The organism is Pseudomonas sp. RIT-To-2, assembly GCF_029623465.1.
GTDB classification, from domain to species: Bacteria; Pseudomonadota; Gammaproteobacteria; order Pseudomonadales; family Pseudomonadaceae; genus Aquipseudomonas; species Aquipseudomonas silvicola.
This window is the reverse complement of the sequence record NZ_JAPYKM010000012.1, coordinates 54,666-159,855: the sequence shown is the minus strand read 5'-3', so window position 1 is coordinate 159,855 and position 105,190 is coordinate 54,666. Positions and strand designations below refer to the sequence as shown.

Annotated in this window: 96 protein-coding genes and 2 pseudogenes (1 of these 98 running past the window's edge); 32 read left to right on the top strand and 66 right to left on the bottom strand. The window is 62.5% G+C overall.

The genetic code is table 11. The annotated features are described in order from the left end of the window. Positions 1 to 89 precede the first annotated feature (89 nt). From QBK88_RS13610 to rapA, 6 genes are all read right to left on the bottom strand, one after another. Complete coding sequence (locus QBK88_RS13610) at positions 90 to 1,457, bottom strand: ABC transporter substrate-binding protein (RefSeq protein ID WP_277962407.1); 1,368 nt, start codon at positions 1,455 to 1,457, stop codon at positions 90 to 92. Positions 1,458 to 1,461: 4 nt separating this feature from the next. Continuing rightward, on the bottom strand, positions 1,462 to 2,316 hold the full coding sequence (locus QBK88_RS13605) for an aKG-HExxH-type peptide beta-hydroxylase (RefSeq protein ID WP_277962406.1): 855 nt from the start codon (positions 2,314 to 2,316) through the stop codon (positions 1,462 to 1,464). After that, positions 2,303 to 3,280, bottom strand: a complete 978-nt coding sequence (locus QBK88_RS13600) for a ThiF family adenylyltransferase (RefSeq protein WP_277962405.1) — start codon at positions 3,278 to 3,280, stop codon at positions 2,303 to 2,305. The genes QBK88_RS13605 and QBK88_RS13600 overlap by 14 nt, the downstream gene beginning before the upstream one ends. Next, the gene (locus QBK88_RS13595; protein WP_277962404.1) at positions 3,264 to 4,466 is read right to left on the bottom strand and encodes an MFS transporter; all 1,203 of its coding nucleotides are present in this window, start codon (positions 4,464 to 4,466) and stop codon (positions 3,264 to 3,266) included. The genes QBK88_RS13600 and QBK88_RS13595 overlap by 17 nt, the downstream gene beginning before the upstream one ends. Positions 4,467 to 4,550: 84 nt before the next feature. Continuing rightward, positions 4,551 to 4,703, bottom strand: a complete 153-nt coding sequence (locus QBK88_RS13590; protein WP_277962403.1) for a hypothetical protein — start codon at positions 4,701 to 4,703, stop codon at positions 4,551 to 4,553. A gap of 621 nt (positions 4,704 to 5,324) precedes the next feature. Beyond that, entirely contained in the window at positions 5,325 to 8,171 is a 2,847-nt protein-coding gene (rapA, locus tag QBK88_RS13585; RefSeq protein WP_277962402.1) for an RNA polymerase-associated protein RapA, read from the bottom strand. A gap of 236 nt (positions 8,172 to 8,407) precedes the next feature. Between rapA and QBK88_RS13580 the strand changes: the two genes are divergently transcribed. Further along, complete coding sequence (locus tag QBK88_RS13580; protein ID WP_277962401.1) at positions 8,408 to 8,752, top strand: aspartate-semialdehyde dehydrogenase; 345 nt, start codon at positions 8,408 to 8,410, stop codon at positions 8,750 to 8,752. 61 nt (positions 8,753 to 8,813) lie between these two features. Beyond that, a complete protein-coding gene (locus QBK88_RS13575) occupies positions 8,814 to 8,975 on the top strand; it encodes a hypothetical protein (RefSeq protein ID WP_268144851.1) in 162 nt (53 codons plus the stop codon). Positions 8,976 to 9,137: 162 nt separating this feature from the next. Here QBK88_RS13575 and QBK88_RS13570 read toward each other — a convergent pair whose 3' ends face one another. Both QBK88_RS13570 and QBK88_RS13565 read right to left on the bottom strand, forming a co-directional pair. Further along, positions 9,138 to 9,608, bottom strand: coding sequence for a MaoC family dehydratase (locus QBK88_RS13570; protein WP_158154459.1), 471 nt, complete (start codon positions 9,606 to 9,608; stop codon positions 9,138 to 9,140). Further along, on the bottom strand, positions 9,605 to 10,588 hold the full coding sequence (locus QBK88_RS13565) for an alpha/beta hydrolase (protein ID WP_277962400.1): 984 nt from the start codon (positions 10,586 to 10,588) through the stop codon (positions 9,605 to 9,607). The genes QBK88_RS13570 and QBK88_RS13565 overlap by 4 nt, the downstream gene beginning before the upstream one ends. A 207-nt stretch (positions 10,589 to 10,795) precedes the next feature. On the opposite strand from QBK88_RS13565, the gene fadD2 reads away from it, so the two are divergent. Next, entirely contained in the window at positions 10,796 to 12,484 is a 1,689-nt protein-coding gene (gene fadD2 / locus QBK88_RS13560) for a long-chain-fatty-acid--CoA ligase FadD2 (protein WP_277962399.1), read from the top strand. 290 nt (positions 12,485 to 12,774) lie between these two features. Beyond that, complete coding sequence (gene fadD1, locus QBK88_RS13555; protein ID WP_277962398.1) at positions 12,775 to 14,472, top strand: long-chain-fatty-acid--CoA ligase FadD1; 1,698 nt, start codon at positions 12,775 to 12,777, stop codon at positions 14,470 to 14,472. Between the two features lie 45 nt (positions 14,473 to 14,517). Here the strand turns inward: fadD1 and QBK88_RS13550 are convergent, their stop codons facing one another. From QBK88_RS13550 to QBK88_RS13540, 3 genes are all read right to left on the bottom strand, one after another. Next, positions 14,518 to 15,801, bottom strand: a complete 1,284-nt coding sequence (locus QBK88_RS13550; RefSeq protein ID WP_277962397.1) for an NAD(P)/FAD-dependent oxidoreductase — start codon at positions 15,799 to 15,801, stop codon at positions 14,518 to 14,520. A gap of 96 nt (positions 15,802 to 15,897) precedes the next feature. After that, a complete protein-coding gene (locus QBK88_RS13545) occupies positions 15,898 to 17,262 on the bottom strand; it encodes a glutamine synthetase family protein (RefSeq protein ID WP_268144840.1) in 1,365 nt (454 codons plus the stop codon). 59 nt (positions 17,263 to 17,321) lie between these two features. Beyond that, entirely contained in the window at positions 17,322 to 17,486 is a 165-nt protein-coding gene (locus QBK88_RS13540) for a hypothetical protein (RefSeq protein ID WP_277962396.1), read from the bottom strand. A gap of 157 nt (positions 17,487 to 17,643) precedes the next feature. Here QBK88_RS13540 and hrpA point away from each other — a divergent pair, with 157 nt between their 5' ends. The 4 genes from hrpA to QBK88_RS13520 all read left to right on the top strand — a co-directional run bounded on the left by hrpA (position 17,644) and on the right by QBK88_RS13520 (position 25,895). Beyond that, a complete protein-coding gene (gene hrpA / locus QBK88_RS13535) occupies positions 17,644 to 21,555 on the top strand; it encodes an ATP-dependent RNA helicase HrpA (RefSeq protein WP_277962395.1) in 3,912 nt (1,303 codons plus the stop codon). Positions 21,556 to 21,759: 204 nt separating this feature from the next. Beyond that, entirely contained in the window at positions 21,760 to 22,881 is a 1,122-nt protein-coding gene (locus QBK88_RS13530; protein WP_277962394.1) for a beta-ketoacyl-ACP synthase III, read from the top strand. Positions 22,882 to 23,197: 316 nt separating this feature from the next. After that, a complete protein-coding gene (locus QBK88_RS13525) occupies positions 23,198 to 24,556 on the top strand; it encodes an OprD family porin (RefSeq protein ID WP_277962393.1) in 1,359 nt (452 codons plus the stop codon). Positions 24,557 to 24,776: 220 nt separating this feature from the next. Next, a complete protein-coding gene (locus tag QBK88_RS13520) occupies positions 24,777 to 25,895 on the top strand; it encodes a GNAT family N-acetyltransferase (protein ID WP_277962392.1) in 1,119 nt (372 codons plus the stop codon). 69 nt (positions 25,896 to 25,964) lie between these two features. Here QBK88_RS13520 and QBK88_RS13515 read toward each other — a convergent pair whose 3' ends face one another. Genes QBK88_RS13515 through QBK88_RS13500 form a run of 4 tightly spaced genes read right to left on the bottom strand, consistent with a single transcriptional unit; the run spans position 25,965 to position 30,149 of the window. Continuing rightward, a complete protein-coding gene (locus QBK88_RS13515; protein ID WP_277962391.1) occupies positions 25,965 to 27,797 on the bottom strand; it encodes an ABC transporter ATP-binding protein in 1,833 nt (610 codons plus the stop codon). Between the two features lie 42 nt (positions 27,798 to 27,839). Continuing rightward, positions 27,840 to 28,403 (bottom strand): peptidylprolyl isomerase, encoded by a 564-nt coding sequence (locus QBK88_RS13510; protein ID WP_277962390.1) that lies wholly within the window; start codon positions 28,401 to 28,403, stop codon positions 27,840 to 27,842. Continuing rightward, complete coding sequence (locus QBK88_RS13505; RefSeq protein ID WP_277962389.1) at positions 28,397 to 29,212, bottom strand: alpha/beta fold hydrolase; 816 nt, start codon at positions 29,210 to 29,212, stop codon at positions 28,397 to 28,399. Before QBK88_RS13505 ends, QBK88_RS13510 begins: the two co-directional genes overlap by 7 nt. Before the next feature lie 13 nt (positions 29,213 to 29,225). Then, on the bottom strand, positions 29,226 to 30,149 hold the full coding sequence (locus QBK88_RS13500) for a LysR family transcriptional regulator (RefSeq protein ID WP_268144825.1): 924 nt from the start codon (positions 30,147 to 30,149) through the stop codon (positions 29,226 to 29,228). Positions 30,150 to 30,199: 50 nt separating this feature from the next. Between QBK88_RS13500 and QBK88_RS13495 the strand changes: the two genes are divergently transcribed. The 3 genes from QBK88_RS13495 to QBK88_RS13485 all read left to right on the top strand — a co-directional run bounded on the left by QBK88_RS13495 (position 30,200) and on the right by QBK88_RS13485 (position 32,177). Next, the gene (locus QBK88_RS13495) at positions 30,200 to 30,514 is read left to right on the top strand and encodes a 3-phosphoglycerate kinase (protein WP_277962388.1); all 315 of its coding nucleotides are present in this window, start codon (positions 30,200 to 30,202) and stop codon (positions 30,512 to 30,514) included. A 270-nt stretch (positions 30,515 to 30,784) separates the two neighbouring features. Then, the gene (locus QBK88_RS13490; protein ID WP_277962387.1) at positions 30,785 to 31,642 is read left to right on the top strand and encodes a carboxylate/amino acid/amine transporter; all 858 of its coding nucleotides are present in this window, start codon (positions 30,785 to 30,787) and stop codon (positions 31,640 to 31,642) included. Positions 31,643 to 31,760: 118 nt separating this feature from the next. Next, positions 31,761 to 32,177 carry an Lrp/AsnC family transcriptional regulator gene (locus QBK88_RS13485; protein WP_268144819.1) on the top strand — a complete coding sequence of 139 codons (417 nt, stop codon included), beginning with the start codon at positions 31,761 to 31,763 and terminating at the stop codon, positions 32,175 to 32,177. Between the two features lie 2 nt (positions 32,178 to 32,179). Here the strand turns inward: QBK88_RS13485 and QBK88_RS13480 are convergent, their stop codons facing one another. The 6 genes from QBK88_RS13480 to QBK88_RS13455 form a co-directional block, all read right to left on the bottom strand. Then, positions 32,180 to 32,851 carry a phenylalanine--tRNA ligase beta subunit-related protein gene (locus QBK88_RS13480; RefSeq protein ID WP_268144818.1) on the bottom strand — a complete coding sequence of 224 codons (672 nt, stop codon included), beginning with the start codon at positions 32,849 to 32,851 and terminating at the stop codon, positions 32,180 to 32,182. A 7-nt stretch (positions 32,852 to 32,858) separates the two neighbouring features. After that, on the bottom strand, positions 32,859 to 34,082 hold the full coding sequence (locus QBK88_RS13475; RefSeq protein ID WP_277962386.1) for an ATP-grasp domain-containing protein: 1,224 nt from the start codon (positions 34,080 to 34,082) through the stop codon (positions 32,859 to 32,861). Positions 34,083 to 34,094: 12 nt separating this feature from the next. Beyond that, positions 34,095 to 35,273: a hypothetical protein gene (locus QBK88_RS13470; protein WP_277962385.1), complete on the bottom strand. Its 1,179-nt coding sequence runs from the start codon at positions 35,271 to 35,273 to the stop codon at positions 34,095 to 34,097. Continuing rightward, positions 35,270 to 35,593: a Rieske 2Fe-2S domain-containing protein gene (locus QBK88_RS13465; RefSeq protein WP_158153850.1), complete on the bottom strand. Its 324-nt coding sequence runs from the start codon at positions 35,591 to 35,593 to the stop codon at positions 35,270 to 35,272. The genes QBK88_RS13470 and QBK88_RS13465 overlap by 4 nt, the downstream gene beginning before the upstream one ends. An 11-nt stretch (positions 35,594 to 35,604) precedes the next feature. Continuing rightward, on the bottom strand, positions 35,605 to 36,984 hold the full coding sequence (locus QBK88_RS13460; protein WP_277962384.1) for an iron-containing redox enzyme family protein: 1,380 nt from the start codon (positions 36,982 to 36,984) through the stop codon (positions 35,605 to 35,607). 172 nt (positions 36,985 to 37,156) lie between these two features. Continuing rightward, positions 37,157 to 38,413, bottom strand: a complete 1,257-nt coding sequence (locus QBK88_RS13455) for a mechanosensitive ion channel family protein (RefSeq protein ID WP_277962383.1) — start codon at positions 38,411 to 38,413, stop codon at positions 37,157 to 37,159. A gap of 163 nt (positions 38,414 to 38,576) precedes the next feature. Between QBK88_RS13455 and QBK88_RS13450 the strand changes: the two genes are divergently transcribed. Beyond that, positions 38,577 to 39,914 (top strand): DEAD/DEAH box helicase, encoded by a 1,338-nt coding sequence (locus tag QBK88_RS13450; RefSeq protein ID WP_268144809.1) that lies wholly within the window; start codon positions 38,577 to 38,579, stop codon positions 39,912 to 39,914. 18 nt (positions 39,915 to 39,932) lie between these two features. Here the strand turns inward: QBK88_RS13450 and QBK88_RS13445 are convergent, their stop codons facing one another. Beyond that, positions 39,933 to 40,208, bottom strand: coding sequence for a hypothetical protein (locus QBK88_RS13445; protein ID WP_277962382.1), 276 nt, complete (start codon positions 40,206 to 40,208; stop codon positions 39,933 to 39,935). A 129-nt stretch (positions 40,209 to 40,337) separates the two neighbouring features. Between QBK88_RS13445 and QBK88_RS13440 the strand changes: the two genes are divergently transcribed. Both QBK88_RS13440 and QBK88_RS13435 read left to right on the top strand, forming a co-directional pair. Then, positions 40,338 to 40,742, top strand: coding sequence for a transcriptional regulator (locus QBK88_RS13440; RefSeq protein WP_277962381.1), 405 nt, complete (start codon positions 40,338 to 40,340; stop codon positions 40,740 to 40,742). 164 nt (positions 40,743 to 40,906) lie between these two features. Next, positions 40,907 to 41,029, top strand: a complete 123-nt coding sequence (locus tag QBK88_RS13435) for a PA1414 family protein (protein WP_267903669.1) — start codon at positions 40,907 to 40,909, stop codon at positions 41,027 to 41,029. A 120-nt stretch (positions 41,030 to 41,149) separates the two neighbouring features. Here the strand turns inward: QBK88_RS13435 and QBK88_RS13430 are convergent, their stop codons facing one another. The 6 genes from QBK88_RS13430 to speB all read right to left on the bottom strand — a co-directional run bounded on the left by QBK88_RS13430 (position 41,150) and on the right by speB (position 46,113). After that, entirely contained in the window at positions 41,150 to 41,398 is a 249-nt protein-coding gene (locus QBK88_RS13430; RefSeq protein ID WP_277962380.1) for an acyl carrier protein, read from the bottom strand. Positions 41,399 to 41,408: 10 nt separating this feature from the next. Continuing rightward, the gene (locus tag QBK88_RS13425) at positions 41,409 to 41,636 is read right to left on the bottom strand and encodes an acyl carrier protein (protein WP_277962379.1); all 228 of its coding nucleotides are present in this window, start codon (positions 41,634 to 41,636) and stop codon (positions 41,409 to 41,411) included. Between the two features lie 123 nt (positions 41,637 to 41,759). Next, entirely contained in the window at positions 41,760 to 43,139 is a 1,380-nt protein-coding gene (locus tag QBK88_RS13420) for a sodium:solute symporter (RefSeq protein WP_277962378.1), read from the bottom strand. A 59-nt stretch (positions 43,140 to 43,198) separates the two neighbouring features. Further along, positions 43,199 to 44,695, bottom strand: a complete 1,497-nt coding sequence (locus tag QBK88_RS13415; RefSeq protein ID WP_277962377.1) for a cytosine permease — start codon at positions 44,693 to 44,695, stop codon at positions 43,199 to 43,201. A 49-nt stretch (positions 44,696 to 44,744) separates the two neighbouring features. Next, the gene (locus QBK88_RS13410; protein WP_277962376.1) at positions 44,745 to 45,152 is read right to left on the bottom strand and encodes a nuclear transport factor 2 family protein; all 408 of its coding nucleotides are present in this window, start codon (positions 45,150 to 45,152) and stop codon (positions 44,745 to 44,747) included. Positions 45,153 to 45,162: 10 nt separating this feature from the next. Next, positions 45,163 to 46,113, bottom strand: a complete 951-nt coding sequence (gene speB, locus QBK88_RS13405) for an agmatinase (protein WP_027977277.1) — start codon at positions 46,111 to 46,113, stop codon at positions 45,163 to 45,165. A 206-nt stretch (positions 46,114 to 46,319) separates the two neighbouring features. On the opposite strand from speB, the gene QBK88_RS13400 reads away from it, so the two are divergent. The 4 genes and pseudogenes from QBK88_RS13400 to QBK88_RS13390 all read left to right on the top strand — a co-directional run bounded on the left by QBK88_RS13400 (position 46,320) and on the right by QBK88_RS13390 (position 49,714). Further along, positions 46,320 to 47,213 carry a LysR family transcriptional regulator gene (locus tag QBK88_RS13400; RefSeq protein WP_008366563.1) on the top strand — a complete coding sequence of 298 codons (894 nt, stop codon included), beginning with the start codon at positions 46,320 to 46,322 and terminating at the stop codon, positions 47,211 to 47,213. A gap of 154 nt (positions 47,214 to 47,367) precedes the next feature. Then, a pseudogene (locus QBK88_RS30875) lies at positions 47,368 to 47,649 on the top strand (PAS domain-containing protein); the annotation flags it as partial. 237 nt (positions 47,650 to 47,886) lie between these two features. Further along, a complete protein-coding gene (locus QBK88_RS13395) occupies positions 47,887 to 48,933 on the top strand; it encodes a methyl-accepting chemotaxis protein (RefSeq protein WP_445764930.1) in 1,047 nt (348 codons plus the stop codon). A gap of 187 nt (positions 48,934 to 49,120) precedes the next feature. Further along, on the top strand, positions 49,121 to 49,714 hold the full coding sequence (locus tag QBK88_RS13390) for a DTW domain-containing protein (RefSeq protein ID WP_277962374.1): 594 nt from the start codon (positions 49,121 to 49,123) through the stop codon (positions 49,712 to 49,714). Here the strand turns inward: QBK88_RS13390 and QBK88_RS13385 are convergent. The 6 genes from QBK88_RS13385 to QBK88_RS13360 all read right to left on the bottom strand — a co-directional run bounded on the left by QBK88_RS13385 (position 49,702) and on the right by QBK88_RS13360 (position 55,050). Then, positions 49,702 to 50,355, bottom strand: a complete 654-nt coding sequence (locus QBK88_RS13385) for an HAD family hydrolase (RefSeq protein ID WP_277962373.1) — start codon at positions 50,353 to 50,355, stop codon at positions 49,702 to 49,704. The genes QBK88_RS13390 and QBK88_RS13385 overlap by 13 nt on opposite strands. Positions 50,356 to 50,455: 100 nt before the next feature. Then, positions 50,456 to 51,445 (bottom strand): ABC transporter ATP-binding protein, encoded by a 990-nt coding sequence (locus tag QBK88_RS13380; protein WP_277962372.1) that lies wholly within the window; start codon positions 51,443 to 51,445, stop codon positions 50,456 to 50,458. Position 51,446: 1 nt separating this feature from the next. Beyond that, positions 51,447 to 52,244 (bottom strand): ABC transporter permease, encoded by a 798-nt coding sequence (locus tag QBK88_RS13375; RefSeq protein WP_277962371.1) that lies wholly within the window; start codon positions 52,242 to 52,244, stop codon positions 51,447 to 51,449. Beyond that, positions 52,231 to 53,073: an ABC transporter permease gene (locus QBK88_RS13370; protein ID WP_277962370.1), complete on the bottom strand. Its 843-nt coding sequence runs from the start codon at positions 53,071 to 53,073 to the stop codon at positions 52,231 to 52,233. Before QBK88_RS13370 ends, QBK88_RS13375 begins: the two co-directional genes overlap by 14 nt. Then, positions 53,070 to 53,876: an alkaline phosphatase family protein gene (locus QBK88_RS13365; RefSeq protein WP_268144781.1), complete on the bottom strand. Its 807-nt coding sequence runs from the start codon at positions 53,874 to 53,876 to the stop codon at positions 53,070 to 53,072. The genes QBK88_RS13370 and QBK88_RS13365 overlap by 4 nt, the downstream gene beginning before the upstream one ends. A 109-nt stretch (positions 53,877 to 53,985) precedes the next feature. After that, positions 53,986 to 55,050 carry an ABC transporter substrate-binding protein gene (locus tag QBK88_RS13360; protein WP_277962369.1) on the bottom strand — a complete coding sequence of 355 codons (1,065 nt, stop codon included), beginning with the start codon at positions 55,048 to 55,050 and terminating at the stop codon, positions 53,986 to 53,988. Between the two features lie 343 nt (positions 55,051 to 55,393). Here QBK88_RS13360 and QBK88_RS13355 point away from each other — a divergent pair, with 343 nt between their 5' ends. Beyond that, on the top strand, positions 55,394 to 56,113 hold the full coding sequence (locus QBK88_RS13355) for a UTRA domain-containing protein (RefSeq protein WP_277962409.1): 720 nt from the start codon (positions 55,394 to 55,396) through the stop codon (positions 56,111 to 56,113). Here QBK88_RS13355 and QBK88_RS13350 read toward each other — a convergent pair. The 8 genes from QBK88_RS13350 to minC all read right to left on the bottom strand — a co-directional run bounded on the left by QBK88_RS13350 (position 56,088) and on the right by minC (position 63,602). Continuing rightward, positions 56,088 to 56,570, bottom strand: coding sequence for an MEKHLA domain-containing protein (locus QBK88_RS13350; RefSeq protein WP_277962368.1), 483 nt, complete (start codon positions 56,568 to 56,570; stop codon positions 56,088 to 56,090). The genes QBK88_RS13355 and QBK88_RS13350 overlap by 26 nt on opposite strands. Positions 56,571 to 56,658: 88 nt before the next feature. Further along, entirely contained in the window at positions 56,659 to 58,836 is a 2,178-nt protein-coding gene (locus QBK88_RS13345; protein ID WP_277962367.1) for a mechanosensitive ion channel family protein, read from the bottom strand. Between the two features lie 68 nt (positions 58,837 to 58,904). Then, positions 58,905 to 59,072 (bottom strand): hypothetical protein, encoded by a 168-nt coding sequence (locus QBK88_RS13340; RefSeq protein ID WP_277962366.1) that lies wholly within the window; start codon positions 59,070 to 59,072, stop codon positions 58,905 to 58,907. A gap of 187 nt (positions 59,073 to 59,259) precedes the next feature. Continuing rightward, on the bottom strand, positions 59,260 to 60,549 hold the full coding sequence (locus QBK88_RS13335) for a M18 family aminopeptidase (RefSeq protein WP_277962365.1): 1,290 nt from the start codon (positions 60,547 to 60,549) through the stop codon (positions 59,260 to 59,262). Between the two features lie 302 nt (positions 60,550 to 60,851). Continuing rightward, the gene (locus tag QBK88_RS13330) at positions 60,852 to 61,487 is read right to left on the bottom strand and encodes an RluA family pseudouridine synthase (RefSeq protein ID WP_277962364.1); all 636 of its coding nucleotides are present in this window, start codon (positions 61,485 to 61,487) and stop codon (positions 60,852 to 60,854) included. Positions 61,488 to 61,665: 178 nt separating this feature from the next. Beyond that, the gene (gene minE / locus QBK88_RS13325) at positions 61,666 to 61,917 is read right to left on the bottom strand and encodes a cell division topological specificity factor MinE (protein ID WP_008366588.1); all 252 of its coding nucleotides are present in this window, start codon (positions 61,915 to 61,917) and stop codon (positions 61,666 to 61,668) included. Next, a complete protein-coding gene (gene minD / locus QBK88_RS13320) occupies positions 61,917 to 62,729 on the bottom strand; it encodes a septum site-determining protein MinD (RefSeq protein ID WP_268144772.1) in 813 nt (270 codons plus the stop codon). The genes minE and minD overlap by 1 nt, the downstream gene beginning before the upstream one ends. Positions 62,730 to 62,867: 138 nt before the next feature. Further along, positions 62,868 to 63,602: a septum site-determining protein MinC gene (gene minC / locus QBK88_RS13315; RefSeq protein WP_268144770.1), complete on the bottom strand. Its 735-nt coding sequence runs from the start codon at positions 63,600 to 63,602 to the stop codon at positions 62,868 to 62,870. A 112-nt stretch (positions 63,603 to 63,714) separates the two neighbouring features. Here minC and QBK88_RS13310 point away from each other — a divergent pair, with 112 nt between their 5' ends. Further along, entirely contained in the window at positions 63,715 to 64,650 is a 936-nt protein-coding gene (locus QBK88_RS13310; protein WP_277962363.1) for a lipid A biosynthesis lauroyl acyltransferase, read from the top strand. Between the two features lie 87 nt (positions 64,651 to 64,737). On the opposite strand, the gene QBK88_RS13305 is transcribed toward QBK88_RS13310, so the two are convergent. Together QBK88_RS13305 and QBK88_RS13300 are read right to left on the bottom strand one after the other, a co-directional pair. Next, a complete protein-coding gene (locus QBK88_RS13305; protein ID WP_158154385.1) occupies positions 64,738 to 65,514 on the bottom strand; it encodes an MlaA family lipoprotein in 777 nt (258 codons plus the stop codon). Continuing rightward, positions 65,507 to 66,805 (bottom strand): serine/threonine protein kinase, encoded by a 1,299-nt coding sequence (locus tag QBK88_RS13300; protein WP_277962362.1) that lies wholly within the window; start codon positions 66,803 to 66,805, stop codon positions 65,507 to 65,509. The genes QBK88_RS13305 and QBK88_RS13300 overlap by 8 nt, the downstream gene beginning before the upstream one ends. A gap of 215 nt (positions 66,806 to 67,020) precedes the next feature. Between QBK88_RS13300 and QBK88_RS13295 the strand changes: the two genes are divergently transcribed. After that, on the top strand, positions 67,021 to 67,377 hold the full coding sequence (locus QBK88_RS13295; protein ID WP_277962361.1) for a hypothetical protein: 357 nt from the start codon (positions 67,021 to 67,023) through the stop codon (positions 67,375 to 67,377). Between the two features lie 80 nt (positions 67,378 to 67,457). Here QBK88_RS13295 and QBK88_RS13290 read toward each other — a convergent pair whose 3' ends face one another. Then, a complete protein-coding gene (locus QBK88_RS13290) occupies positions 67,458 to 69,008 on the bottom strand; it encodes a beta (1-6) glucans synthase (RefSeq protein WP_277962360.1) in 1,551 nt (516 codons plus the stop codon). Between the two features lie 269 nt (positions 69,009 to 69,277). Between QBK88_RS13290 and QBK88_RS13285 the strand changes: the two genes are divergently transcribed. From QBK88_RS13285 to QBK88_RS13275, 3 genes are all read left to right on the top strand, one after another. Continuing rightward, the gene (locus QBK88_RS13285; protein WP_277962359.1) at positions 69,278 to 70,135 is read left to right on the top strand and encodes a glycine betaine ABC transporter substrate-binding protein; all 858 of its coding nucleotides are present in this window, start codon (positions 69,278 to 69,280) and stop codon (positions 70,133 to 70,135) included. Positions 70,136 to 70,359: 224 nt separating this feature from the next. Then, a complete protein-coding gene (locus QBK88_RS13280; RefSeq protein ID WP_268144755.1) occupies positions 70,360 to 70,671 on the top strand; it encodes a DUF485 domain-containing protein in 312 nt (103 codons plus the stop codon). Further along, positions 70,668 to 72,326 carry a cation acetate symporter gene (locus tag QBK88_RS13275; RefSeq protein WP_277962358.1) on the top strand — a complete coding sequence of 553 codons (1,659 nt, stop codon included), beginning with the start codon at positions 70,668 to 70,670 and terminating at the stop codon, positions 72,324 to 72,326. The genes QBK88_RS13280 and QBK88_RS13275 overlap by 4 nt, the downstream gene beginning before the upstream one ends. A 57-nt stretch (positions 72,327 to 72,383) precedes the next feature. Here the strand turns inward: QBK88_RS13275 and QBK88_RS13270 are convergent, their stop codons facing one another. Further along, entirely contained in the window at positions 72,384 to 72,536 is a 153-nt protein-coding gene (locus tag QBK88_RS13270; protein ID WP_009045034.1) for a DUF3309 family protein, read from the bottom strand. A 223-nt stretch (positions 72,537 to 72,759) separates the two neighbouring features. On the opposite strand from QBK88_RS13270, the gene QBK88_RS13265 reads away from it, so the two are divergent. The 3 genes from QBK88_RS13265 (at position 72,760) to csrA (ending at position 74,367) form a co-directional block, all read left to right on the top strand. Next, complete coding sequence (locus tag QBK88_RS13265) at positions 72,760 to 73,581, top strand: SDR family oxidoreductase (protein ID WP_268144750.1); 822 nt, start codon at positions 72,760 to 72,762, stop codon at positions 73,579 to 73,581. Positions 73,582 to 73,645: 64 nt separating this feature from the next. After that, on the top strand, positions 73,646 to 73,978 hold the full coding sequence (locus QBK88_RS13260; protein WP_268144747.1) for a YnfA family protein: 333 nt from the start codon (positions 73,646 to 73,648) through the stop codon (positions 73,976 to 73,978). Between the two features lie 179 nt (positions 73,979 to 74,157). Beyond that, the gene (csrA, locus tag QBK88_RS13255) at positions 74,158 to 74,367 is read left to right on the top strand and encodes a carbon storage regulator CsrA (RefSeq protein ID WP_277962357.1); all 210 of its coding nucleotides are present in this window, start codon (positions 74,158 to 74,160) and stop codon (positions 74,365 to 74,367) included. A gap of 6 nt (positions 74,368 to 74,373) precedes the next feature. Here the strand turns inward: csrA and QBK88_RS13250 are convergent, their stop codons facing one another. From QBK88_RS13250 to QBK88_RS13240, 3 genes are all read right to left on the bottom strand, one after another. Then, positions 74,374 to 74,601 carry a YheU family protein gene (locus tag QBK88_RS13250; RefSeq protein WP_277962356.1) on the bottom strand — a complete coding sequence of 76 codons (228 nt, stop codon included), beginning with the start codon at positions 74,599 to 74,601 and terminating at the stop codon, positions 74,374 to 74,376. 127 nt (positions 74,602 to 74,728) lie between these two features. Then, positions 74,729 to 76,339, bottom strand: coding sequence for an FMN-binding glutamate synthase family protein (locus QBK88_RS13245; protein WP_277962355.1), 1,611 nt, complete (start codon positions 76,337 to 76,339; stop codon positions 74,729 to 74,731). 79 nt (positions 76,340 to 76,418) lie between these two features. After that, positions 76,419 to 80,678, bottom strand: coding sequence for a DEAD/DEAH box helicase (locus QBK88_RS13240; protein ID WP_277962354.1), 4,260 nt, complete (start codon positions 80,676 to 80,678; stop codon positions 76,419 to 76,421). A gap of 109 nt (positions 80,679 to 80,787) precedes the next feature. Here QBK88_RS13240 and QBK88_RS13235 point away from each other — a divergent pair, with 109 nt between their 5' ends. After that, complete coding sequence (locus QBK88_RS13235) at positions 80,788 to 81,186, top strand: NUDIX hydrolase (protein ID WP_277962353.1); 399 nt, start codon at positions 80,788 to 80,790, stop codon at positions 81,184 to 81,186. Positions 81,187 to 81,231: 45 nt separating this feature from the next. Here QBK88_RS13235 and metR read toward each other — a convergent pair whose 3' ends face one another. Further along, positions 81,232 to 82,149 carry a transcriptional regulator MetR gene (metR, locus tag QBK88_RS13230; RefSeq protein WP_277962352.1) on the bottom strand — a complete coding sequence of 306 codons (918 nt, stop codon included), beginning with the start codon at positions 82,147 to 82,149 and terminating at the stop codon, positions 81,232 to 81,234. A gap of 118 nt (positions 82,150 to 82,267) precedes the next feature. On the opposite strand from metR, the pseudogene QBK88_RS13225 reads away from it, so the two are divergent. Beyond that, a pseudogene (locus QBK88_RS13225) lies at positions 82,268 to 82,840 on the top strand (5-methyltetrahydropteroyltriglutamate--homocysteine S-methyltransferase); the annotation flags it as partial. Positions 82,841 to 83,033: 193 nt separating this feature from the next. After that, complete coding sequence (locus QBK88_RS13220) at positions 83,034 to 84,026, top strand: alpha/beta fold hydrolase (protein ID WP_277962351.1); 993 nt, start codon at positions 83,034 to 83,036, stop codon at positions 84,024 to 84,026. 58 nt (positions 84,027 to 84,084) lie between these two features. Here QBK88_RS13220 and QBK88_RS13215 read toward each other — a convergent pair whose 3' ends face one another. From QBK88_RS13215 to QBK88_RS13195, 5 genes are all read right to left on the bottom strand, one after another. Then, on the bottom strand, positions 84,085 to 85,479 hold the full coding sequence (locus tag QBK88_RS13215) for a sigma-54-dependent transcriptional regulator (RefSeq protein WP_277962350.1): 1,395 nt from the start codon (positions 85,477 to 85,479) through the stop codon (positions 84,085 to 84,087). After that, positions 85,476 to 87,233, bottom strand: a complete 1,758-nt coding sequence (locus tag QBK88_RS13210; protein WP_277962349.1) for a HAMP domain-containing sensor histidine kinase — start codon at positions 87,231 to 87,233, stop codon at positions 85,476 to 85,478. Before QBK88_RS13210 ends, QBK88_RS13215 begins: the two co-directional genes overlap by 4 nt. 141 nt (positions 87,234 to 87,374) lie before the next feature. Beyond that, positions 87,375 to 88,199 (bottom strand): alpha/beta hydrolase, encoded by an 825-nt coding sequence (locus QBK88_RS13205; RefSeq protein ID WP_445764929.1) that lies wholly within the window; start codon positions 88,197 to 88,199, stop codon positions 87,375 to 87,377. A gap of 17 nt (positions 88,200 to 88,216) precedes the next feature. Beyond that, positions 88,217 to 89,614 carry an aspartate aminotransferase family protein gene (locus QBK88_RS13200; protein ID WP_268144729.1) on the bottom strand — a complete coding sequence of 466 codons (1,398 nt, stop codon included), beginning with the start codon at positions 89,612 to 89,614 and terminating at the stop codon, positions 88,217 to 88,219. Beyond that, entirely contained in the window at positions 89,607 to 90,305 is a 699-nt protein-coding gene (locus QBK88_RS13195; RefSeq protein WP_268144727.1) for an MtnX-like HAD-IB family phosphatase, read from the bottom strand. The genes QBK88_RS13200 and QBK88_RS13195 overlap by 8 nt, the downstream gene beginning before the upstream one ends. Positions 90,306 to 90,521: 216 nt before the next feature. Between QBK88_RS13195 and QBK88_RS13190 the strand changes: the two genes are divergently transcribed. Next, entirely contained in the window at positions 90,522 to 91,283 is a 762-nt protein-coding gene (locus QBK88_RS13190; protein ID WP_277962347.1) for a MipA/OmpV family protein, read from the top strand. A gap of 292 nt (positions 91,284 to 91,575) precedes the next feature. On the opposite strand, the gene QBK88_RS13185 is transcribed toward QBK88_RS13190, so the two are convergent. From QBK88_RS13185 to QBK88_RS13140, 10 genes are all read right to left on the bottom strand, one after another. Beyond that, entirely contained in the window at positions 91,576 to 92,898 is a 1,323-nt protein-coding gene (locus tag QBK88_RS13185; protein WP_277962346.1) for a sigma-54-dependent transcriptional regulator, read from the bottom strand. Further along, positions 92,895 to 94,802 carry an ATP-binding protein gene (locus tag QBK88_RS13180; protein ID WP_277962345.1) on the bottom strand — a complete coding sequence of 636 codons (1,908 nt, stop codon included), beginning with the start codon at positions 94,800 to 94,802 and terminating at the stop codon, positions 92,895 to 92,897. Before QBK88_RS13180 ends, QBK88_RS13185 begins: the two co-directional genes overlap by 4 nt. A 58-nt stretch (positions 94,803 to 94,860) precedes the next feature. Then, a complete protein-coding gene (locus QBK88_RS13175; protein ID WP_277962344.1) occupies positions 94,861 to 95,595 on the bottom strand; it encodes an amino acid ABC transporter ATP-binding protein in 735 nt (244 codons plus the stop codon). Continuing rightward, complete coding sequence (locus QBK88_RS13170) at positions 95,592 to 96,257, bottom strand: ABC transporter permease subunit (protein ID WP_277962343.1); 666 nt, start codon at positions 96,255 to 96,257, stop codon at positions 95,592 to 95,594. The genes QBK88_RS13175 and QBK88_RS13170 overlap by 4 nt, the downstream gene beginning before the upstream one ends. Next, entirely contained in the window at positions 96,258 to 97,004 is a 747-nt protein-coding gene (locus tag QBK88_RS13165; RefSeq protein WP_277962342.1) for an amino acid ABC transporter permease, read from the bottom strand. A 99-nt stretch (positions 97,005 to 97,103) separates the two neighbouring features. After that, positions 97,104 to 98,009 carry a glutamate/aspartate ABC transporter substrate-binding protein gene (locus tag QBK88_RS13160; RefSeq protein ID WP_277962341.1) on the bottom strand — a complete coding sequence of 302 codons (906 nt, stop codon included), beginning with the start codon at positions 98,007 to 98,009 and terminating at the stop codon, positions 97,104 to 97,106. Between the two features lie 304 nt (positions 98,010 to 98,313). Next, positions 98,314 to 99,840, bottom strand: coding sequence for a glycerol-3-phosphate dehydrogenase (gene glpD / locus QBK88_RS13155; RefSeq protein WP_277962340.1), 1,527 nt, complete (start codon positions 99,838 to 99,840; stop codon positions 98,314 to 98,316). Between the two features lie 449 nt (positions 99,841 to 100,289). Then, a complete protein-coding gene (locus QBK88_RS13150) occupies positions 100,290 to 101,045 on the bottom strand; it encodes a DeoR/GlpR family transcriptional regulator (RefSeq protein ID WP_268144719.1) in 756 nt (251 codons plus the stop codon). A 134-nt stretch (positions 101,046 to 101,179) separates the two neighbouring features. Next, positions 101,180 to 102,682 (bottom strand): glycerol kinase GlpK, encoded by a 1,503-nt coding sequence (gene glpK, locus QBK88_RS13145; RefSeq protein WP_268144717.1) that lies wholly within the window; start codon positions 102,680 to 102,682, stop codon positions 101,180 to 101,182. A gap of 59 nt (positions 102,683 to 102,741) precedes the next feature. Beyond that, on the bottom strand, positions 102,742 to 103,593 hold the full coding sequence (locus QBK88_RS13140; RefSeq protein ID WP_277962339.1) for an MIP/aquaporin family protein: 852 nt from the start codon (positions 103,591 to 103,593) through the stop codon (positions 102,742 to 102,744). Positions 103,594 to 103,917: 324 nt separating this feature from the next. Here QBK88_RS13140 and ybaK point away from each other — a divergent pair, with 324 nt between their 5' ends. Continuing rightward, the gene (ybaK, locus tag QBK88_RS13135) at positions 103,918 to 104,388 is read left to right on the top strand and encodes a Cys-tRNA(Pro) deacylase (RefSeq protein WP_277962338.1); all 471 of its coding nucleotides are present in this window, start codon (positions 103,918 to 103,920) and stop codon (positions 104,386 to 104,388) included. Positions 104,389 to 104,392: 4 nt separating this feature from the next. On the opposite strand, the gene QBK88_RS13130 is transcribed toward ybaK, so the two are convergent. Beyond that, positions 104,393 to 105,190: the 3' portion of an ABC transporter ATP-binding protein gene (locus QBK88_RS13130; protein WP_277962337.1), read on the bottom strand. It continues 246 nt past the right edge of the window; only the last 798 of its 1,044 coding nucleotides appear in the window; the start codon falls outside the window, past its right edge; it ends in the stop codon at positions 104,393 to 104,395.

Sequence of the window (105,190 nt, the reverse complement as noted above, 5' to 3'; positions counted from 1 at the left end):
AAATACAAGCGATATCGCCAGTCCGCACTACCGTGAGGACGGTAATTGAATCGCCCCATTCAATTGAATAGAGCTGCAGAGCTCTTCAATCAAAGCATCTGCACAGGTGCACCTACTTCATAGAAGGAGCTGGGAAGAATATTTTTTCTTACTAATGCCGCAGTAGGTAGTGCCACCAAAGGAATAGAAAGCCCTTCATTCGAAATGATGTCCTCCATTCCCGCAGCCGCCGCAGCCTCAACTTCTGCAGAGAGTCCGCTTAAGTATAAGGAATATAGAATTTTCGCTTTAGCAAGCTGAGTGGAAGTCAAATAGCCCCGGAACAGGTCGTTTTTGAAAAAGCCAAGCGGGCCGTAAATAGCAGGCGGGCTTATGGTAAGCCGTAGGTCGGAGGGTGCAGACCAGTCGCCAAAAGCCACAGGCTTAAGCTGTGCTTGGATGCCTAGCCGCTTCAGTTGCTTCTGCAGTATCTTAGCGATCGTGAGGTTAGGGTAAAACTCATCGTATAGTATTGTAATGGTGTGCTGCGAGAGGGGAGGCAAGTCCTTGGTGGCACGCAGTACCTCATCGAGGTATAGCCCGCTATAGCTGGTCAGCGGGGCGGCGAAGCCCAAAAGTGCGTCATTGATCTCTTGCCTGTTGAATACGTGGAATAACGACTGTCGTAGTTGAGATGGAAGGGAGGCGAAGGAGGTTCCGGGTACAAGGAAAACTCCGAGACGGGTCAGGTTTAAATGGAATTCATGTAGGTGGCTGTATTTTTTGTAATCTTCGAGTCTCATGACCGTATCGCATGTGATGTCTATGGTTCCTCGAAAGTAATCTTCGATGCATGCTGAACGATCGTGGTAGGGTTCGTAGTTGATGAAGGTTAATCTATCGGCAGTTGAAGGGTTGTGTGAGAGGTGCCACTTGTTTTTCACCAGTTCGACAAAAGCGCTGGACTGATGTTTGATGCAGTAGGGGCCGGCGCTCAGTTCAGAATTTCCGCAACTCGGCGAAAAGTTGAGTTGACTGAGCATGCTGGGTAGCCATTTGTTACCGTTGCGGAGGTTCAGTACTATTGTGAGCTTTTCGGGTACCGCGATGCCAATGTCGTCTGACTGGAAATTCGCGTATTCGCCATAGCCTGCAACATCTGAGAGTAGATTGCTGAACCTGTTGGAGGGGGAACGAATGATTTCCTTGAAACTATTAGCATAGTGGTTGGCGACTACTGGGCTCCCGTCAGACCAGAAAAGCCCGGTGCGGAGCTTGACGGTCAATTTTTTTTTGTCTTTGGAAAACTGAGAATGTTCCGCTGCAAGGCCTACGAGCCGACCATTGCGGTATGTATACAGGGGGAGAGCGCACTTGCCAAAAATTTGCTGGCCACCATAGTCGCATACCGTTTGGACGCTGTTTTGATAAGGAAGTGCGTCGACGGCGATGGCAATTGATTTGAGTCGTTGAACCATTTTTCTAGCCTCGATGGTACGGGTAAAGCATGCTGTCGATGGTTGATCTTATGTTTGAAATTAGGTGCTCGCCTGGGTGCGTTAGTAGCTGCGATCGCTGGAGTATTGAAACGCCCAGTGCGGCTTGCGTCAGGTTTTTGGTCGCTAGTGTTTCAGATTTTTGTCTGAGATTCTTGTCGCGTGTGTGAAGAGCAATATTGGTAAGGGTTAAGGCTACTCTTGCTGTTACGAATGTTGCGTGCAATACAGCGTCAGCAGGCCTGGGAGTAGACCTGATTGGGCTGACAAGGAGGTGCTGAGGATCGCTGATAAATGATGTTGCGAAACTACGAATGTACAAGTCGATGTGGGACGCCTCATGCGTGAAAGTGTCAATGTAATCGCTAATCGATTGGTTTTCGCTCATCCCCACAAGAATAGTTCCAAGGTGTTTTTTCGATGACGCTCCTCTTAATCCTCGACCACCAACAAGTACTGCTTCGGTTACCATCTTTTTAACTAAATCAAATGTGATGGGACAATGCTGCTTGATTGTCTGTATAGATAATTGTGCTAGTAGATTGCTGGCTGTTCGGGGGGGTGGAAGAATGGTGATTCCCTGCTCGTTGGCTTGACTCAAGTCTTGAATCGTCGAGGCTATCATTTCGTGAATCCAGGGCGGGGAGTCAGGGCTGAAATGGCGTAGCGATATCGGTTTGATCCCGGTCTCATGGTCTGAGAGTTTTCTGTATGAGTGTTTCAGATGTTCTGGAAATGTTGTCTCATTCCTCTTAAGTACTTCATGGAGGATTTTTATAACGAAGCTGTTGACTGCGTAAGAGGGTCTGAATTGCGCCATCAGTTGATCAATATTCGTCATAGGAGATCTTCCGGATCAAAGAAAGTGACCAAGGGTTTATTAGTAGTTCCTTGTTTTTGATGGTGGCAGGGGCTAAGGCGCAGTAGTGGTAGATGAGTTGGGCGGCCAATGTCGAGGTCGCCATTGAGTTAGTGGCGCCTAATGAACCTCTGCAGGGGGTCAGCAGTGAATAGTTTACGCTTTTATCCAGTCTCTCTAGACTAGCAATGTAATTGGTTTTGGCTGCATGTGAGGTGAGTAAGGGGCCTATGCTGATCTCCTCGTATCCGACGCCACAGAACGCTACGTCAACCTCATTGATGCCTGCGAATAATGCGACTATCTTTTTAATGAGGATAGGAGGAGTGTCGGCGCCGCAAATGATCAAGTTTGTTGTAGGTAATAGATTGTCGAGGTCGTCAATTGTCTTGACGCGTGCTGATATTGAACGTGTTTCGGCGTCGGGATGGACGGCGCGGACGAAATTTTCTAATTGCTCTGTTTTAAGTTTTCCTACGTCATTTGGGGTGAAGGGGTACTGCCTATTTATATTGGAAGCCTCTATCGCGTCGCAGTCGATGAAGGTGAATTTTTTGAATCCGCTCATGGCTAAGTGGTAAGTCAGATTGGCCCCTATGCCTCCACAGCCTAGGACGGTGATATGGATTTTTGAGATGTTTGACCTCGTATTTTCCGGCATCTCGAAAGTGCGAGCTAAGAATAGCTCACTTTTTCTGATGAAATTATTGGTAGTGTTGTCAGGTATTTGGATGATCAGGTCGAGCCTCTTGAGTTTTGCGAATGCAATCGCTAGAGTGCCTTCATTTGCAAGTCTTTGGAAATCAGTGTCCTTAATTCCTGAGTGCAGCGCGTGAATTAATGTGGAGATCAACGTAGTTGGTTTTGCGATTGTGAATGTCTTCTTTCCTGTCAATAAAATGGTTTTGTCGTTTTTGATGATGATGTCGCTATTTAGATAATACATTGATGCCTCTTTTGGTTGCTACTTTAAAGGTTGCTATCAGTAAGAGCGCTCCTGTCAGCGGGTAAAGAGAAATGACGATCAGTGATGTGGTGCTGGGATGCGATTCTGCAATGATGCCATAGGTAATGAATCCGGCTGAAATGAATAGCATGTCCAAGAAAGAGGCCGCTGATAAGGTTGTAGTTCTCAAGTGTTCTGCTTTGATTGTTGAGTTTATTAGGTTGTTGGTTAATATGGCGGCCCATAGGGTCAGTGTGTTTGCTGTCAAAAAAGCGACGATGCTTAGGGTTGGAGAATAAAAGGGGTTCCCTGCAATGATAACTGAGGTCATTATCATTAGTGCTGGGATAGCGTGTGCTGGAACGTTTGGAATAAAGCGGGCGGCGCACATTCCTGCCATGGCACTGATTATCTCTACGGTGCCGACGGCCGCGCTGGCCGCGCCTTTACTCATTCCCGACTCATGAAACGAGGAACTGGCATAGAGGAAATATGGTGTCATTGCCGCATGTATTGTTGCAAATGGAAGTGCAATGGGGGTAATGGCTATTAGTTCTTTTAGAAAAATGTCCAGTTGTAGCGTGTGTTGGGTCGAGTTGGTGTTCGAAATCTCTGTTATGGCCAGTGGTGCTACCGCTATTACACTCAGCACGGACATGATTATTGAAGTCGTGTAAATGGCTTTCCAGCCCCCGGTCTCTAATATGGGGGCTGCGGAAATCATCGCGAGCCCCAGTGATAAACTACCCGCAAATTGGATGGTTGCGTAGTGCCGAGAATACAGCTGTAGTGCGTCAAGGTTATTTAGGTTCTTATAGAGGGCGCTGCTTAAAGAACCTGAAATGAGTGAGAATGATAACGCATATAGACTGAAGCAGGCGATAGTCAGGGGCATGCTAGATACTAAGAGAAATTGTCCCCACAAGCTGATCCCTGCTGTTAGGCCACCTGTCGCTAGCGCAGTGGTGCGACCAAATTTATCTGCAAGATATCCGCTAGGTAGCTCAAATAAAAATAAGGAAGCTGAAAAAATTGTCTGGAGAAGACCGATTTCAATTAGGGTGTAGCCGTGTTCTTTTAAAAAGAAGACGAAGACTCCGCGTTCAACTGAGAATGTAACAAGAAAATAAAATAGAGCAAGCCGTTTGCTGATGATGTCGGTCTGAAAGGGTTGTGTGTGCCCCATGTTGACTCCTGTGGTTCAAGGTCATTTGCCTCGCTATGGAACGATTTTATGGGTCCTCCGGGGGCGCCTCCCGGAGGGATTAACTCAGGATCGATGCGTGGTCATTTTTACGCCGGAATCAATTTCTATTTCGGCGATTTCTAACGTGCTTAGGTCGGCTATGTTAATGTTGTCGAGTAGCTCTTGCAGTTCCGGCGAAAGTGTTTCGATTGGGGCTTGGGAGATGGTTTCGTTCATGATTTCTATCCTTTGTATTGTTGTTGATAGATGATAATTGCAACTGCAGTTTTACACGCGATGGCTGAAATTCCTTCGCGGTAAATCGATACTAGGAGGCAGTTGTGGCTATTGCAATTCCTCTGATTGTAACTAGATTTTTCGCTATTTCTTTGAGGATGTTTAATTTTTCTTTGTGAAACTGAGGGTTGTCTTGAGATGTTTCTAAAAGGCGGAACAGATTGGTGCGGATTTACAGTACAGAATATTCAGGTTTTATCGAGCTAGCTCGGTAGCTAATCATTAGGCTAGGCAATTTTGCTCATTATGTTGCGGTGGGTCCTTATTGTTCTTACCTGTTACATATGCGATGTGTGGTATCCGGAAGGGCGTGCAATACACTTTTTCCGAATCAAGCGAAGCGCCCGTGAAGGTGCTCACACATCACCTTGAGTATCCGTAATGGGCGCAACCCTGGCTAGCCCGCCCTGACTCTGGTTCAAGAATGTTTGGGTCTTTGCTTTGCGTTCGTACGAAGGCGCCAGTAGTTGATGTGCGATAGGGGAGGGCGGGCGTAGCCGCACGAAAAGCCATAAAAAAGCCCGCATCGCGCGGGCTTCTTTTCCGGATCAGGCTAAGCAGTCAACCAGCGACGAGCACCCGGATCGCTTCCAGGCGCAGCGCGGCCTTCTCGAACATCGCCAGGCCCTGTTCACGCTGCTTGCGCAGGGCGTCCAGTTCGCTGTCGCGCACGGTCGGGTTGACCGCTTGCAGGGCGGTCAGGCGCGCCAGTTCTTCTTCGGTCTCGGCAGCCAGGCGGCGCTTGGCTTCAGCCACTCGCTCCACATGGCGTGGCAGTACCTTGGTTTCACCGGCGTTGATGCGCGGGCCAAGGACGTCGCGCTGGGCCTGGATGAACTTGTTGGCGCTGGCCTTTGGTACGCTTTCCAGCTGGTCGTTGAGGGTTGCGAAGGACACCCGCGACGACAGGTCGTTGCCGTTTGTGTCCAGCAGGCAGCGCAGTGCCTGGGGTGGCAGGTAGCGGCCCAGTTGCAGGGCGCGTGGGGCGACCACTTCGCTGACGTACAGCAGCTCCAGCAGCACGGTGCCGGGCTTGAGTGCCTTGTTCTTGATCAGCGCCACGGCGGTGTTGCCCATGGAACCGGACAGCACCAGGTCCATGCCGCCCTGCACCATGGGGTGTTCCCAGGTGATGAACTGCATGTCTTCACGCGACAGCGCCTGGTGGCGGTCGTAGGTGATGGTCACGCCTTCGTCGTCGCCCAGGGGGAAGCTGGCGTCGAGCATTTTTTCGCTCGGCTTCAGGATCAGGGCGTTGTCGGAGTGGTCTTCGCTGTCGATGCCGAAGGCATCGAACAGGGTTTCCATGTAGATCGGCAGGGCGAACTGGTCATCCTGCTCTTCGATGGCGGCCACCAGGGCCTTGCCTTCGCCGCCACCGCCGGAGTTGAGCTCCAGCAGGCGGTCGCGGCCGGTGTGCAGTTCGCTTTCCAGGCGCTCGCGTTCGTTGCGTGCCTGCGCCACCAGGGCGTCCCAGTTGTCGTCGTCACCGCCTTCGAGCAACGGCAGCAGGCGCGGGCCGAACTGGTGCTGCAGGGCGTTGCCGGTAGGGCAGGTGTTGAGGAACGCGTTCAGTGCCTGGTGGTACCACTGGAACAGGCGCTCTTGCGGGCTGTCCTGCAGGTACGGCACATGCAATTCGATGATGTGCTTCTGGCCGATACGGTCCAGACGGCCGATACGCTGCTCCAGCAGGTCCGGGTGGGCCGGCAGGTCGAACATCACCAGGTGGTGGGCGAACTGGAAGTTGCGGCCTTCACTGCCGATTTCCGAACAGATCAGCACCTGGGCGCCGAACTCCTCGTCAGCGAAGTAGGCAGCGGCGCGGTCACGCTCCAGGATGTTCATGCCTTCGTGGAAGACCGTCGCCGGGATGCCGGAGCGCACGCGCAGGGCGTCTTCCAGGTCCATGGCGGTCTCGGCGTGGGCGCAGATCACCAGCACCTTGGTGCGCTTGAGCATTTTCAGCTGGTCGATCAGCCATTCCACCCGCGGGTCGAAACGCCACCAGCGGTTTTCCTCGTCGGTCTCGGCCTGGGCCTGGAAGGCCACTTCCGGGTACAGCTCGGCGTGTTCGCCCAGCGGCAGCTCCATGTACTCGTCCGGGTTGGCCAGCGGGTACGGGTGCAGCTTGCGCTCCGGGAAACCCTGAACGGCGGCGCGGGTGTTGCGAAACAGCACGCGGCCGGTGCCGTGGCGGTCCAGCAGTTCGCGGATCAGGCGTGCGGCGGCTTCGGTGTCGCCGTCGTTGACGGCTGTCAGCAGGGCTTCGCCTTCGGCGCCCAGGAAGCCCTGGATGGTCGCGTGCGCCTTGGGTGACAGGCGGCCTTTGTCCAGCAGTTCCTGCACGGCTTCGGCCACAGGGCGGTAGTGCTCGCTCTCGGCGCGGAAGGCGGCCAGGTCATGGAAACGGTTCGGGTCCAGCAGGCGCAGGCGCGCGAAGTGGCTGTCCTGGCCCAGTTGTTCCGGGGTCGCGGTGAGCAGCAGCACGCCGGGGATGACCTCGGCCAGTTGCTCGACCAGCGAATACTGCGGGCTGGCCTTGGTTTCGTGCCACACCAGGTGGTGGGCCTCGTCGACCACCAGCAGGTCCCAGCCGGCGGCGAACAGCGCGTCCTGGGCCTTTTCGTCTTCGGTCAGCCACTCCAGCGAGACCAGCGCCAGTTGCGCGTCTTCGAAGGGGTTGCCGGCGTCGCTCTCGATGAAGCGCTCGGCGTCGAACAGGGCAACCTGCAGGTTGAAGCGGCGGCGCATCTCCACCAGCCACTGATGCTGCAGGTTTTCCGGAACCAGGATCAGCACGCGGCTGGCGCGGCCCGACAGCAACTGACGGTGAATGACCAGGCCAGCCTCGATGGTCTTGCCCAGGCCCACTTCGTCGGCCAGCAGCACGCGCGGGGCAATGCGGTCGGCCACTTCACGGGCGATGTGCAGTTGGTGGGCGATGGGTTGCGCACGCACGCCGCCCAGGCCCCACAGCGACGACTGCAACTGCTTGCTGGTATGTTCCAGGGTGTTGTAGCGCAGCGAGAACCAGGCCAGCGGGTCGATCTGGCCGGCGAACAGGCGGTCGCTGGCCAGGCGGAACTGGATGAAGTTCGACAGTTGGGTTTCCGGCAGGGTGCACGGTTGGTTCTGGGCATCGAGACCGTGGTAGACCAGCAGGCCGTCGACGTCCTCGACTTCCTGCACGGTCAGCTTCCAACCTTCGAAATGGGTGATCTGGTCACCGGGAGAGAACCGCACCCGGGTCAGCGGCGCGTTGCGCAGTGCATATTGGCGGGTGTCGCCAGTGGCCGGGTAGAGCACGGTCAGCAAGCGCCCGTCCTGTGCCAGAACGGTGCCTAGACCTAGCTCTGCTTCGCTGTCGCTAATCCAGCGTTGCCCCGGTTGATACTGCTGCGCCATGCTGCCTGACTCCCGCCATGAAAAAGCCGACTATGGTACCGGATGATGGCCCCGAGGGCCAAAGAGTCTCGTCGGTTAAATGCAGCTGCAAGCGTCAGGTTTCAAGCTGCAAGCGCAGGACCTGCGCCGGACTCGCGTGCAACTATGCTTATGTGACGTAGTCGATACTTCAGCTACAAACACCTCAAGCCGCCCCACCTGCCGCCGTTACCCCGGCAACAGGAGAGCCCCAGACCATGTTGCCACCCATTCTTCCCCTCAGCGTAGTTCCGGTGACGTCGCAGCTCGACCCGGTACGGCCGGCACCGCCGATCGTGGCGCCCGTGACGCCCACTCAGCCTACGTCGGATGAAAGCGAGATCGACCTGCGCCAGCGCGACCAGGAAACCGCGGCGTTGCTGTTGCGCGAGGAAGAGGAGCGTCAACGCCGTCGTCAGCGTCAGCGCGAGGAGGCCGAACACGACCCCGAGGCCCATTTGCCGGTGCCAGGCCATGAGCTGAACGCCGACAACACCGTGCCGGTGGCGCCTTTGATCGACGACGAACCGCGCCAGGGGCTGTGGGTGGACATAGAAGTTTGATCCGCGGGGCGTCTGCCCGCATTATGAATGCCAGACCCTCGCCCCACCCGACGTAGTGACCATGAGCCAGGACGACAAGCTGATCGATTTCTCCGCGGAGCGCGCCAAGCGCGTGCACGACCTCAATGACAAGCGCCTGAATGAAATGCGTCAGCAGTTCGAGCAGGTCATGCCCTTGGGCAGCGGCAAGAAAAAACCCAAGAAGAAGCCCAAGAAGCGCTGAAAACTTGACCTGAGTCAGTTCGCGCAGGGCTTCCACTGGTTATCTTTGCTCCATCGAACGCAAGCAAGGCTTGCGCTTCAACAGAGCACGCAAGGCATTTAGGGCGACTTCGGTCGCCCATTTTTTTGCCTGTGTGAAACATCCCCTGCAGCACGGGCTTGATCAGCCGATGGTAATGGCCGGTGGGCTCACCAGGTTCACGGTCTGCTCCTTGCGCGGCGCCAGGATCTCGGCCTCGCCATCCACCACCATCTCATCACGCTGGTTGTATACCTGGGTGGCGATGCGCACGCGGAACTTGGGCAGCTTTTCCAGGATTTCCAGGCGCACGGTCAGCGTGTCGCCGATCTTTACCGGTTTCTGAAAGCTCATTTTCTGCCCAAGGTAGATGGTGCCCGGGCCAGGCAGCTCGCAGGCCACGGCGGCACTGATCAGCGCGCCGCTGAACATGCCGTGGGCAATACGCTCCTTGAACATGGTGGTGGCGGCGAATTCCGGGTCCAGGTGCACCGGGTTGTGGTCGCCAGACATGGCGGCGAACAGCTGGATGTCGCGCTCCTCCACGGTCTTGCTGAAAGTCGCTTTCTGGCCGACTTCAAGGGCTTCGTACGGCGTGTTGGTAACCTGGGTCATGGGTGACTGTTCCTTATCGGGTTCGGTAACGGCGGTTGTTCGCTGCGGGCCGGGCACTGGGTGGCCAAGGCCTGTTGCAGCCAGGCGAGCAGGTCGGCGATGACCTCCTCGCGGTTGATCTCGTTGAGTATTTCGTGGCGCGCCTGGGCATACAGTTTCAGGGTGACAGGGCGGCTACCCGTTGCACCCCATGCGTGCGCCAGATCAGTGAGACGCTTGCCCTGGCTCACCGGATCACATGAACCCCCCACGATCAGTATCGGCAGGCGTTGATTGACCTGCGCCAGGTTGCCAGGGGCGCTGATCAGGGCAAGCCCCTGGAGCAGGTCGAGCCACAATTGATTGGTGCAGCGAAACCCGCACAGCGGGTCATTGATGTAGGCGTCAACGGCGGCCGGGTCGCGGTTCAGCCAGTCGAACCGGGTGCGCGTGGGCCTGAAGGCCTTGTTGAAGGTGCCAAAGGACAGCCGTTCGATCAGCGCGCTGCGGCCCTTTGCCCCCTGGCGCAGGCTCTCCAGCCGGGCGACCAGGCGCGCGGCGCGGTAGAAGCCGGGTGGCTGGTAGTTGGAACCGCTGAAAATCGCCCCCTGCACACCGCTACCGTGGCGCAGCAGGTAGCCCTGGGCCAGGTAGCTGCCCATGCTGTGCCCCATCACCACCATCGGCGTGCCCGGGTGAACCTGGTGCAGGTGCCGGGCGAGCTCGGCCAGGTCGTCGAGCACCCGGCTCCAGCCGCACCGGTCGGCGTAATGGCCCACCACCCCGGCCTCGGCAGTGCGGCCATGGCCACGCAGGTCCGGGGCATACAGGGCGATGCCCGCCGTCGCCAGGGCCTCGCCCAGGTGGCCATAGCGGCCGGCATGTTCCGCCATGCCATGGGCCAGCAGCACCACGGCGCGGGGCGCCTCGGCGGGTAGCCAGGTGTATGTGTACAGGCGAGCATGGTCAGTGGCGGTCAGCCAGAACGTCTCTGCGGCCATGGCGGTTCCTTGGGGCGAAGAAAGCAACGTCGCACCATTGTATAGCCCATGGCGCGCATCCAGCGCGGCGCAGCATTCTGATTCATGATGTTAATGACAGCGCCTGGCGTGTTTGCCGGGGCTTGCTTAACTGCTAACGTCGCAAAAGCACCCGCTATTGCCCAAGGAGGCGGCGGCACGATCGGCTCAGGCGAGAGGACAATAATAATGCAAGCTGAATTCTGGAACGATAAACGGCCCGTGGGGGTGCCCACGGCGCTGGATCTGGGCGCCTACAGCTCGGTGGTGGAGGTGTTCGAGCGTTCCTGCAAGAAGTTCGCTGACCGCCCGGCCTTCAGCAACCTGGGGGTCACCCTGACTTATGCGCAGCTGGATCATTACAGCGCCGAGTTCGCCGCCTACCTGCAGAACGAGACCGACCTGGTGCCCGGCGACCGTATCGCCGTGCAACTGCCCAACGTGTTGCAATACCCCATCGTGGTGTTCGGCGCCCTGCGCGCAGGGCTGATCGTGGTCAACACCAACCCCCTCTACACCGCCCGGGAAATGCGCCACCAGTTCACCGACTCGGGCGCCCGCGCGCTGGTGTACCTGAACATGTTCGGCAAGCTGGTGCAGGAAGTACTGCCCGACACCCGCATCAACTACCTGATCGAGGCACGCCTGGGTGACCTGATGCCGGCCGCCAAGGGCTGGCTGGTCAACACCCTGGTGGCCAAGGTGAAGAAAAAGATTCCTGCCTTCGACCTGCCCCAGGCCATCACCTTCAAGCGGGCACTGGCATTGGGCCGTGGCCAGGCACTCAAGCCGGTGCCTCTGACCCTGGACCATGTGGCGGTGCTGCAGTACACCGGCGGCACCACCGGCCTGTCCAAGGGTGCCATGCTGACCCATGGCAACCTGGTTGCGAACATGCAGCAGGTGCTGTGCTGCTTCGAGCAGACCGACGAGCACGGCGTGAAAATCCTGCGCGAAGGCCAGGAAGTGATGATCGCGCCGTTGCCGCTCTACCATATCTATGCCTTCACGGCGAACTGCATGGGCATGATGGTCACCGGCAACCACAACGTGCTGATCAGCAACCCGCGGGACATCCCGGCGTTCATCAAGGAACTCAAGCAGTGGCAGTTCACCGGCCTGCTGGGGCTCAATACCCTGTTCGTGGCGTTGATGGAGCACCCCGACTTCAAGACCCTGGACTTCTCTCACCTCAAGGTCACCAATTCCGGTGGCACCGCGCTGGTCAAGGCCACGGCCGACCGCTGGGAAGCATTGACCCGTTGCCGCATCGTCGAAGGCTATGGCTTGACCGAAACCTCGCCTGTGGTGTGCACCAACCCGTACGGCGCTGCGGCCAGGTTGGGTACGGTGGGGCTGCCGGTGGTGGGCACGGCGCTGAAAATAATCGATGACCAGGGCAACGAGTTGCCCCTGGGCGAACGAGGCGAACTGTGCGTGAAGGGCCCGCAGGTGATGAAAGGCTACTGGCAGCGCCCCGAGGCGACCGCCGAAGCGCTGGATGCCGAAGGGTGGCTGCGTACCGGTGATATCGGGGTCATCGACCCCGACGGCTTCGCCCGCATCGTCGACCGCAAGAAAGACATGATCATCGTTTCGGGCTTCAACGTGTACCCCAACGAAATCGAAGACGTCGTCATGGCCCACCCCAAGGTTGCCAACTGCGCCTGCATCGGCATTCCCGACGACCGTTCCGGCGAGGCGGTAAAATTGTTCGTCGTACCGCGCGAGAGCGGGGTGAGCCTGGAAGAGCTCAAGGCCTACTGCAAGGAAAACTTCACGGGCTACAAGGTGCCCAAACACATCGTGCTGCGCGAGTCGCTGCCAATGACGGCGGTGGGCAAGATCCTGCGCCGCGAGCTGCGCGATATCGCCTGACCGCACACTGCACGGGTCGGCTTGTCGGCACGTTGTCCAGGGGCTTCGATCGCTTGCTGGCAAGCCATCTTTCGAGTGTAATAGGTTTTTTACTCTAAAAGTGACCGTTTGAATTCATTGAGTCATTTTCGTGACCATCAAGCCCGATTCGGGCTCTATGCGACCTTTTCCAAAGCTGCTACTCTCGGCGCGCTTTCGATCGAACGGCGCTTCACGCGCCCGGGTCATCCATCAATAATAATCGCATATGAAGCGGTGATGAATTCGCTGTGCTGGAGGAGTGGGCTTCCATGATCGAAAATTTCTGGAAGGATAAGTACCCAGCGGGTATTGCTGCGCACATCAATCCTGACGAATATCCGAATATCCAGGCTGTGTTGAAGCAGTCCTGCCAGCGCTTCGCTGACAAGCCGGCGTTCAGCAACCTGGGCAAGACGCTCACCTACGGTCAACTGTACGAACTGTCGGGCGCCTTCGCGGCGTACCTGCAACAGCATACCGATTTGCAACCCGGCGATCGAATCGCCGTGCAACTGCCAAACGTTTTGCAGTACCCGGTGGTTGTGTTTGGCGCTATCCGCGCCGGCCTCATCGTGGTCAACACCAACCCGTTGTACACCGCACGGGAAATGGAGCACCAGTTCAATGACTCCGGTGCCAAGGCCCTGGTATGCCTGGCCAACATGGCGCACCTGGCGCAGCACGTGGTGCCCAAGACGTCGGTCAGGCATGTGATCGTCACCCAGGTGGGCGACCTGCTGCCACCGGTCAAGCGCCTGCTGGTGAACAGCGTCATCAAGTACGTGAAGAAAATGGTGCCGCCGTACCACCTGCCCAATGCGGTGAAATTCAACGACGTGATCAGCAAGGGCCACGGCAAGCCGGTGCGTGAAGCCAACCCCGATGCCAACGACGTGGCCGTGCTGCAATACACCGGTGGCACCACCGGCGTGGCCAAGGGTGCCATGCTCACCCACCGCAACCTGGTGGCCAACATGCTGCAGTGCAAGGCGCTGATGGCCTCGAACCTGAATGAAGGGTGCGAGATCCTCATCACACCGTTGCCGCTGTACCACATCTACGCCTTTACCTTTCACTGCATGGCCATGATGCTGATCGGCAACCACAACGTGCTGATCAGCAACCCCCGCGACCTGCCGGCCATGGTCAAGGAGTTGTCGAAGTGGAAATTCAGCGGTTTCGTGGGGCTCAACACCCTGTTCGTGGCCCTGTGCAACAACGCTGAATTCCGCAACCTGGACTTCTCGGCGCTGAAAGTGACCCTGTCCGGTGGCATGGCCCTGCAACTGGCTGCCGCCGACCGCTGGAAAGCCGTGACCGGCTGCGCTATCTGTGAAGGCTACGGCATGACCGAAACCAGCCCGGTGGCATCGGTGAACCCGATCCAGAACATTCAGGTGGGCACCATCGGTATTCCCGTGCCGTCCACCCTGTGCCGGGTGGTCGATGAAAATGGCCGCGAGCTGGGCCTGGGTGAAACCGGCGAGTTATGCGTCAAGGGCCCGCAGGTGATGAAGGGTTACTGGCAGCGCCAGGAAGCCACCGACGAAATGCTCGATGCCGATGGCTGGCTGAAGACCGGCGACATCGCGGTGATCCAGGACGATGGGTACATGCGCATCGTCGATCGCAAGAAGGACATGATCCTGGTCTCGGGCTTCAACGTGTACCCCAATGAACTGGAAGATGTGCTGGTGACTCTGCCGGGCGTGCTGCAATGCGCGGCCATCGGCGTGCCGGACGAAAAATCCGGCGAGGCCATCAAGATGTTCATCGTCGCCCGTCCCGGCGTGACCCTCACCAAGGACCAGGTCATGGAGCACATGCGCGCCAACGTCACCGGCTACAAGGTGCCGCGCGCCGTGGAGTTCCGCGAAGCGCTGCCGACCACCAACGTTGGCAAGATCCTGCGCCGCGAGCTGCGCGATGAAGAACTGAAGAAGCTGGGCCTGAAGAAGATTGCGTGAGGGCAGTTGCAAGCTGCAAGAGGCGATGCTCCTTGCAGCTTGCAGCTAAAGCAGCTTCTCGCGCATGCCGTAGTACCACATTCCCACCGCCAGCAACGGGTTGCCCAGCACATCCCCCATCGGCACCTTGATGTGCCTGCACGCGGCGAAGGTATCGAACTGGCCCAGGGTGCCAGTCAGGGCGTTGGCCATGATCTCGCCCATCACGTGACTGGTGGCGATGCCGTGCCCTGAATAGCCTTGGCAATACCAGACGTTGTCCGACAGCTTGCCCAGTTGCCGGATGCGGTTGACCACGATGCCCATGGCGCAGCTCCACTGAAACTCGATGTCCACGCCCTTGAGGCGGGGAAAGGTGCGCTCGATGCAAGGCCGCAATTCGGCGGCGATGTCGCGTGAGTCCTTGCCTGAGTAGTTGGCACCGCCGCCGAACAGCAGGCGGCCGTCGGCGGTCATGCGGTAGTAGTCGAGCACGAAACGGCAGTCGTACACGGCCAGGTTCTGGGGGTTGAGTTGGTGCGCCAGGTCGCCCAGCGGTCGGGTGGTGACGATGCCGCCCATGGCCGGGAAGATCTTGCCCTTGAGCTGTTTGCGTTCCAGCCTGTGGTGCACGTCACCGGCCAGCATCACCTGCCGGGCCTCGATTCGGCCTTGGGCAGTGACCACGGCGGGGCGTGGGCCGTGGATGATCTCCACCACCTCGCTGTGCTCGAATACCCGCGCGCCCAGGGCCTGGGCAGCGCGGGCTTCGCCCACGCACAGGTTGAGCGGGTGCAGGTGCAGGTTGCGGGTGTTTTTCAGTGCGCCCAGGTACAGCGGGCTGTCCAGGTGCTGGCGCATGGCGGCGCGGTCCAGCAGGGTGACGGCATCGCCCATGCCCCGCGCCTGGGCTTCTTCCAGGGAAGCGCGTAGTTCGTTCATGTGCGCAGGCTTCATGGCCGCGTGCAGGTGGCCGCGCCTGAGGTCGCAGGCGATGCCATAGCGGGCCACGCGCTGCTCGATGATCTGGTGCCCGCGCCAGCGCAGGTGCCAGATGAAGTCATCCACCTCGGCGCCCAAGTGGTTGCGCATCTGCTTGCGCATGGCTGCATCGCCCGACAGGCTGCCAGTGACCTGGCCGCCGTTGCGGCCGCTGGCACCCCAGCCGATTTCATGGCTGTCGAGCACGGCCACCTCAAGGCCTTTTTCCGCCAGCTCCACGGCAGTGGCGATACCGGTGAAGCCGCCGCCGATGATGGCGACGTCGACGCTGTGGGTGCCTTGTAGAACCGGAAAGTCGGTGTCGTGGTTCAGGGTGGCGGTGTAGTAGTTATTGATGCGTGGGGGCATGGTGCGATGCTCCGGGGTGAGAGTGGGGGTTGCTTCTTCCCGAGCTTCGCCCGGTCCTGCGCTGGGCCGGGCAAAGCGCAAGACAGCCGACGACGGTCAGGCCTGGGTCAGGTACCAGCGCCAATCCTGCTCACCGACCTCGGCCATGAACTGTCGATATTCCTCACGCTTCACCGCCAGGTACACCTTGAGGAAGTCCTGGCCAAACGCCTCCCGTGCCCAGGCCGAGCCCTGCAGCGCATCCAGTGACGTCAACCAGTCGGTGGGTAGCCGCTCGTCTGCCTGGGCGTAGCCGTTGCCCTGCACCGGCGCGCCAGGGGCGATGCCTTCGCGGATACCCCGGTGAACGGCCGCCAGCACGGCTGCGGCGGCGAGGTAGGGGTTGGCATCCGCGCCACAGATACGGTGTTCGATGTGTCGGCTGTGGGCAGGCCCGCCTGGCACCCGCAGGCTGACGGTGCGGTTGTCCACCCCCCACGTCGCCGCCAGCGGTGCGTAGCTGTTGGCCTGGAAACGCCGGTAGGAATTGGCGTTGGGGCAGAACAGCAGCAGGCTGTCGAGCAGGCACGCCAGCAGGCCCCCCACGGACTGGCGCAGCAGCGGCGTGCCAGCCTTGTCATCGCTGGCATATAGGTTGTGCCCCCGGGCATCGGCAAGGCTGATGTGCAGGTGCATGCCAGTGCCCGCCAGGTCAGCGAACGGCTTGGCCATGAAGCAGGCCTGCATGCCGTGCTGGTGGGCCACGCCCTTGACCAGGCGCTTGTAACGCACCGCCTGGTCCATGGCCAGCAGTGCGTCGCCGTGTTCCAGGGTGATCTCAACCTGGCCGGGGGCATACTCGGAAATCGCCGTGCGCGCCGGAATGCCCTGCTGTTTGCACGCCGCATACAGGTCGGCGAGAAACGGCTCTATCTGCTCCAGCTCGCGCAGGCCGTAAACCTGGGTATTGCGCGGGCGCCCCCCGTCGGCGTCCAGCGCCGGTCGGGGGCGCCCGGCTGTGTCGCGCTGGGTGTCCAGCAGGTAGAACTCCAGCTCGCAGGCCATCACCGGGTAGAAACCATCGGTGTTCAGGCCCTCGATGACCCTGGCCAGCAAATGCCGCGGGTCGGCGACGCTGGCTGGCAGGCCTTCTGTGGGGTGCATGCTGACCTGCACGGCCGCGGTGGGCATCCTGCGCCAGGGCATCGGTACCAGGCTGCCTGCCAGGGGGTAGGCGCGGCAGTCGATGTCGCCTGTTTCCCAGACCAGTCCGGAGTGTTCCACGTCGTCGCCATTGAGGGTCAGGCCCAGGATCGTGCTGGGCAAGGGGCGGCCGCTCTCATACACGGCCAGCAGTTCATCACGGTGCAGCAGCTTGCCGCGAGGTACGCCGTTGGCGTCCAGAATGAACAGCTCGAACATTTCAATATGCGGGTGTTGGTCCAGGAATGCCTGGGCCTGTTGCAGAGGGGCGAAATTCATGGGGCTCTCGCTTGCGCACGCGGGGTCGGCCCGTCTTCAGGACGGGAGCACAGGTGGATTCAGGCGGCGAGCGAGGCGTCTGGCGGGCGCGCGTGGCGGCAGTGCCACAGGGCCCAGAAGGCCAGGATCACATTGAACAGCGGGTTTTCCCCGGGGCGCAGGCAGACCGCACGGCGCTGGGCGCGTGGTTCGGTACTGGCGGCGGGGAGCGGGGCGGGGTTCATGGTCACGGATGGTTGCACGGCGCCGACAGGGGGTTAAATCGGGATTGTTCGACCTTCAGGTCGACATTGCCTAAACATACGGGTCAATGTGATTAGATCCCGCAAATCTGCGACAATCACGCCCATTCTTTTCGCCGCGTGGCCATTTGCGTACCTGATGACTGACCAGACTCCCGTTATCGACACCCTGTTCAAGAACCTCGACCAGGCGATGATCAGCGACCGCCATCGCCTGCGCCGGCAATTGCACGAGCTGCGCAAGAAACCCGACGAAGGCAAGCTGGCCCAGTGGGTGGAGCGGGCCCGGGCGTCCATGGCCCAGGTCACGGCGCGGCGCCAGAGCGTGCCGGCCATCCGCTACGATGACAGCCTGCCCATCGCCGCCAAGCGCGACGAAATCAAGAAGATCCTGGCCGAACACCAGGTACTGATCATTGCTGGCGAGACCGGCTCGGGCAAGACCACCCAGTTACCGAAGATCTGCCTGGAACTGGGCCGCGGCCAGCATGGCCTGATCGCCCATACCCAGCCACGCCGGATTGCCGCGCGCAGCGTCGCCACCCGCGTCGCCGAGGAACTGGCCACGCCCCTGGGCGCGCTGGTGGGCTACCAGGTGCGCTTCGAAGACCAGAGCGACGCCAATACCCTGGTCAAGCTGATGACCGACGGCATCCTCCTGGCCGAAACCCAGCACGACCGCTTTCTGGAACGCTACGACACCATCATCGTCGACGAAGCCCACGAACGCAGCCTGAACATCGACTTCCTGCTGGGCTACCTCAAGACGCTATTGCCGCGCCGCCCCGACCTGAAGGTCATCATCACCTCGGCGACCATCGACCTGGAGCGCTTTTCCAAGCACTTCAACGACGCGCCGATCATTGAAGTGTCGGGCCGTACCTACCCGGTGGACGTCTGGTACCGCCCGCTCACCAGCGAGCAGGACGAGGAGGGCAACAGCGTCGAGGACGACCTGACCGTTGACCAGGCCATCATCGCCACCCTGGATGAGATAGCCTCGTTCGAGCGCAGCGAAGGCAAGCGCCCGGGCGACGTCCTGGTGTTCCTGCCCGGCGAGCGCGAGATCCGCGACGCCGCCGAGATGCTGCGCAAGGCCCAGCTCAGGCACACCGAAATCCTGCCGTTGTACGCGCGCCTGTCACCGGCCGAGCAGCAGAAGATTTTCCAGAGCCACCCGGGCCGCCGGGTGGTGCTGGCCACCAACGTCGCCGAAACCTCGCTGACCGTTCCGGGCATCCGCTACGTGATCGACAGCGGCACCGCGCGCATCAGCCGCTACAGTTACCGCGCCAAGGTCCAGCGCCTGCCCATCGAGGCGGTGTCCCAGGCCAGCGCCAACCAGCGCAAGGGCCGGTGCGGGCGGGTCGAACCCGGCATCTGCATTCGCTTGTACAGCGAAGAGGATTTCATCAGCCGGCCGGAATTCACCGACCCCGAGATCTTGCGCACCAACCTGGCGGCGGTGATCCTGCAGATGCTGCACCTGCGCCTGGGCGAGATCGACCAGTTCCCGTTCATCGAGCCACCGGATGGCAAGGCCATCACCGATGGTTTCAACCTGCTGCAAGAGCTGTCGGCAGTCAACCGCGAGAACCAGTTGACCCCGATCGGCCGCCAGTTGGCGCGTCTGCCGGTGGACCCGCGCATGGGCCGCATGCTGCTGGAAGCGGCAAAGCAGGGCAGCCTGCAGGAAGTGCTGATCATCGCCAGTGCCCTGTCAGTGCAGGACGTGCGCGAGCGCCCGCCGGAGCGCCAGCAGGCCGCCGACCAGGCCCACGCCCAGTGGAAAGATGCCGATTCGGACTTCGCCGCGCTGGTCAACCTGTGGCGCGGCTTCGAGGAGCAGCGCCAGGCCCTGACCGCCAGCCCGCTGCGCAACTGGTGCCGCAAGAACTTCCTCAACTACCTGCGCCTGCGCGAATGGCGGGATGCCCATCGGCAGTTGAGCCTGATCTGCCGTGACCTGCAGTTGACCATCAACAAGGAGCCGGCTGACTACCCCAAATTCCACAAGGCGATCCTGTCCGGCTTGCTCAGCCAGGTCGGCCAGAAGACCGAGGAAGGCGACTACCTGGGCGCGCGTCAGCGGCGTTTCTGGATTCACCCCTCGTCGGGCATCGGCAAGAAGCGCCCCCAGTGGCTGATGACCGCCGAATTGATGGAAACCACCAAGCTGTACGCACGCATGGTGGCCAAGATCGATGCCGACTGGATCGAGCCTCTGGCCGGGCACTTGATCAAGAAAAACCACTTCGAGCCGCACTGGGAGAAAAAGCGTGGCCAAGTGGTGGCCTACGAACAGATCACCCTGTTCGGCCTGATCGTGGTGGGCCGCCGCCCGGTGCATTACGGCCCCATCGACCCGGTGGTCGCACGCGAGCTGTTCATCCGTGAAGGCCTGGTGCGGGGTGAGATCCAGTCGCGGGCCAAGTGCCTGGTGGCCAACCGCGAACTGCTGGAGCAGCTCGACGCGCTGGAGGCCAAGGCGCGGCGCCGGGACATTCTGGCCGATGAAGAAACCCTGTACGCCTTCTACGATGCGCGGGTACCCGCCGAGATTCACCAGACGGCCACCTTCGACCAGTGGTACAAGACCGAGAGCCACAAGAACCCCAAGCTGTTGATCATGCGCGAGGAAGACGTACTGGCCCGCGAGGCCAGTGAGGTCACCGCCGGCCAATACCCGGATACCTTGCGCCTGGGCGACCTGACCCTGGCGCTGAGCTATCACTTCGAGCCCAACCACCCGCGTGACGGCGTCACCGTCAGCGTACCGGCGCCGCTGTTGCCGGCGCTGCCCAATGAACGCCTGGCGTGGCTGGTACCGGGCTTGCTGGAAGCCAAGTGCATCGCGCTGGTGCGCAACCTGCCCAAGGCGATCCGCAAGAACTTCGTGCCGGTGCCGGACTTCGTCCGCGCCGCCCTGCAGCGCATCACTTTCGCCGAGGGCTCGTTGCCCCAGGCGCTGGGCCGCGAACTGCTGCGCATGACCGGCGCGCGGGTCAGCGACGAGGCCTGGGCCGAGTCCGAACAGCAGGTGGACAGCCACCTGCGCATGAACATCGAAGTGCTGGACGGCCAGGGCAAATTCCTCGGTGAGGGCCGCGACCTGGCCGAGCTGACCGCGCGTTTCGTGCAGGCCAGCCAGGCCGCCCTGGCCGCGCCGCAATCGGCCAAGGCCCAGCAGCCGGTGGAGGCCAAGGCCTTCGCCGCGGTGGCCGAGACCACCCAGCAGAAGATCGCCGGGCTGTCGATGACGGTCTATCCGGCGCTGGTGGAAGAGAACGGCACCGTCAAGGAAGGCCGTTTCTCCACCGCCGCCGAAGCCGAGTTCCAGCACCGCCGTGCCTTGCAGCGGTTGTTGTTGCAGCAGTTGGCCGAGCCGGCCAAGTTCCTGCGCGGCAAGCTGCCCGGGCTGACCGAACTGGGGTTGCTGTATCGGGAACTGGGGCGCGTCGAAGCGTTGGTGGAAGACATCCTGCTGGCCAGCCTGGACACCTGCATTCTTGAAGGGGAAGCCAGCCTTCCCCGTGACGGCGCCGGCCTGGCGGCCCTGGCCGAGCGCAAGCGCGGTGCCTGGGCGGAGCATGCCGAACGCCTGGCGCGCCAGACCCTGGACATCCTCAAGCTCTGGCACGGCTTGCAGAAGCGCTTCAAGGGCAAGATCGACCTGGCTCAGGCGGTGGCCCTCAACGATATCAAGCAGCAACTGGGCAACCTGGTGTACCCGGGCTTCGTGCGCCAGACCCCGTCGGCCTGGTTCAAGGAATTGCCGCGTTACCTCAAGGCCATCGAACTGCGCCTGGAAAAACTGGGCAGCCAAGTGCAGAAGGACCGGGTATGGAGCATCGAACTGGGCAACCTGTGGGCGCAGTTTCAGGCGCGCCAGGGCAAGCATGCCCAGGAAGGCAAGCGCGACCCGGAGCTTGAGTCGTACCGCTGGCTGATCGAGGAATACCGGGTGTCGCTCTTTGCCCAGCAGCTGGGGACCAAGGTACCTATCTCCGACAAGCGCCTGGGCAAGCAATGGACCCAGGTGGAGGCCTGATAGCCGGGGTGCCCTTTATCGTGTAAAGGGCACTTTTCCCGCGAATCTGGCACAATTGGCCACCGTTTCACCCGCGACCATGGGTTGCCTGACCCGTTTCGCGCCCGTGACAGTGCTTTTTATTAACTGGTACGTTAGTACCAGTTGACTGCGACTCACTCTGCCGCTGCCCTGGCAACGGCCCCGAATAATAGAGGAACGAGCGTGCATAACGTCGTCATCAGCGGCACCGGCCTGTATACCCCGGCTGACAGCATTTCCAACGAAGAGCTGGTTGCCTCCTTCAACGCCTGGGCACACCAGTTCAATGCCGACAATGCCGCAGCCATCGAGCGCGGTGAACTGGCGGCGCAGACCGAGTCCAATGCCGCTTTCATCGAAAAAGCCTCGGGTATCAAGAGCCGCTTCGTCATGGACAAAGCCGGCATCCTCGACCCCGCACGCATGAAGCCGCGCCTGCCGGAGCGTTCCAACGACGAACAGTCGATTCTCTGCCAGATGGCCGTGGCCGCTGCCGAGCAGGCCTTGCAACGGGCCGGCAAGACCGCTGCCGACATCGACGCGGTGATCGTCGCCTGCTCCAACCTGCAGCGCCCGTACCCGGCCGTGGCCATCGAAGTGCAGCAGGCCTTGGGTATTCAGGGCTTTGGCTTCGACATGAATGTGGCCTGTTCCTCGGCCACCTTCGGTATCCAGACCGCTTGCAACAGCGTCGCCCTGGGGCAGGCGCGGGCGGTACTGGTGGTGGACCCGGAGATCTGCACCGGCCACCTGAATTTCCGTGACCGCGACAGCCACTTCATCTTCGGCGACGCCGCCACCGCGATCGTCGTCGAGCGCGCCGACCTGGCGACCTCGCCGTACCAGTTCGAGATCGTCAGCACCAAACTGCTGACCCAGTTCTCCAACAACATCCGCAACAATTTTGGCTTTCTCAACCGCGCCGCCGAAGAAGGCGCCGATGCCGCCGACAAGCTGTTCGTACAGGAAGGCCGCAAGGTATTCCGCGAAGTGTGCCCGATGGTGGCGCAACTGATCGGTGAGCACCTCAGCGAAAACCGTATCGAGGTGGCCGACGTCAAGCGCTTCTGGCTGCACCAGGCCAACCTGAGCATGAACCACCTGATCGTGAAGAAACTGCTGGGCCGGGAAGCCTCGGTAGAGGAGGCCCCGGTGATTCTCGATACCTACGCCAACACCAGTTCGGCGGGGTCGGTGATCGCTTTCCATAAATACCAGGACGACCTGGGCAAGGGCTCGCTGGCAGTATTGAGTTCGTTTGGCGCCGGCTACTCCATCGGCAGCGTGATCTTGCGCAAGCGTTGATCCGCCCGGTTTCTGCGCTTGAGTTCATTTCTGTGGGAGCTGGGGGCTCATCGCCCCCAGCTCCCACAGTTCGTTCATGAACAAGGTTTCATTCTGCACGGCCGCCCATTCCTCTGCGAGCCCCATTCCCTCGTGTGATGATTAACTAATCTTCATTTCAAAAAGTTCCGCTGTCATCAAATCTTAATATTCGAGCCACCTCGCTGAAATATCCGCTGTTCAAGATGCCCTCCCATAAAGCTTGCCGGACTTGCGCCCGCATACCAGGCAGCGTCGCTGAAAAAACTCAAAAAGCAGTACTCAAAGGAGTAAATCAATGAACAAGTCCACCGTGGCCCTGACCATGGCCCTGGGCGTCATGGCACAGCAGGCTATGGCCGAAGGCTTTCTTGACGACAGCAAGGCGACCCTGAAGCTGCGCAACTATTACATCAACACCGATAACCGCGACTCGGCCACCGCCAAGAACGCCAACTACCAGGCTGAATGGGGCCAGGGCTTCCAGCTGGAGTTCCAATCCGGCTACACCGCTGGCACCGTCGGCTTCGGCCTGGATGCCATCGGCCTGCTGGGGGTGAAGCTGGACTCCAGCACCGCCAAGCACGGCAACCCGACTGGCACCCTGGACGGCGGCACCGTGTTCCCCAGCGATGGCGACCACGCCGCTGACGACTTCAGCACCCTTGGCCTGACCGCCAAGGCCAAGATCTCCAAGACCGAGCTGAAACTGGGTACCCTGATGCCCAAGCTGCCGGTCATCCAGTACAACGACGGTCGTTTGCTGCCGCAATTGTTCGAAGGTGGCCAGATCACTTCGAACGACATCAAGGACCTGACCCTGATCGCCGGTCAGATCAGCCAGGCCAAGGCGCGTAACTCCAGCAACTTCGAGAACCTGTCCATCAGTGGTGCCAACGGCAGTGGCAACAGCAACATTGGCGAGCGCAGCAACAAGTTCTACTACGCCGGTGCCGACTACAAGATCACCAAGGACCTGTTGGTTCAGTACTACTACGGTGAGCTGGACCAGTTCTACAAGCAGCACTTCCTGGGCCTGGTACACAACTGGGCCATCGGCCCGGGTGTGCTGAAGTCCGACCTGCGTGTGTTCCACAGCACCGACGACGGTGCCAACGGCAACGATGCCGCCTATTACACCAGCGGCAACTACAGCGGCGTGGCCAGCGGCAAAGGGCCGGTGGACAACAACCTGTACAGCGGCCTGTTCCTGTACACCGTGGCCGGCCACACCTTCGGCGGTGGCTACCAGGTCAGCAACGGCAGCTCGGACTTCCCGTGGCTGAACCAGGGCGACGGCTCGTCGAACTACACCATCACCGACATGCAGATCCAGAAGTTCGGCCGTGCCGGCGAGCGCACCTGGCAGGCGCGCTACTCGTATGACTTCTCGGCCATCGGCTTCCCTGGCGCTACCGCCGGCCTGGTGTACCTGCGTGGCGACAACATCGACACCGTGGCCACCAGCGGCGCGGTGGCCGGTTCCGGCCGTTCCGAGTGGGAACGCGACCTGACCCTGGCCTACGTGATTCCGCAAGGCACCTTCAAGGGCCTGGGCCTGATGTGGAAAAACGCCATGTGGCGCAACGATATTCCCGGTCAGCGTGACCAGGACGAAAACCGCGTGATCGTGAGCTACTCCATTCCGCTGTTGTAATGCGTTTCAGGTAACACCGTTTTTGCTCATCCGTTAAAGCTCATTCGCCCCGCCTTAGCGCGGGGCTTTTTTTGCCTGGGATTTTTGCATTGTCTGCTTCCCGAGCGTCACCTGGTCCTACCAGGCCCCGCGCCCCCCCTGCAAGACCGGACGAAGCGCGGGAAGGAGGCGACACCCGTCCGGAATATGGCATCCTTGCAACATCCAAGGGGGAATTGCCATGCCACTGCACGTTACGCACAGCCTGAGCGAGGTATCGGCCGGCGACTGGGACGCGCTGCTTCCCATCGACCAGCCTTTCCTGCGCCATGCTTTCCTCTGCGCCCTGGAAGACAGCGGCAGCCTGGGCAAGCAGTCGGGCTGGCGCCCGGAGCACCTGTTGCACATCGAAGACGGCCGCTTGATCGCAGCGATGCCGGCCTACCGCAAATGGCATTCCTATGGCGAATACGTTTTCGACCACGGCTGGGCCGACGCTTGCCGGCGCGCCGGTATCGATTATTATCCCAAGCTGCTCTGCGCCGTGCCATTCAGCCCGGTCAGCGGCCCGCGCCTGCTGGGTGATGGGCTGGCCCTGCTGCAAGCGGTGCCTGGCTATGTGGAGGTCGAAGAACTATCCGGCGCGCACATCAACTTCACCGACCCGGCCCTGGATACCCTGGTGGCCCAGGAGCCGGGCTGGCTCGAGCGGCTGGGGTGCCAATACCACTGGCACAACCGCGGTTACCGCGACTTCCAGGACTTTCTCGACACGCTCAGTTCGCGCAAGCGCAAGCAGATGCGCAAGGAGCGCGAACAGGTGGCCGCCCAGGGCTTCGAGTTCGAATGGCGCGAAGGGCATACCCTGGCCGAGGCGGAATGGGACTTCGTCTACGCCTGCTACGCCAACACCTACGCCGTACGCCGCCAGTCACCGTACCTGACACGGGCGTTCTTCAGCCTGCTGGCCGAGCGCATGCCCGAGGCCATCCGCGTGGTATTCGCCCGTCAGGCAGGCCGCCCGGTGGCCATGGCCTTCAGCCTGGTGGGTGGGGACAGTTTCTACGGGCGCTACTGGGGCTGCCTGGCGGAATTCGACCGCCTGCATTTCGAAACCTGTTTCTACCAGGGTATGGACTACGCCATTGCCCAGGGGTACCAGCGCTTTGACGCTGGTGCCCAGGGTGAACACAAGTTGATTCGCGGCTTCGAGCCGGTGATTACCCGGTCATGGCATTACCTCAGCCACCCGGGGTTGAAGAATGCCGTAGCCGAGTTTCTGCAGGAAGAGCGTGCGGGTGTGCGGGCCTATGCCGAGGAAGCGCGTGCTGCTTTGCCCTATCGCCAGACTGCTGAATGACCGTAGCAGCGGACCCGGCCGCGTCCCGACCGCCGCGCCGACCCTGACCCAGCGCATGCGGCTCCAGGGTCAATCGATGCCGACGAACCCGCCCGTCTGGTGATGCCACAGCCGCGCGTACAGCCCCTGATGCGCCAACAGCTCCTGATGGCTACCCAGCTCGACAATCCGGCCGTGCTGCAGCACCACCAGCCGGTCCATCTTGGCGATGGTGGACAGGCGGTGGGCGATGGCGATCACCGTCTTGCCCTGCATCAGGGTTTCCAGGCTTTCCTGAATCGCGGCTTCGACTTCCGAGTCCAGTGCCGAGGTGGCTTCGTCCATGATCAGGATCGGTGCATTCTTGAGCAGTACCCGGGCAATGGCGATGCGCTGGCGCTGGCCACCGGACAGTTTCACTCCGCGTTCACCCACGTGAGCATCCAGGCCCATGTGGCCCTGAGCATCGGACAGCAGGGGAATGAACTCGTCGGCACGGGCTTTCACCACGGCGTCCCACATCTGCGTTTCGCTGGCGCCGGGGCGGCCGTACAGCAGGTTTTCGCGGATCGAGCGGTGCAGCAGCGACGTGTCCTGGGTGATCATGCCGATCTGCGCGCGCAGGCTTTCCTGGCTGACCTGGGTGATGTCCTGGCCGTCGATCAGGATGCGCCCGCCTGACAAGTCATAGAGGCGCAGCAACAGGTTGACCAGGGTCGACTTGCCTGCCCCCGAGGGGCCGATCAGCCCTATTTTTTCGCCGGGGCGGATGTCCAGGGTCAGGGTTTCGATGATCTTGCTGCCCTTGCCGTAGTGGAAGTCGACGTTTTCGAAGCGTACGGCGCCGCGGTCCACTTTCAGCTTCGGTGCGTTTTTCACGTCACTGACGCTGACCGGCTGGGCGATGGTCTGCAGGCCGTCCTGGACCATGCCGATGTTCTCGAAGATGCCGTTGACCACCCACATGATCCAGCCCGACATGTTGACGATACGGATCACCAGGCCCGTGGCCAGGGCGATGGCGCCCACCGAGATCAGTGACTGGGTCCACAGCCACAGTGCCAGGCCCGTGGTGCCGACGATCAGCAGGCCGTTGAGGGTGGTGATGGCCACGTCCATGCTGGTGATGACGCGGCTGGCCATTTGCGACTTCTCGGTCTGCTCGCTGATGGCCTCGCGGGCGTAGTGCTGTTCCATGTTGGTGTGGGCGAACAGCTTGAGGGTGGCGATATTGGTGTAGCCGTCGACGATGCGGCCCATGAGCTTGGAGCCGGCGTCGGAAGACACCACCGAGCGCTCTTTCACCCTGGGGACGAAATAGTACAGGGCGACGATGTAGGCCAGGATCCAGCTGATCAGGGGGATCATCAAGCGCCAGTCGGCTTCGGCGAACAGGATCAACGAACTGATGGCGTAGATCAGCACATGCCAGAGTGCATCCACCGCCTGCACGGCCGAGTCACGCAGGGCGTTGCCGGTCTGCATGATGCGCTGGGCGATACGCCCGGCGAAATCGCTCTGGAAGAAATTCAGGCTCTGCTTGAGCACGTAGTTGTGGTTTTGCCAGCGGATCATGCTGGTCATGCCGGGGGCGATGGTCTGGTGCACCAGCAGGTCGTGAAGGCCCACGAACACGGGCCGCAGCAGCAGGGCCACCACGGCCATCCACAGCAGTTCACCGCCGTGGTCGCTGAAGAAGTGCACATTGGGCGTGCCCTGGGCCAGGTCGATGATGCGGCTGAGGTAGTTGAACAGCGCCACCTCGATCAGCGCACCTACCAGCCCCACGAACAGCAGGGCGGCGAAGCTGGGCCAGACCTGGCGCAGGTAGTACACGTAGAAGGCCAGCACCCGGGTTGGCGGCGCCTCGGTGGGCGCCTCACGGAAGATATCGATCCATTTTTCAAAACGACGGAACAGCATGGGGCGAAAGCTCCTGTGTAAAAGGTTCTGGCCTTCAGGCCATCAGTCGACGCGCTTGGCCGACTTGATCAGCACCGGGTCGGCAGGCACGTCTTGCATGCCGCCCTTGCTGGTGGTCGGGGAGTGCACGATCTGGTCGACGACGTCCATGCCGCTGACGACCTTGCCGAATACGGCATAGCCGAAGTCGCGGTTGCCGTGGTCGAGGATCTCGTTGTCGTTGACGTTGATGAAGAACTGGCTGGTGGCCGAGTTGACGCTGCTGGTACGCGCCATCGACAAGGTGCCGCGCACGTTCTTCAGGCCGTTGTCCGCTTCGTTCTTGATCGGGTCGCGGGTTTGCTTTTCCTGCATCTGCTGGGTAAAGCCGCCGCCCTGGACCATGAAGCCGGGGATCACGCGGTGGAAAATGGTGTTGTTGTAGAACCCGCTGTCCACGTAGGCCAGGAAGTTCTTGCTGCTGATCGGGGCCTTGACCATGTCCAGTTCGATTTCCACTTTGCCGAAGCTGGTGTCCATCAGCACGTGTGGGTGCTGGGCGTCGGCGGCCATCAACTGGCTGGCGAACATCAGGGAGCAGGCGGCGAGGGCGATTTTTTTCAGCATGGGACTCGTTGATCCTTGGGGGTGGAGGACACGGCGGCGAGGAAGTCCTTGAGTGTCCGGTTGAAGTGCTCGGGTTGATCCAGTGGCGTAGCGTGCCGTGAATCGGCGATGACCGCCAGTTTTGCCTGGGGGATCAGTTTGACGTACTGCTCTTTGAGCGCCACCGGGGTGTAGTCGTGGTCGGCGCTGATGATCAAGGTGGGACAGCGAATCTGGCCGATGCGTTCCTGCACGCCCCAGCCGATAATGGCGTTGAAGCTGGCCATGTAGGCGTGCTTGTCGTTGCGGGCCCAGCGTTCACTGATCTTGCGCCGCAACTCGGCCTGTTCCGGGCGCGGAAACAGTGACTTGCCCAGGCCCTGGCCGATGGCACCCATGCTCACAACGTGCATCAGGCTCCAGCGCTTGAACCATTGCCAGTAATCCAGGGGCTTGCGCAGCTTCACCTCGGGGGCGCTGTTGACGATGGTCAGGCTGCGCAGCAGGGCAGGGTAGTCCACGGCCATCTGAAACCCGGTCATGCCGCCCATGGACAGGCCCACGTAATGAACCGGGCCCGTGCCCAGGCGGTCGAGCAGCGCGGCCAGGTCGGCGGCAAAGCCGGCGATGCTGTAGCGCTCGCGGGGCTTTTCCGAGCGGCCATGGCCGCGCAGGTCAACCACGATCAAGCGGAAGAAAGGCGCCAGGGCTGGCACCTGGTATTCCCAGTCCTGGGCGCTGGAGCCCAGGCCATGGACCAGCAGCAGGGGGGCGCCCTGGCCGTATTCTTCGTAGTGCAGTGTGCAACCGTCATGTTCGAAAAAGGCCATGGCGACAATCCTGTCAGGCGAGTTGAGGGGCGGCGATGGGCACATCCAGGGGCGCGGTATCGAATTGGCGCAGCAGTTCCACCAGAATCTGCGTGGCCGGGCCCAGGGGTTTGTCCTTGTTGGAGTAAAGGTAGAACACCGGGTGGCGGCTGCCGCCCTGTTCCAGCGGCAATGGCTTGAGCACGCCTTCGCGCAGTTGCCGCTCGATCAGGTGGCGCGGCAGCCAGGCGAAGCCCAGGCCGGAGCCGACGAACGTGGCGGCGGTGGCCAGGCTGCCCACCGTCCAGCGTTGCTCTGCACCCAGCCAGCCCACATCCTGGGGTTGGCGGCGGCCGCTGTCGCGGATCACCACCTGCAATTGGCTTTCCAGGTCCTGGAAGCTCAGGGCGCGGTTGAGGCGGTGCAAGGCATGGTCGGGGTGGGCCACGGCGACGAATTCCACTGAGCTCATCTCGGTGCCCAGGTAGCCGGCAATCGCATAGCCGCTGATGGCCAGGTCCGCGACGCCTTCGGTGAGCACCTCGTCGACCCCGGACAGCACTTCTTCGCGCAGGCGGACACGGCAGCCGCGGCTTTGCGGCATGAACGCGGTGAGCGCGCTGACCAGCCGGGCGCTGGGGTACGCGGCATCGACCACCAGGCGCACCTCGGCTTCCCAGCCCTGTTCCATATGGTGGGCCAGGTCTTCCAGCTGGCTGGCGTTCTTGACCAATTGCCGCGAGCGGCGCAGCAGCACGCCACCGGCTTCCGTGAGCACGGCCTTGCGCCCGTCGATGCGCAGCAGCGGTACGCCGAGCTGGTCCTGCATGCGCGCCACGGTATAACTGACCGACGACTGGGAACGGTGCAGGGCTTCGGCGGCCTGGGCGAAACCGCCATGGTCGACCACGGCCTGCAAAGTCCGCCACTGATCCAGGGTAACGCGGGGCGCTTTCATCATTGGCTCCTGATGTCCTAAGCTGGCAGTTCCATCGTGGAGACTGCCGAATGAAAAGTTGCTGTGCGCTCTTGCTGACGCTGTTGCCGTTCACCGCCTTTGCCTACCCCATCGAGGTGGAAAAGCATGTGGCGGGGACGGACATATCCTTCACTACCGATGACACTGCCGGCGACATGGGCTCCATCACCTTGCGCAACGATGGCTCCCAGGCCGCAGAGTGCGCGGTGGAGTTCCGCAACGGCCCGGAAGCCCCGCGCGTGCGCAAGATGAGGGTGGAGCCTGGGAAGAGCGCCAATGTATTGCAGCGTTTTAACCGGGACATTCTCAAGCTGCGGCTGAAGGTGACCTGCGAGGCATCGTAGGGTGATTGTCAAAGAGTAGAGGAATGGCTGTACAAATCAACTTAGTTGATGGGTTGGTGGGTATTTTTAAGCTTTTTTATCGGGTTGGTGTGGCTTGGGCGCGGTTGGCTTGGGGCTTTCTGCGTGCTTGAGATCGAGCGCTGCCTACGCGGCGCTCGATCTCAAGGGCTCCAGGCCACCCAGGTCAAGCATCCCAAGCCCATACCAATCAGGGATTGCCCACCCCCGCCCAACCCGTTAAGGTCGCCGCCTCTACGGTAAGGGGCACCCATGGGCTATCTACTTCTGGTTACATTGATTCAGGCATTTTCCTTCAATCTCATCGGCGTTTACCTTGCGGGCCACGTCGACAGTTATTTCGCCGTGGTCGCCCGGGTGGTGATCGCCGGCCTGGTGTTCATTCCCTTGACCCGCTGGCGTCGGGTGGAACCAGGCTTCCTGCGTTCGATGCTGTTGATTGGCGCCCTGCAGTTTGGCGTCACCTATGTGTGCCTGTACCTGAGCTTTCGCGTGCTCACCGTGCCGGAGGTGCTGCTCTTCACCATCCTCACACCCCTGCATGTGACTTTGATCGAAGACGCCCTGAACCGTCGCTTCAATGCCTGGGCATTGCTGGCTGCGGTGGTGGCGGTGGCGGGTGCGGCAATCATCCGTTTCGACCGGGTGAACCCGGATTTCTTCATGGGCTTTTTGCTGCTGCAACTGGCCAATTTCACCTATGCTGCTGGCCAGGTGCTATATAAGCGTCTGGTGGCGCGCTACCCCAGTGACGAGCCGCAGTACCGCCGCTTCGGCTATTTCTTCGTCGGTGCGTTGCTGGTGGCCCTGCCAGCCTTCCTGGCGTTCGGCAACCCGCACCACCTGCCGGAAACCTCGCTGCAGTGGGGCGTGCTGGTGTTCCTCGGGCTGGTGGCCACGGCGTTGGGCATGTATGCCTGGAACAAGGGCGCCAGTCAGGTCAGCGCCGCGACGCTGGCGGTGATGAACAACCTGCACATCCCCACGGGGCTGTTGCTCAACCTGCTGATCTGGAACCAGAGCGAGCCGTTGGGGCGCCTGGCCCTGGGCGGCGCAGTGATTCTGGGGTCGCTGTGGATCAGTCGACGCGGTATGGCGCAAAACCGGTAGGCCAGGTGTATCGAGTTACCTCTTGCCAGGCGGGTGCACCGTTGCAGTTGTGGCAAAATCACAGTGGCCAGCGCCCGTGAAGGGGTGGATCGAGGGGTGTGCCTGCAGAGGCGTGAAGATGGACAAGGTCGACAAGCAGATCATCGCCGCATTGCAAGAAGACGCCAGGGTCAGCCTGGCGCAGCTGTCGCGCCAGGTGCACAAGTCGCGCACGGCGGTGGAGGCGCGCGTCCAGAAGCTGATCGACAATGGCGTCATCCTCGGTTTCACCATCAATGTGGCCAAGCCCGAGCAGGCCGAACAGACTGCCTTTCTGATGCTGACCCTGCATGGCAATGTCTGCCACCTGGTGTTTCCGCAAATTCACGCGTACCCCGAAATCATCCATGCCTATTCGCTGTTCGGCGACACCGACATGATGCTGCAGGTCAGCTACCACCAGTTCGAAGAACTGATGATTCTCAAGGACAACCTCATGGCCCTTGAGCACGTGGCCGATGTGGTCATCAACCCCGTGCTCAAGGCGTGGCGCTGACTTCAGGCGGCTGCCGATGGCAGGAAGTGGTGCTGCAGACCGGGCAGTGTTTCACGCAACGTATCCACCAGTTCTTCCAGCACTTGCTGATTGAAGGCGCGGGGGGTGTCGTGATGGCCCAGCACCACTGCCACCAGGCGTGACGAACTGTCGGTCAGGCGAAATTCGTGGGCATCGGCGTCGGTCTTGCCGATACAGGCCAGCAGCGCGTCGGCACAGGTGTACACCAGGTCGCCGGGCGCCACGGTGGCGTCCTTCTTGGCGAACAGCGGGCGAAACTTCATGGGGGCCGCGGCACGAAACACGTGGATGTCTTCGGCCTGTTCGTAGGTGTGCACGCCGATGCTCACCCCATGCCGTATGGCGATGGCATTGTAGGCGTCCACCACGTTGTTGATGGAGCGTACCCCGCGGGAAATGAATGCCTTGAGCAGTTTTTCATTGGCGGCGACGGCATTCGGGTAGCCCATTTCCTGCAACTGGCGCGAGAACCCGTCGTAGATCGGATTGGAGACCAGGTTGTCCAGGTGCGAGGCCACCTGGTTCAAATTGCGGGTCAGCAGCGGCACATAGCCGGGGTCGTTGTTGACCTGGATGTTTTCAAGGACCACGGCGCAGGCATTGCCTGCGCCCAGGGCGGCGGCACACGGGTTGATGATCAGGTTGGCGGTCATGGGTATCTCACTGGCTCCATAGCAGGGCGCGGATCTGCTCAGCGTTGTGGTCGAGTTGCCGGGGGTCGTCATGGCTCAGCCAGAACAGGCCGGGGCAGGTAGCGAAATCAATGGTGCGGGGCACATGGGCGCCCGGGGCGACGAAATAGCGATGGCCGCCATAGCCGGGTACCTTGCCAGCCTCCACCATGGGCTCGAAGCCGGGCCCCTCGAAGGTGGAAGGCTGGTCGGCCCAGAAAAAGCCGATACGACCGTGGTGGGTCTGGCGCGAACAGCCACCGCCCGCCGGTGCGGGGCGGCCCAGGTAGCTGTCGATGGCGACGGATAGCAGATCGGGCTGGTACACCTGCTGGAACAGGCGCGGGGCTATGCCGCCGTGCAGGCGGGCGCCCGCTTCGATCATCACCGGCCCCTGGGCCGACCAGATGATTTCCATGTGCAGCGGGCCATGCAGCACGTTCAGGGCGGCGGCAGCCTGGCGGGCGTAATCGAGCAGCGGCGCGAGTTCCGCGGCGCCCGGGTCCAGGGTGTCGAGGCTGTCGTACACGAACGGGCTGCCATTGCGCTGGATCTTGGTGTACTTGCACACGGTGGCGATGTGGTAGGTGCCGTTGAAGGCCACCATGTCCACCACGTATTCAGGGCCACTGATGAATGGCTGCACCACGAACCCCAGGTTGATTTCCCCCAGGTCATTGCGCTGTTCCCAGCCCGCCTGCATCAGGGCTTGCTCCACGGCGGCACGGCCCGTGGCGAACACTACGCCCTGGGTGGCCGCCGAATTGAGCGGCTTGACCACGTACTGCAGGTTCGGGTCGACGGTCTTGAGCACGTTGGGGATCTGCTCGGGATGAGTCACCAGGCGGCTGTCTATGTGCGCCAGGTTCCTTCGGTCCAGTGCCTGCTGCATGGTGTACTTGTTGCGACGCTGGTCGCTGGTGGCCGGGCTGTTGCCCGGCAGGCCCAGTGCTTCGGTGAGGTGGTCGGTGAGGTGAATGGCGGTTTCACAGCCGGCGATCACCGCCACCACGCCCAGCGCGTCCAGGGTTTCCACCAGCTCCGGGTGCCAGGCCAGTACCTGGGTAAAGTGCTCGGCCACCAGATCGTGGGTGAAGTGTGCCGGCAGGTCGGGCCGCGAGATAACGGCGATGCAGTTCAGGCCCCGGGCATTGAGCAACGGTGCATAGAGCTTGCCGGTGGAGAAGGGGTCGACGATGACGATATGGTTCATGGGGCGGTTTTCCTACTTGGCCACGATGGCAGGGCGTGGTGCGGGCCAGAGCGTGCGCAGCAATACAGCGCTGCCCAGCAGCACGGCGGAGGCGACCATCAGCAAGCGGGCCCCTTCCAGGCCCAGCAGTGCGTGGGTGGTGAACAGGGTCAGCAGCATGGGCGCGGCGCCGCTGACCAGCAGATAGAACAGCGAGCTGCGCGCGGCGATGACATCGGCAGTACGCTCGTCGGGAGCGGCCTCGATCAGCTGTCGACGCAGCTCGATACGCAGGCTGTTGATGCAGAAACCGAGCACGCCGGCGGCGGCCATCATGACCCCCTCATGGGTGAAATAGACCATGGTGATGTCGGCCACGATGATCAGCGCCACGGCGCCGAAGCTGCCCAGGCGTACCCGCGGCAACACCGCCGCGCAGAACGCGCCCAGGCCTGCCAGGCCACTGGCGGTGCCGAACAGCGTCGCGTTCCAGCCATTGAGTTTCTGAAAGACGATGGGCACCAGGCTGTTGAACGCGCCGATATGGAAACCGATCATGCTCAGCACCACGATCAGCAGGTAAAGCTGCGGCCCCAGGCTGGGGGCCGGTGAGTGCGCGGCCGTTGCTGGCGTATCACTGGCCTCGCTGGGCGTCGCCGCCACCAGCGCGATCGCGCCCAGCGAGACGATGGCCGCGATACCGATGATCTGCAGGGTTTCGGTGACCGCGAACCTGTCCACGATCACGCCACCCAGCAGCGCCCCGCCAAACGCGCCGATCTGGATGGAAGTCTGCATCAGGCGTGCCGACGTATCGCTGGTGGTGTGCCCCACCAGCACCAGCCGGGTGTTCTGCGATTCCAGGGTGCTGATGGTGAAGTAGTCGGTCACCCCCACCAGAAACGCGATGCCCAGAAAGCCGATGGGCAATGCCGCGGCCTGGGTGAACGACAGTGCCACGATGCTGGCGAACACCACCAGGCGGATGTACAGCAGGCGCCGCATGCTCATTTCCACCACCCGGTGGCGGCTCAGGTATTGCTCCAGGGCATAGGGCACTACCGTGGCGATGCACAGCGTGACGCCTACCAGGAAGGTCGAGCCGGTGGTTTCCAGCCCGAACCACACCATGGCGATGACGATGGCCATGTCCAGGCCGGTGAACAGCGTGACGATGGAGTAGAACGCGGGCAGCGTGGTCTTGGTGTTCATGAAGTTTCACCGTGGCGAATGATGCGCAGCAATGGCGTGCAGTCGTGGTCTGTCGGTATCACCGTGCTCAGGCGCTTGCCCACGCGTACGGTGGGCAGCGCTTTCTTCTCCAGGTTGCACAGTGGGTAGGCGTTGTCGTGCCAGGGGCAGATCACCCGTTCGCCGTTGTCGGATGCCTGGCCCATGTGCAACGGGCCACCGCGGTGGGGGCACAGCGTGGGCAGCAGGTAGGTGGACTGGGCATGCTGGTTGAGGAAGTAGGTTTTACCGCCGACCGCCAGGTAGGGGGTGTGGTCGGCATCCAGGGTCACGGATTTCATGGTGGCGAGCCTCAGAGCGCAGTGACGGTGTAAGTGCAGGACGGGCTGGTGACCTGGGTGCCATGCAGCATTCCCTTGGGAATGATGATGCCTTCCCCGGCGCCGAGCTTGACCGACAGCTGCGGGGTAACCACGAAGTCCAGTTCACCTTCTTCTACCCAGAACAGCTCGTTGCCGGCATGGGTGTGCAACACCGACACCTCGCCCTGCGCCTCGGTAAAGCTTGCATCGGCGGGCTTGCTGCCATGCAGCATGGCGGCGCGGGCGCGGTGGGCATCCAGTTCGTCGTGCCACTTGATGTGGGCGTAGAGCTCCTCGTCGGCCTGGTCCTGCAGCAATCGGAATTCCTCGAAGCCGCGAATGATGTCAGGGATCACCTGTTTGCCGTACTGGCGGATCATGGGGATGATCAAGCGCTGCAAGGCCATGCGTCCGTGGTGCACGTCGATGTGCTGGTGCTCGTCGAAATACTCGGTGGAAACCTCGTCGCCGAAGATGTCGCGAATCGCCCGGGACTGGTGCCCGGTGGTCAGCGCCAGGGAGGCTTCGGTGTAGTACATGGCGCCGACGTAGCGGAAAAACTCGCCATGGTTGGCGGAGATGTAGTGGAAATAGTTGGTCAGCGACAAGGAGCTGGCGGTGTAGAACTGCCAGTAGTGATGTACCTGGCTGCTGAGCCCGGCCTGGTCGAGCAGCGCTTCGAAGATGCTGCTGTGTTTTTTCTTGTCGATGCCATAGCCATATTCATCGATGAGGATCTTGAACAGCTCGCTGGTGTGCGCGCCGGCGTTGCCCAGCACGTTGCGCGCCATGGCCGAGGCCTCGCTGAGGAAATCGCCGGCGCACTGGACCAGGAAGAAACGCGCGGCGCGGCGCGGGTCATGGCTGCCGGTCAGCACCTGGTGCAAGCGCGAAGGCGCCTTGGCCACGTCGTCGAGCACCTTGTCGGTGTGGGCGATGAACGACTCCTCGCACCAGGCACCGTTGATATGCACCTCCTCCTTCAGCCAGCCGTAGGTGCACTGCTCCAGGCGCGGCCGCACCTGTTTGCCCAAGGCCATGTGCGACGGCTCGTAAAAGCCCTTGAAGGCCTTCATGTCAAGCTTGGCCGGCGGCTTGGGCAGGAACACCAGGTCCTGTTCGTAGATGTTCAGCAGCAGGCGTTGGGCCAGCAGGTGCTCCGGGGTAGCCAGGTCCGCGCTGGTCAGTTGCGTGCGCAGCAGGTTTTCGGTGACGTCCTGGGGGCGCAACGGGCGCTGGTAGGGGGTGGCGGTGTAGAACGAACGCGGCTGGGCAAACGCCGGCGCGTCACTGAAGCGCTGCAGGGCCTGAAAGTCTTCGGCAGGCAGGGTGTCGATGGCTACGGTGGAGGAGCGGGTTATCCCTAACATTGTCTGACGCCTATGGTCGTGAGATCGATGGGCGTGAATGCTATAAGCCGGGATGAATGATGGGCAGTTTGAAAAAAACGCTTTGGGTAGTGAAATTCACTAAAGCGGGGCGTGCGTGATACGGAAGGCGTAGCGGCGGCCTCACGGCCGCTGCAGGTGCCCGGGCCAGCGGCTATCGCGCCGTGAGCATTCCCCGGCGAAAATCCGCCCCGCTAGGCTGCTGGTACAGGCTCAAGCCGAACTCCGGCATCACCGCCAACAGGTAATCGAAGATATCCCCCTGAATCCGCTCATAGTCGGCCCACACCGTGGTCCGCGTGAAGCAGTAGATTTCCAGCGGCACACCCTGGGCGCCGGTTTCCATCTGGCGGACCATGCAGGTCATGTTGGGTTGGATGTCGGGGTGGCTTTTCAGGTAGGCCAGGGCGAACGCGCGGAAGGTCCCGAGGTTGGTCAGGTTGCGGCGGTTGGCCGCCAGGTCGGCGACTTCGCCCTGGGCTTCGTTCCAGCTGTGCAGCTCGGCCTGCTTGCGGCCCACGTAGTCGGTCAGCAGGCGCACCTGGGTGAGGCGCTGCTGTTCGTCGGCGTTCAGGAAGCGCACGCCGCTGGCGTCGATGTGCAGGCTGCGCTTGATGCGGCGGCCGCCGGCCTGTTGCATGCCGCGCCAGTTCTTGAACGACTCGGACATCAGGCGCCAGGTAGGAATGCTGACGATGGTCTTGTCGAAATTCTGCACCTTGACCGTGTGCAGGGTGATGTCCACCACGTCGCCGTCGGCGCCCACCTGGGGCATTTCGATCCAGTCGCCCACCCGCAGCATGTCGTTGCTGGTCAACTGCACGCTGGCCACGAACGACAGCAGGGTGTCCTTGTACACCAGCAGGATGACCGCCGACATGGCGCCCAGCCCAGACAGCAGCAACAGCGGCGAGCGGTCTATCAAGGTAGCGACGACGATGATGGCGGCGAAGATGTACAGCACCATCTTGGCCAACTGTACGTACCCCTTGATGGAGCGCGTGCGGGCGTGTTCGGTGCGCGCGTAGATGTCCAGCAGCGCGTTGAGCAGCGCGCCGATGGCCAGGGTCAGGAACAGGATGGTGACCGCCAGCGCGACATTGCCGATGAAGTGCGCGGCCTTTTCACTCAGCACTGGCACCAGGTTGAGGCCGAACTGGATCACCAGCGACGGCACCGTCTGGGCCAGGCGGTGGAAAACCTTGTTGTGCAACAGGTCATTGAGCCAGTGCAGGGCGGGTTGGCGCCCCAGCAGCTTGACGCCGTGCAGGATCAGGAAGCGTGCCACGCGGCCCAGCACCAGGGCGATGGCCAGTAGCAGGGCCAGGCCCAGTCCGGCGCGCAGTAGCGGGTGGTTGTCCAGGGTGCTCCAGAGGCCCTGTACCTGCAGCCAGAAATGTTGAATATCCATGGGTTACAGCCAATGTTCAGTGGGTGATGAACGGGCCATTAGAGCGCATCGCCACGTGGAAATGGCAAATAGTACGTAACCGCACGTAAAGAAATTCGGCTTATTGGCGCGCAAACCGTTACGCTATGCAGTTGAATTTATGTACTTCGCCGAGGTAACACCCGTGTTTTCCCAATTCGCCTTGCATGAACGCCTGCTCAAAGCCGTGGCCGAGCTGAACTTTGTCGAGCCTACCCCGGTGCAGGTAGCGGCCATCCCGCTGGCAGTGCAAGGGCGTGACCTGCGGGTGACAGCGCAGACCGGCAGCGGCAAGACCGCGGCATTCGTGCTGCCGATCCTCAACCGCCTGATCGGCCCGGCCAAGGTGCGCGTCGATATTCGCGCCATCATCCTGCTGCCGACTCGCGAGCTTGCCCAGCAGACCCTGAAGGAAGTGGAGCGTTTTTCCCAGTTCACCTTCATCAAGTCCGGCCTGATCACTGGTGGCGAGGACTTCAAGGTGCAGGCCGCCATGCTGCGCAAAGTGCCGGACATCCTGATCGGCACGCCGGGCCGCCTGCTGGAACACCTGAACGCCGGCAACCTGGACCTGAGCAAGGTCGAGGTCATGGTGCTGGACGAAGCCGACCGCATGCTGGACATGGGCTTCGCCGAAGACGTCACGCGCCTGAGTGATGAATGCAAGCACCGCGAACAGACCCTGCTGTTCTCCGCCACCACTGGCGGCGCTGGCCTGCGCGACATGATGGGCAAAGTGCTGAAAGACCCCGAGCACCTGCTGATCAACAACGTCAGCCAACTGGCCGAAGGCACCCGTCAGCAGATCGTCACCGCTGACCACAATGTGCACAAGGAACAGATTCTCAACTGGCTGCTGGCCAACGAGACTTACCAGAAAGCCATTGTCTTCACGAACACCCGCGCCATGGCCGACCGCATCTACGGCCGCCTGGTGGCCCAGGACTACAAGGCCTTCGTGCTGCACGGCGACAAGGATCAGAAAGACCGCAAGCTGGCCATCGACCGCCTGAAGCAGGGTGGGGTGAAGATCCTGGTGGCCACCGACGTCGCCGCCCGAGGCCTGGACGTTGACGGCCTGGACCTGGTGGTGAACTTCGACATGCCGCGCAGCGGCGACGAGTACGTGCACCGCATCGGCCGTACCGGCCGGGCCGGCAACGAAGGCCTGGCCATCTCGCTGATCTGCCACGGTGACTGGAACCTCATGTCCAGCATCGAGCGCTACCTGAAGCAGAAGTTCGAGCGCCGGGTGATCAAGGAAGTCAAAGGCACCTACGCCGGGCCAAAGAAGGTCAAGGCTTCCGGCAAAGCTGTCGGCGTGAAGAAGAAAAAGACCGACGCCAAGAAAGGCGACAAGAAAACCGCCGCCAAGGGCCCGACCAAGCGCAAGACGGTCAACAAGCCCAAGGCCGAGCAACTGGTGAGCGCCGACGGCATGGCGCCGCTCAAGCGCCGCAAGCCAGCGCCTGCCGCGGAGTAAGCGCCTTCCCTGAGCAGGTCAGGAGTGGGCTTTCTTGCCCGCCTGGTCCAGCTCCTGTAGCCGCTGGTCGATCAACTGGCACTTGTCTGGCAAGTCCTTGCTGGCAGTGCCCAGTTGCATATGCTGCAACTCCTCGTTTATTTCCTTGGCCTTCTGCGGGTTCTGCTGGGTGAGCTTGGCCACCTCGCGGGCCAGTTGCTCGCGCTTGGCTGTGGCTTCCTCGGGCGTGCACGCCTGGCTGGCCGCGCTGACCAGCAGCGCCACCACGGCGACGGTGCTCAACAAGGTCTTCATGCTTCAACCTCCTCTGCCGATAACCGGTGGAGCACACGACCAGACACAAGTTCAGCGTGAACGGCTGCGCGGCGCGTGGGTCACACCTTGTGTAGGCCTTTTATCACTTGGTGTTGGAGGTTGCTCAGGATGACTACGTACAACTGGGATTTGATCGAACGTTTGCTGCACGAAGTGCAGAACGGCGCCGGGCACAGTTTTACCCCCCGGCCTTACGCGGAACAGCATGCGGCGCAGAAAGCCGCTCAAGGTGAGCAACCAGGCGACCTGGACCACCTCAAGGCCTTGGCCGGTGAATATGAAAAGTTGCTGCTTGAGCGCGATTATATTGCGTCGCGTCCGGAAGACGAGGGCGGTAATGGTGAGAACTTCGTGCTCACGCCCCGCGGTTCCAGTTTGCTGAGCCTGTTGGACAGCAGCATTCCAGGCCATGAACACCCGCGCCAGGTACTGGATGAGCAGGCCGACGCGTTGCTGCCGGAGATCTTCGACGAGGTCGCCAGCAAGGCACAGATCGCCGGTGGTTCGGTGTAAATGCGCCTGGGGCCGGGCATTCGTCGGGTGAAAGATTAAATTCACGGCATCTGAGACTTTTTGCCGCACTTTGACCGATGCGCATGATGGCAATCAGGACTATGATCAGCTTGAGACGGCGAAAACATTGACCCGTCGCTCAGGTTTACCCTAAGGGGGGCTCTATGAACCGCACTCTGTACAACTGGCTCCACGACCTCGGTGTTGCCCTGGGCCTGATCCCGCCCCCATTGCAGCCGATCCCTATTCCCACCGAAGACCGCGACCGCCGCCAGCCGCGCCGCTGATTCAGGCCCCTGGGCCGGTTCAGGGTCCCTGCCGGCCCGGGCGAAGGTCGGGAAGCAAGCGCCTCGGCCCACCTGACGCGGCAGGGCCTTGGGTCCCCGGCTTCGCCCAGTGCCACAGCGTCATTGCCTGGCAATTTTGTCCAGAAACCGCCACAGGTCATTGGCGGTCACCGCTTGCTCAAGCAATTTATCCTCCTCGACCGTGAAGGCGGTCAGGCCGTACTCGTCTTCCAGCCGAGTAATCAGTTCCATGATGTCTTTCTTGTCGAGCCCTAGCGACTCCAGCGCAACATCATCGTCGAAGTCTCGATCGCCGATGTATTCAGTGATGAAATTGTGTACGGTCCTGCGGATACCGAATCGTGGCATGGCCGTGCTCCTAGGCTGAAGCGCGGTCAAGGTGGGTCATTTCCTGGATGATGCTGCTCAGGTCACTGATGGTGCTGACCCGGGGCAATACGCGGACGGGGTCCAGCTGGACGTGGAACACGCGTTCCAGGCAATCGAACAACTCCAGCAGGTCAAGGCGCGGGGCCTCGCTGGCCTGGGCGGCCAGTTGTCGCTGGATGGTGTGGTGAATCTGCAGTTGGATGTCTGTTCTGTTCATGGCAGCCCTCGAATGCGAGTAAAGCTTAGTTCGGCAATTCGTTTGCGGCACTGTCACGACAACAGCGGTCAATCCTTGTCGATGAACAGCCGCCTCCACAGGACGCGGCTGTTTTTCAAAAGCTTATGCCAGTTTTGCCACGATTGCTGGGCGGCGTGACAAAAGGCTGACAACCACAAAGCTCACGAGCCCAACCGCCAGGCTGTAATAGATGGGCGTATTGGCGTCCAGACCATCCTTGAACATGAACACCAACGCGGTGATGAACCCCAGTGTCATGCTGCAAATTGCCCCCGAGGTCGTTGCCCGTTTCCAGAAAATGGCCCCCATCAGCGGAATCAGCATGCCGCCCACCAACAGGTTGTACGCCAGGGTCAGGGCGCTGATCACGTCGTTGACCACCAGGGCGATGCCCAGTACTGCCACACCGGTCAGCAGGGTAAACAGACGGTTGATGCCCAGGCTTGACTGCTTGCCGCCCCGCAACTTGGGCAGCAAGTCTTCGGTGAGCACCGTGGAGGCAGCCAGCAGGCCAGCGCTGGCGGTGGACATCATGGCGGCCAGGGCGGCGGCAATCACCAGGCCGCGCAGGCCATCAGGCAGGCTGGCCTTGACGATGGCGGCGAAGGCGTTGTTGACGTTGTCCAGATCCGGCAGTAGCACATGGGCAGCCATGCCGATCAGTGCGCAGGCCAGGCCGTAGAAAATGCAGTAAATGCCAGCGGTGGTACCGGCGTATACCGCCACCTTCTCGCTCTTGGCGGTAAACACCCGTTGCCAGATGTCCTGGCCAATGAGGATGCCGAAAAAGTAGATCATGAAATAGGTGATGATGGTGTCCCAGCCGATGCTGGTGAAGCTGAAGCTCGACGCCGGCAACTTGGCCACCAGTTCATCCCAGCCCCCCACCCGGTACAGGCAGATGGGCAACAGGATGAACATCAGGCCGACTGTCTTGATCACGAACTGGACGATGTCGGTCAGGGTCAGCGACCACATGCCACCGATGGTCGAGTACACCACCACCACGCCGCCGCCCAATACCACCGACAGCCAGAACGGCAGGCCGAACAGCACCTGGAGCACCGTGCCGATCGCCAGGATGGACGTCACGCCAATCATCAGCGCGTACGCCAGCATGATCACCGCGCTGGCCTGGCGGGCCATGGGGTTGTAGCGTTTTTCCAGGACCTGGGTAACGGTGAAGATCTTCAGCTTCAGCAGTGGTTTGGCCAGGAACAGGTTGAGTGCGACGATGCCCAGGCCCAGGGCTGCGCACAGCCAGAAGCCGGAAATGCCGTGCACGTAGCCCAGGCGCACGGTGCCGACGGTCGACGCGCCACCCAGTACGGTCGCGGCCATGGTACCCATGTACAGCGACGGGCCCAGGTTGCGGCCCGCCACCAGGTAATCTTCATGGGTTTTTGCCTTGCGCATGCCGTACCAGCCAAGCAGCAGCATGCCTGCCGCGTAGATCGCGACGACGAAAATATCCAAAGCCATGGGAAATCTCTCCAGGTTTGTTTCTTATTGGGGGTGCTGCCTATACGTGGGCAAAACGGTCAGGCGGTGGCGCCGCTGGGCACCGCGGTTTTACCGCGCGCACCGTTCGGGCCGTAGACCGCGGCCGGTTCCGGGACCACCTTGAGCAGCACCAGGTACAGCACTGCCGCCAACCCCAGGGTGACCGGCAGGCTGATATCGATACCGCCGGCCAGGTTGCCCAGCGGGCCGACGAACTGCCCCGGCAGGTTGACGAAACACAGGCCCACCAGTGCGCTGGGAATCCAGGCCCCAAGGCCGCGCCAGTTCCAGCCGTGGTGAAACCAGTAGCGCCCGCCCTGTTCACCCCGGGTGAACACTTGCAGGTCATCAGGGCAATACCAGCCACGCCGGGTCAGCAGGCCAATCAGCATGATCACCATCCAGGGCGTAGTGCAGGTAATGATCAGCACCACGAAGGTCGACACGCTCTGCACCAGGTTGAAGGCGAAGCGGCCGATGAAGATGAAGGCAATCGACATCACACCGATCAGCAAGGTCGCCTGCACCCGCGACAGCAGCCGCGGGAACACGCTGGACATGTCCAGGCCCGTGCCATACAGCGCTGTGGTGCCGGTGGACATGCCGCCGATCACCGCCAACAGGCACACCGGCAGGAAGAACCAGCCTGGCGATACGGCCAGCAGGCCGCCCACGTAGTTGTTGTTGGCGATGTAGTCCGGCGCCTGGGTGGCGACGATGGTCGCCGTGGCCAGGCCGAACAGCAAGGGCAGCAGGGTGGCCAACTGCGCGCAGATCACCGCGCCCATGATCCGCGACTTGGCGGTGGTGCGTGGGATGTAGCGCGACCAGTCACCCAGAAACGCGCCGAACGAAATCGGGTTGCTCATGGCCACCAGCGACGCACCGATGAAAGCCGCCCAGAAGCCGGCCTGGCCGTGGCTGACGGTACCTGCATAATTGACGTCGAAGGCTCCGGCGAATGCGGCGATACCCGACAGGAACAGGATGCTGGCGGTCCATACGGCGATCTTGTTGACCCACAGCATGAAGCGGAAGCCGTAGATGCACACGGCCAGTACCAGGAGCGCGAACAGCCCGTAGGTCAAGCCCAGGCTCAGGTCGGTTTCTGGCAGGCCGATCAGGCGCTTGGCGCCGCCTACCAGCGCGTCGCCCGAGCTCCACACCGACAGGGAAAAGAAGGCGATGGCGGTGAGCAGCGACAGGAACGAACCGACAATACGCCCATGCACGCCGAAGTGGGCGCCGGACGACACGGCGTTGTTGGTGCCATTGATGGCGCCGAACAAGCCCATGGGGGCCAGGATCACCGCGCCCACCAGGGTGCCCAGCAGCACGGCCACCAGGCCGGCCTGGAACGACAGGCCGAACAGCACGGGGAAGCTGCCCAGCACCGCGGTGGAAAAGGTGTTGGCGCCGCCAAAGATCAGGCGGAACAGGTCGAGGGGCTTGGCATTCCTTTCATGGTCGGGGATCTGCTCCACCCCGAAGGTTTCTATCTGGCTGATGCCTGTTGTGCTGTTGTTATTGTTCATGATCTGCTCCGATCATTGCGGGCGCCCGTCTGTGCGGGCGTCGCGGCGGTCAAGGGGAGGGCAGTGTCGTGGGTGCGGCGGACAAATGTTCGTGGCAGGCCAGCCAGCGGCCTTCTTGTTGTTGGCGAAACACAATGGTTTCGCGTTCCTGGCTAAAGTACAGCTCCCCTTGCATGCGCAGTTGTGTCGCCACGTCATGCATGAATATCGCCATGTCGCCCTGAAGGCTGACCACGGCATTGCTCGAGGTGCATTCCAGCACCTCGAAGCCATCCTCGCGCCGCCAGCCGTCCCATACCTCGCGGTAAGCATCACGGGACAGCAGGGGCTGTTCGAGGGTGTGGAACACGAAGCTGGCATCGGCCGTGAACGCCCCGAAATAGGCTTCGCGGTCGTTGCTGGCGAAGGCCGTGACCAGTTCGGCAGCGGCTTTCAATACTTGTTCGCGCGCGTTCATGGCCATGTCCTCAGCGGTGCACCACGCCCGGTAATACGCAGAGCATTTCATACAGCAGGTTGGCGCCCAGCAATGAGGTGTTGCCAGTGGTGTCATAGGGCGGCGAGACTTCTACCAGATCGCAGCCAACCAGGTCCAGGCCCTGACAGCCGCGCACGATCTCGATGGCCTGGATGGTGGTCAGCCCGCCGATTTCCGGGGTGCCAGTGCCCGGTGCCCAGGCCGGGTCGATGCCGTCGATGTCGAAGCTCAGGTACACCGGACCGTCGCCGACCTTGGCGCGCACTTCCTCCATCAGGGGCGCCAGCGACTTGTGCCAGCATTCTTCGGCCTGCACCACGCGGAAGCCCTGGTTGCGGCTCCAGTTGAAGTCTTCGGCGGTATAGCCTTGGGCGCGCAGGCCGATCTGCACCACACGGTCGCAGTCCAGCAGGCCTTCCTCCACGGCGCGGCGGAAGGTGGTGCCGTGGGCGATCTTCTCGCCGAACATGTGGTCGTTGACGTCGGCGTGGGCGTCGATGTGCACCAGGCCGACCTTGCCATGCTTCTTGTGGATGGCGCGCAGGATCGGCAGGGTCACGGTGTGGTCGCCGCCCAGGGTCAGCGGGATGACATTGTGTTCCAGTATCTCGTCGTAGGCTTCTTCGATGATGCGCACGGCGTCCAGCAGGTTGAAGGTGTTGATCGCGACGTCGCCGATGTCGGCCACAGACAGGGAGTCGAAGGGTGCGGCACCGGTGGCCATGTTGTAGGGGCGGATCATCACTGATTCGGCGCGGATCTCACGCGGGCCGAAGCGGGTGCCGGAGCGCAGCGAAGTACCGATGTCCAGGGGAATACCGACGAAGGCCGCGTCCAGGCCGGCTGCGGTTTGCAGGTGCGGCAGGCGCATCATGGTGGCGATGCCGCCGAAACGCGGCATTTCGTTACCGCCCAGTGGTTGGTGAAGAATCTTGTCCACGGGTTACCTCATCGTTTGTCTTTTTTCTTGAAGCACGGTCTGAAGCCGGCACGTTGAGGCGGAGTCTGCAAAAGGTAGTGCGCTTGAAGAATCGCTACCGAGAAATACTTAGTTCAGATATTTCTGAACTAATGCAGGTACACTCTGTTTGATGCGGAACCGGGAAGCTCTGTTTCCCATAAGAACCTCACTCGATGTCAGAGACCATGGCCAACGCACTCCCCGACCTGAAACTGCTGCGCATCTTCGTCAGCGTTGTCCGCCACCAGGGCTTCGCCAACGCCCAGCAGGAACTGAACCTGTCCACCTCGGCCATCAGTACCTACATGAGCCAGCTCGAGGCCGCCCTGGGCATCGTGCTGTGCCACCGCGGCCGCGGCGGTTTCAGCCTGACCAGCAAGGGCGAGCTGTTTCATCAGGAAACCCTGCGCCTTATGGCGGAAATGGAAGGCTTCGAGCAGTACGCCGCCGCCCTCAAAGGCGAGCTGCGCGGAACCCTCAACCTGGGGGTGATCGACTCCACGGTCAGCGACCGCGCACTGCCGTTTGCCGAAGCCATCGGCGCCTATTGCCAGGAACATCCGGCGGTGCACTTGCATCTTTCCGTCTCCAGCCCGTACGAGTTGCAACTGGGCGTGCAGGAAAACCGCCTGGACCTGGCCATCGGGGCGTTCTCCACGCGCATGAGCGGCCTGGTCTACCAGCCGTTGTACCGCGAGCAGCACTGGCTGTACTGCAGCAACCGCCACCCGCTGTACGCCGAGCGGCGTATTCCCGAGCAGGTCATTACCCAGCAACGCATGGTCGGCCGCGGCTACTGGAGCCAGGCCGAGCTGGCGCGCCACGGTTTCAAGCACAGCGCCGCGACAGTGGAGTCCATGGAGGCCCAGCTGATTCTGGTGCTGTCCGGCGCCTACATTGGCTACCTGCCCGAGCACTACGCCCAACCCTGGGCAGACAAGGGCGACTTGCGCGTACTATCCCCAGCGACCTTCGGCTATCAGGCGCCATTTTCCATGATCACCCGCCGCGGACGCAGTCGGGAACCGCTGATTCAGACGTTCCGCGACCTGCTGAAAGCGCAATTGACTCCGGTGTGAATGTTGCCTGTGGCGTTTGGCCGCAGCGGCAAGAGGCCATTATTTGTGCGTTTTTTGAAACTTCCCGCGTCGAAGGGCCCTACACCCTTGAAAGGGTCTGCTACACCTTTCAGGGCTTGATGACCTTTCTTCATCGACAGCAGGGACCGCCCCGATGCGCATGAATATGCCCGTTACCCATACCGAACGCACGTTTTCAAGCGAACAGCGGCTGATTTCCACCACTGACCTCAACAGTCATATCACCTACTGCAACGATGCTTTCGTCAGCATCAGTGGCTTTACCTACGACGAACTGGTGGGCAAGCCCCACAACCTGGTCCGCCATCCGGACATGCCGGCTGCGGTGTTCGCGCAGATGTGGGACACCATCAAGACCGGCAAGCCATGGATGGGGGTGGTCAAGAACCGCTCAAAGAATGGCGACTTCTATTGGGTGAGTGCCTACGTCACCGCCATCTATGAAAACGGCCGCATCAGCGGCTTTGAATCGGTACGTTCGCTCCCCACCCGCGATCAGATCCGCCGTGCCGAAGCCCTGTATGCACGGCTGCGGGCGGGCAAGTCGCCGGTTTCCCCAGCAGCGCGGCTGGGCAAGATGTTTCAGCGCGGCTGGCCCATCCTTGCCGCCGCAGCCGTATCGGTGTTCAGCCATTTCCTGCTCGACGGCTACCTGGCGCTGGCGGTGGTGCTGCTGAGCCTGGTGGGGGCGTGGGGCCTGACCGAGCGCCGGCAGGTACGCGACATCGAACGCACCCTCGATGAACACCCGAAATCCTTCACCAGCCCGTTGGTGGCCCTGACCTACAGCGATACCCCGGGTGCCCAGGGCCGCCTGGAGCTGGCCATGTACAGCGAGGAAGCACGGCTGCAGACCGCCTTGACGCGGCTGGTGGACGCTGGCGTCAGTGTGCGCGAGCGCGCCTCGCAGTCTTCCGACCTCTCCGGCGTGCAGGCTGAACTGCTCGACCGCCAGCGCAGCGAGACCGATCAGTCGGCCACTGCCATTGCCGAAATGGCCGCTACTATCCAGGAAGTCACCCACAACGTGCAGAACACCGCCGTGGCCGCTGCCGACGCCGACCAGCTCGCGCAGCAAGGCAGTGCATTGGCCGAGCAGAGCCTGCAGGCCATGGGCCTGATGAGCAATGCGGTGACCGAGATTGGCCAGGCGGTCAATGCCTTGGCGCAGGAAACCCAGTCCATCGGCAGCGTCGCCGACGTGATCACCGCCATTGCCGAGCAGACCAACCTGCTGGCCCTCAATGCCGCCATCGAAGCGGCCCGGGCGGGCGAGCAGGGCCGTGGTTTCGCCGTGGTGGCCGACGAAGTGCGCTCCCTGGCCATGCGTACCCGCACCTCTACCGAGCAGATCCACCAGATCATCACCTCCTTGCAATCGGGTGCCACCCGTGCGGTGCAGACGGCAGACCGTGGGCAGCAGATTTCCCAGGAAAGCGTACAGAGCGTAGAAGCCGTGCAGACCGCCCTGGTGGGCATCACCCAGGCGGTCAGCCGCATCACCGGCATGAGCCAGCAGATGGCAACCGCCTCGGAACAACAAAGCCACGTGGCCGAAGACATCAACCAGCAGATCACCCGCATCGCCCAGCTCTGCGACCGCAGCGCCAACCAGGCGCGCCAGGGGGCCGAAGTCAGCCAGGAACTGGAGCGCATGGCCGAATACCTCCACAACCTGGCCGAGCGGTTCAGCCGCTGACCGGCGAAAAATGCCTGACAGTCCGCGGCGCCTGCTTCCCGAGCTGGCGCCCGGTCCCACAGGGAATGGCCGCGGGGGCGGCGTGTTTCCTTGTGGAACCGGGCGAAGCTCGGGAACGGAGCGCTCAGGATGCCTGACGCCCCACGCCACCTGGCCCGACACAGGCGATCCTGTGGCAAAATAGCCAATGCCTCGAATTCAATGCCCCCGCTGCCAACGCCCCGAATCCCGCTGCCTGTGCGCGCTGATCCCCAGCCTGCCCAGCCAGACGCGCGTGCTCATCCTGCAGCACCCCAGCGAAGTCAATCACGCCCTCAACACTGCGCGCCTGGCAGCCCTTGGCCTGGCCAGCGCTCAGCTGATAGTCGGTGAGACGTTCGACGGGCTCGAAACCTTGCTGAACCCACCGGGCTACCGCGCCTGCCTGCTGTTCCCCGGCGAAGAGGCCCAGGTGATCCAGGCCTATGCCCCCGATGATCGCCCCTGGTTGCTGGTAGTACCCGACGGCACCTGGCGCAAGGCCCGCAAACTGCTGCACCTCAACCCGGCGCTGGCCGCCTTGCCTCGGGTTACCCTGGATGGCGCGCCGCCATCGCGCTACCGGCTGCGCAAGGCCCCCGGGCCCGGCGCGTTGTCGACCATCGAGGCGATTACCCAGGCACTTGAGGTACTGGAAGCACCCGCGTCATTCCAGCCACTGCTCAAACCCTTCGATGCCTTGATCGAAGGGCAGATCGCAGCCATGGGGGAAGAGGTCTACCAACGCAATCACACCCAGTGATGAACCGGCCAGCCCGCCTGCTCGGCGTGCTCACGCAGCACCGGGTCAGGGTTGACTACATGGGGGTGGTCCACCTTGAGCAGCAACGGCAGGTCATTGCGCGAGTCTGAGTAGAATGTCGCGCCTTCCAGGTTTTCTTCTTCCTGGTCCAGCCATTCCAGCAAGCGGGTGATCTTGCCTTCGCGGTAGGTCAATGTGCCGACCGTGGCGCCGCTGTAGACGCCGTGCTGGACGTCCAGTTCGATGGCGAGTATTTCATCCACGCCCAGGCGCTCGGCGATGGGGCCGACCAGGTGCGTGCCCGAGGCCGAGATGATCAGGATGCGGTCGCCAGCCTGGCGATGCTGGGCGATGGTCCTGGTGGCGTCGCTGAAGATGATCGGTTCGATGAAGTCCTCGACCCAGGGGCCCACCAGGTGCTCGACTTCCTCCGGCGTGCGGCCGATCATCGGCTCCAGGCTGAAGGCCATGTAGTCTTCCATGGCCAGTTTGCCCTGGCTGTAGGCGTCCATCAGTTCATTGTTCTTGCGCATGAACGACTCCGGGTCGACCCAGCCCAGGCGGCCCATCTGCTCGCTCCACAGGGTGGCGCAGTCACCGTGGATCAAGGTTTCGTCCAGGTCGAAGATTGCCAATGCCATTTAAGAATTACCTCCTGCTCAAGGCCTGAAGGCAGTTGCACGCTACAGGCTGCAAGCTGCGAGAAAAGGCGCCGCGTTCACATGAAGCTCGCGGCTGCCGTCAGGCTACCTCACAAAGCGCCTGCGGATCGATGCTCAGTGATACTCGCTGCCCATTGGGTAACAGGTCGCTCGCCGAGCGGTTGAGTACATCGACCACCAATTCCACGCCCCGGGCCTGCACGCGGTAGCGAATCACATTGCCCAGCAGGCTGTGGCTGCGGATCTCGCCGTCCAGTTCGCCGCTCAGGCTCAGGCTGATGGCTTCCGGGCGGATGGCCAGGCGCGTGTGGACGGGCCGTTGCAGCAGCTTGCCCGCCTGCTCGGCGTCCAGCAGGTTGTAGTTGCCGATGAAGCCGGCGGCGAAGGCATCGGTGGGTGCGGTGTAGAGACTCTGCGCGTCGCCACTCTGGACGATCTTGCCCTTGTTCATCAGGAAGATGCGGTCGCTCATGGTCAGCGCTTCTTCCTGGTCGTGGGTCACGAAGATGGTAGTCAGCCCCAGTTCCTGCTGGATGGCGCGGATCTGCTCGCGCAGGTGCTTGCGAATGCGTGCATCCAGGGCCGACAGGGGCTCGTCCAGCAACAGCAGGCGTGGGCGGGTGACCAGCGAGCGCGCCAGTGCCACCCGTTGGCACTGGCCGCCTGACAGTTGGTGCGGGTAGCGGTTGGCCAGTTCGTGCAGCTCCACCAGGGCCAGCACCTCGCTGACGCGCTGGTGGATCTGGCCTTTGTCGATTTTCTGCATGCGCAGCCCGAAGGCCACGTTCTGCTCCACGGTCATGTTGGGAAACAGGGCATAGCTCTGGAACACCATGCCGATGTCGCGCTTCTGCGGGCTGAGGGGGACGAGGTCCTGGCCTTCCAGCAGGATACGGCCGCTGTTGACCGCGGTCAGGCCGGCGATGCAGCGCAGCAGAGTGGACTTGCCGCAGCCGGAAGGGCCCAGCAAGGTGACGAATTCGCCCCGGGCGATGGTGAAGTTGATGTCGCTGAACACGGGCGTGTCGCCGTAGTGCTTTTGCAGTTGTTCGACGCTGACGAAACTCATCTCAGTCTTTGTCCTTGTTCAGGCGGTTGGCGGCCCAGGTCAGCACCAGCACAAACAGGAAATAGGAAATCACCAGCGCGCTGTTGAAGTGCCCGCTGCTGTTGCGCATGTTGTTGAGGTACACCTGCAGGGTTTCGTAGCGAGTACCTACCAGCAGGTTGGCGAACACGAACTCGCCGAACAGGAACGAGAACGACAGCAGCAGCGCCACCATCAGGCCTTTGCGCAGGTTGGGCAGCACCACCAGCAGCGCGGCCTGGAAGGTGCTGGCGCCCAGCAGGTGGGCGGCGTCCATCAGGTCGCGCAGGTTGATGGCCTGCAGGTTGTTGGTGATGGCCCGGTACATGAACGGCAAGGCCACGGTGAAGTAGCAGCCGATCAGAATCCAGGGTGTGCCGACCATGGCCATCGGGCCCGACCCATACAGTTGCAGCAGCCCCACCGAGGACACCACTGGCGGCACCGCGAAGGGCAGCAGGATCAGGATGTTCATCAGCGCGTCCAGACGCGGAAAGTGGTAATGCACCACGAACAGCAGTGGCAGGATCAGCACCACCGACAGCACCAGGGCGCCCAGGCACACCACCAGCGACTGGCCGAACGCGTGCAGGAAGCGCGTGTCGCTCCACAGGTCCAGGTACCAGTGCAAGGTCAGGCCGCTGGGCAGGATGGTCGCCGACCAGCTGGTGGCCAGGGAATAGAGCAAGGTGCCTGCCAGGGGCAGCAGCAGGATCAGGAACAGCAGCCACGTGACTACCCTGTGGTAGAGGCTGGCCGGGCCGGTTTCAGCGCGCGACATGGTAGCTCCTCTTCAACAGCCACTGATGGACGAGGGTGACCAGGGTCATCATGCCCACCAGAATCATCGCCAGCGCGGCGGCCAGGTCGGGGTTGAGGCTGATGTCGCCGGCCACCATGGCGGCGATGCGGATGGGCAGTACGTTGAAGTTGCCGGTGGTCAGGGCATACACCGTGGCGTAGGCGCCCAGGGCGTTGGCCAGCAGGATCACGAAGGTGCCCAGCAGCGCCGGGGTCAGTACCGGCAGGCCGATATGACGCCAGTATTGCCAGGCGCTGGCCCCCAGCAGCGCTGAGGACTCGCGCCAGTCTTCACGCAACGCGTCGAAGGCGGGGTAGAGAAGGAGCACGCCCAGGGGAATCTGGAAGTAGGTGTAGAGAATGATCAGGCCGGTCTTGGAATACAGGTTGAAGTCTTCGATCAGCCCGGCCTGCTTGAGGACCATGGTCAGGCTGCCGTTGAACCCCAGCAGGATGATGAAGGCAAAGGCCAGCGGCACCCCGGCGAAGTTGCTGGTCATGTTGGCGAAGGCACTGACGAAGTCGCGCAGCTTGGAGTCCACCCGGCGCAGGGAGTAGCTGCCCAGGACAGCGATGATGATGCCGAACAGGCTGGACCAGAAGCTGATCTCCAGGCTGAACTGCATGGCCTGGCGATAGAAGCGCGAACTGAAGGCTGCGACGAAGTTTTCCACGCCCCAGCCGCTGTCGGTGCGCAGGCTGTGCAACGCCACCCACGCGAGCGGGGCGATCTGAAACACGATGAACACCAGGGCGAATGGCACCAGGCACAGCAGGGCCCAGCCCTTGCCACTACGTGGTCGGCTCATTTGAGCAGCTCCCGGCAGAAGGGTTTGTCGTGGGGCACGCCCAGCAACTGGCACAGGGTGCCGCACAGTTCGAGTTGCCGCGGGCGTGCCTGTGGGTCCAGGCTGAAGGCATCGCCCAGCACGAACAGCGGTACCTGGCGTTCCTCGGGTAGCAGGCCGTTGTGGGAGCGGTCGTTGTTCATGCCGTGGTCGGCGGTCACCAGCACCTGGTAGCCGCCGTCCAGCCAGCCTTGCAGGTAGTCCGCCAGGATCACGTCGGCGCCGCGGGCGCTGTTGCGATATTGCGGGCTGTCGAGGCCGTGCTTGTGCCCGGCATCGTCGATGTTCATGGGGTGTATCAGCAGAAAGTCCGGCGCGTGGCGCAGGCGCAGGTCTTCACCGTCGGCGAACAGGTGGGAATCGGGGTAGTGATCGGCCCAGTAGAAGTGCCCGTACTGGATAGGCAGCTGCGGCGCCACGGTGTGGCGGTCACGGGCAGCGTCGAAGGGCGAGCGGTTGTAGAGTTCGCTGACCCAATGATAGGCCGCGGCTGCGGTGACCTTGCCGGCGTCGCGGGCATAGTGGAACACGCTGCGCTGGCTGGACAGGCGGCTGACATTGTTGTGCACGATGCCGCTGTCGATGGGCGCGACGCCGGTGAGAATGCATTCGTACAGCGGGCGTGACAGGGCTGGCAGCTCGCATTCCAGTTGGTACAGCGCAGCCTTGCCGGCAGCCACGTAGGCGTGCAGGTGGCCCATGGCGTGCTCGGCGACCTGGTAGCTGAGGCCGTCGAGCAATACCAGAAGGGTTTTGTGGGGCATGGTGCTCGCCTTGTGGATCATGGGGTGGCCTTCCCGAGCTTCGCCCGGCCTGCAGAAAAGCGCTGATCCCTGCAGGGCCGGGAGAAGGCCGGGAAAAGAGCGGCGTCGGTCAGTTCATTTCGATGATGACCTGCTCGTTCCACTGCTGCGGCAAGGCCTTGGAGCTCTTCTCCCAGGCATCAGGGTTCTTGATCGGCTTGGCATTCTTGTACTGCTCGTTGGGCAGCAGCTTGTCGGCCACGTCTTGCGGCAGTTTCAGGTACTCGGCACGAATCGGCCGGGCATGCCCGCGCGCCAGGTTGAACTGGCCTTCGTCGCTGAAGATGTATTCACGCGCCAGCTTGGCGGCATTGGGGTGCTTGGCGTATTTGTTGATGATGGTGGTGTAGCCCGAAATGACCGTGCCGTCGGAGGGGATCAGCACCGTGAAGCGGGTGGGGTCGATCTTGTCGCGGTAGCTCAGGCCGTTGAAGTCCCAGACCACGCCGACTTCCACCTCACCCTTTTCCAGGGTCTGGATGGTGGGGTTGGCCAGCGACAGGCGTTTCTGCTGGGCCAGCTTGGTGAACAGTTCCAGGCCCGGGGCCAGGTTGGTTTCGTCACCGCCACGGGCGATGGCGGCGGCCAGCACGCCGTTGGCGGCCTGGGCGGCGGTGCTCACGTCACCGATGGCGACCTTGTACTTGCCTTTCTCCAGGTCGGCCCAGCTTTTCGGCGCGTCATCGTCCTTGACCAGTTGCTTGTTGATGATGAACGCGATGGTGCCGGTGTAGGCCAATGCCCAGTGGCCGTCCTTGTCCTTGGCCCAGTCCGGGATCTGTTCCCAGGTGGTGGGCTTGTACGGCTGGGTCACGCCCTTGGCTGTGGCGATGGGGCCGAAGGCGGCGCCCACGTCGCCGATATCGGCGCTGGCATTGTCTTTCTCAGCATCGAACTTGGCCACTTCCTGGGCCGAGCTCATGTCGGTGTCCATGTGGGTCAGGCCATATTTGGCCAGCAGCCCCGCCCAGGTGCCTTTCCAGTTGGCCCAGTCATCGGGCATGCCGACGCTGTTGACCGCGCCTTCGGCCTTTGCGGCCGCTTCCAGGGTTTTCAAATCGACGTCGGCGGCCATGGCATTGATGCTCATGGCGATGCCCATGCCTACCAGTGATGCCAGGAAAAGCTTTTTCATCCGAAGCTCCTTGGGCGCGTTCAGTGAACGCTGGTTTTGTCTGGACGGTGTTGCGGTAGTGGTCTAGATCAGCAATACCTGAGCCAATCTAGGGTGCAGTGATGACAATTTGATGTAGGGCGCGCTGGCGCGGCCCTTGCACAAGCACCCTTGGCACCCGTGGGCAGTAAGCGTAGTTCAGTTTTAACGGCTTGATCTGTAAGGGGTTGGGACCGGGTCTGTAGGGCGTTTCCGGGCCGGCTGTCATCCCGTGGTCATTTATTTTGCCTAGGCTGCAGCCAGGGCAGCCCCAGCGGTGCGTTGCCCCTTTTTGTAGCTGGACTAGACCAGGCAGGTTGAAATGATGCGTAACAGTGCACCCCGGGCCGTCACGGCGATCTGCCAGGCCCTGCAGGAACAGATTCAGCACGGCCTGCTGGCGCCAGGCTGCCAGCTGCCGGCCGAGCGCAAGCTCAGCGAGGTGTTCGACACCACGCGCATCACCTTGCGCGAGGCGCTGGTGCAACTGGAGGCCAGGGGGTTGATCTACCGCGAGGAGCGCCGCGGCTGGTTCATCTCGCCCCCGCGCCTGACCTACGACCTGATGAAGCGCAGCCACTTCCACGCCATGGTCCGCGAGCAGGGCCGCGAACCGTCGACGCAACTGCTGTCAGGCCGCCTGGTACCCGCTACGGCGGCCATCTGCGCCAGCCTGCAACTGCCGCCGCTGTCCAGCGTGATCCAGTTGTGCCGCACCCGGCGCATTGATCAGCGCCTGGTGCTGTACGTGGAGCATTACCTCAACCCGCAGTATTTCCCTGGCATCCTGGAACTGGACCTGAACCAGCCGTTGACCGAAATCTATGCCCGGCATTACGGCATCGACTACGGCCGGGTGTGTTTCGAGATGGCGCCCACGGCATTGCGTGCCGAAGCCGCGAGTGCGTTGAAGGTATCAGTGGGCAGCCCCGGGCTGCGTATCACGCGGGTCAACCATGACCAGCAGGGCCGGCTCATCGATTGCGACCTGGAATACTGGCGCCACGACGCCATTCGTCTCAGAGCCGATGTCTCGCCGCCTTGATTTCCACTTCCGTGAGCCAGAACAGCGATGCTTGCCCCGCCCGCCGAGCGGCCTGAGGCGTTGATATTTCCCAGATCTCGCCGTCGTAGATCTGGAAGGTCTGGCCGCTGCGCGAATAGCGTTCGCCCTGATAATTGAAGCTGTAGCCGGCACGTTGCACACGGTTCAGGTAGTGCTGGCGGGAGGTGCGCTGGCTGGGCGGCGAGCTGAGTTCCGAAACCATGCCGATGAACTGTTCCAGCGGGTAGTCGAAACAGCGCAATGCCTGTTCATTGGCATAGACGAAGCGAGGTGTGTCACTGCCGTCGTGGGCCAGCAGGCCGTAGGGCGCTTCTTCATGCACCCATTGCAGGTCCACGGGGGCACCGGGTATCGCCATGGGCAGGTGCCTGCCGGTGTGGCGGAAATACGCATCGTCGATTTGCCGCAGTTGGCTCTCTAGCTCGGGGCCAAGCATCACGTCGTTCCTCTACTGCACTTCACTGAGTCCAGACCCCACGCTACCCCGTGGGGGATGACAGGTCTATTGTCATAATCGACACACGTCAGGCCGAAGCATCCTGGGCTTGGGCGCTGACCGCGCCGCCCGCGCTGGTGACCACCTGCACGCTCAGGCGTGGGGTGGCCAGGTCCAGGCCGCTTTCGTCCAGCTGGCGCTTGAGCGCCAGGTTGAAGGCTCGGGACACTTCCCATTGCTTGATGGGCGCGGTCTTGAAGCGGGCGCGAAGGATGGCGGTGCCGGCCTCGAAACTCTCCACGCCCTGGATCTCCAGGGGCGACCAGATGTTGCGGCGCTGCAGCGGGTCGGTACGCATTTTCTGACCGACGTCGCGCATCAGCTTGATGGCCGTGTCGATGTCCATTGTGTGCGGTACGTTGACGCGGAAAATCGCGTAGCCGAATTCGCGCGAGTAGTTCTTGATGCTCTTGATCTCGCTGAACGGAATGGTGTGGACAATGCCGTCGATGTCCCGCAGGCGAACCGTGCGGATGGTCAGGCCTTCCACCGTGCCCAGGTGGCCGCCCACGTCCACGTAGTCGTCGATGGCCAGGGAGTCTTCGATGATGATGAACAGGCCGGTGATCAGGTCGGCTACCAGCGACTGGGCGCCGAAGCCGATCGCCAGGCCGATCACACCGGCACCGGCCAGCAGCGGCGTGACGTTCATGCCCATGTTCGCCAGGGCGACGATGGCGGCGATGATGAAGATGGCGATGAACAGGACGTTGCGGATCAGCGGCATCATGGTTTGCGCGCGGGCATTGGCCAGGCCCTTGCGCGAGTGGGTGAGGGCGTGGTGCACGGCGGTATCGGCCAGTATCCACACCAGCCACGCCAGAATCAGGGTGCCCGCCAGGCTGAACAGCTTGACGCTGATGTCGTGGCCGTCACCTTCGGTGAAGCGTATCAGCGACATGTCCCACACCCGCAGGCCCAGTTCGACGAAGCACAGCCAGATCGCCAGGTGCGCCAGGGTGTAGCCGAAGCTGCGCAAACGCTCGAAGTACACGGCCTGACGCTTGATGCCTTTGCGCGGCTTGTTGAAATGGCGGCGCACCAGGCCATTGCAGACCATGCACAGCACCAGCAGCACCGTGCACACCAGCGACTGGCGCAACACGGCGCTGGTGTCACCGGCATTGATGAACGTGGCCACCAGCGAGAGGCCTACCAGCACCAGCGCCGGCAGGTACCAGAAGGTGCCGAGGATATCGATGGTGTCGCTCAGGGCGCGACGGGTCAGGCGCCGGGCCAGGGGCTGGTTGCGGATCAGGTGCGCGATGGGGCGGCGGAAACGCAGAATGAACATGCCGCTGCACAGCGCCGCCATGACATTGGCCAGGGTCGCCGCCAGGTGGGCGAGGTGTGAGCCAAGGCTGGCGACCAGGCGCGGGTCGTTGAGGGCTTCGCCGAAGGCGGCGAAGCTGCCGATCAGCCACAGTGGGCGGAATGCCTGGTGGCGCAGGATGTACAGGGCGCGGTGGCGGTGCGGGCCGTCGAGCAGTGAAAACGCCACCACGCAGATCGCCGAGAAACAGGTGCCCACCACCAGTGCATAGGCCAGCACCATGGCCAGGTCCTTGCCCAGTGAGGAGGGCAGGGCATAACCCACCCACACCGTAATGATCAGCGCCACCAGCCAGGGCCCCAGCTTGCGCAGGGCAAAGCGTAGCAGGTCGAGGGTACGCGGCAGCTGCGGCAGTTCTTCGCTGAGGCCGAAGCGCATGCGGATGTGATGGCTGATCCAGTTCAGCGCGTACGCCAGCAGGCTCCACACCAGGATGATCAGCACGAAGGCGAAGATGATCGGCGGCCACTCGGCCAGTGGCAGCATCAGGTCGGACAGTTCCTGCTTGGCCTGGTCCGCTTCGGTGGACCAGCGCGAGAAGGGACTGTCGTCGCCGGAAAACTGTTTCTCGAAATGGCCAAGGGTGCTGCCGATCAGCCCGAGCACACCTTCCTCACCGGCCGGCTGGGCCTTCTTGGTGGTGTCGCGCAGGCGCTTGAGGTCAGTCAGCAGTTGGGTACGTTGCTGGTCGTTTTCCAGTGACTTGATCACCTCGTCCAGCGATTGTGCCAGGGGTTCGGTGGGCTCGGGCTGGGTTTTCTGCGAGCTGCCCAGCAGGCTCGGCAGGCCCGCAGCCTGGGCCGTTGGCAGGGTGGCCAGCAGGCAGATCAGCAACAGGGTGAAAAAGGCAGGCAGACGGAAAAAGGCAGGCACGCGGCAATAGACTCAGGGTAATTCCAGATCGAGGCAGTGTACGAGGCGTGCCGGGGCAATGCGAGTGCTTAAGCGCCAATTCGGACGAGGATCTTGTAAAGCACGATGCCCAGCAGGCAGAGCATGCCGAACCAGATCATCAGCACGCCGAGGTTGCGCTCGCGCAGGCTGAAACCGAGGGTGAGCAGGCCGAGGCTGGCCGTGACCTGCATGAGCAGAAGGGTGAATTCGTCCATGATGCGCGTCCTTGGGGGGAGGGCCTTATTCAAGTTTAGGCCCGGATGCGCGTCGTCACCTGATTTGTGTCATGCAATGTTGAAGTGCGCGGTTCGGGGCAGGCGCCGGGTTGTCAGCAAGCTTTCAGGCTACAAAGCTCGCCGGCAACCCGGCTCCCACACCGACAGCGGCGTGCGACCGAACGGGTTACGGCAGTTCGCGGCTGCGGTAGAAGGCTTCCAGCACCTTCACCAGGTGGGCCAGGTCCTGGCTGCCACACAGTTCGCGGATCGAGTGCATGGCGAAGGTCGGCAGGCCGATGTCCACGGTGCGCACGCCCAGGTGGCTGGCGGTGATTGGGCCGATGGTGGAGCCGCAACCCATGTCGCTGCGTACCACGAAGCTCTGCACCGGTACTTCCTCGGCCATGCACAAATGGCGGAAGAAGCCGGCGGTTTCGCTGTTGGTGGCGTAGCGCTGGTTGCTGTTGACCTTGATCACCGGGCCGGCGTTGAGTTTCGGCCCGTGGTTGGCGTCGTGCTTGTCGGCGTAGTTGGGGTGCACGCCGTGGGCGTTGTCGGCCGACACCAGCAGCGAGCGCTGGATGGTGCGCACGAAGTCGTCGCCGTCGGGCAGCAGGCGGCGCAGGGTCTGCTCCAGCATCGGGCCGTCGGCGCCGCAGGCCGAGCAGGAACCGATTTCCTCGTGATCATTGGCCACGAACACGCAGGTTTCTTCGCTGTCGGCATTGAGCAGCGCCTGCAGCGCGGCGTAGCAGGACAGCAGGTTGTCCAGGCGCGCGCCGGCGATGAACTCCCCATGCAGCCCGACCACGGCGGCGTTCTGGGTGTCATAGAAGCTCAGCTCGTAGTCCAGCACCACGTCTGCGTTCAGGCCGTGTTCGCGGGCCAGTTGCTCTGTGAGCAGGGCGCGGAAGTCCGGGCGCTCGTCGCCGGCCACCTGGGCCAGGATCGGTGGCAACTCGTTCTGGGCATTGATGGCCCAGCCCTGGTTTGCCTCGCGGTTGAGGTGGATGGCCAGGTTGGGGATGACGGCGATGGGCAGCTTGAAGTCGACCAGCTGGCTTTCCACCTTGCCGTCGCGGCGGAAGGTGACACGGCCGGCCAGCGACAGGTCGCGGTCGAACCAGGGCGCCAGCAGCGCGCCGCCATACACTTCCACGCCCAGTTGCCAGAAGCCCTGGCGTTGCAGCTCGGGCTGCGGCTTGACGCGCAGGCAAGGGCTGTCGGTGTGGGCGCCGACCAGGCGGATACCGCCAATCAACGGCGAATGACGGCCCAGCTTGATGGCGATGATGGAGGAGTCGTTGCGAGTCAGGTAATAGCGCCCGCCGGCGACGGTAGCCCAGGTGTCACGCTCGTCGAGACGTTGGTAACCGGCCGCCTCCAGGCGCATGGCCAGGCTGGTGGTGGCATGGAAGGGCGTGGGGGAGGCCTTGAGGAAATCGATCAGGCCCTGGTTCAAAGCTTCGCGCATAGGTGGCTCCAGACAGCAATGGCGCGAGTTTAACGTATTGAAGCCGGCTTTGTGCGCTGACTTGAAACACCATGCAACGGCCCTGTGGGGCCGGGCTTGCCCGGGAAGGGTGGTGCCTGCTTCCCAGGCAAGCCTGGTCCCACACCCTCGCGGCAGTTGGGTCAGTGAGGCAAAGCACTTAGCCCTGGAGGCATGGCAGGTCTAGCCGGAACTGGCCTGACTGCCACCCTTCTGTGGGACCGGGCGAAACTCGGGAAGGGCGCGCCGCGTAGTGCCTGCTCGTTCGACAGGGGCGCGGCAGATCAGAACGGCGCGGGGCACTCGAAACGTACGCGCTCGCCACTCACGGGGTGGGTGAAGCTCAGCATGCTGGCGTGCAGGCACAGCCGCGGGTAGGCCGCCAGGGCCTCTGGGTGGGCGTACAGGCCGTCACCCAGCAGCGGGTGGCCGATGGAGAGCATGTGCACGCGCAGTTGGTGCGAGCGGCCGGTGATGGGCGTCAGCTCCACGCGGCACCAGTCACCGCAGCGCTCCAGCACTTTCCAGAAGGTCAGCGCGTGCTTGCCCTGTTCGTGGTCGACCACATGGCGCGGCTTGGTGGGCGGGTCGTATCGCAATGGCAGGTCGATGCTGCCACTGTCCAAAGCCGGCTGACCCCAGGCCAGGGCGGTATAGGCCTTCTCGGTTTCCCGGTCGTGAAACTGGCGCGACAGCTCGCGGTGGGTATCGACATCACGGGCCAGCAGGATGATGCCCGACGTTTCCCAATCCAGGCGGTGCACGATGCGGGCCTCGGGGAAGCCGTTTTCCTGCAGGCGGGTGATCAGGCAGTCCTTGTTGTCCTCGGCGCGGCCAGGTACCGACAGCAGCAGGGTGGGCTTGTTGATCACCAGGATAGCAGCGTCCTGGTGCAGGATTTCGATGTTCGACAGCGGCATTGAAGTTGTCTCGGTAAAAACGCCAACGGCGGTGAGGATCGACCTGAGATCCGTGGTGCCTGCTCCCGAGCTTTCCCCGAGCCCACAGCGCATGGCACGTGGGACCGGGCGAAGCTCGGGAAGCAGGCGACACAGGTCTGCCGCCGATCCCCACCGCCGCGGGTACTGCCTGGCCGGGTTAGCGGTCAGGCAGGGTGATGTTGAGTTCCAGAATCGAGCAGCTACCCTGGTTTTCCAGTGCCACCTGCACGTCCTCGTTGCCGATGTTCACGTACTTGCGGATCACCTCGACCAGCTCTTTCTGCAGGGCGGGCAGGTAGTCCGGGGTACTGCGCTGGCCACGCTCGTGCGCCACGATGATCTGTAGACGCTCTTTCGCTACCGACGCGGTATTGACCTTTTTGGAACGAAAGAAGTCAAAAATGCTCATCAGTTGCCTCCAAAGAGCCGCTCAAAGAATCCTTTCTTCTGCATGGCGAGGAAGCGGTGTTCCACGTTCTTGCCCAGCAGTCGGTCCACGGCATCGCTGTAGGCCTGGCCAGCGTCGCTCTGGTCATCGAGGATGACCGGCACGCCCTGGTTGGAAGCCTTGAGCACCGCCTGGGATTCAGGGATGACGCCCAGCAGGGTCACCGACAGGATTTCCTTGACGTCTTCCACGCCCAGCATCTCGCCTTTGCTCACGCGCTCGGGGTTGTAGCGGGTCAGCAGCAGGTGTTCCTTGATCGGGTCTTCGCCTTTCTCGGCGCGGCGCGATTTGCTGGCCAGCAGGCCCAGCATACGGTCCGAGTCACGTACCGAAGACACTTCCGGGTTGGTCACGACGATGGCTTCGTCGGCGAAGTACATCGCCAGGTGGGCACCGGTCTCGATACCGGCCGGCGAGTCGCAGACCACGTATTCGAAGGTTTCCTTGAGCTCCATCAGGACCTTTTCAACGCCTTCCTTGGTCAGCGCGTCCTTGTCACGGGTCTGGCTGGCAGCCAGCACGTAAAGGTTCTCAAGGCGCTTGTCCTTGATCAGGGCCTGCTGCAGGTTGGCTTCGCCGTTGACGACGTTGACGAAGTCGTACACCACGCGGCGTTCACAGCCCATGATCAGGTCGAGGTTGCGCAGGCCCACGTCGAAGTCGACGATGACTGTCTTGTGGCCACGCAGGGCCAGACCGGTACCGATGGCGGCGCTGGTGGTGGTCTTGCCCACACCACCTTTGCCGGATGTAACCACGAGAATCTTGGACAAGGTGTATCACCCCTAATGAAAAAGGATTGCTAGTCCCTGAATGAAAGCATGACTTGTAAACAACTGCAGTCGGCTCGCCAGATGATGGCTATAAGCCGCCAAGTTTAAAAGTTGTACGGAAAATGGCGGCAGTATCCGTTAAAGGCGGGTGATGTTCAACACATCACCGGACAAGCTGACTTGTACACCGGCCCCCCACAAGGGGTCGCGCCGCAGGTCTTCGGACACCTTGTACTGGCCGGCGATGGACAGCAGCTCGGCGCCCAGGTACTGGCAGAAGATGCGGGCCTTGGTGTCACCCTTGATACCAGCCAGCGCGCGGCCGCGCATCTGGCCGTACACATGGATGTTGCCATCGGCCAGAAGTTCCGCACCGGAGCTGACCGTCGCCATGACCACGAGGTCGCCACCCGGGGCGTAGACCTGCTGGCCACTGCGCACGGGCAGGGTGATGATTTTGGTCGGGTTGACCACCGGCTTGGGCGGCTCAGGCGGCTTGGGCGGCTCCAGTTCGAGGGTGCGCTCGCGGGCGCCCGACGGCGGCAGCACCGGCAGGTCGATGGCGATGGCGGCGGCGATGTCCTCGATCCGGCTGGCGCGAATGGCCAGCGTGCGCAGGCCGTGCTGGCGGCATACGCGCATCAGGCCGGGCAGGTCGACAGCCCCTTCGCTGGCCGGCAGCTTGTCCAGCGCCAGCACCAGCGGGGTGTTGCTGAAGAAATTCGGGGCCTGGGCGACCTTGGCCGCCAATTGGCGATCCAGCCCTTCAAGGTTGTTGCGGGCCAGTTCCAGAACGGTAATGGCGAGCATGCTGCCCTTGAGCTGGAACACGTTTTCCTGGTCTAGCGGTTCGGTCTGGGTCATGGTCGGCAAAACGGCGCCTTGTAACGAAAAGTGCCGAGACTTATAACGAGAACGCCCGCCAGCCGCAAGCCGGGCGAACCCATGTAGAATGCGCGGCCATGTTGTCTGTCCGGAATCTGTAATGGATCGCCCGCGTTTTAACCGAACCTTTCTTCACCCGCGTTTCTGGCCGTTGCTGCTGGGCCTTGGGCTGTTGTGGCTGGTGGTACAGCTGCCGTACCGCGCCTTGCTGGTCATCGGCCGCCTGCTGGGCCTGGGTATGTACCGCATTGCCGGGGAACGCCGCCGTATCGCAGCGCGAAATCTGGAGCTGTGTTTCCCCGAACTACCGCTCGTCGAAAGACAGCGTCTGCTCAAGGAAAATTTCGTTTCCACCGGCATCGCGTTCTTCGAAATGGCCATGAGTTGGTGGTGGCCAAAGGCCCGCCTGGCGCGGCTTGCACACATCGAGGGGCTGGAACATTTGCAGGCGGCGCAGCAGGCCGGCGAGGGTGCCATCCTGATGGCCCTGCACTTCACGACCCTGGAAATCGGTGCGGCCCTGCTGGGTCAGCGCCACACCATCGACGGTATGTACCGCGAACACAAGAACCCGCTGTTCGACTTCGTCCAGCGCCAGGGCCGCGAACGTCATAACCTCGATTCCCTGGCCGTGGAGCGCGAAGACGTGCGAGGCATGCTCAAGCTGCTGCGCAAAGGGCGGGCCATCTGGTACGCGCCGGACCAGGACTACGGCGCCAAGCAGGGCATCTTCGTGCCCTTGTTCGGTATTCCCGCGGCCACGGTGACGGCCACCACCAAGTTCGCCCGGCTGGGCAAGGCGCGGGTTGTCCCGTTCACCCAGCAGCGCCTGGCCGATGGCAGCGGTTACCGGTTGGTGATTCATCCGCCGCTGGAAGATTTCCCCGGGGAAAGCGAAGAGGCTGATTGCCTGCGCATCAACCAGTGGGTGGAAGCGTCGATTCGTGAATGCCCGGAGCAGTACCTGTGGGCACACCGGCGCTTCAAGTCGCGGCCGCCTGGGTCGCCGAAGCTGTACGAAAAGCGCCGCCGCTGACCGACGCTTCCCCAATGGGATGGACTTGACCCTGCAGAACCGGGCGAAGCCCGGTCCTGCAGGAGCCCTCTGCTGCAAGGGCTGGAATTACTCGGCGATCTGCAGCTTGCGCGACTCGGTGTAGATGTAGCGCACTTTCTCATACTCGAACGGCGAGTTCAGCGAGCCATAGCGGAAGCTGGTGGTGTAGCGCTTGTCCACGGCGCGCAACGCCCAGATTTCCGGGTGGCGACTGCTTTCCTGCGACACGTTGAGGAAGTTGATCTGCGACTCGGCGCCGTAGTCGAACAGCAGGCCGGTGGTGTCACGCAGGTTCGACGGGCCGAAGATCGGCAACACCAGGTATGGGCCGCCCGGCACACCGTAGAAACCCAGGGTCTGGCCAAAGTCTTCGGTCTGGTGTTGCAGGCCCATCTTGGTGGCCGGGTCCCACAGGCCAGCGATACCGACGGTGGTGTTGAGCAGCAGGCGGCCGGTGATTTCCAGCGAGCGCTTGCCTTTGAGCTGCAACAGGCTGTTGACCAGGTTCGGCACGTCGCCCAGGTTGCTGAAGAAGTTGCTCACGCCAGTGCGCAGGAAGCTTGGGGTCACGTAGCGGTAGCCATTGACCACGGGCAGGAACACCCATTCATCGAACCGGTAGTTGAAGTGGTACACGCGCCGGTTCCAGTTTTCCAGCGGGTCGTACACGTTCAGCGCGGTGAGGCTGGCGCGTTCGAATTCGCGCTGGTCCAGCCCCGGGTTGAACTTGAGCTGCTTGAGCGGCTCGGTGAAACCGTCCCCGTCAACCGGGGTGGTGGTGTCGTCGGCGTGGGCCATGCCGGCACACAGCAGTGCGGCGGCCAGGAATAAAGTCTTAGCCACGGAAGAACTCCAGCATGGCGTCGGCGTTGACGCGGTAGTTGAGGTTGCCGCAATGGCCACCGTGCGGGTAAACGGTCAGGCGATCACCGAAGGTCTTGCGCAGGAAACCCAGGTCGCCCGGGCCGAGGATGATGTCGTCGGCGTTGTGCATCACAGCGATTTTCGGGCTGTCGTGCAAGTAGTCCTTCAAGGCGTACAGGCTCACCTGGTCCACCAGTTGCAGCAGGCTGCCGCCGTCGGTGCGGGCGCGCCACATGGGGATGACCTGGTCGGTCAGGTAGCAGTCGAAATCACACTGCAGCGCGCGCTTGAGGAACGGCGCCAGGCTGGTACCCTCGCTGATCGGGAACTTGGGCGGGGTGATCAGCCCGCGGCGGTTGATCAGGTCGGAGGTGAACGCGATATCGGCCGCCGAGAAACGGAACGAGGTACCGATCAGCATGGCCATCTGTTCGTTGGACAGGTGCTGCTTGGACTGCTGAATGTCATACAGCAACGCATCGTTGAGGTCGATGTAGCCCTTCTGCTGGAAATAGCGCGTGAGCTTCTGCAGCACCACTTCGTAGAACGTGGTGGTGTTGTTGATGCCCTTGACCTGCGCCTGTACCAGCTTGTCGAGGTTGCTGATGGAGGTATACAGGTTTACCGGCGGGTTGAGCAGCAGCACTTTCTTGAAGTTGAAACTGCGGCGTGTTTCGTCCAGTTTGCTGACAAAGGCCGCGTCCAGCGCACCCAGGCTGTAGCCCGTCAGGTAATAGTCGGTGACCGCCAGCTTGGGATGCTGGGCACGCACGGCCTGCATCACGCGGTACAGGTCTTCGGCGTCTTCCTTGGTGACCCCTGGGGTGGCGAACCGCGAGGCGGCGCTCATGAAGTCATAGCTGGTGGGCGACGACAGCTGCACCACGTGGTAGCCGGCCTGGTAGTAGAGCTTCTTGAGGTACTCGTTCAGGCTGCTGTTGTACGGTGCGCCGGTACCGGCGATGAGGAAGATCAGCGGCGCGGCATGGTCCTGGGTGGCCATGCGGTAATGCAGCTTTTTCACCGCCCAGAAGTTGTCGGGCAAGGTGAACTCGCGTTCAGGGCGCAGGTTCAGGGTGTAGTCCGACTGGTTGATGTCCTCGTCCACCGGCAGCTTGGGCCGCAGGTCTGGCGGGGTCGAGGCGATAGTGGCTTCGAACGGATTGGTCAGCGGGTAGCCATAGCTGGCGGCGTCGATATCCTTGGCCAGCACGGACGCACTCAGAATGAGGCCGCCCACGAGGGCAGCGAAGTGCAATATTCGAAGCATGACGGAGCCCCTAAAAAGGCGAAAGCAAAGTGAAGTACGCAGCCTCTGACAACCGCGCTGGTGGCAAGTTGCCAAGGATGGATGCATTTGGCACGCAAAATATTGTACGGCGGTGATACATCCTGCAAACACAATAGCGCGTGCCGGGGATTTCACCTTGCATAACGGGTGCCGACCGTTATTCTTGGCGCCGATTTTCCCTTCCGGAGTGTGTCATGTCCCGCCGTACGTCGTTGATCGTGCTTTTTGTCTTGGTTGCCCTGAGCCTGGCGGCCAGTTATGGCGTGCGCTACGGGCTGATGGAGGACGCCCGCTGGGTAGGGCTGTGCGGTGACGAGGCCGGGCGGTGGGAGTGCCAGTTGCGCTCGGGGCTGGGCTACCTGATTCACTTTCGGGTGATCGCCATCGCGGCGTTGGTCACCTCGGTGGTGGGGTTCTTCGTTCCGCGATGCCTGGGGTGGTGGCTGGCGGCCCTGGCGCTGGTGATCGGCATTCCGGCGCTGGTGCTGTACAGCGCCAGCCTGGCGGTGTTCGCGGTGGTCATCGCCGGCCTGCGCCTGGTTCGCCGCTGAGGCCGTTTCGGCGGGCTCCCGCGCTTCGCCCGGTTCAGCAGGTTGCCACCCTGCAGGACCGGGCGAAGCTCGGAAAGGGCTTAGCGCGACACCTTCAGGCTGCGCAGCAGCGCCCCTGCCATCAATACGCTGACGAGCGCCCAGCCCCAGGCCTGCTGGTTCTGCAGCCCTTCGATAGCCAACTGCACCGGGATGCCTACCGCCACAATGGCGGCGAGGAAGCGGGCCTCGGGTTTGCGCACGGCTACCGGGCGCAAGAGGTACACCAGCGCCGGTAATACCAGGGCCGCACTCGGGAAGCTGCGGTAACGGGCGTCGAAGACCAGCGCCAGCATCATCACCGCAGCCGCGAAACCCGCGCCCGCCAGCCACCAGCCACCGCGGCGGTCCAGCCAGGCAAATAGCCGCTCACGCCACCCGGTGCGGGCCGCCAGGCCCAAGGCGCCATGGGCCAGCACCACCAGGTTCAGGCCCACCAGCAGCACCGCCCACACCCACTCCTCGGCAAAGCGCGCGTTGATGCGCACCAGTTCGCCCCAGGCGCCCAGGCTGCCCGCGCCCACGGCGGCCAGCAGCGGCAGCAGCAAGGCACTGCGGCGGTTGTCCACACGCCCGGCAAACGCCAGGGTCGCCAGCCATAGCACCACGCCAGCGCCCAGCCACTGCGGCCAGAACGGCACGTTGGTCACCGGGCCCTGGAGCACGCCCTTGTCCTGACGGTCGGCGTCGAACAAGCCCCAGTAGCCGCCCACCGCGCCTTCACTGGCACGCTTCCACGGCTGGTCGAAGGCCTCGATCAGGTTGTAGTGCCAGCCACGCTGCTCGGCCATGGCCACCACGCCACGGATGAACCGCGCCTCGTTGACCCGGCTGGGCAGCGCGGTTTCACGCTGGCGGCCTTCGCTGGGCCAGCCGGTTTCGCCGATCAGGATGTCCTTGGGTGCGAACAGCTTGGCGAACTTGTCGTGTACGTTTGCCACATGGGCCAGAGCGGCATCGATACCCGTGGGGTTGTCTTCCCAGTAAGGCAGCAGGTGAATGGTCAGGAAGTCTACCGCCGGGGCCACTTCCGGGTACTGCAGCCAGAAGTCCCAGACGTCGGCGTAGGTCACCGGTTGCCTGACCTGGCTCTTGACCTCGCGGATCAACTGGGCCAGGTGCTTGCCGGTGACTTCCTTGCGCAGCAAGGTCTCGTTGCCGACGATCACTGCGGTGACGACATCCGGGTTTTCGTTCGCTGCCTTGATCAGCGCCTTGATTTCCTTGCCCGTGTCCACCGGGTTGCTGTTGACCCACGCACCTATCATCAACTTCAGGCCATGCTTGCGGGCAATGGCTGGAATGCCTTCCAGCCCGGTCATGGAGTAGGTGCGGATGCATTCGAAGCGGGTGGCCAGCAAGGCCAGGTCGGCATCCATGCGCTCGGGGCGCAGCGTGAACGGCTGGTCGAAGGGGGACTGGTCCTTGTCGAACGGCGTGTACGAAGCGCATTGCAGCTTGTGGGTGGCGGTGGCGGCGTCGGGCAGGGTCACCGGTTTGCCCAGGTCGTACCAGAAACCGGCAAGGGCAAGCAGCCCCAGCACACAGGCGAGCAGGTAGGGCGACAGCGTTGAGCGGGCAGTGGCAGGCATCGTCTATTTTCGTCAGGCAACAAAGCCGCGCATGTTACCTGTATTTGTGCGAATCCAGAGCATTTGCCATGCAAAGTTCGGGCAGGCCACTGGAGGCAGTGGTCGCTGCTGGCACAGTGATGTCGTTTCTCGCTGCATCGAGGTCGCAGCCAGAGCAGGATGCTCCAGGCATGAGGTTGATCATCAAGGTGCAGTCCATGGCGTCTTGCCCGCGCCGCACACGATCGATGCTCGACCCCCGTCGAGCGCAGCCTTTTGGGGAAGTCTGGATGAATAAGCGAAAAATCCTGGGAGCGGCCGCCGCTCTGGTACTTGCGACAAGTTCGACCCTGGCCAGCGCCGATAGCAAACCCGAGTTGAGTATCGGCTATGTCGATGGCTGGTCCGATAGCGTAGCCACGACCAACGTGGCCGCGCAAGTGATCGAACAGAAGCTTGGCTACAAAGTGAAGCTGCAGGCGGTAGCGACCGGGATCATGTGGCAGGGTGTCGCCACCGGCAAACTCGACGCCATGCTCTCCGCGTGGCTGCCCGTGACCCACGGCGAGTACTGGACGAAGAACAAAGACAAGGTGGTCGACTACGGCCCCAACTTCAAGGACGCCAAGATCGGCCTGATCGTGCCGGAATACGTCACCGCCAAGTCCGTGGCCGACCTCAAGACCGATACCACCTTCAAGAACAAGATCGTCGGCATTGACGCAGGTTCTGGCGTGATGCTCAAGACCGACCAGGCCATCAAGGACTACGACCTGACGGGCTACAAGCTGCAGGCCAGTTCTGGCGCCGCCATGACCGCCGAACTGGGCCGCGCCTACGACAAGCATGAGTCCATCGCGGTGACCGGTTGGGTGCCGCACTGGATGTTCGCCAAGTGGAAGCTGCGTTTCCTCGAAGACCCGAAAGGCGTTTATGGTGCGGCCGAGACGGTCAACAGCATCGGCAGCAAGGAACTGGCCACCAAGGCACCTGAGGTAGCCACGTTCCTGAAAAACTTCCACTGGAACTCCAAAGACGAAATCGGCGAAGTCATGCTGGCCATTCAGGACGGCGCCAAACCCGAAGCCGCGGCCAAGGACTGGGTGGCCAAGCACCCTGATCGTGTGGCCGAATGGACCGCCAAATAATCAACTGACCGCTCTAAACCGCAACTTGCAGAGCCGCCGAGGTTTATAGCCCCGGCGGCTTTTTAGTGTCATGGGGAATGTCTTTTGTTGTCATAGTTAGCTATGCAAGTTTTCCGAGTGGAAAAACCGTAATGTCGATCTAATACTAAGGTCGTCTGGAGCCTCTTCCACAGCAGCCTAAAGTGGAATAGTTCCACCCCATCTGTGCTGCGAGGACAAAAACAATGAACGACAGCATTTACCTCTCGATACAAAACAGCCCGCGCTTCAAGGAGCTGGTGCAAAAACGTGAACGGTTCGCCTGGATACTCTCGGCGATCATGCTCGGGCTTTATTCGGCGTTCATTCTATTGATCGCCTACGGACCCCACATACTCGGGGCCAAGTTGTCTCCCGACTCTTCCATCACCTGGGGTATTCCCATCGGTGTCGGGTTGATTCTCAGCGCATTCGTGTTGACGGGCATTTACGTGCGCCGGGCCAATGGCGAGTTTGATGACCTGAACAGAGAGATCCTGAAGGAGGCACAACAATGATCAAGCGATTATTGGCCAGCCTTGGCCTCCTGGCATTCGCCCCGGCGCTGTTCGCCGCCGATGCCATCAGCGGCGCTGTGCAGAAACAGCCGCTCAACGTTTCCGCCATCATCATGTTCGTGGTGTTCGTCGGCGCAACCCTGTGCATTACGTACTGGGCATCCAAGCGCAACAAATCGGCCGCCGACTACTACGCTGCGGGCGGGCGCATCACCGGTTTCCAGAACGGCCTGGCGATTGCTGGCGACTACATGTCGGCCGCCTCCTTCCTGGGTATTTCTGCACTGGTGTTCACCTCCGGCTATGACGGGCTGATCTACTCCATCGGTTTCCTAGTGGGCTGGCCGATCATTCTCTTCCTCATCGCCGAGCGCCTGCGCAACCTGGGCAAATATACCTTTGCCGACGTTGCTTCCTACCGCCTCAAGCAGACCGAGATCCGCACCCTGTCGGCGTGTGGCTCGCTGGTGGTGGTGGCGTTCTACCTGATCGCGCAGATGGTGGGTGCTGGCAAGCTGATCCAGTTGCTGTTCGGCCTGGACTACCATGTGGCCGTGGTGCTGGTGGGCATCCTGATGTGCCTGTACGTGCTGTTCGGCGGCATGCTGGCCACCACCTGGGTGCAGATCATCAAGGCGGTATTGCTGCTGTCGGGCGCCACCTTCATGGCGCTGATGGTGATGAAGCACGTCAATTTCGACTTCAACACACTGTTCTCCGAAGCTATCAAGGTTCACCCCAAAGGCGAGGCCATCATGAGCCCCGGCGGGCTGGTGAAAGACCCGATCTCGGCGTTCTCCCTCGGCCTGGCGCTGATGTTCGGTACCGCTGGCCTGCCGCACATTCTGATGCGTTTCTTCACGGTGTCCGATGCCAAGGAAGCCCGTAAAAGTGTGCTGTATGCCACCGGTTTCATCGGCTACTTCTACATCCTGACCTTCATCATCGGCTTTGGCGCCATTCTGCTGGTCAGCACCAACCCGGCGTTCAAGGACGCGGCCGGTGCCTTGCTGGGCGGCAACAACATGGCCGCGGTGCATTTGGCCGATGCGGTGGGTGGCAGTATCTTCCTGGGCTTCATCTCGGCCGTGGCCTTCGCTACCATCCTGGCGGTGGTCGCGGGCCTGACCCTGGCGGGGGCCTCGGCGGTGTCCCATGACCTTTATGCCAGCGTGATCAAGAAGGGCAAAGCCAACGAGAAGGAAGAAATACGCGTCTCCAAGATCACCACTATCGCCCTGGGGATCCTGGCCATTGGCCTGGGCATTCTGTTCGAGAACCAGAACATTGCGTTCATGGTCGGCCTGGCGTTCTCCATTGCCGCCAGCTGCAACTTCCCGGTGCTGTTCCTCTCCATGTACTGGAAACGCCTGACCACCCGCGGGGCCATGATCGGTGGATGGTTGGGGCTGATCAGCGCCGTGGGGCTGATGATTCTGGGCCCTACCATCTGGGTGCAGATCCTGGGGCATGAGAAAGCGATCTATCCCTATGAGTACCCCGCGCTGTTCTCGATGATCATTGCCTTCGTCGGGATCTGGTTCTTCTCCATCACCGACAAGTCCAAGGCCGCAGCCGACGAGCAGGCGTTGTTCATGCCGCAGTTCGTACGTTCGCAAACCGGCCTGGGCGCCAGTGGGGCCGTTGCCCACTGAGTGTTGCGGGCATGAAAAAGGCAGCCACTGGCTGCCTTTTTCACAAGTGGGTAACGCTTATATTCTGCCAAGCAATACCAATATCAGCAGCACGACCAAGACCACGCCGATAATGCCCGATGGCCCGTAACCCCAGCTTCTGGAGTGTGGAAATACAGGAAGACCACCGATCAACAGCAGGATGAGGATGATGATAAGTATGGTGCCCATGGCGTTTTCCTTATTCGACGTTTAGGGTGCAGGTTTTTAGCGTCAGTGAAAACCTTGACCGCTTAATACCTCGGACTACGCGCCGCGGAAAAAAGTGCAAATTATTTTAACGGTCGCCCGCGGATAGTTTGCATCACCCATTCACTAACCTGATGGTGAATGAGCCGCCGATGTTCCTTCACTAGACTGCCCCCTACCATTCAAGAACAACGGGGCATGGGCTATGCACAACCGCATGATGATCACTGGCGCCGGCTCGGGGCTGGGCCGCGAAATTGCCTTGCGCTGGGCGCGCGAGGGGTGGCAACTGGCATTGTCCGACGTCAACGAGGCCGGGTTGCAGGAAACCCTGCGCCTGGTCCGCGAGGCGGGAGGGGATGGCTTTGTGCAGCGCTGCGACGTGCGCGATTACAGCCAGCTGACCGCACTGGCCCAGGCTTGCGAAGAAAAGCTGGGCGGTATCGACGTGATCGTCAACAACGCCGGCGTGGCCTCCGGTGGCTTCTTCAGCGAGTTGCAACTGGAAGACTGGGACTGGCAGATCGCGATCAACCTCATGGGTGTGGTCAAGGGCTGCAAGGCGTTCTTGCCGCTGCTGGAGCAGAGCAAGGGCACCATCATCAACATCGCTTCCATGGCGGCGCTCATGCAGGGGCCGGCCATGAGCAATTACAACGTTGCCAAGGCTGGCGTATTGGCCCTGTCCGAAAGCCTGCTGGCCGAGCTGCGGGAGCAGGAAGTACGCGTGCATGTGGTGTGCCCGTCGTTTTTCCAGACCAACCTGCTGGACTCGTTCCGTGGCCCAACGCCCGCCATGAAGGCCCAGGTGGGCAAGTTGCTGGAAAGCTCACCCATCAGCGCCGCCGACATTGCCGACTACATCTTTCAGCGTGTCGCCGAGGGAGAGTTCATGATTCTGCCCCACGAACAGGGCCGCATGGCCTGGCAGCTCAAGCAGCAGAACCCGCAATTGCTCTACAACGAAATGGCCAGCATGGCGGAAAAAATGCGCGCCAAGGCTCGCCAGGGGCGCGGTGGCGAATAGCCCTGGGGTATCCTTGAAAGCCCGGGCCAGGCGCCCGGGTTTTTTTCGCCCCAAGGAGCCCGACATGCTCAACTACCTGTGGTTCTTCCTCGCCGCGATCTTCGAGATTGCCGGCTGCTATGCGTTCTACCTGTGGCTGCGCCTGGGCAAGAGCGCCTGGTGGGTCGCCCCGGCGCTGATCAGCCTGACCTGCTTCGGCCTGCTGCTCACCCGCGTCGAAGCCGCGTACGCCGGCCGCGCTTATGCCGCCTACGGTGGTCTCTACATCATCACGTCGCTGGTGTGGCTGGCAGTGGTGGAACGCGTGCGCCCGTCCGGCAGTGACTGGTTGGGCGCGATGTTCTGTGTGGCGGGGGCAAGCATCATTCTGTGGGGGCCGAAGTTGCAGAGTTCATGACCGTGCAACTTTATTCAACTGGGTTTAGTTGTGTATATCCGTACGTTATTCACTAAGAAACGTCTGTAGTACGTTTCAATCCCCGTTGTAGGGCATGCCTGTTTTAGTCCAGATGCATTGATAGCGTCCCCCTCACGGCGCAGTCTGGTTACTCATTCAAATGGATTGAGGACGGGACAATGCTGGTATTGACGCGGGTGGTGGGGGAGACGATCGTCATTGGTGACGATGTATGGGTAAAGATCCTGGAAGTGCGGGGCAGTCATGTTCGACTGGGCGTGCAGGCGCCCAGGACTGTGGATATTCACCGGGCGGAGGTTCATCGAAGAATACAGGCGCAGTTGGCGAGGCAGGCAGGTGAAGTGCCTGCCGAGGAGGCGGCATCCTGACCGGCGTCAGTCGAACAGCTCGCGGGGGATGTCGTGCTTGAGCATCAGCGTGCACTGCTGGCTTTCGGGGTCGAAGACGATGAAGGCCTGGGCCTTCGCCAGGGCGTGACGCACGCGTTCCACGCGGGTCTGCAGCGGGGTTTCGTCACCGTTGTCGGTGCCGTCACGGGTGACGAAATCTTCGATCAGCAGGGTGAGGGTCTCGGGTGACAGTTGTTCGTGGGGGATCAGCATGGTGGCTCTCGCATGGGGTCAGCAATGCTAGCACAGCTGCGCGCGGCGCCTGAGCTCCGTACCAAGTGGACTTGGCCGCGCCGCGAACGCTGAGCGCCCACAAACGACAGAGGTTGCAAGCGGCACGTCAGAGAGGGTTGGGCTCAAAGCTGTCGGCGCGGGCCATGGCCCACATGCGTTGGTAGAATTCGCCGCTCACCTCGCCCTTGAGCAATTCACCGGGCTTGAGGAACACATGCAGTTGGGAAAACAGTTTCACCTCGGTGGCCGACATGCGCCGCACCAGGTGCTTGGCTTCCAGTTGCGCAGGATGTTCCAGGCCGGCGGCGGCCAGCATTTCGGCCAGGGCCTTGAGGGTATTGTGGTGAAAGTTCAGCACGCGGTTGGCCTTGTCCGGCACCACCAGCGCGCGCTGGCGCAACAGGTCCTGGGTGGCGACACCCGTGGGGCATTTGTTGGTGTGGCAGCTCTGGGACTGGATACAGCCAATGGCGAACATGAAGCCCCGGGCCGAGTTGGCCCAGTCGGCACCGATGGCCAGCACGCTGGCGATGTCGAAGGCGCTGACGATCTTGCCGCTGGCGCCCAGCTTGATCTTGTCGCGCAGGTTCATGCCCACCAGGGTGTTGTGCACGAACAGCAGCCCTTCGCGCATCGGCGTACCCATGTGGTCGGTGAACTCCACGGGGGCTGCCCCTGTGCCACCTTCCTTGCCATCGACGACGATGAAGTCCGGCAGTATGCCGGTCTCCAGCATGGCCTTGGCGATCCCCATGAACTCCCAGGGGTGGCCCATGCAGAACTTGAAGCCCACCGGCTTGCCACCGGACAGCTCGCGCAGTTGGGCGATGAAATGCATCATCTCCAGCGGTGTGGAAAACGCTGAATGGCGCGACGGCGACACACAATCCTCACCCATCATCACCCCGCGGGTATCGGCGATCTCGCGGGTCACCTTGTGCTTGGGCAGTATGCCGCCGTGGCCGGGCTTGGCACCCTGGCTCATCTTGATTTCGATCATGCGCACCTGAGGTTCCCGGGCCTGGGCTGCGAATTTCTCCGGGTCGAACAGCCCGCCACTGGTGCGGCAACCGAAATAGCCGCTGCCCAGCTCCCACACCAGGTCGCCACCGTATTCACGGTGGTAAGGGCTGATGCTGCCCTCGCCGGTGTCATGGGCGAAGTTGCCCAATTTCGCCCCCTGGTTCAAGGCGCGGATGGCGTTGGCACTCAATGCCCCGAAGCTCATGGCCGAGATATTGAAGATCGATGCCGAGTAAGGTTGGGTGCACTGCGGGCCGCCGATGATCACGCGGAAACTGGCCGGGTCCGTCAGTGGCGCCGGGCGCATGGAATGGCCAATGAATTCGAAACCCGGTTGGTACACATCGATCAGGGTGCCGAAGGGCTTGTCGGCGCTTTCGTTCTTGGCGCGCGAGTACACCAGCGAGCGTTGGGCACGAGAAAAGGGCAGGGCGTCGCTGTCGGCTTCCAGCAAGTATTGGCGGATTTCCGGGCGAATGCCTTCCACCAGGTAGCGGATGTTGCCCAGGATGGGGTAGTTGCGACGCACTGCATGGGGCGTTTGCAGCAAGTCGAAGATGCCGATCAGGCTCAGCACGGCGCTGGTGAACGCGAAGGGCCACAGCCAGTCATGGTGCATGAAGGGCATGCAGGCGAGGGTGAACAACACACAGGCAGCAAAAAAAGCGTAACGACTCAGCAGCGACAGGCTCATGACTATCCCCGGATTGGCGAAGGTGCACTCAAAGTAGTCCTGTTTCCCGAGCTTCGCCCGGTCCCACAGGGGAGGATGTTCAATGGCGGGTCAAGGCCTCGCGCAACGCAGCGGTTTCGGCCTCCCAGTACACCGGCTTGCCCGCCAGCAGCGCTGCCACCGGGAGGCCATCGCGCAGCACCAGGCGGTTGCCGCTGACCGCCGGCACTTTGGTGCCGGGTAACAGGGTGCCGGCCAGGTTCAACGGGTCGCTGGCGCTGATCATGACCAGGCTGGCGTCCAGCGGCCGCTTGCGTACCTCACGCAGCACCGGGATGGCTTCGGGCAGGGCGAACTGTTCACCGGCCAGGCCGCTGACGAAGCGCCCGCCCCGAATTTCGCCACGGGCTTCCAGGCGATGGAAGGTGCGCAGCAGTTCGCGCCAGTTGGGCAGCCAGTCGGCCTCGCGCTCCAGCAGGCGCCAGAACACCACCCCGTACCGGCGCAGCAAGGTCATGGCCACCATTTCAAGCGGGTCGGCGGCAGGTGCGCTGACCGGGCGCAGCAGCGCCCAGCGCCCGGCGTCGTCCATGCCGCCAATGAACGCCCCACGCCCGCGTCGGGCATTGCGGCCCTGGCGCTTGCTGGCTGGGGTGATCAACGCGCGCAGGCCGGCGAAGCTGTCGGCACTGACCAGCCCGGCCGAGACCGATTCCTGCAGGGCGGTTTCCAGCTCGCTGGGCAGCAGATGCGCCTCGCTGCTCAATTCATCGAAAAACAGCGCGCCGTGCTGGCCCAGCAGGTCATGGGCCTTGCGCGCCTTGGGGGACAAAGCGCCGGGCTCGACCGCCGGTGACAAGCCGCGCCACAGGTTGGCGCGTGCGCGGGGTAGCAAGACAATGGGGGTACTGCGCAAGGTGGCGGTCAGCGGTTTGCCGCTGGCCGCCAGGCGCGTCCACACGGTTTTACCGGTGCGGCAGGCATCATCCAGCCACTGGCCGTTGTAGTCCCGCAGGCGGCTGGGCAGCAGGTCGCTTTCCCAGGCACCGGCCGGGGCACTGTAGCCTTCCAACTGCTCCAGCACCTGGCTCAGGGCAGCCTGGCCTTGCAGGCGCGTGCCGCCATCCAAGTGCTGCCAGTGCAGCAGAAAGCGCATGAAATCCTGCAGGCTGACCGGCTCGATTTCCCGCCGCAGGCGTTTGAGGGTGTAGCGGTGGATGCGGGCCAGCAGGTGGCGTTCGCACCATTGGCTGTCGCGCAAACCGGGACGGAACTGGCCGCGCAGCAGGTAGCCCTGGCCCTCCAGGTGGGCCAGGGCCTGCTCCACCGTGGGCAGCGGCAAGTTCAGTGGCGCGGCGATTTCCCCCAGGCGCAGCGGGCCGAAGCCGCTGAGGCGCGAGCGGATCAGCTCCTGGGCCGCGGCGTCGACCTCCCACGCGGCATCGAAGCCGGGCAGTGGAGAGAGGGCGGGTACACAGGTCGCCCCCGGGTAAAGCGCCTGCATCAGGGGCAAGCGCTCCACGGCCAGCCACAGCAACTGTTCGTTGCCCACGCTCATCAGGCAGGCGCGTCCGCTGGCCGCCAACTGTTGCAGCCAACCTTGCCACGGCGGGTGAGCGCCTGCCTCGTGACTACCCACTGCCGCCAACTGCATCAGCGCTTCATGCATTTCATCGGCACGGGTCGGTGCTGGCCAGGCTTCACCTGCCACCGCATCGATGGCGTCACCGTCGAGCGCGCCCAGGTCATCGGCGCTCTGCGGTTCGCTCCAGCGACGGGCCAGTACCGCCTGGGTGCGGCGTTCCTCCAGCGGCGCATCGTCGAGAAACGCGTAGGGGCGGGCGTTGAGAATGGCCGCTGCCAGCGGGGACGGCGCTGGCAGGTCGCGACAGATCAGCCGCACCTGCCCCTGCTCCATGCGGCGCAGAAGGGCCAGCCAGGCCTCGGCGTCCATGGCCTCATGCAGGCAGTCGTCCAGGGTCTGTTCCACCAGTGGGTGGTCGGGTATCTCGCGTTCGCCCGCGATATTCTCCAGGCAGGCGATCTGGTCGGGGAACACCGTGGCGGTGAGGTCTTCGCTTTTCATGCGCTGCACCTGCGGCGCTACCTTGCGCCCACCCAGGAAGCGCGGCAACGCCAAGGCGATGCTAGCCGTCCAGCGCCAACGTACGCCGAACAGCGGCGCGTCGAGCACCGCCTGGATCAGCAGGTGCTCGGCGCTGTTGCTGTTGAGGTACCGCCACACCTCTTCGAGGGCAAAACTGTGGCTGGTGGACAGCGACAGCACGATGGCGTCTTCGCTGGCGGCGGCCTGCAGTTCGAAATTGAAGGTGCGGCAAAACCGCTTGCGCAGGGCCAGGCCCCAGGCGCGGTTGACCCGGCTGCCGAAGGGCGTGTGGATGATCAACTGAGTGCCGCCGGACTCATCGAAAAAACGCTCCATGATCAGCGTGTCATGGGAGGGCAGCGCCCCCAGCGCGTTGCGGGTACGCGCCAGGTAGTCGACCAATTGCTCAGCGCTGTCGGTGCCCAGGCCCAGGCTATCGGTCAGCCATTGCACCACCGCCGGCACGTGCCCGGCATGCAGGCCCAACTGCTCGTCCACCTGGCCTTGCAGGCGTGCCACGGCGAACGACAACTCATCGCTGCGCCCCGGTGCCTCGCCCAGCCAGAAGGGAATGTTGGGTGGCTGGCCCTGGGCGTCCTCGACACGCACCTTGCCGGTATCCACCCGCACAATGCGGTAGGAAGTATTGCCCAGCTGAAAAATATCGCCGGCAATGCTTTCCACGGCGAAGTCTTCGTTGACCGTGCCCACGTTGAGGCCCTGGGGTTCGAGTACCACGCTGTAATCGGCGTTGTCGGGGATAGTGCCGCCACTGGTCACCGCGGTCAGTTGCGCGCCGCGGCGCCCGCGCAGCGTGCCACTGACCGCATCGCGATGCAGGTAAGCGCTGCGCACGCCCTGGCGGCCGCTGTAGCCGTCGGCGAGCATGGCCAGTACCGCGTGGTAATGGGCCGGGTCCAGTTGCGCGAACGGCATGGCCCGCTGGAACAGCGCCAGCAGCGCGTCCTGGTGCCATTCCTGGCAACTGACCTCGGCGATGATCTGCTGGGCCAGGACGTCCAGTGGCGCCACGGGGATATGCAAGGTGTCCAGCTCGCCACGGCGCACGCAGTCCAGCAGCGCAGCGCATTCGATCAAGTCATCCAGCGAGGTGGCGAACAGCCGGCCCTTGGGCGTGCCGCCCACCTGGTGGCCGGAGCGTCCAACCCGTTGCAGGAACGCCGAGATGGAACGCGGCGAGGCGATCTGGCACACCAGTTCGACATCGCCAATGTCCAGGCCCAGCTCAAGCGACGCCGTGGCGACCAGCAGGCGCAGGTCGCCGCGCTTGAGCCGCTGTTCGGCCTCCAGGCGCTGCTCCTTGGCCAGGCTGCCATGGTGGGCGGCTACGGCGTCGCGGCCCAGGCGTTCGCTCAAGTGGCGGGCCAGGCGCTCGGCCAGCCGGCGGGTGTTGACGAACACCAGGGTGGTACGGTGCTCGCGGCTCAGCTGTGCCAGTCGGTCGTACACCCGCTCCCACACATCGTTGGCCATCACCGCGCCCAGCGGCACCGGCGGTACTTCGATGGCCAGGTCCCGAGGCCGCGCGTGGCCGACGTCGATGATCGCGCACGGGCGTTCATGGCCTGCCAGAAAACGCGCCACCCGCTCGATGGGCCGTTGCGTGGCTGACAGCCCGATGCGCTGCAATGGCGCCGAGCACAGGCCTTGCAAGCGCTCCAGGCTCAAGACCAGATGGCTGCCGCGCTTGCTGGCGGCCACTGCGTGGATCTCATCGACGATCACCGTGCGCACATTGCCCAGCATCGCTCGGCCGGAGGCCGACCCCAGCAGCACGTACAGGGATTCCGGCGTACTGACCAGAACATGTGGTGCGCGTTTGCGCATGGCGGCGCGCTCTTTCTGCGGCGTATCGCCAGTACGCACTGCCGTGCGGATCGCCACGGGCGGCATGCCCAGTGCTTGCAGTTGCTCGGCGATGCCGGCCAGCGGCTGTTGCAGGTTGATCTGAATGTCGTTGGACAGCGCCTTCAACGGCGAGATGTACAGCACCAGCGTCTGTTCCGGCAGCGCTTCGCCCAAATGCACCAGCTCGTCGAGTACCGCCAGGAATGCCGTCAGGGTCTTGCCCGACCCGGTGGGCGCCGCCACCAGCAGCGACTCACCTGCCTTGATCAGCGGCCAGGCGCGAGCCTGGGCCGGGGTCAGGGCCGGGAAACTGTGCTGGAACCAGGCGCGCACGGCGGGGTGGAAACCGTTGAGCGCCGGGTCTTCGGAGGCGGGCAGGTTCATGGACTATTGATGCGTGAAGCGCGCGCAAGTTGCAAGGCGCTGCGCGTTTACCGGGCGGGAGAGGGGGCGGTCATTGGAGTATGATTGGCGCTTTTTTGGGGGAGCCACCATGAGCCGAATCATCCACATTGCCGCTGCGCTGCTGATCGGGCCAGATGGCAAGACCTTGCTGGTGCGCAAGCGCAATACCCAGGCGTTCATGCAGCCCGGTGGCAAGATCGAGCCGGGAGAGCAGCCGGTGAATGCCTTGGCCCGTGAGCTGCACGAGGAACTGGGGGTGCGCATCGATACGGCCGCCGCCGTTTACCTCGGCGCGTTCAGCGCCCCCGCGGCCAATGAGCCTGGCTTCGAAGTGCGCTGCGAGCTGTTCCGGGTCCAGGTGGAGGGGGCTGTCGAGGCCGCCGCCGAGATCGAGGAAGCCGTGTGGGTGGATCGGCACAGCCACGCGCACCTGGAGCTGGCGCCATTGACCCGCGACCATATCCTGCCGCTGTACACGGCTGGGTAATACCGAGTCCCCCTTGCAAGGATAGCCAGTGCTTCGTGAGTCGGCTCAACGCACCGCGCTGACGCCATCCAGGGTAGAGAACGAGGTGTCCTTGGCGGTCAGCAGGAAGTCGCGCATGTAGGGCGCGTCAAGCATGTCGGCACGCACGGCGGCGTAGAGGGTGGCGAACAGGCCTTTCTCGCCCAGGCGCTTGCCCCTCACGTAACCCCGGGCGCTGTACTCATGCAGCGCCCAGTGGGGCATGCCGCACACCCCCCGGCCGCTCGCCACCAGTTGCATCATCATCACGGTCAGCTCCGAAGTGCGTACCTGGGCAGGTTCGATGTCGGCCGGCTCCAGGAACCGAGTGAAGATATCCAGCCTGTCACGTTCCACCGGGTAGGTGATCAGGGTTTCGCTGGCCAGGTCGTCGGGCACGATATAGGGCTTGTTGGCCAACGCATGCTGGTTGGCCACTGCCAGCATCGCTTCGTAGGTGAACAGCGGCACATAGGTGATGCCGGGTAGCTCCAGGGGGTCGCTGGTAACCACCAGGTCCAGGTCGCCGCGAGCCAGGGCCGGTAGCGGTGCGAAGGCGAAGCCCGAGGCAAGGTCCAATTCCACTTCCGGCCAGGCGTCACGGAACTGGTCGATGGTGGGCATCAGCCACTGGAAGCAACTGTGGCATTCGATGGCCATGTGCAAGCGCCCGGCCGTGCCACCCGCCAGCCGCGCGATGTCGCGTTCCGCGCCGCGCAACAGGGGCAGGGTCGCATCGGCCAGTTGCAGCAAGCGCAAGCCGGCGCTGGTGAAACGGATGGGTTTGGTCTTGCGCATGAACAAGGGCAGGCCGAGGCGCTCTTCCAGTTCCTTGAACTGGTGGGACAGGGCCGACTGGGTCAGGTGCAGGCGCTCGGCCGCTTCCACCAGGCTATCGGCCTCGCGCAAGGCGTGCAGGGTTTTCAGGTGACGGATCTCGAGCATTCTGGCCTCTATGAATATTTCTTGTGATCAACACGAATATATTGAGTTTGTCTCATGTTGTGGTGGATGTCGATAATGACGCCATCGAATACGGAGAACCCCCATGGCCACCATCGCCCCTCACGACCTGTCGTTCTACACCCAACGCCTGCTGGACGAGGTCGAGCAAGCCCGCGCTCGTGGTGAAACGCCGAGGCCGGTGCTGATGGGGCCGCTGAGCTACCTGTGGCTGGACCAGGCCAACGGCGATGATGTGCGTGCACTGGCCCGCCTGGAGATCGTGCTGCCGGTGTACGGGGAAATTCTCACCCGCCTGGCCCGCCTGGGCGTGGAGTGGGTGCAGATCGATGAACCGGTCCTCACCCATGAACTGCCCCAGGCCTGGAAAAGCGCCTTCGAGCGGGCCTACCACATTCTTCAGTACTCGCCGCTGAAAAAGCTGCTGGCCGTTTACGGCGGCCCCTTGCAGGACAACCTCGGGCTGGCCGCGCACCTGCCGGTGGACGGCCTGCACGTGGACCTGGCCAGTGCCCCGGCGCAACTGACCGCAGTGCTGGACCGCGTGCCCAGTTACAAGGTGCTGTCCCTGGGGCTGGCCATCGACGAAACCGACCTGTGGCGCTGCGAGCTGGAAACAGTGCAAGCCCAACTGCAACCGGCGCGCCACCGCTTCGGTGACAACCTGTGGCTGGTAGGCGCCCGCTGGTTGGCCGACCTGGGCGGCCTGCTGCCGGACCTGCGTCCGGCAGCCCATGCGTGCCCTATCACCACGTGAGTGACCGCTGGGCGAGGTTCATCAAACTGTCACTGAAGTGTGGCAGCGCGCCCGCACGAACTTCATCAGACTCGCGCTCTACTGGGGATCTGCGTTTTTGGTGTTTTTCATGCGGGCAATACTTTTCGTGGCGGCACTGCTGTGCAGCCTGACGTCTTTCGCGGCTTCAACCTGTGATGTCAACGTCCCGGTGCGCCATGCACTGCTCAAGGACGTCAACCTGGCCTACCAGAGCATCGGCCGTGACAGCGACCCGGCGTTGCTGTTGGTCATGGGCCTGGGCGGGCAACTGATTCACTGGCCCGACGAGGTGGTGGTGGCGCTGTGCGAGCAGGGCTTTCGGGTCATTCGCTATGACAACCGCGATGTCGGCCTGTCCAGCTGGGTGCAGGCGCCAGACAGCGCCAACCTGACATTTGAAGTGCTGCGCTACAAGCTGGGCTTGCCGGTGTCTGCGCCCTACAGCCTGACGGACATGGCCGGCGACGGCCTGGGGCTGCTGGACAGCCTGCACATTACCCGCTTTCACCTGCTGGGGGCGAGCATGGGCGGCATGATCGCCCAGCACATGGCTGCCATGGCACCGCAACGGGTGGAAAGCCTGACGCTGATCATGAGCAGCTCCGGTGCCCCGGGGCTACCGATGCCCAGCCCTGCCTTGCTGCAGTTGCTCGCCCGGCGCAGCGCGCCGAACCGCGAGGTGGCCATCGAGCAGCAGGCTGATCTGCTGGCGGCCCTGGGCAGCCCGGACGTGGTGGACGACCGCAAGGTGCTGTTGCAGCAGGCGGCGGTGTCCTATGACCGGGCGTTCAACCCCGAGGGCGTCAAGCGCCAGATCCTGGCGATTCTCGCCGAACCCAGCCGGGTAGCGTTGCTGGACAGCCTGCGGGTGCCGACCCTGGTGGTGCATGGCACGGCCGACCCGCTGTTGCCGGTGATGCACGGCGTGCACCTGGCCGCGCATATCCGTGGCAGTGAATTGAAGTTGATCCCGGGCTTGGCGCACCGGTTCCAGGAAGCCTTCAAGGCGCCATTGCTGGCGGCGGTGCTGCCGTACCTGGACGCGCAGAAGCTGCGCGACGCCCCAGTGGCGGGCTTGTAGCAGCGGACCCGGCCGCGCCCCAGGGGCCGCGTAGTCCCTGAACCTCCCTCGTCAGGCTTCACCGCGCGAACTTGCTGACCTGGATCGCCAGCTTCTTCAGCCGGTACCACAAGCTGCGCTCGGAAATGCCCATCAGTTGCGCAGCCGCCGCCTGCACGCCATTGGTCTGCTGCAGTGCCGCCAGGATCCAGGCCTTTTCCACTTCTGCCAGTTTGCCATCCAGGTCGTCGGGCACGCCCACCACCGGCAACGGCAGGGCGGCTTCCGGTTGGCCAGTGGCTGGCTGGAACAGGTAGCCAGGCAGGTCCTGCTCTTCGATCAAGCTGCCCTGGGCAACGATGGTGGCGCGCTCCACACAGTTCTGCAGCTCGCGGATGTTGCCCGGCCAGCCATAGTCGAGCATCGCCTGCAGCGCCCTGGGGCTGAAGCCGGTGATGCGTTTGCCGGCTTCTGCACCCAGCAGGCCGGCGAAGTGGTGGGCCAGGCCAGGGATGTCCTCGCTGCGCTCGCGCAAGGCCGGCAGGGGGATGGGGAATACGTTGAGACGGTAGTAGAGGTCTTCGCGAAACTCCTTGCGTGCCACCGCTTCCACCAGGTTCTTGTGGGTGGCGGCGATGACCCGCACGTCCACCTTGCGTTCGCGGGTGTCGCCCACCGGCTCGATCAACCGCTCCTGCAAGGCCCGCAAGATCTTGGCCTGCAGCGCCAGGGGCATGTCGCCCACTTCATCGAGGAACAGGGTGCCCTTGTCCGCCTGCTGGAAGCGCCCGATGCGGTCGCTGACCGCGCCAGTGAAGGCACCTTTCTTGTGGCCGAACATCTCGCTTTCCAGCAGCCCCTCGGGGATGGCCGCGCAGTTCACCGCCACGAACGGCTGGTGGGCGCGGTTGCCATGCTGGTGAATGGCGCGGGCAACCATTTCCTTGCCGGTGCCGCTTTCGCCGGTCAGCAATACCGTGGCCGTGCTGTCGCGCACCGCGTCGATGGCCTGCAGCACGCGGCGAAACGTCGGGCTTTCACCCACCAGGCTGTCGAACGGGTGCTGTTCGTTCAGTTCGGCGCGCATCCGGGCGTTGTCGCGCAGAATGTCGCGAAACTGCAGGGCCTTGTGCACGGTGATGTCCAGCTCATCGATGTCGAACGGCTTGGCAATGTAGTCGAAGGCGCCATTGCGCATGGACTGCACGGCATTCTTCACCGTGGAGTAGGCGGTCATGACGATCACCGGCACCTGCGGGAAGCGTTGCCTGATCTCGGCCAGCAACTGCGGGCCGTCCATGCCGGGCATGCGCCAGTCACTGATGACCAGGTCGATGCTTTCCTGCTCCATCAGCGCCAGGGCGAGCAGGCCGTTGCCGGCGGTGAAGACCTGCACCTCGCCCTGGCTCAATGCTGACACCAGCAAATCGCAGAGTTTGGGCTCGTCATCGACCACCAGCACGTTATGACTCAAGACGCTTCTCCTTCGTGGGACGGTATGTACAGGTTGAACGTGGCACCTTGGCCAGGGGTGCTGATGCACTCCACGCGCCCGTCATGGTTTTCCATGATCGAGAATACTTTTGCAAGCCCCAGCCCCGTGCCCGAGGCCTTCGTGGTGACGAAGGGGTTGAAGATACGCTCTTGCAGGTCACTGGAAATCCCCTGGCCATCGTCCTCGATGCTCAGGCGAGTGAACCGGCCCTGGTTGGCGATGCCCAGCACCAGGTGGCCCCCGTCAGGCATGGCGTCGATGGCGTTGAGCACCAGGTTCAGGCAGGCCTGCTTCAGCTGGCGGCTGTCGGCATACAAGGTGGCGCCAGGTGCCTGGTCGTCAATCCGGGCATCCACCTGATGGGTGGACAGCTCTGGCGCGCAGAAGCCCAGGATATCTTCCAGCAGCACCCGTGCCGGCATTACTGTGCGGATCGGTGGGCTGGGCTTGGCGAAGTCGAGGAACTCAGTGATCAGGTCGTTGATGCGGGTCACTTCCGAGATCACGTATTCCAGGTGGCGCATATCCGCTTCGGGCAGCGCCGCGCGACGGTGCAGCAACTGCGTGGCGGTCTTGATGATGCCCAGCGGGTTGCGGATCTCGTGGGCCAGGCCCATGGCCACTTCGCCCATGGTGTGCAGGCGGTCGCGGCGGCGCATTTGCGCCTCCAGGTGTTGCAGGGCCTGCAGGCCTTCGGTCATGTGGTTGAAGGTCATGCCCAGTTCGGCCAGTTCATCGTTGCCCAGCACCTCAACCTGCTGGCTGTAGTCGCCGGCGGTCACCGCCCGCACGCCTTCGGACAGGGCGCGCATGGGCCGCGTCAGGCGCCGGGTCACCAACACCCCGACCCCCAGCGAGATGGCCGAGCTGAGCAGGAAAATCAGCGTGAACAGGTTGCGCTGGTTGACCAGGCCCAGCAGGCTGCTGTGGCGCAACAGCCCACTGAAGACCACGCCCTGCAACTCGCCCTTGTCATTGAGCAGGGGGCGAAACAGGCCGCTGTAGCGGTTGGTGAACTGTTCAGTCGGCAGCTTGGTATCACGCAGTATTTCTTCGATGCGCGGCGGCACCACGGTGGGGTGGTCCTCGAAGCGCTGGCTGGAAAACACTTCGGAAAAGTCCTGGCCGTTGGACAGGTACAGGCGCAGGTCCAGGGAGTGCACGTCGGCGACGCTGGTCAGGAAGCTGGCGTCCAGGAACGTCACCACCAGCAGTTGGTAATCTTCACCGTCCTGCTGAGTGGGAAACACCGAGACCACGGCGCCCACCTGGCTGTTGCCGGTATGAATGGTCTGCAGCACGGCATTGGGGGCCAGGCTGATCTGGTGCAGCACATCGTCGGCGGCGGTGGAGAACACCACCTTGTGATCGCGGTTGCGAATCAGCGCCACCACGTCGATGCCCATCGCGTCGGCGATGTCACTGATCAGTTTTTCCTGGTGCCGGGCGCTGGTGGCGGTGGGCTCGTCGGCGCGGGCGTATTGCAGGAAGAGTTGGGCGACGCGGGTATTGTCACGCAGGATTTCACTGAGTTCGTCCTCGACGATCTTGGTGGACTCCTGCAGCCACACGCGCACGTTGCTGTCGAAAATCTGCGCCAGGGTGGTGGCGGCCAGTTGCGCGGCGATCATCGTCGGAATAACGCTGACCAGCCAGAACGCGAGCACCAGCTTGCGTTGCAGGTTCCAGCGCGACAAACGAAAAGGGGGGCGATCGGGAGGGACGATGGTCATCGATACTCGCTTATTCGTGGGCGCGGGCGAATGTCTCGCGACCCCGGGGATGCGCCCCCCGGTCCTGCAGGGGGGAGCCAGATTTGCATGCCGGCCCGAGGTGAGGCCGGCCGGCAAAGGGTAGCATGAGGCATGGCGCCATCAGCAGGCCTGGGCAAGCTCACGGGCATGAAGCTGGATGAATTCCGCGCTCAGGCTGATCACTTTGGGGTATTGCAGGTCCACGGTGATCATGTGATAGCAATCGTCGAGCAACACCTTGGTCACCGGGCCGCCGATGTGCGCTTCAATGTAATCGGCATTCCAGCGGCTGGTGATGTCGTCTTCACTGGAGTGCAGTACCAGCGCCGGCGCCTTGATCGACGGCATGCCACGCTTGACCTCGGCCACCAGGCGGTGCAGTTCGCGCACGCTGATGCCCGACATGGTCAACAGCCCGGCATCGGCGCTTTCACCGGCTTTCATCTGGCGTTCGACGATGGCGCGCAACCGCGGGTTCTTGATCCCGTAGGGCGGCTTCTCGTTGAAACGGCAGATGTGCACGCCGAACGGAAAGGCCATGAACAGGGGCGTCAGGCGCGCAACCCAAGGCATGTTCCAACCGTCATAGCGCAAGGTGGTGGAATACAGCAACAAGCCAGCCACCTCACCCGGCCGCTGGGCGGCCAGGTGCATCGACAGGACCGCGCCCATCGACAGGCCACCGACGAACACCTGCTCGTGCACCTTGCGGATGCCTTCGAAGGTATTCAGCGCGCTGGCGTACCAGTCGCGCCAGTGGGTGGCTTGCAGATCGTCGTTGTTCCCGCAATGGCCTGCCAGGGTGGGCACGTAAACCGTGTACCCACGCTTGGCCAGCCCCTGGGCAACCTTGCGCAGTTCGGTGGGGGTACCGGTCAGCCCGTGGATCAGCAGCACGGCCACCGGGCCGTCGCCGAGCACGAAGCTGGCATCACCGACACCCATATCGATCTGCGCGGCACTCACTTTTTGGTCACTCGATGCAGCAGACGGTCGAGCAAGGCGATGGCCAGATCGATTTCCGGGTAGCTGATTTCCAGCGACGGTGCCAGGGTGATCACGTTCTTGTAGTAGCCGCCCACGTCGAGGATCAGGCCCAGGCGCTTGCCGTCGATCTCGATGTCGCCCTTCATGCCTTCCTCGACCATCTCGTCAAGTTTGGCCTTGTCGGGGGTGAAGCCGTCTTCGCCGCAGATTTCCATGCGCAGTGCCAGGCCCAGGCCGTCGACGTCGCCCACGATCTTGTAGCGCTTTTTCAGGTCTTCCAGGCCGGCGAGGAAGTACTTGCCCTTGGCCATGACCATGGCGCCGTAGTCCACTTCGCTGGTCATCTTGAACATTTCCAGGCCCACGGCGGTGCCCAGTGGGTTGGAGGCGAAGGTGGAGTGGGTCGAACCTGGCGGGAAGATGCCCGGGTTGATCAGCTCTTCACGGGCCCAGATGCCACCCAGCGGGTTCAGGCCGTTGGTCAGTGCCTTGCCGAACACCAGCACGTCGGGTTTGACGTCGAAGTGCTCGATGGACCACAGCTTGCCGGTACGGTAGAAGCCCATCTGGATTTCGTCGACCACCAGCAGAATGCCGTGCTGGTCCAGCACTTGCTTCAGCTCGCTGTAGAAGTTCATGGGCGGGATCACGTAGCCGCCGGTGCCCTGGATCGGCTCGACGTAGAAGGCTGCGTATTCGCACTGCTGGGTTTTGGGGTCCCATACGCCGTTGTATTCGGTTTCGAACAGGCGGGCGAACTGCTTCACGCAGTAGCTGCCGTATTCTTCCTTGGTCATGCCTTTGGGGCCGCGGAAGTGGTACGGGAACGGGATGAACTGGGCGCGCTCGCCGAAGTGGCCGTAGCGGCGACGGTAGCGGTAGCTGGAGGTGATGGATGAGGCACCCAGGGTACGGCCGTGGTAGCCACCTTCGAAGGCGAACATCAGGCTCTTGCCATTGGAGGCGTTGCGTACCACTTTCAGCGAGTCTTCGATGGACTGCGAACCGCCGACGTTGAAGTGTACGCGGCCGTCCATGCCGAATTTCTTCTTGGCATCCACGGCGATCATTTCCGACAGCTCGATCTTGCCTTTGTGCAGGTACTGGCTGGCGATTTGCGGCAGGGTGTCGATCTGTTGTTTCAGCGCGTTGTTCAGGCGCGGGTTGGCGTAGCCGAAGTTGACCGCCGAGTACCACATCTGCAGGTCGAGATAGGCCTGGTCATTAGTGTCGTAGACGTACGAACCTTCGCAGCGGCTGAAGATGCGCGGCGGCTCGATGTAGTGAACGGTGTCACCGAACGAGCAGTAGCGCGATTCTTTGTCCAGAAGGATCTGGTCTTCTTCGCTGGTGATACGCGGGGTGTTAGACATGGTGAAAGAGTTCCTGCTGTTCTGAATTGAGGTGTGGAACGGTGGTGCCGGTGTATTGCGGCAGGGCGGCCAGCAGCGCTGGCAGCTCGGCGAAGGAATCGAAGCGGGCGTGGGGAATGTTGTTGCGCACGCAGTGCTCGGCCAGGCTGCCCTTGGCGAACACGAAGTCGGCGGTGCCGGCCACGCACATGTCGGACTTGCCGTCGCCAATCACCAGGATGCGTTTGCTGGCCGGGGTCGAACGGCATTTGCAGTTGCCCGAGGCGGCGCGGCAGGCATCGCTGGCGTGGGGAAACACGATGCGCCAGCTGTCGGCGTCGACCTGGCGCAACTGATTGGCGATGATGGGCAGCAGTGGGCTACCGTTGCGCGCCAGGATGCGGGCGATGGCCTGTTCCAGGCCGTCGCTGACCACCTCCAGGGTAGCGCCGCGCTCACGTACCAGATCGACGAAGGCGGGGAACGCCGGGTCGATCTCGACACTGTCGAAATAGGCCAGCAACTGCGCCGGGCTGGCTTTCACCAGCGCCAATTGTTGGCTCAGGCATTCACGCGAGCCGATCTCACCGGCCAGCCATTGCGCTTCGATGGCTTCCCAGCGCGGATCGGCAAAGCGGTCCAGGATGTTGTCGATGACGTCGCTCGGGGTGATGGTCCCGTCGAAGTCACACACGATATGCCAGTGCATCATCTGCAGTTACCTATGGGTCAGCAGCGCACCTTGCGCTTGCCCAGAGCTACAGCAGAGACCGTGCCAACAGCGTGAAGCCCAGATTTGGCGGGCCCTGGCGGGCGTGTGTGTCGGTGAAGCTACAATTTTTGCAGGTCGCTACAAACAACATGAGTGCTTGCGCGGGCAGGGTCGCGTGCGCGTTCATGCGCGCATGGATCTACACAGAGAGCCCCCATGTCCCGTACCCACCTGTTGCTCGCCCTGCTATTGGCAGGCCTGTCCACCGCCGCCCGTTGCGCGCCACTGACGGGCGACGCCGGGGTGGGCTTGTCGTATCAGCCCAGCGAGCCTGCCGGCAGCCACTACGAAACCAAACCCATGCCATACCTGGACCTGACCTGGGGCGACGTGGGTATCGATTCGGACGAAGGTTTGACCTGGGCGGCGTTGAAAACCGGCAATGGCTGGAGCGCCGGCCCCCTGGCCAACCTGGTGGAAGGGCGCAACGGCAATGACCGCCTGCGCGGCCTGCGCGATGTGCCGGACATGGTTGAACTGGGCGGTTTCGTGCAGTACAGCCCAGTCGACTTCTGGCGGGTGTACGCCCAGGCCGGGCGTGCCGAGGGCGGTGGCCACGGCCAGGGTGGCACCCTGGGGCGGCTGGGCACCGAGCTTGACTACCCGCTGGGCGGCGGGGTGTTCGGGGCAACGGAACTGGTGGCCCATTTCGCCGACCAGCGCATGAACCAGACCTTCTTCGGTGTAGACGCCAATGAGGCCCAGGCCAGTGGCATCGGTGCCTACCGTGCCAGCGGCGGGCTGCAGAACTGGACCCTGAGCCAGGGCGCGCAGTTTCCTCTTGGCGGCCATTGGTCGCTGCTGGCCAACGTCGACTGGATACACCTTGAGGGGTCAGCGGCGGACAGCAGTATTGTCAGCCAGCGCGGGCATGTGAATCAGGGTGAGGTGCAGACGGCGGTGGCTTACAAGTTCTAGAAATCGAGTCGTCTGCTTCCCGAGCTTCGCCCGGTCCCACAGGGTTGGCTGCGGTGGTGGTGGTTCCCTGTGGGACCGGGCGAAGCTCGGGAAGGGCTCACCGCGTGGTGCCTGAACCACCGCGGTGCCTGTTTCCCGAGCTTGCGCCTTATCCCACAGGGTTGAACTGCGGTGGTGGTGGTTCCCTGTGGGCCCGGGCGAAGCTCGGGAAGGGCTCACCGCGTGGTGCCTGAACCACAGCGGTGTATGTTTCCCGAGCTGGCGCCCGGTCCCGCAGGGAAGGGGGCGACGCTCAACTCAAACCGTACTTCTTGACCTTGTCGAACAGCGTGGTCTTGGCCATGCCCAGGTCAAGGCTGGCCTGGCTGAGGTTGCCGTTGTTGCGGGCCAGCGCGTCGCTGAGCAGGTTGCGCTCGAAGGCTTCCACGGCCTCGGCGAAGCCTACGCCCGCGGCAGGCTGGGCCCCGGCTTTCTTGAAGGCCGGCAAGCCCAGCGCATAGCGCTCCGCCACGTTGCGCAGTTCACGTACATTCCCCGGCCAGTCATGGCTCATCAGCCGGGACAGGGTCTGGTTGTCCAGCGCCGGGATCTCCCGGTCGAAGCGCAGGGCCGACAGTTCCAGGAAGTGCTCGAAGAGTTGCAGGACGTCTTCGCGGCGTTCGCGCAGCGGTGGCAGTTCCAGGGTCACCACGTTGAGCCGGTAATACAGGTCGCTGCGAAAACCATTGCTGCGGCTCAACTCGTCGAGGTCAGCCTTGGTGGCGGCGATCACCCGGCAGTCCACCTCGATGCTCTGGTTCGAGCCCAGACGCTCCAGGGTGCGTTCCTGCAACACCCGCAGCAGCTTGATCTGCAGGTTCATGGGCATGCTTTCCACTTCGTCGAGGAACAGCGTGCCGCCGTTGGCATGCTCGATCTTGCCGATACGGCGCTTGCCGGCGCCCGTGAAGGCATTGGCCTCGTGGCCGAATATCTCGCTTTCGAACAGGTTTTCCGGCAGGCCACCGCAGTTCAGCGCCACGAACGGCTGGGCCTGGCGGCGGCTGAAGTCGTGCAGGCAACGGGCCACCAATTCCTTGCCGGTGCCGGTCTCGCCTTCGATCAGTACGTTGGCCGAGGTGTCGGCGACGTTGGCGATCAGTTCGCGCAAATGCTCCATGGCCGGCGAGCGGCCGATGATGCGGCCCTCCAGGGTACTGCGGCTGGCCAACTGGCGGCGCAGCGACGAGACCTCGCGGGCCAGCCCGCGCTGCTCCAGGGCACGGCGCACCACGTCCACCAGGCGCTCGGGGGAGAAGGGTTTTTCCATGAAGTCATAGGCGCCGCTGCGCATGGCACCCACGGCCATGGAAATGTCGCCATGGCCGGTGATCAGCACCACCGGCAGGCTAGGGTCACGGGCCTTGAGGCGGTTCAGCAACTCCAAGCCATCGATGCCCGGCAGGCGGATGTCGCTGACCACGATGCCGGCGAAGTCGTCGCCGATCAGCGCCAGCGCTTCTTCGGCGCTGCCCACGCCCTGACAGGGGATGTCTTCCAGGCTCAGGGCCTGCTGGCAACCCAGCAGCACATGAGGATCGTCCTCGACGATCAGAACGGTAAGCGAGGTGTTCATGATGGCTCGACTGGTGAGGTGGGCGGTTGCGCGTTGAGCGGCGGCAAGGTCAGGACGAAGGCGGTACCGCCCTCATCCGGGTGTTCGGCACCCAGGCTGCCGCCGGCGGCGGCTGCCAGGCTGGCCGACAGGGTCAGGCCCAGGCCCAGACCTTGCTCGCCCGGTTTGGTGGTGAAAAAGGGTTCGAACAGCTGAGCGCGGGCCTGGGCGTCGATGCCATGGCCGTTGTCGCGCACCCGCAGGCGGTAACGGCCATCGTCCAGGCGTTCACCTTGCAGCCACAGGGTGGGTTGCCCGGCTTCGGCCATGGCGTCCAGGGCATTGCCCACCAGGTTGCCGAGAATCTGCTCCAGGCGGGTCTGGCCGATGGGCAACTGCACCTCGCTGTATTCGCGGTGTACCTGCACGCCGAGGCCTTCGATGCGCGCGGCCAGCACTTGCAGGGTGGCGTCCACCGCCTGGCCCAGGGAGGCACGGCCACGGTCTTCGCCGCGGCGGGCGAACGAGCGCAGGCTCGCAGTGATGCGGCCCATACGGTCGATCAATTGGTTCATGGTCACCAGGTTGGTGCTGGCGGTGTCCAGGGCGCCGCGCTCCAGAAAGCGCACGGTGTTGCCCGACAGGGTGCGCAGGGCGGCCAGCGGCTGGTTGAGTTCGTGGGCGATGCTGGTAGACATCTGGCCGATGGCCGCCAGCTTGCCGGCCTGCACCAGTTCGTCCTGAGCCCGGCGCAGGGTTTCCTCGGCCTGGCGGCGTTCGCGAATCTGGCTTTTCAGGCGGTCGTTGCTGGCCCGCAGGTTCTCCGTGCGTTCGGCGATGCGCCGCTCCAGCAGGCTGTTGGCTTCTTCCAGGGCTTCGCGCGCGGCCAGACGGGTGGCGATGACCTTGCGGCGTTCATTCCAGGCAATCAGGAAGAAGGCCACCAGGCCGAAAGCCACTGCCACCAGCACGCCTTGAATCACGGCTTCGCGCCGCAGGTCTTGCAGCGGCATGAGCAGCGTGAAATGCCACGGGGTATCCTTCAATTCGCGGGTCTGGGCCAGGTAGCTGACCTCGCGCTGGCTGCCGGCGGCGGGAAAACTCAGGCGTTCGACGCCGTCGGCCAGGGTTTCGCGTTCCAGCGGTTGCAGTTCGGTCAGCGAGAACCAGTAGTACTGCAGGCTGCGGGCCAGGTGTTCCTTTATCTCCGGGGTCAGTGGCCGTACCGACTTCAGGCGCCGGGCCGGATCGCTGGAGAGGATGATGATGCCGTTCTCATCGCTGACGAAGGCCTCCAGGCGGGCTTTCTGCCAACGCTCTTCCAACGATTCCATGCGCACCTTGACCACGGCCACGCCGACGATCTTGCCGTGCTCCTCCAGGCCATGGGCCAGGTAGTAGCCTGGTTCGCCGGTGGTGGTGCCGATGCCATAGAAGCGCCCGTCCTGGCCGCGCACGGCGTCCTGGAAATAGGCGCGGAAGGACAGGTCCTCGCCCAGGTAGCTGTTGGCGTCGCGCCAGTTGCTGCTGGCCTGCACGCGGCCGGTGGTGTCCAGCACGTAAATGGCACTGCTGTGGCTGCGACGGTTGAGGCCTTCCAGGTAGTCATTGACGGCCTGGCGGTGGCCTTCGGCGTCGGGGTCGGCCAGCAGGGTCGAGACGCTGCCTTCCAGCTCCAGCAGGCTGGGCAGGAAGGTGAATTTGTTGATCTCGCTCTCCACCGCGCGGCCGTTGAGCTCCAGCTGGCGCTCGCCGCTTTCGCTCAGGGCGCGAATGCCGCTGTAAAGGCTGGCGCGATAGCCGGCATAGCCCAGGCTCACGGTCAGCAGCAGGATCAGCGGGGGCAGAAACAGTTGGCGGATCAGACGGGGTTTCACGGCAAAGGCAGGCGAGGTCGCACGGGAATGATCAGGGGCGCATTTCATCACAGTGCCTTGGGGCCTGCCAGCGGCGAGTGGCGCGAAAGCCACCCGCCGCCAGGCTTTAGTGTTGCAGGATCTTGGCGAGGAAGTGTTGCGCCCGTTCGGAGCGGGCACTGACGTCACCGAAGAACTCTTCCTTGGGGCAATCTTCGACGATCTGGCCCTTGTCCATGAAGATCACCCGGTTGGCGACCTTGCGGGCAAAGCCCATCTCGTGGGTGACGCACATCATGGTCATGCCTTCGTGGGCCAGTTGCACCATCACGTCGAGCACTTCGTTGACCATTTCCGGGTCCAGCGCCGAGGTCGGTTCGTCGAACAGCATGACAATGGGGTCCATGGCCAGGGCGCGGGCGATGGCCACCCGTTGCTGCTGGCCACCGGACAACTGGCCCGGGTGCTTGTGGGCGTGCGCCGATAGCCCCACCCGCTCCAGCAGTTTAAGGCCCTTGGCAGTGGCTTCTTCCTTGCTGCGGCCCAGTACCTTGATCTGGGCGATGGTCAGGTTCTCGGTGATGCTCAGGTGCGGAAACAGCTCGAAATGCTGGAACACCATGCCCACCCGCGAGCGCAGCTTGGGCAAATGGGTCTTGGGGTCGGCGATAGAGGTGCCGTCGACCACGATGTCGCCTTTCTGGAACGGTTCCAGGGCGTTCACGCACTTGATCAAGGTGGACTTGCCCGAGCCCGACGGGCCGCACACCACCACCACTTCACCTTTCTTGACCTCGGTGCTGCAGTCGGTCAGCACCTGGAAGTCCCCGTACCACTTGTTGATGTTCTTGATGGAAATCATACGGCTAACCTTTTATGCAGACGCTTGACCAGCAGCGAGGCGGAGAAGCTGATGACGAAGTAGACGAGGCCCGCGAAGATCAGGAACTCGTTGGACTGGCCGATGATGTCGCCATTGGCCCGTGCCGCGTTGAGGAAGTCCACCAGGCCCACGGTGTACACCAGCGAGGTGTCCTGAAACAGGATGATGCTCTGCTGCAGCAGCAGCGGGGTCATCTTGCGAAACGCCTGGGGCAGTATGATCAGGCGCATGGTCTGGCTGTAGCTCATGCCCAGGGCCTGGGCGGCGCCCATCTGGCCTTTGGAGATGGACTGCACGCCAGCGCGCACGATCTCGCAGAAATACGCCGCCTCGAACATCATGAAGGCCACGACGCAAGAGGTGAATGCACCCACCGGCGTGTCCTGGCCGGTGATCCAGCGCAGCACGAAGGGCACCGCCAGGTAGAACCAGGTGATCACCAGCAGCAGCGGGATGGACCGGAAGTAGTTGACGTAGGCGCCAGCGACGTTGGACAGCAGCTTGCTGGAGGACAGGCGCATCAGCGCCAGCAACGTGCCCAGCACGATACCGCCCACCACACCCATGACCATCAGTTGCAGGGTCATCAGCATGCCGTTCCACAGGCCGGGCAGGGCGGGAATGATTCCACTGAAATCCATTTACTTGCCCCCCACGGAAATCAGGCCAGGCACCGCGACTTTCTTCTCGATCAGGCGCATCAGCAGCATCAGGCTCATGTTCAGGGTGAAGTAGATCAGCGTGGCCAGGGTGAAGGCCTCGAACAGGTTGGCCGAGAACTCGGCGGTCTGTTTGGTCTGGGCCAGCAGTTCCATCAGGCCGATCAGCGAGGCCACCGAGGAGTTCTTGAACACGTTGAGGAACTCGGAGGTCAGCGGCGGGATGATGATCCGGTACGCCTGGGGCAGTAGCACGTTCCAGTAGATCTGCGGCAGGCTGAAGCCCATGGCCCGGGCTGCGCCTTCCTGGCCCCGGGGTAGCGCCTGGATGCCGGTGCGCACTTGTTCGCACACCCGCGCGGCCGTGAACAGCCCCAGGCACACGACCACGCTCAAGAATGCCGAGGTAGTGGGGTTGAGGTCTTGCTTGAACCATTCCTGGAAGCTTTCGGGCAACAGGTCGGGCACCACGAAGTACCAGATGAACAGTTGCACCAGCAGCGGTACGTTGCGGAAGATTTCCACGTAAGTGGTGCCGATGGCCGATACCCAGCGGTTGGGCACGGTGCGCATCACGCCGAGCACGGAGCCCAGCAGCAAGGCAATGATCCAGGCCACGACAGCGATACCGATGGTCCAGCCCAGGCCGGTGATGTACCAGTCCAGGTAGATCTCGCTGCCAATGCCGGTGGACTTGAAGAACACGCCCCAGTCCCAGTTGTAATTCATCAGGGTCTCCCCTTGTGCGGGTGATTCACAGGCACCTTCAACCCGCCACCGGCGCGTTCGCACCAGTGGCTAAGGTGAAGGGTAGACGTTGCGGGCGGATCAGTCTTTGGCAGGCTGGTCGGTCGGGGTGGCGATCAGCGCCTTGAGCTCGTCGCTCATGGCGAAGTCCAAGTTCAGGCCCTTGGGTGGAATGGGCTGGGTGAACCACTTGTTGTAGAGGGTGTTGATCTCGCCCGACTTGAACACGGCGACGATGGCATCATCCACGGCCTTCTTGAACGGCGCATCGCCCTTGCGCACCATGCAGCCATACACTTCGTGAGACTGCGGGGTACCCGTCACCGCCCAGTCGTCGGGCTTCTTGGCCTTGGCCCTTTCGCCCGCCAGCAGGGCGTCATCCATCATGAAGGCCACGGCGCGACCGGATTCGAGCATCTGGAACGACTCGCCATGGTCCTTGGCCGAGATCACGTTCATGCCCATCTGCTTGTCGGCGTTCATGGCCTTGAGCAGGCGTTCGGAGGTGGTCCCGGCGGTGGTGACCACGTTCTTGCCCTTCAGGTCGGGGAAGTCCTTGTAGGCCGAGTCTTTCTTGGACAGCAGGCGCGTGCCGATCTCGAAGATGCCCACCGAGAAGTCCACCTGTTGCGCGCGTTCGGCGTTGTTGGTGGTGGAGCCACACTCGATGTCGACGGTGCCGTTCTGCACCAGCGGAATACGGGTCTGGGAGGTGACCAGGTTGTATTTGACGTTCAGGTTGGGCAAGTCGAGGTCTTTCTTCAGGGCCTCGACGATCTTCAGCTGGATGTCATGGGAGTAGCCGACCGGTTTGCCGGAGGCGTCCGCAATGTAGGAGAAAGGAATGGAGGAGTCGCGGTGGCCCAGGGTGATGGTGCCCGAATCCTTGATTTTCTTCAGGGTGCCTGTCAGCTCCTCGCCCAGGGCGGGGCTGCTGATCAGTGTCACCGCAATGGCGGCGCCCAGCAGGGTATGAACGATGCGCATCTATGTCTCCTCGACCTTTGTTTTTCTTATGGGAACCGTGGTGTGGCTCATTCGTTCAGCAGTCTGTGCTGCTGATTCCGATGGGAAGTGTAGAGCATTAGTCGTGCCAGAACCGGAACGATAGTCCAAGTGGCTGATTGGCAAGGAGATTAATCTTTGGTAACAGCTGTGTGGCGGGGGCAGGTAGTCGGCTGGCCGAATGCTGGCACTTATCCGATTCGGATTTCCGATTTTCCAGTGCAGCGTTAAAACGTCGCTGCCTACCGTGAAACCGGGCGAGGCTCGGTTCCACGGGAAGGGCGGCTCAAGCGGCCTGGGTGTGCACAGCCTTGGCCAGGTAGTCGGCCAGCTTCTGTTGCTCGGCAGGGCTCATGAACAGCCCCAGCTTGCTGCGGCGCCACAGGATGTCGGCAGCGTCCACGGCCCATTCCTCGCGGCACAGGTAATCCACTTCGCGGCTGTACAGGTTGGCGCCCATCAGTTCACCCAGGTCCGCCAGGCTGTCGGCATTTTCCAGCAGCTTCCAGCTGCGCTGGCCATAGGTGATGGACCAGCGCTTGGCCAGGTCTGCCGGCAGCCAGCCATGCTTGGCGACCAGCGCCGCGGCCAGTGCCTGGGGGGTGGTCATCTGTTCGCCGCCAGGCAGGGGCGCCACCGCGGTCCAGCTACCCTTGATGTGCTTGAAGAACGGTGCCAGCTGCGCCATGGCCGATTCCGCCAGCTTGCGGTAGGTGGTCAGCTTGCCACCGAACACCGACAGCAATGGCGCCTCGTCGGCACCGCCGGACAGCGACAAGGTATAGTCGCGGGTCACGGCCGACGGGTTGTCGGACTCGTCGTTGCACAGGGGGCGCACGCCGGAATAGGTGTGCAGGATGTCGCCGCGCTGTACCTGCTTCTTGAAGTGGGCATTGACCACCTTCAGCAGGTAGTCGGTCTCGGCTTCGGTGATGGATACCTTGGCCGGGTCGCCGGTGTATTCGCGGTCGGTGGTGCCGATGATGGTGAACTTTTCCAGGTACGGAATGGTGAAGACGATGCGCTGGTCCTCGTTCTGCAGGATGTGCGCCTGTTCGCCTTCATACAGCTTGGGCACGATCAGGTGGCTGCCCTGGATCAGGCGGATGCCGTAGGGCGACTCCAGCTTGAGGTCATCGCGGATGAACTTCGCCACCCATGGGCCGGCGGCGTTGACCAGCGCCTTGGCGTGCACGGAGAACAGGCTGCCATCGGCGCGCTCCAGGTGCACATGCCACAGGCCCTTGATGCGCCGGGCGTTCAGGCAGCGGGTGCGGGTGTGCAGGTGGGCGCCGTGTTCACGGGCAGACATGGCGTTCAATACCACCAGGCGGGCATCGTCCACCCAGCAGTCGGAGTATTCGAAACCGCGGGTGATCTCGCTTTTCAGCGCGCTGTCGGCGCCGAACTTGAGCGTGCGCGAACCGGCCAGTGTCTCGCGCTTGCCCAGGTGGTCGTACAGGAACAGGCCGGCGCGAATCATCCATGCCGGGCGCAGGTGCGGGCGGTGGGGTAGCACGAAGCGCATCGGTTTGACGATATGCGGCGCCTTGGCCAACAGCACTTCGCGCTCGGCCAGGGCTTCGCGCACCAGGCGGAATTCGTAATGTTCGAGGTAACGCAGGCCGCCATGGATCAGCTTGCTGCTGGCTGACGAAGTGTGGCTGGCCAGGTCATCCTTTTCGCAAAGGAACACCGACAGCCCGCGACCTGCCGCGTCCGCTGCGATACCGACGCCATTGATACCGCCGCCGATCACGACGACATCATAGACTTCAGCGAGGGGAGGGGTGGGCAAGGTGGTATGGGGCATGGCGGCCTCCTACTGTTATTCGAAGTTGAAATCGAACATTGATGTTCATTTTCGAAAATATTAACGCAACAGAGAGGCACAGGCCAGTCGATTTCGATTGAAAAAACTGATCGAATGGTTTTAAAACGAAAACAAGTGAACATTTTAAAACGCCAGGTGCTAGTCGATGTTTGTGCGTGGTATTTGAAATCGAGCGCCGCCCGCGCGGCGCTTCCCGGGCAAGCCCGGTCCCACATCTGTTTCGGCCCAGTTATGCCTGTGACATCACCTGGCCCGCTTGTGCTTTCACCGCAGATTTGGGATGAACAAACAAAGCGGACCAGGCAATGGTCGAGGCATAATTGGCCCGAAGCAGATGTGGGACCGGGCTTGCCCGGGAAGCGCCGCGCGGGCGGCGCGCGGACTCAAGGGCGCAGGTAAACCCCAGCCATGCACCTGGGGGACTGTGCTTAAACCACTTCCAGCCGAATCTTCTGCTGGTTCAGCAACTGCGTCAGCGCTGGCACCGGGGCCTTGTCGGTTACCAGGCAGTCGATCAGGCTGATGGAGCCCAGCCGCACCATGGCGTTGCGGCCGAACTTGCTGGAGTCGGCGGCCAGGATCACCTGGCGGGCGTTGGCGATGATCGCCTGGGAGACGCGCACTTCCTGGTAGTCGAAGTCCAGCAGGCTGCCGTCCTCGTCAATGCCGCTGATGCCCACCAGGGCGAAATCCACCTTGAACTGGCTGATGAAGTCCACGCTCGCCTGGCCCACCACGCCGCCGTCACGACGCACGGTGCCGCCGGCCAGTTGCACTTCGAAATCATCCTTGGCGCTGAGGATGGAGGCCACGTGCAGGTTATTGGTGATGATTTTCAGATGGTTGTGGTTCAGCAGGGCACGCGCGATGGATTCGGTCGTAGTGCCGATATTGATGAACAGCGAAGCATGGTCGGGGATCTGCGCCGCGATGGCTTCGGCGATGCGCTGCTTCTCATCGCGCATCTGGTCGGCGCGCATGGCGTAGGCGGTGTTTTCGATGCTGGAATCGTACGCCGCCCCACCGTGGTAGCGCCGCAGCAGGTTGAGCTCCGCCAACTGATTGATGTCGCGGCGAATGGTCTGCGGGGTAACGATGAACAACTGGGCCATCTCTTCGATGCTGACGTAGCCGCGTTCACGCACCAGTTCGAGGATTTGTTGTTGGCGTGGGGGCAGGTTCATTGGGCTTCCTTCGGCTGCCGGAGCAAAAGGAGCAAGCTTGCAGCCTGAAGCTTCAAGCTGCAAGCCACAAGGTGCCGGTCAGGGCACTTGGGGTATGCAGCTTGGAGCTTGAAGCGTGCAGCTACGATCTGGCCTCAAGCCTCGTCGTGCGGTTCCCAGTCTCGGGTACGGTCCACCGCTTTCTTCCAACCCGCATAAAGCTTCTCTTTCGCCGCTTCATCCAGTTGCGGTTCGAATTGGCGCTCGATCACGGCCTTGCCGCGCAGTTCCTCCAGGCTGCCCCAGAAGCCCACCGCCAGGCCCGCCAGGTAGGCGGCGCCCAAGGCAGTGGTTTCGCGCATTTGCGGGCGTTCTACCTGGGTGCCGAGGATGTCGGCCTGGAACTGCATGAGGAAGTTGTTGGCCACCGCGCCGCCGTCCACCCGCAGGGATTTGAGGCGTTCGCCGGCGTCCTGCTGCATGGCGTCCAGTACGTCACGGGTCTGGTAGGCGATGGACTCCAGGGCGGCACGGATGATGTGGTCCGCCTTGACCCCGCGGGTCAGGCCGAACAATGCGCCACGTGCGTAGGGGTCCCAGTAGGGAGCGCCCAGGCCGGTGAAGGCGGGTACCAGGTACACGCCGTTGCTGTCCTTGACCTTGCTGGCGAAGTATTCGGTGTCGTAAGCGTCGTTGACGATCTTCAGTTCGTCGCGCAGCCATTGCACGGTGGAACCGCCGTTGAATACCGCGCCTTCCAGGGCGTAGGCCACTTTGCCGCGCGGGTCGCAGGCGATGGTAGTGAGCATGCCGTGCTTGGAGGTCACGGCCTTGTCGCCGGTGTTCATCAGCAGGAAGCAACCGGTGCCGTAGGTGTTCTTGGCCTGGCCGGCTTCCACGCACATCTGGCCGAACAGGGCGGCCTGCTGGTCACCGGCGATACCGGCGATGGCGATACCGCTCTTGGTACGGCCGTATTCTTCGGACGACGACTTCACTTGCGGCAGCATTTCACGCGGGATATCCAGCACCTCCAGCATCTTGTCATCCCACTCCAGGGTGTGGATGTTGAAGAGCATAGTGCGCGAGGCGTTGGTGTAGTCGGTGACGTGCACCTTGCCGCCGGAAAATTTCCAGATCAGCCAGGTGTCGACGGTGCCGAACAGCAGCTCGCCGCGGCGGGCGCGTTCGCGGCTGCCTTCGACGTTGTCCAGAATCCACTTGAGCTTGGTGCCGGAGAAGTAGGGGTCGGTGACCAGCCCGGTGGTTTCGCGGATGTAGTCGGCGTGGCCGTCGCGCTTGAGCTGTTCGCAGATCTCGGTGCTGCGTCGGCACTGCCAGACGATGGCGTTGTAGATCGGCGCGCCGGTGGTCTTGTCCCAGACCACGGTGGTCTCGCGCTGGTTGGTGATACCGATGGCGGCGACCTGGTCGTGGTGCAGGCCGGCCTTGGCCAGGGCCTGGACCATCACTGCGCTCTGGGTGGCGAAGATGTCCATGGGGTCATGCTCGACCCAGCCTGGCTGAGGGTAGTGCTGAGTGAACTCGCTCTGGGACGAGCAGACTACGTTTGCGTCGCGGTCGAAGATGATGGCGCGCGAGCTGGTGGTGCCCTGGTCCAGGGCGATGATGTAGTTCTTGTTCTGCGTATCGGTCATGACAGTGGCCTTCGGAAAAGTGAAAAACGGGCGTACGGCTCAAGGTGTTCGGCGCTGGTCTAGGACGCCTGGGCCTTGCTCCCGGTGTTGTCGGTGGCCGCTTCGCTGGCGGTTACGGCGGCGGGCAGGTGCCGGGCCAGCAGGCCACGGTAGATCGCCGCGCCGAGGCAGGCGCCCAGGATCGGGGCGAAGATCGGCACCAGGAAGTACGGAATGTCACGCCCACCGGTAAAGGCTATTTCGCCCCAGCCAGCGAAGAATGTCATCAGCTTGGGGCCGAAATCCCGCGCCGGGTTCATCGCGAAACCGGTCAATGGGCCCATGGAGCTGCCGATCACGGCGATCAGCAAGCCGATCAGCAGCGGTGCCAGCGGGCCGCGGGGCAGGCCATTCTGGTCGTCGCCCAGGGCCATGATCACACCCATCAGGATCGCCGTGATCACCATTTCAACCAGAAAGGCCTGGGCGGTGGACAGCGAAGGGTGCGGGTAGGTGGAGAACACCGAGGCCAGTTCCAGGCTTTCCTGGCTGCCGCGGATCATGTGGTGGGCTTGTTCGTAATCGAAGAACAGGTTGCTGTACAGCGTGTACACCAGGGCGGCCCCGCAGAAGGCGCCGGCGACCTGGGCGATGATGTAGAACGGCAGTTTGCGTTTTTCGAAGCCGGCGAACACGCACAGGGCGATGCTCACGGCCGGGCTCAGGTGTGCGCCGGATACCCCGGCGGTCAGGTAGATCGCCATGCTGACGCCCACCCCCCAGATGATGCTGATTTCCCACAGCCCGAAACTGGCTCCCGCGACCTTGAGCGCCGCCACACAGCCGGTGCCAAAGAAGATCAGGAGGGCGGTTCCGAGAAATTCGGCCATGCACTGGCCGGACAACGCAGGTTGTTGCTGAGCGGTCGTCATCGTTGACACCTTTTTTGTTGTTGTACGGCGCCTTCAGGCGCTCGATTGGGCACCCGGCCGTAATACCCCATTCCGGCCGAATGTGTTGCGTTCGCGAACTGGTCTAGGGTTCACGATATTCAGAAACGAAAAAATATAGACAAGAAATGATTATGTCAAAGGTCGAAAGTGAAAGGTATGGGTCGGGGTGGGGGGCACAGGTATAATTGGCCCGAAACAGATGTAGGAGCGGGCGCAAGCTCGCGAACGCGCTGTGCGGACGGCGCTCGATCCTGAGAACGCTGAAGATCCCAAGCCTTACCCCTCGAATCCAAGGAAGCCCCCATGACCCCCGCCCTGGACCTCCTCAAAAAAGCCCGTGCCGAACACCGCGTGCACAGCTACGAACATGACCCCAAGGCCGCTTCCTATGGCCTGGAAGCCTCGGAAAAGCTGGGCCTGAACCCCGAGCAGGTGTTCAAGACCCTGCTGGCCAGCAGCGAGAAAGGCGAGCTGCTGGTGGCCGTGGTGCCGGTGGCTGGCACCCTGGATCTCAAGGGCCTGGCCCATGCCGCAGGCGTGAAGAAATGCGAAATGGCCGACCCCGCCGCCGCGCAGCGTTCTACCGGTTATCTGCTGGGGGGGATCAGCCCGTTGGGCCAGAAGAAGCGGCTGCGTACCTTTATCGACCAGTCGGCGCAACCGCTGACGACGATGTTCGTCAGCGCCGGCCGGCGCGGCCTGGAGGTAGAGTTGGCACCGGCGCTGTTGGCCGAGCATACCCGCGGTAGCTTCGCCGACATCGGTCGGCCCTGACCCATCAGGCCGCGAACAGTACCAGGTGTTCAGCGGCCACGCGGATGCCGACGGTCTCGCCCGGCTGCGCGTCAAGACGGCTCGGCAGCAGTGCTTCCACCTGGCAGCCACTGTCCAGTCGCAGGTGATACAACGTGCTTGCGCCCTGAAAACACTTGGCGGTGACGCGGGCTTTCAGCGGGCCGTCGGGGGCATGAACGATGCTGTCCGGGCGCAACAGCACGTTCACCGCGCTGCCTTTGGCCCAGGGGTAGGCGGTGGGGGTGTGCAGCTCGCCCAGTTCGGTGTGCACCGAATGCGCGGTATTCAGCGTGCCGCGCAGGAAATAGCCCTGGCCGATGAAACTGGCCACGAAAGGGGTTCGCGGGTGGTGGTACAGGTTGTAGGGCGTGTCCCATTGTTCAAGCCGACCTTGCTGGAACACGCCGACCTTGTCGCTCACCGAAAAGGCTTCCTCCTGGTCGTGCGTGACCAGGATCGCACTGGTGCCGCGGTGCTTGAGAATGCTGCGCACTTCCTGGCTCAACCGCCGACGCAGTTCCACGTCCAGGTTGGAGAAGGGCTCGTCGAGCAGCAGCAATTGCGGTTGCGGCGCCAGCGCGCGGGCCAGGGCCACGCGTTGCTGCTGGCCACCGGACAGCTCGTGGGGGTAGCGCTTGTCCAGCCCCGGCAGGTTCACCAGTTCCAGCATCTCAGCCACCACGGTGGCCTGGCGAGGGTGCTGGCGTATGCCGAACGCGACGTTGTCGGCCACGCTCAGGTGCGGGAACAGAGCGTAGTCCTGGAAAACCATGCCGATTCG

What these genes read in the sequence shown, in the direction of transcription:
- QBK88_RS13290 (WP_277962360.1), bottom strand. Translation starts at nt 69,008, where the DNA reads ATGCCTGCCACTGCCCGCTCAACGCTGTCGCCCTACCTGCTCGCCTGT.
- QBK88_RS13480 (WP_268144818.1), bottom strand. Translation starts at nt 32,851, where the DNA reads ATGACCGCCAACCTGATCATCAACCCGTGTGCCGCCGCCCTGGGCGCA.
- QBK88_RS13330 (WP_277962364.1), bottom strand. Translation starts at nt 61,487, where the DNA reads ATGCCGCTGTCGAACATCGAAATCCTGCACCAGGACGCTGCTATCCTG.
- QBK88_RS13150 (WP_268144719.1), bottom strand. Translation starts at nt 101,045, where the DNA reads ATGAACCTGCCCCCACGCCAACAACAAATCCTCGAACTGGTGCGTGAA.
- QBK88_RS13375 (WP_277962371.1), bottom strand. Translation starts at nt 52,244, where the DNA reads ATGTCGCGCGCTGAAACCGGCCCGGCCAGCCTCTACCACAGGGTAGTC.
- QBK88_RS13205 (WP_445764929.1), bottom strand. Translation starts at nt 88,199, where the DNA reads ATGGGTGTCGGTGATGCCAGCTTCGTGCTCGGCGACGGCCCGGTGGCC.
- QBK88_RS13355 (WP_277962409.1), top strand. Translation starts at nt 55,394, where the DNA reads ATGCGTAACAGTGCACCCCGGGCCGTCACGGCGATCTGCCAGGCCCTG.
- QBK88_RS13285 (WP_277962359.1), top strand. Translation starts at nt 69,278, where the DNA reads ATGAATAAGCGAAAAATCCTGGGAGCGGCCGCCGCTCTGGTACTTGCG.
- QBK88_RS13430 (WP_277962380.1), bottom strand. Translation starts at nt 41,398, where the DNA reads ATGCCACGATTCGGTATCCGCAGGACCGTACACAATTTCATCACTGAA.
- QBK88_RS13505 (WP_277962389.1), bottom strand. Translation starts at nt 29,212, where the DNA reads ATGGCCTTTTTCGAACATGACGGTTGCACACTGCACTACGAAGAATAC.
- QBK88_RS13565 (WP_277962400.1), bottom strand. Translation starts at nt 10,588, where the DNA reads ATGGCCGCAGAGACGTTCTGGCTGACCGCCACTGACCATGCTCGCCTG.
- QBK88_RS13500 (WP_268144825.1), bottom strand. Translation starts at nt 30,149, where the DNA reads ATGAAAGCGCCCCGCGTTACCCTGGATCAGTGGCGGACTTTGCAGGCC.
- QBK88_RS13455 (WP_277962383.1), bottom strand. Translation starts at nt 38,413, where the DNA reads ATGGATATTCAACATTTCTGGCTGCAGGTACAGGGCCTCTGGAGCACC.
- QBK88_RS13415 (WP_277962377.1), bottom strand. Translation starts at nt 44,695, where the DNA reads ATGAACAATAACAACAGCACAACAGGCATCAGCCAGATAGAAACCTTC.
- QBK88_RS13400 (WP_008366563.1), top strand. Translation starts at nt 46,320, where the DNA reads ATGGCCAACGCACTCCCCGACCTGAAACTGCTGCGCATCTTCGTCAGC.
- QBK88_RS13240 (WP_277962354.1), bottom strand. Translation starts at nt 80,678, where the DNA reads ATGAACCTGCCCGCCTCCGAAGACCCGGCGCTCAACGGTTTCCACCCC.
- QBK88_RS13260 (WP_268144747.1), top strand. Translation starts at nt 73,646, where the DNA reads ATGCTCAACTACCTGTGGTTCTTCCTCGCCGCGATCTTCGAGATTGCC.
- rapA (WP_277962402.1), bottom strand. Translation starts at nt 8,171, where the DNA reads ATGGCGCAGCAGTATCAACCGGGGCAACGCTGGATTAGCGACAGCGAA.
- QBK88_RS13435 (WP_267903669.1), top strand. Translation starts at nt 40,907, where the DNA reads ATGAACCGCACTCTGTACAACTGGCTCCACGACCTCGGTGTTGCCCTG.
- QBK88_RS13370 (WP_277962370.1), bottom strand. Translation starts at nt 53,073, where the DNA reads ATGAGCCGACCACGTAGTGGCAAGGGCTGGGCCCTGCTGTGCCTGGTG.
- QBK88_RS13210 (WP_277962349.1), bottom strand. Translation starts at nt 87,233, where the DNA reads ATGACCATCGTCCCTCCCGATCGCCCCCCTTTTCGTTTGTCGCGCTGG.
- QBK88_RS13610 (WP_277962407.1), bottom strand. Translation starts at nt 1,457, where the DNA reads ATGGTTCAACGACTCAAATCAATTGCCATCGCCGTCGACGCACTTCCT.
- QBK88_RS13200 (WP_268144729.1), bottom strand. Translation starts at nt 89,614, where the DNA reads ATGTCTAACACCCCGCGTATCACCAGCGAAGAAGACCAGATCCTTCTG.
- QBK88_RS13160 (WP_277962341.1), bottom strand. Translation starts at nt 98,009, where the DNA reads ATGCGCATCGTTCATACCCTGCTGGGCGCCGCCATTGCGGTGACACTG.
- QBK88_RS13190 (WP_277962347.1), top strand. Translation starts at nt 90,522, where the DNA reads ATGTCCCGTACCCACCTGTTGCTCGCCCTGCTATTGGCAGGCCTGTCC.
- fadD1 (WP_277962398.1), top strand. Translation starts at nt 12,775, where the DNA reads ATGATCGAAAATTTCTGGAAGGATAAGTACCCAGCGGGTATTGCTGCG.
- QBK88_RS13425 (WP_277962379.1), bottom strand. Translation starts at nt 41,636, where the DNA reads ATGAACAGAACAGACATCCAACTGCAGATTCACCACACCATCCAGCGA.
- QBK88_RS13590 (WP_277962403.1), bottom strand. Translation starts at nt 4,703, where the DNA reads ATGAACGAAACCATCTCCCAAGCCCCAATCGAAACACTTTCGCCGGAA.
- minE (WP_008366588.1), bottom strand. Translation starts at nt 61,917, where the DNA reads ATGAGCATTTTTGACTTCTTTCGTTCCAAAAAGGTCAATACCGCGTCG.
- QBK88_RS13235 (WP_277962353.1), top strand. Translation starts at nt 80,788, where the DNA reads ATGAGCCGAATCATCCACATTGCCGCTGCGCTGCTGATCGGGCCAGAT.
- QBK88_RS13365 (WP_268144781.1), bottom strand. Translation starts at nt 53,876, where the DNA reads ATGCCCCACAAAACCCTTCTGGTATTGCTCGACGGCCTCAGCTACCAG.
- QBK88_RS13420 (WP_277962378.1), bottom strand. Translation starts at nt 43,139, where the DNA reads ATGGCTTTGGATATTTTCGTCGTCGCGATCTACGCGGCAGGCATGCTG.
- QBK88_RS13515 (WP_277962391.1), bottom strand. Translation starts at nt 27,797, where the DNA reads ATGCTGTTCCGTCGTTTTGAAAAATGGATCGATATCTTCCGTGAGGCG.
- QBK88_RS13340 (WP_277962366.1), bottom strand. Translation starts at nt 59,072, where the DNA reads ATGGACGAATTCACCCTTCTGCTCATGCAGGTCACGGCCAGCCTCGGC.
- QBK88_RS13245 (WP_277962355.1), bottom strand. Translation starts at nt 76,339, where the DNA reads ATGAGCCTGTCGCTGCTGAGTCGTTACGCTTTTTTTGCTGCCTGTGTG.
- QBK88_RS13385 (WP_277962373.1), bottom strand. Translation starts at nt 50,355, where the DNA reads ATGGCATTGGCAATCTTCGACCTGGACGAAACCTTGATCCACGGTGAC.
- QBK88_RS13595 (WP_277962404.1), bottom strand. Translation starts at nt 4,466, where the DNA reads ATGGGGCACACACAACCCTTTCAGACCGACATCATCAGCAAACGGCTT.
- QBK88_RS13380 (WP_277962372.1), bottom strand. Translation starts at nt 51,445, where the DNA reads ATGAGTTTCGTCAGCGTCGAACAACTGCAAAAGCACTACGGCGACACG.
- QBK88_RS13350 (WP_277962368.1), bottom strand. Translation starts at nt 56,570, where the DNA reads ATGCTTGGCCCCGAGCTAGAGAGCCAACTGCGGCAAATCGACGATGCG.
- QBK88_RS13295 (WP_277962361.1), top strand. Translation starts at nt 67,021, where the DNA reads ATGTCCCGCCGTACGTCGTTGATCGTGCTTTTTGTCTTGGTTGCCCTG.
- QBK88_RS13495 (WP_277962388.1), top strand. Translation starts at nt 30,200, where the DNA reads ATGAAAAGTTGCTGTGCGCTCTTGCTGACGCTGTTGCCGTTCACCGCC.
- QBK88_RS13175 (WP_277962344.1), bottom strand. Translation starts at nt 95,595, where the DNA reads ATGATTTCCATCAAGAACATCAACAAGTGGTACGGGGACTTCCAGGTG.
- QBK88_RS13470 (WP_277962385.1), bottom strand. Translation starts at nt 35,273, where the DNA reads ATGAACACCAAGACCACGCTGCCCGCGTTCTACTCCATCGTCACGCTG.
- QBK88_RS13310 (WP_277962363.1), top strand. Translation starts at nt 63,715, where the DNA reads ATGGATCGCCCGCGTTTTAACCGAACCTTTCTTCACCCGCGTTTCTGG.
- QBK88_RS13180 (WP_277962345.1), bottom strand. Translation starts at nt 94,802, where the DNA reads ATGAAATGCGCCCCTGATCATTCCCGTGCGACCTCGCCTGCCTTTGCC.
- QBK88_RS13600 (WP_277962405.1), bottom strand. Translation starts at nt 3,280, where the DNA reads ATGTATTATCTAAATAGCGACATCATCATCAAAAACGACAAAACCATT.
- QBK88_RS13510 (WP_277962390.1), bottom strand. Translation starts at nt 28,403, where the DNA reads ATGCTGAAAAAAATCGCCCTCGCCGCCTGCTCCCTGATGTTCGCCAGC.
- QBK88_RS13550 (WP_277962397.1), bottom strand. Translation starts at nt 15,801, where the DNA reads ATGCCCCCACGCATCAATAACTACTACACCGCCACCCTGAACCACGAC.
- metR (WP_277962352.1), bottom strand. Translation starts at nt 82,149, where the DNA reads ATGCTCGAGATCCGTCACCTGAAAACCCTGCACGCCTTGCGCGAGGCC.
- QBK88_RS13485 (WP_268144819.1), top strand. Translation starts at nt 31,761, where the DNA reads ATGGACAAGGTCGACAAGCAGATCATCGCCGCATTGCAAGAAGACGCC.
- csrA (WP_277962357.1), top strand. Translation starts at nt 74,158, where the DNA reads ATGCTGGTATTGACGCGGGTGGTGGGGGAGACGATCGTCATTGGTGAC.
- QBK88_RS13140 (WP_277962339.1), bottom strand. Translation starts at nt 103,593, where the DNA reads ATGACGACCGCTCAGCAACAACCTGCGTTGTCCGGCCAGTGCATGGCC.
- QBK88_RS13540 (WP_277962396.1), bottom strand. Translation starts at nt 17,486, where the DNA reads ATGAACCCCGCCCCGCTCCCCGCCGCCAGTACCGAACCACGCGCCCAG.
- QBK88_RS13475 (WP_277962386.1), bottom strand. Translation starts at nt 34,082, where the DNA reads ATGAACCATATCGTCATCGTCGACCCCTTCTCCACCGGCAAGCTCTAT.
- ybaK (WP_277962338.1), top strand. Translation starts at nt 103,918, where the DNA reads ATGACCCCCGCCCTGGACCTCCTCAAAAAAGCCCGTGCCGAACACCGC.
- QBK88_RS13520 (WP_277962392.1), top strand. Translation starts at nt 24,777, where the DNA reads ATGCCACTGCACGTTACGCACAGCCTGAGCGAGGTATCGGCCGGCGAC.
- glpK (WP_268144717.1), bottom strand. Translation starts at nt 102,682, where the DNA reads ATGACCGATACGCAGAACAAGAACTACATCATCGCCCTGGACCAGGGC.
- QBK88_RS13410 (WP_277962376.1), bottom strand. Translation starts at nt 45,152, where the DNA reads ATGAACGCGCGCGAACAAGTATTGAAAGCCGCTGCCGAACTGGTCACG.
- QBK88_RS13280 (WP_268144755.1), top strand. Translation starts at nt 70,360, where the DNA reads ATGAACGACAGCATTTACCTCTCGATACAAAACAGCCCGCGCTTCAAG.
- QBK88_RS13460 (WP_277962384.1), bottom strand. Translation starts at nt 36,984, where the DNA reads ATGTTAGGGATAACCCGCTCCTCCACCGTAGCCATCGACACCCTGCCT.
- QBK88_RS13265 (WP_268144750.1), top strand. Translation starts at nt 72,760, where the DNA reads ATGCACAACCGCATGATGATCACTGGCGCCGGCTCGGGGCTGGGCCGC.
- QBK88_RS13185 (WP_277962346.1), bottom strand. Translation starts at nt 92,898, where the DNA reads ATGAACACCTCGCTTACCGTTCTGATCGTCGAGGACGATCCTCATGTG.
- QBK88_RS13545 (WP_268144840.1), bottom strand. Translation starts at nt 17,262, where the DNA reads ATGAATTTCGCCCCTCTGCAACAGGCCCAGGCATTCCTGGACCAACAC.
- QBK88_RS13570 (WP_158154459.1), bottom strand. Translation starts at nt 9,608, where the DNA reads ATGACCCAGGTTACCAACACGCCGTACGAAGCCCTTGAAGTCGGCCAG.
- QBK88_RS13360 (WP_277962369.1), bottom strand. Translation starts at nt 55,050, where the DNA reads ATGAAAAAGCTTTTCCTGGCATCACTGGTAGGCATGGGCATCGCCATG.
- hrpA (WP_277962395.1), top strand. Translation starts at nt 17,644, where the DNA reads ATGACTGACCAGACTCCCGTTATCGACACCCTGTTCAAGAACCTCGAC.
- fadD2 (WP_277962399.1), top strand. Translation starts at nt 10,796, where the DNA reads ATGCAAGCTGAATTCTGGAACGATAAACGGCCCGTGGGGGTGCCCACG.
- QBK88_RS13170 (WP_277962343.1), bottom strand. Translation starts at nt 96,257, where the DNA reads ATGGATTTCAGTGGAATCATTCCCGCCCTGCCCGGCCTGTGGAACGGC.
- QBK88_RS13390 (WP_277962374.1), top strand. Translation starts at nt 49,121, where the DNA reads ATGCCTCGAATTCAATGCCCCCGCTGCCAACGCCCCGAATCCCGCTGC.
- QBK88_RS13220 (WP_277962351.1), top strand. Translation starts at nt 83,034, where the DNA reads ATGCGGGCAATACTTTTCGTGGCGGCACTGCTGTGCAGCCTGACGTCT.
- QBK88_RS13605 (WP_277962406.1), bottom strand. Translation starts at nt 2,316, where the DNA reads ATGACGAATATTGATCAACTGATGGCGCAATTCAGACCCTCTTACGCA.
- glpD (WP_277962340.1), bottom strand. Translation starts at nt 99,840, where the DNA reads ATGCCCCATACCACCTTGCCCACCCCTCCCCTCGCTGAAGTCTATGAT.
- QBK88_RS13490 (WP_277962387.1), top strand. Translation starts at nt 30,785, where the DNA reads ATGGGCTATCTACTTCTGGTTACATTGATTCAGGCATTTTCCTTCAAT.
- QBK88_RS13275 (WP_277962358.1), top strand. Translation starts at nt 70,668, where the DNA reads ATGATCAAGCGATTATTGGCCAGCCTTGGCCTCCTGGCATTCGCCCCG.
- QBK88_RS13575 (WP_268144851.1), top strand. Translation starts at nt 8,814, where the DNA reads ATGAGCCAGGACGACAAGCTGATCGATTTCTCCGCGGAGCGCGCCAAG.
- QBK88_RS13165 (WP_277962342.1), bottom strand. Translation starts at nt 97,004, where the DNA reads ATGAATTACAACTGGGACTGGGGCGTGTTCTTCAAGTCCACCGGCATT.
- QBK88_RS13300 (WP_277962362.1), bottom strand. Translation starts at nt 66,805, where the DNA reads ATGCTTCGAATATTGCACTTCGCTGCCCTCGTGGGCGGCCTCATTCTG.
- QBK88_RS13335 (WP_277962365.1), bottom strand. Translation starts at nt 60,549, where the DNA reads ATGCGCGAAGCTTTGAACCAGGGCCTGATCGATTTCCTCAAGGCCTCC.
- QBK88_RS13525 (WP_277962393.1), top strand. Translation starts at nt 23,198, where the DNA reads ATGAACAAGTCCACCGTGGCCCTGACCATGGCCCTGGGCGTCATGGCA.
- QBK88_RS13270 (WP_009045034.1), bottom strand. Translation starts at nt 72,536, where the DNA reads ATGGGCACCATACTTATCATCATCCTCATCCTGCTGTTGATCGGTGGT.
- QBK88_RS13465 (WP_158153850.1), bottom strand. Translation starts at nt 35,593, where the DNA reads ATGAAATCCGTGACCCTGGATGCCGACCACACCCCCTACCTGGCGGTC.
- QBK88_RS13195 (WP_268144727.1), bottom strand. Translation starts at nt 90,305, where the DNA reads ATGATGCACTGGCATATCGTGTGTGACTTCGACGGGACCATCACCCCG.
- QBK88_RS13440 (WP_277962381.1), top strand. Translation starts at nt 40,338, where the DNA reads ATGACTACGTACAACTGGGATTTGATCGAACGTTTGCTGCACGAAGTG.
- QBK88_RS13445 (WP_277962382.1), bottom strand. Translation starts at nt 40,208, where the DNA reads ATGAAGACCTTGTTGAGCACCGTCGCCGTGGTGGCGCTGCTGGTCAGC.
- QBK88_RS13580 (WP_277962401.1), top strand. Translation starts at nt 8,408, where the DNA reads ATGTTGCCACCCATTCTTCCCCTCAGCGTAGTTCCGGTGACGTCGCAG.
- QBK88_RS13250 (WP_277962356.1), bottom strand. Translation starts at nt 74,601, where the DNA reads ATGCTGATCCCCCACGAACAACTGTCACCCGAGACCCTCACCCTGCTG.